The following is a 94018-nucleotide window of genomic DNA, read 5'->3' as shown; positions in this document are numbered from 1 at the left end:
ATTTCACCGCACTTGTTGTTTCTTAACTTACCATTCGTAGCCTACACCAACGGAGCTCACCACATCGCCTTGGGTATTTGTGCTTCCACTTAGGCGGAATAACACTTTACCGTTGTCACTTGAGCGGCTATATCCCACTGCGATAGCATTTTGTCCTTTGAAGTTTCCTGCACCCGCAGAAACCATAGATTTACCATTACCTCGCACTTGTGGTAATCCAGCTATTGCAGCAGAACCAGCAATCCCCGCTTTCAGCATTTTATTATGTTGGGTGACTTTTTGATTAATAGCCTCGACAACAGAATAAAGTTGAGAGCCGTTAATCGCATCCGTTGATGTACTGGTAATACGACCTGCTGCAACGTGCGTAATTTGACGCTCTTTACCTTCGGCACCTACGCTGACAGTTGATGTTGGATTTGTACCTGCGAATCGATAAGTTGTGCCTTGAATAGTGATACTTTCTACAGGCATTGGTTTACTTGGCGCAGATTCATTACCTAATACTACAGCACCATCAAATCCTGCATCAACAGTGACATTATTGCCTAATACCATAACATTATGTGATGCAACTTTATTCCCTGCACCAATCGCTACAGAATTATTACCTGTTACCTCATTTTTGGTGCCGATAGCAATTGAATTTGTACCGCTCGCAAAGGATTCTTTCCCTGCGGCAATTGAGTTTTCACCAATGTTAGAAAAATGATGTGTTAGTTTTTCCTCTAACTCTTTTAATGCTTTTTCTTTTTTGGCTCGCTCTTTTTCAAGCTCTTCTTTTTCTGCTTGTTTTTTTGTAAGTTCTTCTTGTTTTTGTTTTAACTCATTTGAATTTTCAGAATCGGATGGTGATTTTAAATTATCAATCTGAGATGTAAGATTTTTGATTTCTTCTTCCATCTTCTCAAATTTTATTTGAGCGTCATCTAAGGCTTTTTGGGCTTTTTCAGATTCTTCAGTTATCCCCTTAACAACATCATTGTATGGGTCATAAAGTTTCAATTTTTTAGCCCAATCAGTTAATTCTTTTGCTGTCTCGTCAGCATATTTATTCCATAATTTCTTGGTAGATTCCTTAAATTTAAATTTAATATTTTCATAATAATTTTTAGGATCGTCTTTCAGCTTAGCGATTTCTTTATATAAATTGTCTCGTTTACCTCTATTTTCTAGAGTTGGGTCTGCGATTGACTTATCATAAACAGCTATATAATCTGAAATTTTCTTAGCAAAACGTTCCACATCTTTAAGTTGATTAAGAAAGTCCTGTTTATCAAAAAGCCATTTTTCCTCAGGTGCTTCACGATCAATTAGATTATCAAAGTCATTATAAAATCTATCTACCCATTCACTTAAACGCTTCACATCCTGAGGAGTGTTAGTTTTTACTCCGTCAAAAAATTCATCAAAAAATCTTTGCGTTTGACCATAGTAAAGGTAGTGTTTTGCCTTATCTTTATCCTCAAAGCGAAATTCGACTTTCTTATTATTCTCATCATAACCCAGGTAATCGAAATCGCCTGAATGGTACTTGTGACTAGTTAATAAAAAATCACTGTGATTTATTTGATCATCACTAGCTTTTATTGGCGGAAGATAAAATACAGTATTTGCTACGTAATTTGGTTTGTAATAATTCTGAGAATTTATTTTATCAAGCTTATAAGCTTTACTTAAATCACTTATGACATTATTTTCACTTATCATTTTCAGTAGGGTAGAAAATTGCACATAACGCTCTTGTTTTTGGGATGAAAAAAAGTCATCTGTAATTCGGCTTGGTATGTTATCGATGCTTGTAATTTTTACAGGAGCTACAGAAGTTACATTTTTTAGTAAATCTGTAATGCCATCATGATCAGATGCGTATGAACTTAGATCTCTTCCAGCTCCTGTGTAAAATAAGTATTGTTTATTTCTAGATCTAATAGTATCTTTTATCTTTTCTTCGTTATATTCAAATGATCCTCTAGCGTTATCATATCCATTAACTATAATTTCATATTTATCTATACCAAATTTTTTAATTTCAGAAACATTAGGGTAATCAGCCTCAACTCGCTCTTTTAGGTCTTTTGCTAGTTTTTGTACTCCAGTTGTTCCTGCAGAATTGTCCGAAAGTTTATTCCAATCAAGTTCTTTAAGTTGTTTCAGGAATTTTATCGAAACACTTTCATCCTCTGAATAGATTGAAGGATAATGACTAGCGTATTCTTTAGCCTCTTCCCGCTCTTTGTCTAATTTGGCTAATTCTTTTTGTTTATTAGCCAAATCATTATTCAGTGAAGTAACAACTTGATTTTTTTTATCGTTAGATTGTTTGATTAAATTTGTTATTTCATTAATTCTTTTGTTCAGATCTTCAGCAGTTTTATTGCTGGCTTCAATTTTTTTATTTATATCGGAAAGTTCATTTTCTGCTTTGTTTTTATCAGCAACCGTTTGCTTTCTTTCGTTTGATTTTTCATCAAATTCTTTACGAGAAATATTGCCACCTGTTGCAACTGAATTATTACCTTGAGCCAAACCATATTTAGCTGTTACAGCATTGTTATAGCCAGTTGCAACGCCATGATCGCCTGTGACAATATTCCCTTCACCCGTTGTGGACGGGGCAGAATAGGCAAGGTTAGAAGATAAAGGCAATGTAAAGAGCAATAAGGCTACTGAGCTTTTTGCTGTAGTAAGAATTGTATGTTTTTTCAAAATATTCTCCTCAATCTTTGAACTATTTAAAATTGATGATCGACTTAATTATACATTTGTAGGGTTCTACATACTTATAAAAAGTATTCATTTTGTGATCTCGCTCATATTTTTTATTTTATTTTGAGTGAAATATAATCATGAATCATCGATTTGACAGCACGTGGTATCCTTGATACACAACAGAGTAATCGAATTCATTTCTCTCTTAATAGCTAAAAGAGTCTAGAATTTATAAGATATTTGAATATTTAGTTAGGGCAAACAAAAGTGCGGTGAAAATTCACCGCACTTTTAAGAGGTATGTTTAGTAAGATACTACCAGCTATAATGATAAATCGCTTGAATTGCATAAGGTTTGTCAAAGTTTTTACCGTCAGCACGGCTTACTTCTAAACCAAAGCGATGATTGGCAAATCCAGCATTTAAACCGACCGCACTTTCAAAACGTCCACGGCTGCTTGCGACATCAAGCGCACTGTTTGTGTAATGAATTTTGCTGCTACGGTTTTTGCTAGTAATCGCATTCACTTCTGCATAAGGCTGTAAATTCCAACCATTACTTAATGCAAAGCCTTTGGCTACACGTAAACCAATTCGAGAATACACAGAAAATAAGCTATCTTCATTCTCTTGTGATGAAATATGTGTCCACGCTAATTGTGCTTGCGGTGTGATTGTCCAATCGTTTGCAAGACTAAAGCGTTTACCTAATTCACTCGAAATCGTATAAGCATTGTAATGACGTTTTTCAGTGTGATCTGAATTAGCGTGTAAACGGCTGTATTTCATGATGTTATCTACATAAATACCGTCATCTGCAAGGTAAGCTGCATATAAGCCCACGCTATTGCTTCTTACTTTGCCATCACCGTAATAACCATTAAAATCAACGTTAGCTTGGCTGCGGCCAACAAATCCACCAACACGGAGGTTATAAGTTACAGCAGCATCAGCGCCCACTTGTACGCGATGTACGTTTTGTTTAAAGCCAGAAGTTTCACTGTCACCAGTCGAAAGTGCGGCTAATTTTTGGCGAGAATTCACATTACGAACCCATACATTACCTTTTTCACCGTTTTTCACTTCACCTAGACGCTGATGAATGCCGCTTAAATCATCTTCCACTAAAAGCAATTGTGCTTGGCGAAGAGAAACTTGTGCATTCGCTAAGTCTGAGAGTAATGGTGTACTTGGTAGAACTGGATCTGCAGGTGGTACTACTGGATTACTTGGAGTCACCACAGGATTACTTGGCGTCACCACAGGATTGCTTGGAGTTACCACTGGATTGCTTGGACTCACTACAGGGTTACTTGGAGTTACCACTGGATTGCTTGGACTCACTACAGGGTTACTTGGGGTAACGGGTGCAACAGGAGGAGTTGGAGTAACCACATTTTTAGAGTTAGCTAATACCCAATTATTTCCTTCTTTTGTTAGGAAGTATTGGTAAGCACCTAAATCTACACGATTGTTGGCATTGGTTAAGCTAAATGCTGCATTGCCGCCATTGGTTTCTACAAGTGTCACTTTTCCGTTAGCAACATTTGCACCTTGGTTAGTGACACCAATTTTATGATTACCTTCGGCAGTACCTTTAACAACGATTTTATCGCTTTTATTTTCAGCAATATTGGTATTGAGGTTAAATGTGCTAGAACCAGTGAGGTTATCTTTAATTGTTAATGTTTTATATTCAGAAGTTGGAGTAAATGTAATGTCAGAACTGTTAGCATCTAAGTTATTCAATGTGCTTGATTTATTGAAACTCCATTGGCTATTAGACATAGATAAATTGATTTCATTCTTAACTGGCCAATCTGGATTTTCAAGAATTGCGCCAGTTAGTTTGGAGTTTTTACTTGCAGTAAGGTTTAGATGATAGACTCCAGCTGGTGTAGAATTGGATGCATCATTATCTTCTGCTTCAAGAGGGAGGTTTTTATCATTAAGCGAGATTAATGCTTGAGTAGCATTTAATGTTGTATTTTCTAAATTAATTTTAACTAACTGCTCATCGCCCAATGGGAATGCGAGTAAACCATAACCTGTATTACTTTCTGAATTTTTTAGTGTTATTATTTGCGATCCGCTATCTGATGTGGTGAATAAGCCACTTTTATTGTTAAGAGTTACATTTAAACCATTAGCTATAACCGTCTGAGCCGCATTCTCATCATTTGTACCGATGTCAAAAGCAAATTGCATATCTTGATTTCCAGTAATTTGTACATTACTGATATTTGCTATATCTTCTGCACCATATAATGCGTAGGCAATATCATTCTTTCCATTCATCTTGATACTATGATTGGATGAATTGATAACAGAGGTCTTTTGAGATTCAATTGCGCTAGAACCATCGTTATTTATTTCAATATCAGCTTCTGTATTAATTTTGCCACCACGAGATTCAATCGCTGAGTTGCCACTTGAATCACCATAAGCATCAGTTATATTGTGAATTTGTGCGTAATTTTTCTCAACAATGAGTTTTGAGCCTTTTTCTAAAGTAGCAACTGCCCCCGATATATCTAAAAGTGAACTTGAAGGGTAGTCTTCTTTAAGTGTGGCATTTACACCAGATTTAATAGTAAGTTGATTATTTCTATCAGTAAGGTCAAAAATACCAAATAGTGAATCACTAGAGGCTAGTGGTTGTCCTCCATGCATGCTAGTTCCGATATCAGTTTTAGCGATATTTTGGTAGTTTCCTGGTGTAATAGTTACATTAATTGCATCACTAATTGATGTTTGTTGGTTTTTGTTGAAAGTCCAATTAGGTGATGCACCCCAAGAATACTGACATCCTGTTGAGTTTGAGCAAGTTAGATCTGTTGCCCATGCCGAATTAACTAATCCTAAAGCCACAGCCACCAAACTCACTTTAAAAGTGCGGTTAAAAATTTTATTATTTTTCATATGAATTCCTTTGGATTATAAAAAAAGCCAACTTATTGAATAAGTTGGCTTGAATTTTACTGATTTAGTAATTAACCCGCAACTGCGATACGTTTCATATCTGTCATATAACCACGTAATTCTTGACCGATTAATTCAACAGGGTGGTTACGAATTGCATCGTTTACATCGCGTAAGGTGATGTTATCGATTTCCACTGCTGGAGTTGGCTCGCCCAAGTCACCTTTTTGAAGATTAGGGATAATCTCTTTTGCAAGAATTGGGGTCGCTACGTTAGAGAATAAGTAGTTACCATATTCTGCAGTATCTGAAATTACCACGTTCATTTCATATAAGCGTTTACGCGCGATGGTGTTCGCAATTAATGGTAATTCGTGAAGTGATTCGTAGTAAGCTGATTCTTCATAAATACCGCTTGCAACCATCGCTTCAAAAGCTAATTCCACGCCAGCTTTTACCATTGCGATCATTAATACGCCGTTATCAAAGTATTCTTGTTCACTAATTTTGCCATCATATTTTGGTGCATTTTCAAAGGCGGTTTTACCTGTAGCTTCACGCCATGCGAATAAGTCTTTATCGCCATTTGCCCAGTCAGCCATCATTGTTGCGGAGAAGTGGCCGCTAATAATGTCATCCATGTGTTTGTAATATAAGAAACCAAGGCTTTCTTTGATTTGTTCAGCAAGTTCAAATGCACGTAATTTTGCGCTGTTTGATAGGCGATCCATCATTAATGTGATACCGCCTTGTTTTAACGCTTCGGTAATCGTTTCCCAACCGTATTGGATTAATTTACCTGCGTATGCTGGATCTTTACCGTCTGCCACTAATTTGTCATAACATACGATAGAACCTGCTTGTAACATACCGCAAAGGATAGTTTGCTCACCCATTAAGTCAGATTTTACTTCTGCCACGAAGGAAGATTCTAAAACACCCGCTTTATGACCGCCAGTTGCAGCAGCCCATGCTTTTGCGATCGCCATGCCTTCGCCTTTCGGGTCATTTTCAGGGTGAACTGCGATTAATGTTGGCACACCGAAACCACGTTTGTATTCTTCACGTACTTCAGTACCTGGACATTTTGGTGCAACCATCACAACCGTAATGTCTTTACGGATTTCTTCGCCAACTTCAACAATGTTGAAACCGTGTGAATAACCAAATGCAGAGTCTTTTTTCATTAAAGGCATCACATCGGCAACCACTTTAGAGTGTTGTTTGTCTGGCGTTAAGTTTACGACTAAATCTGCAGTTGGGATTAATTCTTCATAAGTACCTACTTTAAAACCATTTTCAGTTGCACGTTGGAATGATGCACGTTTTTCAGCAATTGCTTCAGGACGTAAGGCATAGCTAATATCTAAGCCAGAATCACGCATATTTAAACCTTGGTTTAAACCTTGCGCACCACAGCCCACGATAACGATTTTTTTGCCTTTTAAGAAGTTTGCTTCATCTGCAAATTCTTCGCGATCCATAAAACGACAACGACCTAATTGGTCTAATTTTTGACGTAAATTTAATGTGTTGAAATAGTTAGCCATTTTGTTGTCCTTAATTGTGTAAGGTGAATAATTGTATGATGTTGTGTTTGCATATTTTTTTGTTGTGGTTTGATTATAGGATTTTTTATGATTGCGTAAAGTGATATTATAGAAATGTAATGTTGCAGTTTTAGCAATGACTTGGATTGAAAATAGCGATTTGGATTTTATCAATGAGTTTCTTCTCTTTTTTGTAGTGCCAAATCTCCCCTACCCCTCTTTGCTAAAGAGGGGGAAATTCTTTGTAGAACGTGATTTACAGTAATTAACATCAAATATGCTAATGGGTGTGATGAATAATCTAACTGAATTAGTTATAACTCATTAACTAAAGTTTTTTATGTTGAAGAAACATTTGATTCTTTGCTTGATTTTTACGGTAATCCAAATGAAATATATAAATAAGTAATTATGATATAAAAATATAAATGAGCCAGTTTCTAGTAATTGACTAAAGAATTCCCCTCTTTAGCAAAGAGGGGGAGGGGAGATTTGGCAGTACAAAAAACGAAGAAATTAATTTTTACTATAGATAAAAAAGTTATGGAATTTAACGACCTACAAATATTCATCCACCTTAGTGACACAAAAAACTTCGCTAAAACCGCCACCCAAAACCACATGTCTCCCTCCACTCTTTCCCGTCAAATTCAACGGTTGGAGGACGAGTTAGGGAAAACACTTTTTATCCGTGACAATCGGCAAGTCAAACTTACTGAATATGGTGAGAAATTTTTGCAATTTGCTAAAACAGAATGGCAAAGCTGGCAACAATTTAAACAACAGCTCAAGGATGAATCAGATGAACTTTGCGGTGAAATTAAGCTTTTTTGCTCTGTAACCGCATCTTATAGCCATCTTCCGCACGTACTTAAAGAATTTCGCCAGCGTTATCCTAAAGTGGAAATTCAGCTGACGACGGGTGATCCAGCACTTGCATTAGAGTTGATTCAAACACAACAAGTCGATCTCGCTATTGCGGGTAAGCCGAATAATCTGCCATCGAGTGTGGTATTTCATAAAATTGATGATATTAGCTTATCTTTAATTGCACCGCGTGTGGCTTGTCTGGCGACACAATTACTGCAGGAAAAACCCATTAATTGGCAGCAAATGCCTTTTATTTTCCCTGTTGAAGGGCATGCTCGGCAGAGGATTGAACAATGGCTGCGGGAGAAACATATTAAACACCCGAAAATTTATGCTACCGTTGCGGGGCATGAAGGGATTGTTCCGATGGTTGGATTGGGATTCGGATTAGCGATGTTGCCTGATGCGGTCATTGACAATAGCCCAATGAATAACCAAATTTCCAGACTTAATCTTGATAAGCCTATCGAGCCTTTTGAATTGGTTATTTGTACCCAAAAAAGGAATCTCGAACAACCCTTAATCCGTGCATTTTGGGCGATGTTAGAATAGAATGATTGGTTGTTTAGAATAAGGATTTCTTATGTTTAAAGGTGTTCTCGTTTCATTACTTGCCTCGTTTCTATTTGGCTATATGTATTATTTTTCTACGCTGTTGAAACCTTTGAGTGGCACGGATATTTTCGGTTATCGGATGATTTTTACGTTTCCCTTTGTTGTCCTTTCCGTGTTTATGTTTAAGCAGAAAAATGCGTTGATTCATCGTTTAAAACTCATCAAAAAACAACCGCACTTGGCATTGCCCTATCTTTTTTGCGGCTTATTGATGGGGTTTCAGATGTGGCTTTTTCTTTGGGCGCCGAATAATGGCAGTTCATTGAGCGTCTCTTTTGGTTATTTGCTTTTGCCTATTGTCATGGTGGCGGCAGGTCGCTTAATTTTTAAAGAACGTATTTCAACGTTCAAATTTATTGCAGTCGTGATTGCCGCATTGGGCGTAATTTCTAATATCGTGCTAAAAGGTGGGCTTTCTTGGGAAGCTATTGTGATTTGTGTTGGCTATACCACCTATTTTTCTGTTCGAAAAGCATTAAAAAATAGTGATCTCGCTTCTTTTTGTTTAGAGATGTTGAGCCTAATCCCAATTAGCATTTATTTTGCGTTGCAAACAAATTTCGCTGTGGTTGAACAAAGTAATCCTAATATTTGGGGGCTGCTTGTGTTGCTTGGATTAATTAGTGGCACCGCATTGATAGCTTATGTCATTGCCAGCAACATGTTACCGATGAATTTGCTTGGCTTACTTGGTTATGTGGAAACCATAATGATGGTTTTCGTGTCGTTTTTTATCGGTGAACAAATTGATGCCGAAAGTTACCCTCTTTTTATTTGTTTAGTGCTCGCTATGATTCTTGTTGTGATTGATGGCGTGTACAAACAGCACGCAAAAGGAAGTTTATAAATGTCATATAAAGAAATTACGCCACAACAAGCATGGGAAATGGTTCAGCAAGGGGCGGTGTTAGCCGATATTCGCGATGATGCCCGCTTTACCCTCTCGCACCCTAAAGGTGCTTTTCATTTAACGAATCAAAGTTTTTTGCAATTTGAAGAGTTAGTAGATTTTGACTCCCCTATCATTGTGAGTTGCTATCATGGCGTGAGCAGTAAAAATGTAGCGACCTTTCTAGTGGAACAAGGCTATGAAAATGTGTTTAGTATTATTGGTGGATTTGATGGCTGGTGTCGAGCAGAATTACCTATTGAAACCGCTTATTAATGTTTACCCATATTCAAGCATAAAAATTATGACAAGAAATGATAAATAGCATTGATCATCTTTTACATATCCGTAGACTATAGCCACTAATGTGCAACGATAATACCTAGTAGCATTTAAGCATGAATAAAAAACCTCTAAAACTCACCGCACTTTTTCTTTTTTTTCCTAGCCTAGTTGCTTTAGCTGAACAAACGGTGGATATTGAAATTCAAGGTATCCGTGGATTTCGTGCTATTCGTAATACTGATCTTAATGTTCAACTCATCAATAAAGAAGAAATGGATGGCTCAGAACGTTATCAACACTTAGTAAGTAAAGCCGTAGATCGCGGCTTGCGGGTATTCGGCTATTATGAATCTTCCGTGCGTTTTGAACGAAAACAGCGTCAAGGCAAACGTGATTTATTGATTGCTCATGTTACACCTGGCGAGCCAACAAAAATTGCGGGCACTGATGTGCAAATTGAAGGGGAAGCCGCACAAGATGAAAATTTTGATGCGTTACGTAAAAACTTGCCAAAAGAAGGCGTTTTGGTTGAACATCAAACTTACGATGATTACAAAACAGCGATCTCACGTTTAGCATTAAATCGTGGATATTTTGATGGGGAATTTAAGATTTCACGTTTAGAAATCAGCCCTGAAACCCACCAAGCATGGTGGCGAATGTTATTTGATAGCGGTGTTCGTTATCATTATGGCAATATTACTTTTAGTCATTCACAAATTCGGGATGATTACTTAAATAATATTCTTAATATTAAATCTGGTGATCCGTATTTAATGAATAACTTATCGGATTTAACCAGCGATTTTTCATCTTCAAATTGGTTTAGTTCAGTATTAGTTCAACCTAATGTTAATCATAAAAACAAAACTGTGGATGTGGAGATTATTCTTTATCCACGTAAAAAAAATGCGATGGAACTCGGTGTGGGCTTTGCAACTGATGGTGGCGTGCACACCCAAATTGGTTGGACAAAACCTTGGATTAATAGCCGTGGACATAGTTTCCGCACTAATCTTTATCTCTCTGCCCCAAAACAAACTTTAGAGGCAACTTATCGAATGCCTCTACTTAAAAATCCATTAAATTATTACTATGATTACTCTGTCGGTTGGGAAGGTGAAAAAGAGAATGATACCAATACGAGAGCGCTTACATTGTCCGCGTTACGTTATTGGAACAACGCGCATGGCTGGCAATATTTTGGCGGACTTCGTGCGCGATACGACAGTTTTACACAAGCCGATATAACCGATAAAACTTTCCTCCTTTATCCAACGGTCGGATTTACTCGCACCCGATTACGTGGCGGTTCTTTTGCTACTTGGGGCGATGTACAAAAAATTACTTTTGATGTGGGTAACAAAGTTTGGTTATCGGAAGCTTCTTTCGTAAAAGTGCAAGCCTCTAGCGCATGGATTCGTACTTATGCGGAAAATCACCGTATCGTTGCTCGTGCTGAAGTTGGGTATTTACATACAAAGGAGATTGAAAAAATTCCGCCCGCACTTCGTTTCTTTGCTGGTGGCGATCGCAGTGTGCGCGGTTACGGCTATAAAAAAATTGCGCCTAAAAATAAAAACGGAAAATTGGTTGGTGGCTCGCGATTACTTGCGGGTTCTTTAGAATATCAATATCAAGTTTATCCGAATTGGTGGGCGGCAACCTTCGCAGATAGTGGATTAGCAGCCAATGATTACACAACTAAAGAATTGCGTTATGGCGCAGGCGTTGGTGTTCGTTGGGCATCACCAGTGGGCGCGATTAAATTTGATATTGCCACCCCGATTCGTGATAAAGATAACAGCAAAAATATTCAATTTTACATCGGACTTGGTACAGAAATTTAAGGTGAATTTATGACAGAACAAATACAACCATCAGAAACTTCACCAAAATCACCTGAGCAACCTAATAAAAAACACTGGGTGCGCAAGGCTGTTTGTATCGGAAGTGCGGTCATTTTGGTGCCTGTTTTAGGTGTTGTTGGGGCGCTTTCTTTCGATGCGGGGCAAAGAAGTTTAATTCAACTTGCCGATAAAATGCTTGATAGTTTTTCCGTTGAGCAAATTGAAGGCGGATTACAAAATGGCTTAGTGCTCAATAATGTTCATTATCAAACCGCTGGGATTGATACTCATATTGCACAAGCACGTTTACAGCTTGATTTCGGTTGTTTGCTTTCACGTGAGGTTTGTTTACGCGATTTCACCCTTAATAAACCGACGATTGCGATTAATACAGCATTACTGCCTCCATCAACGCCTGATGATTCAAAGTCTGGCCCGATGAAACGTATTTCCTTGCCAATTGGTATCAATGCAGAAAATTTGGTGGTGCAAGATTTATCCGTAAATGTTGATCAGACTAATCTTACTCTCAGTCATTTTAAAAGTGCGGTAAGTTTAAATAATGAAAAAGGCTTAACTATCGCGCCGACTGAAATTAACGATATTTCAGTTATTTCAAAAAAATTGCCTGAAGTTAAATCAGAGCTAAAAGCCGAACAGCCGAATAAGCCTGTAGATTGGGATGCGATTGAGCAATCTTTAACGCCTGCTTTTTTAGGCAATGTATCAGAAATAATTCTTCCTTTTGATTTACACATCCCCGCGATTAAAGGCAAAAACTGGCATTATCAAGCGGTGAATGAAAAAGGTGAAACACTTCAATCTATTGAAATCCCAAGCCTGATTGCACAGGCGGATACCGTCGATAACCAACTGCAATTACAAAAATTAGCGATAGAAAGCTCGTTGGGTAATCTTTCTTCACAAGGTAAATTACAACTTGATGGCGATATGCCACTAGATTTAACTTTAAAATCCCATTTGGAGCCGTTGAAATCCTCTGGAAAAGAAATTTTGCCAGCGAGTGATGTCGATCTTAAGCTTTCGGGATCATTGAAAAAATCCACCGCACTTTCTTTGAAAACAAAAGGCGTATTAGATGCTGAACTGAATGGCGAAGTGCAATTAGCACAAGACAAAATGCCCTTAAACCTCACATTAAATGTGGCAAAAGGACAATATGCTTTTGTAAACACAATGGCGCCACTTAAAATTAATGATGTAACACTTAAGCTCACGGGGGATTTACTGAATTATCACGCTGAACTTAAGGGTGGCGTAGATGGAATGGATTATATTCCCGCATCTCAAGTAGACCTTAATGCCGACGGCAAACTTTATGAAGTAATCGTCAATAAATTGGGGATAGCTTCGTTAGATGGTAAAAGTGAATTTGTGGGGGCTGCAAACTGGAAAGAGGGCGCAAACTGGGATGTACAAGCCGATTTAGAAAAAATGAATATCGGTTTTTATGTACCTGTCATGCCTGCAACACTATCTGGCAAATTGTATTCGCGTGGTTTTGCAGGCTCTCAAGGCTGGCAGGTGGAACTGCCAGTAGCTGATTTAAATGGAACACTGTCTTCAAAACCCATTAGTTTAAAAGGCTCTGCAACACTTAATCAAAATGTACTTCTAACAGTACCTGATTTGCAGGTTAGATATGGTGAAAATCATCTTAACGCAAGAGGGGTATTAGATGACCATTCTGATTTTATATTAGATGTTGATGCACCGAATTTGCGTGGTTTATGGTCTGATTTAAGCGGTAATGTGAAAGGGCATGCGGCTATTTCTGGTCAGTTCACCAATCCAAACCTTGATCTTGATTTAGTCTCGTCTAATTTACACTTGCAAGGTTTACAATTATCTAAAGTGAGTGCGAAAGGGAATATCAAAAGCAATCCTTTAGCTAAAGGGCAATTCAATGTTAAGGCAGAGCAACTTCATTACGGTGAAAGTGTTAAACTCCGTTTACTTGATCTCGCCTTATCTGGCGATGAACAAAATCATTTGTTAACGCTTAAATCCCAAGGTGAGCCTGTTGCTGCAAATTTACAAATTAACGGTCATTTTGACCGCACTTTAGAACAGTGGAAAGGCACACTTTCCCAAGCAAAACTCGATACACCTATTGGTGATGTAAAATCTAACCAAGCTATTACGGTGTCTTACGATCACAAACAAACACAAGCCAATATTGCTTCACATTGCTGGAAAAACACAGATGTAGAGTTATGTTTTCCACAATCTTTCAATGTGGGCAAGCAAGGGAATATTCCTTTCCAATTTAAACGTGTTAATTTGGATTTAGTTAATAAACTTATCGAACAAGATAGCCTCAAAGGCAACTTACAAGCGCAAGGTAATGTTGCTTGGTTTACGGATAAACCATTCCAATTTAGCGCAAAAGTAGATGGCAATCACTTAACTTTCTCTCAAAAATTGGATTACCGTACGTTTAAATTGGATATTCCAAAATTAACACTTAACGCCGACATTCAAAATAACAATTTGGTTTTAAAAACAGACATCAATGTGCATAACCAAGGCAGGATTGTAGGCGATATTCATTTAAATGACCTGGCTAAAAATCGTCAACTTGGCGGAACCCTTGCGATAGAACGACTAAACTTGTCTATCGCAAATCAGCTACTTACTAGTGGTGAATCAGTGAATGGCGAGGTAGTTTCGAAGTTGAGTTTCGGTGGGAATTTAGAGAAACCATTATTAAATGGCGACTTCAATATTCGCAATATTCGTACCAAATTAAAATCTATGCCAGTCAATATTACAGATGGCGATATTGCCGTACATTTCCACGGTAATAATTCCACTTTACAGGGCAAAATTGAAACTAGCGATAGTCGTTTAAATTTAACTGGCCGAGCAAACTGGGCGAATATCGAACATTGGACAACAGAATTAAATGCTCAGGCAAATAATTTCAACGTGGATATTCCTTCTATGGCGAAACTACGTTTCAGTCCAAATATCACGGTAAAAGCGAATCCGAAAGAATTGAATTTAAGCGGGACAGTGGATATTCCTTGGGCGCGAATTAGAATTGATAGCTTACCAGATACTGCTGAGCCAGTGAGCGAAGATGAAGTTATTTTAAATGGCCCTCATAAGAGCAAAGAAGAACTGATTAAACGTGAATTTGCGGCAAAAACAAAATCAGGCATGGATATTCGTTCTGATTTACGCATCAATATTGGTAAAGACGTCAGCCTTGATGCTTATGGTTTGAAAACCAATCTTGATGGTTTACTTTCTGTGAAACAAGACAGGGGAAATTTAGGTTTATTCGGGCAAATTAATTTAACTAAAGGACGTTATGCATCTTTTGGACAAGATTTATTAATTCGAAAAGGACAAATTAACTTTTCAGGCCAACCGTCACAACCGATGTTAAACATTGAAGCGATTCGCAATCCAGAAGCAATGGAAGACAGCAAAATTACTGCTGGTGTTAGAGTAATAGGTACGGCTGATAGACCTGATGTCACCATCTTTAGCGAACCAAGCAAACCACAAGATCAAGCACTTTCTTATTTATTAACCGGTCGTTCATTAGAAAATAGTGGTGAGGCTGGATCTAGTGGTTCAGTGGGGGCAGCGTTACTTGGCCTAGGGCTTTCAAAGAGCGGTAAATTAGTGGGAAGTATTGGCGAGGCTTTTGGTATCCAAGATTTAAACCTTGGCACATCGGGTGTGGGTGATAAATCCAAAGTAACCGTCAGCGGAAACCTCACTAACCGCTTACAAATAAAATATGGTGTGGGATTATTTGATGGCTTGGCAGAAGTAACCTTACGTTACCGCTTAATGCCACAACTTTATTTTCAATCCGTTTCTAGTACAAACCAGGTGTTTGACTTACTTTATCAATTTGAATTTTAGGAATTTTATGAATAACGCAATATTACCCTCACAACATCGTGGTAATGTCCGTGAAATTGCAGCAATTGATCTTGGCTCAAACAGCTTTCATATGATTATTGCACGTATTGTGAATGGTTCTATTCAAGTCCTTTCTCGCTTAAAACAAAAAGTGAGGCTAGCAGAAGGATTAGATGAAAATGCCGTACTCAATCAAGAAGCAATTACTCGAGGAATAAACTGTTTGGCATTATTTGCAGAACGTTTACAAGGTTTTCCGATGGAAAATGTTAACGTCGTCGGTACCTATACATTAAGACGCGCGGTCAATAATGATGAATTCTTACGTCAGGCGGCCCGCGTTTTCCCATATCCAATAAATATTATCAGTGGGCAAACAGAAGCCAAAACAATCTATGCTGGCGTATGTCATACCCAGCCAGAAAAAGGCCGTAAACTGGTAATTGATATCGGTGGTGGCTCAACAGAAATGATCATAGGGGATGACTTTACCCCGCTTATTGCAGAAAGTCGCCATATGGGTTGTGTCAGCTTTGCCACTCAATTTTTCAAAGATGGAATTATTTCAGTAGAAAATTTCCAACGAGCCCGTCAAAGTGCGGTAAATAAAATCGAAGATTTAGGTTTTGAATATCGTAAACTTGGCTGGCAATCTGTACTGGGCTCCTCAGGAACTATCAAAACTGTTTCTCAGGTTATTTCCTCCACTATTGATCCTAATGGTATTATCACCACAGAACGATTAAATACCCTTATCTCTCAAACGCTACGGGCAGGTCATTTCACTTCACTGAATATCAATGGCTTAAATTCTGATCGCGTAGATGTGTTTGTACCTGGACTGGCTATTTTAAGTGCTGTATTTGAGGTATTTAATATTCAACAGATGCGTTATTCTGATGGAGCACTACGTGAAGGTGTTATCTATAGCTTAGAAAAAAACTTTCAAGTTGCTGACATTCGTGCACGCACAGCTTGGGGATTAAGTGAACAATTTAATATAGATCAAGCACAGGCTCACCGTGTTGCTGACAGTGCAAATTTATTAAGTGCTCAATATCAACATTGGCAATCTCAAGCATATATTGAAGAAATGCGAGAAATCCTGCTTTGGGCTGCTCGCCTGCATGAAGTAGGTATTGTCATCAATCACAAAAGTTTGCAAAAACATTCTGCTTATATTTTACAAAATATCGCACTACCTGGTTTTGACCGTGAACAGCAACGTTTACTCACCACCCTCGTTAACTGGCATATTGGTCACCTCAAGCCAAACGAATTTCTTCGATCTTCTCGTTATCATGAACAAGATATCATCACGCTTATACGCATTCTCCGTCTTGCGGTAATTTTCAATAAATCACGTCAAGCCACGGAAAATCTAAAAACGTTCACCTTTCAAACTCAACGATCTGACAATAATTGGCTCTTAACGCTTGAAGAAGGTTACTTAGAACGAAACCCATTAATATGGAATGAATTAAGAATTGAAAGCAATCTTCTAAAAGATTTAGAAATGGGACTAATCTTTAATTAATCCTGTCTTACTAACTATATAAAATAAGCTTTTGAGATAAAATCACAAAAGCTTATTTTTTATCTTCACTATTCCCAGTGGCTCGATATAAATGCAAAAAAGTGCGATGAAAACTCACCGCACTTTTCTCTTACTTGTCTCTTAGACTATTTCGCTACATCTATTATTTGATGATTTTCGCTACAACGCCCGCACCAACTGTACGACCACCTTCACGGATTGCGAAACGTAAACCTTGGTCCATCGCGATTGGGTGGATTAAGCTTACTGTCATTTTGATGTTATCGCCTGGCATTACCATTTCCACGCCTTCTGGTAACTCGATTGTACCAGTTACGTCAGTTGTACGGAAATAGAATTGTGGACGGTAACCTTTGAAGAATGGAGTATGACGACCACCTTCATCTTTTGATAATACGTACACTTCTGATTCGAAGTCAGTGTGTGGCGTGATTGAACCTGGTTTCGCTAATACTTGACCACGTTCGATTTCTTCACGTTTTGTACCACGTAATAATGCACCGATGTTTTCACCTGCACGACCTTCGTCAAGTAATTTACGGAACATTTCAACACCCGTTACAGTAGTTTTCGCTGTTGGTTTGATACCTACGATTTCTACTTCATCACCAGTACGGATGATACCACGTTCTACACGACCTGTTACTACTGTACCACGACCTGAGATTGAGAACACGTCTTCGATTGGAAGAAGGAACGGTTGGTCAATCGCACGCTCTGGCTCTGGGATGTAAGTATCTAAATGGTTTGCTAACTCAAGGATTTTTTCTTCCCATTCTGCTACGCCATTTAATGCTTGTAATGCAGAACCACGTACGATTGGTGTATCGTCACCTGGGAAGTCATATTGAGATAGAAGTTCACGAACTTCCATTTCCACTAATTCTAATAACTCTTCATCATCTACCATGTCGCATTTGTTTAAGAATACGATGATGTATGGAACACCTACTTGGCGACCTAATAAGATGTGCTCACGAGTTTGTGGCATTGGACCATCAGTTGCTGCTACTACTAAGATAGCACCATCCATTTGTGCCGCACCAGTAATCATGTTTTTTACATAGTCAGCGTGTCCCGGACAGTCAACGTGTGCGTAGTGACGAGTTGCTGTATCGTATTCAACGTGTGAAGTGTTGATGGTGATACCACGCGCTTTCTCTTCTGGCGCGTTATCGATTTGGTCAAATGCGCGAGCTGCACCACCGTAGTGTTTAGATAATACGGTGGTGATTGCTGCTGTTAAAGTTGTTTTACCGTGGTCAACGTGGCCGATTGTACCCACGTTTACGTGCGGTTTTGTACGTTCAAATTTTTCTTTAGACATTTAAAGAGTCCCTCTAAATAGACACGGTTATCGATGGGTAAATTAAACCACATTAACCAATAAAATTGTTTGCTATAATTGAAGGAAGAGAGAAATGAAGGATGGTGCTGATAGGCGGATTTGAACCGCCGACCTCACCCTTACCAAGGGTGCGCTCTACCAACTGAGCTATATCAGCGTTTGGAGCGGGCAGCGGGAATCGAACCCGCATCATTAGCTTGGAAGGCTAAGGTAATAGCCATTATACGATGCCCGCAAGTCCTAAATTCGTCTGTCCCATCAGGATTCATCTAAAAGATGGTGGAGGGAGAAGGATTCGAACCTTCGAAGGCTGAGCCAACAGATTTACAGTCTGCCCCCTTTGGCCGCTCGGGAACCCCTCCACGCTAAATGAATACTTGATACGAAGGAATGGTGCCGACTATCGGAATCGAACTGATGACCTACTGATTACAAGTCAGTTGCTCTACCTACTGAGCTAAGTCGGCGTGTCGTAAGCAAGTGAGGCGTATTATATGGAAAAAACTTTTCCTGACAAGTGTTTTTTCTAAAAAATTTATTTTTTTTGTCTATTCGTTTAAATCACAAGCAAAAATGTGATTTTTTAGTCAGAAATCATGAAGTATGCTGAAAAATCAATGCGAAATTTCATGTTATAGAGTATATTTTCTCGCATTTATTTCACGATAAAATCACTACATCATGGAATTTTCAAATCAATTAACCCCGTTTTTAAGCTTCAATCGCACACAGTGGGCTGAATTACGTAAATCCGTTCCGTTAAAACTCACAGAGCAAGATCTTAAGCCTCTCCTAGGTTTTAACGAAGAACTTTCACTGGATGAAGTCAGCACAATTTATTTACCCCTGACACGCTTAATTAATTATTACATCGATGAGAATTTACGTCGCCAAACGGTATTACATCGATTTCTCGGCAGAAACAATACTAAAATTCCCTATATTATCAGTATTGCTGGCAGTGTGGCTGTAGGGAAAAGCACATCTGCACGGATATTACAGTCCCTTCTTTCCCATTGGCCAACAGAGCGAAAAGTTGAACTTATTACTACTGATGGCTTTCTCTATCCACTTGAGAAACTCAAGCAAAATAATCTGTTACAAAAGAAAGGGTTTCCCATTTCCTATGACACGCCCAAACTCATTCGCTTTCTTGCTGATGTAAAATCGGGTAAAAGAAACGTTCATGCACCAATTTATTCTCACCTGACATACGACATTATTCCCAATAAATTTGATGTTGTCGATCAACCGGATATTCTCATTTTAGAAGGATTAAATGTGCTACAAACAGGCAACAATAAAGCAAATCAAACCTTCGTGTCTGACTTTGTTGATTTCTCCATCTATGTTGATGCAGAAGAACATTTATTAAAAGAATGGTATATCAAACGATTTTTAAAATTCCGTGAAAGTGCCTTTACTGATCCTAATTCTTATTTCAAGCACTATGCAAAGTTATCAAAAGAAGAAGCCATTGCCACAGCAAGCAAAATTTGGGATGAAATTAATGGATTAAATCTTAATCAGAACATATTGCCAACACGAGAACGAGCCAATTTAATTCTAAAAAAAGGGGAAAATCACGAAGTAGAATTGGTGAAGCTAAGAAAATAAAAAAGTGCGGTGAATTTTCACCGCACTTTTAGGATTTATTCATGATGGGAAAATCCCATCATGGACGATTATGCCATTACCATTGGTAACCTACGCCAACTCCGGCACCGACATCACCACTGGTGTTTGCGTTACCTTGAAGTTTAAAGATCACCTTGCCATTATCGCTTGCACGAGAGTAACCAACCGCTAAAGCATTTTGACCTTTGAAGGTACCAGCTGCTGCGGCAACCATTGATTTACCTGGTGTATAAACCTGTGGTAACGCAGCTGCTGCATTTGCACCAGCGATACCAGCACGAGCCTCTTTGCCATATTTATTGACTTTTCTGTCTAGGCGGTTAAGTTCACCTGCATGATTGTTAATAACCTGACTAAGATTATTCACTTGAACATTAGTTGCATGTAATTGGCTACCATTTACAGCATCTGTTGAGGTGTTAGACACAACACCTGCTGCAACATTTTGAATTTGCGCTTCGTTACCTTTGCTGCCTACGGAAACGACACGGGTGGCGTCGCTTGGTTGGCCTGCAACAGTTGCCGAAGGATCCAGACTGTAAGCACCGGTATGTGCTTTACCTGCCTGCGCACCTGCTCCGATTGCGACAGAGCCTTTGGCTGCTTCCGGTTTGACTGCGGCACCGTTGCCGATGGCAACTGCATCTTCAACGGCAGCGTTGCTGTTTCCGCCGATTGCCACACTGTTTGGTCCGGTTGCTTTCGCAGCTTCGCCGGTAGCGTTTGCTTTGAAGTAGTCGTTGCCTACGGTTACGGTCATCTTGCCGTCTTTAACATCGCCTTTCACGGTAATGCCTGTGTTTGGCTCAGCTTTAAAGTCAACTACATCCGCATTTTTCACAGGTGCGGCTTTGTTGTTGTCGGAGGTTGAAACGACCCAACCCAGGTTTTGCGCATCTTTGACGGTCATTGCGTTTCCAGCATTTGAGTTGGCTAAATCAACCAAACCATTTTTCGCCTGATCAACTGGTTTGTCCGTTGCCGGTGTAGCCGGTTTTTGTTCTACTGCACCGGTATTCGGCTTGCCATTGGTCAAGTCGCTCGGTTTGTAGTATTTGTCGTCTACTTTTACGATCTGCTCACCGGCATCGTTATAGGCGATGGTATTTGCACCTTTTGGCACGCTTAACTTGCTGGTGTCTACATCTACAGAAACCGTTGTGGTATCCACGCCGTTAGCATCACGTTTAGTTACTGCTCTAATCGTAGTACCTTTACCATCTACAAAGTTAACCACATCATTAGGCGTTACTTTTTCAGATTTCGCCGGATCTTTTTCTTCTTTGTCTTCAGCTTTTTCTACGGTTGTTTTACCGTTTTGTTGAACAAAGAAGCCCGATTTGTTTACTGTTTGGTCGAGTTGGTCTTTATTTACCGCTTGATCAGGTTTTTCAGCCCAGCCTACATTATTTAATTGAACGCCGTCTTTACCTTTCACAATCGAATCTTTATTCTCAGGTTTTGCTGCATCATAACCTTTTGGTGTAGCTTTTACTTCGCCTGTCTTAGGATCTGTTGTGTAAGTATAAACATCCTCATTTTTATATGGGGTAGTAGCGTTTGACTTACCATCAGCTAAAGTTGCCCCTGTCTTCACTGGTTTTTGAGCTTCAGGCGCTTTGCCGTCGGTCGGTTTCAACGTACCGTCTGCATTAACATCGGCTGCTTTATACCAGTTACCATCATTCGCTTGTGTTAAATTATCACCAGCTGCATTTTTCACGTTTGCGTAATTAATAGGCAAATCAGTGTCAAATTTCACCACGGTTGTGGTTTGTTTGTCACCTTTAGCATCGATTTTATCAACAGTCGCAGTTTTTACTGTGATACCTTTGCCATCTGCAAAACGAACTTCATCATTCGGATTAACTTTTTCATCCTTATTTTCGAATTTGTCGTTTGCAAGGGCATCTTTCGCTTTCCCTACAGTCCAACCGGATTCTTGGATTGCTTTGTAAACCGTGTTGCCGTTAACAAAGTTGTCACCTTTATCTACTGCTACTGTTTCCGTTGGTTTTTTGGTATTAGTCACATTACCGTTATCATCTACAGTATAGTCAGAAGGTTGTGCATTCGGTTTCTCTTTTCCTGTTTTCGGATCGATGCTGTCTTTGTCGTAAAGCTTGCCGTTGACATTGACGTAAGTCTTATCGCCGATTTTATATTCGCCCGCTTTAACCACATCGCTCTTTTCCAACTCGATGTTGATATTGCGGATGCCGGTCTCATCGTCGGTGTTACCCGTTACTTTAATACCGTTTTTGCCGTTGAAGCGAACTTGGCGTGCATTGGTTACGTTATCGGCATAATCATTACCATTAGCAGAAACCACCCAGCCCATTTTATTCGCATCGGCAACGGTTAGGGCATTGCTGCCTTTGGAACCTTCCAAATTAGCCAAGCCTGTAGCTGCTTTTTCATACGGGTCTTTCTCTGCTTCTGTTGCTGGAGTTTTTGTCTCATCTGGTTTTTTAGGTACACCATTTTCAACGTTATCTTGAGCATAGTATTTATCCCCGATTTTGACTAACGGGTTGCCGTCTTTGTCGAAGTCGTAAGTATTCGCACCCGGTGCCACGTTGGTTAAGGTTACGTTATCGCCCGCTTTGCCTGCTTCGGTGTTGTCTGGGTTGTTCATAGAAGCGATAACATTGGTTACAGCCGGATTGGACGGGGTGCCGTCTGCACCAAAAGTCGTACCTTCAGGGTAGTATTTGCCGTCAGGGTATTTCACGACTTTATTGCCTGATGCATCGGTATAAACCACAGGGAAGGCATCACGTAAGCCGGAAGCGACTGCATAAAGTTGCGAACCGTTAATCGCATCGGTCGAGGTAGAAGAAATCTCACCCGCTGCAACGTGTTTGATTTGGCGTTCGCCGTAAACGGTAGCGCCGTCTTTATCTGTAGTTGCCGCACCGATAGAAACAAAACGGCCTTGCAATTGATTATCTGCTTTTTCAGCTTCAGAGCCATCTGTTTTGGTTGCGCCCAAGTTGCCTTTGAAACCGCTGTACACCATACCGTTTACATTGGCGGAGTTGACTTTTTTCACGGTCGGGCCGCCGTCGCTGTTGTTACCCAACACTACGGCATTTTCACGTTTTTCTGGCGTGTTGCCTCTAACGCTGACGTTATTACCCAGCACCATTACGTTGTTTGTCCATACGCGGTTGTTATAACCAACAACGAATGAACCTTCACCACCGTTAGGCGTAGCAGAAGCAGAATTCGGGCCTGAAACCTCGTAATTCATTTGACCCACTCTATTTTTAGCACCAAATGCCCCTGCGTTTTTGGCCCTTACTATGTTGTTGTAACCAACGGCAGTAGAGTTTTCTAAAGCAACCAGGCTGTCTGAACCTACGGCAGTTGCATTAGATGCATTAGTAGTGAAGTATCGAGCTGCGCCCTCACGTGTAACCTTGTCTGACTCACCTGCACGGGTATTAGTACCGATTGCCACTGCATTAGGTGAGATACCGTTTACTTTAGCCTTGTGACCTACTGCGGTAGAGCTGTTAGATGCAGTTTCGGAAGATGCGCCGATTGCGATGGCATTGGTTGCATTCTTGCCGGCATAGCTTTTCTCAAAAGCTGTTTTAGCAGCATCGTGTGCGGCTTTACCGTCAGTTCGTGCTTTGTCTGCTGTTGTAAACGCAGTATTTGCGTTTTCTAATTCAGCAATCTTGTTGTTCAGGTTTTTCGCCAAGGCAACAAGATGGGCCAATCTTTCGTTTTTCCCGCCAACCTGTGTATCAGTGATATCGGCAAATTTTTGAATGTCCGCTTTTTTAGCAAGGACTTTTGCAATATTGCCATCTGAGGTGTCTACGGCTCTTGCAAATTCATTCGTCAGCGTTTCCAGCTCTTCAAAGCTGTGGCCTGCCGTTTGCAAGGCGGTTTTGAACTCAGCGGCATGTTTGTATAAAACGCCATCTTGCGTATAGTTATCATGGAATATTCTTAGATTGGTCGAAAGGTCGGCAACGATAGTTTTGAGCGCGCCGGCATTGGCTTTTGCATTTTCAGCCGTTTTGTCCAAATTGGCGTATGTCTCGTATGCCTTACGGTAATCCGCATAAGCTGTTTTGATGCCGTCGACAGATGCTTGCGCGACACCGGCTGTTGCTCCGGTACCGAATGCGATATTGTCGTTGCCTGTGGCAATAGAGTTTGTGCCTAAGGCAGATGAATTGTTGCCGATGGCCATCGTGCTTTTTTGGTAGGAGGCTCCGGGAGATGCGTTATTTACGCCGCCACCTGCATCTGCAGAACCCAATGCCAATGCTTGCGCGCCATAGCTGACGGCATTTTTACCAATCGCAGTAGAGCGGAAATTGCCGGCAAATGCATTGTATCCGACAGACAGGCCGTCATCCGTTACAGTATGTGCATTGGCACCAACTGTAACCGCACGGTTTGCACTGTTCCAGCCGGACATTGCGCCATCACCGATAGTTACGGCATTGTCGCCCTTACTGAAAGCATTAGGGCCTACCGTAACTGTATTTTTACGAACTGAGCTGGCTTTAAAACCCATTGCAATGCTGTTCTCATTACTTGCATTGGAACCGGAGCCCAAGGCTACTGTGCCGACGTGATTGGCATGAGCAATCGAGCCGATGGCGACGCCGCCTTTTTCACCGCCGCCGGATGCCATGGAATTGGTACCAACTGCTATAGCTTCAGGGGAGACGGTGCTGGAATTTGTGCCGATGGCAATGCTTTTTTCCCAGTCTGCTCTAGCGCTGTTACCGATGGCAATGATATTTTCACCACTTTGATAAGTTGCGGAATTTTGATTGCGCATAGCGCTTGCTTCACGGCCGATCACAATGGCATTACTTGCCGTTGCAAGTGTACGCGTACCGATTGCAATCGAATTGTGGAAAGTGTCTGTTTCGGCATTGCCGTTAACTTTGGGCTCGATACGCGCCTGTGCACCGATGGCAATACCATTTGAATTGAAATCTGTCGGGAGCTGTCTCAGAACTTCGGCGCTCGGACCGATGGCTACCGAGTTAGCAGTTTCTGCTTTTGCCTTTCTTCCGGCGGCAATCGCATTTTTACCGAGTGCTTGCGGTTTTTCGGCGTCCGAAACGGAGGAGCCTACAGCCGCATCATTAGATATCGCGATTAAATTATCAGCAGCTGTATGTTCTGCAGCATATACTCCAGTAGAAAAAAGTGCGGTAGAAATTACGGCTAATTTTATAGATTTTGATTTGCCTTTGGCTGATGCCAATTCACCTACAGCAGTCCAAGTTTGGGTGGCATGATTCCAAATTACTTTGAAAATGTTGTTCATTCAGTTTTTCTCCTAAAATTGAATAGATAAATGTCAGTCCATTGCTCGACTTGTGAAAAATAGTAGATAAACGACTAAATACTACCTACACCTTGCAATTTTAAATTGTCGCAGGGATTTTACAGACTATCAAATTAAATAGAAAGTATCTTTACTAAACTTTACAAAGATTGACATTAAATTTTTAATCTATTTAACCTCATTTTTCCTGAAATATAGATAAAATACCTCAATGATGAAAGTGGGATACAATCTACTCCGACCACATCACTATTTAATAAGGAAAAAATATGCTATCAAAAGAACGTTTATCCCAACTTGCCAAAATGGAAAGTATTTTAGATGAAGCAAATAGTTTTCTTACCGAGGCAGAACAGTTTTTGGAAAAATGGCAGGCGTTTTTACCTAAAATGAAACGCCTAGAACATTATTACTTCGAAGGGGATTGGCGAGAAGATTTCGAGGCTTACGAAAATGGCGAAGTACCCAAAGACCAACCTTGTGGCATACTTTCCGAAGACTTGGTTTTTAACGCCAGTGTTGCGCAACAGGGCTTGGCGATTGAGTATTTGAAAGTGGTGACTAAAATTCTTGATCAAGCGAATGGAAAGTAATTGGCAATACAGTTTGCTTGAATTCATAAACAAAGTGCGGTGAAAATTCACCGCACTTTTGTTGTTATTCTAATTAACTAAAAATTAATTTTTCGCTGCTGCCGCTGCTTTTACAATTGCTGCAAATGCTGGGGCTTTTAATGATGCGCCACCTACTAATGCGCCATCGATGTCTGGCTGAGTAAATAATTCAGCTGCATTTGCATCATTTACAGAACCGCCGTATTGGATAATTACTTGATCTGCCACGGCTTGAGATTTGGCAGCGATGTGGCTGCGGATAAATGCATGAACTGCTTGTGCTTGCGCTGGAGTCGCAGATTTACCCGTACCAATCGCCCAGATTGGTTCGTATGCGATCACTGCACCGTTGAATGCTTCTACGCCCAATGCGTTGATCACCGCATCAATTTGACGCGCACATACTTCTTCAGTTTTGCCCGCTTCGTTTTCAGCTTCAGTTTCACCGATACATAATACTGGTACTAAGCCTGCTTCTTTTAATGCACCAAATTTTTTTGCTACGAATTCGTCGCTTTCTTTGTGGTAAGTACGACGCTCAGAGTGGCCAATAATGATATATTTGGCACCAAAATCTTTTAACATTTCGCTAGAAATATCACCAGTAAATGCACCTTTCACATTGATATCTACGTTTTGTGCACCTAATTGAACCACACTTTTACCGCCGCAGCTGCAACCACAACCAGAAAGTGCTGCTTCAGCCGTACCTAAATACATAACGGGGGGAGCAATTGCTACATCACAACCTGTTACATCATGTAATTCTGCTTTTAATCCTTCGATTAATTCTTTGGTGAACGCTTTGGAACCGTTTAATTTCCAGTTACCCATAACTAAAGGACGACGTGCCATTTTTGTTTCTCCATAGTTGATAAAATTAACTTGCTTACTATACCAAAATTTCGCCACGATTCTTTGCAGAAGATCATAAAATTAAAAAAATTCTCATAGAAAGATGATTATCTTGTGCTAAAAAGCTACAATTACCTGTATGGAACCAATAAAAAATAACCAATTATGAAACTTTTCAAAGCTGAACAATGGAATATTGACATGCTTCTTCCTCTTTTTGAAGCCTATCGCCAAGCCTATGGACAAGCAGAGAATCCAGAACGCACCTTGGCTTTTTTAACTAATCGCATGCGTTTTAATGAAAGTCTGTTTTTTATTGCGGTGGATGAAAATGAAAAGGCTATTGGCTTTGTGCAGCTTTTCCCTCGCCTTTCTTCTTTACAATTACAACGCTATTGGCAAATCACCGATATTTTTGTGTTAGAACATGCTCAACAAACGGAAATTTATGCGGCGTTGATTTCTAAAGCAAAAGACTTTGTGCATTTCACGCAATCAAATCGTTTAGTCGCCGAATTAGCGCAAAATCAATATTCAATGTTGGAATCGGAAGGGTTTAAATTAAACCCGAAAGAACGTTTATTTGAATTGAGTCTGTAATGTTAACAGCGTTAAATCGTTATTGGGATTATTTGCGGATTGAACGCCAAATGAGCCCTCACACGCTCACTAATTATCAACATCAACTTGATGCCATCATCAAAATATTAACGCAACAAGATATTCATGCTTGGGCACAAGTGACACCCAGCGTGGTGCGCTTTATTTTGGCGGAAAGCAAAAAACAAGGCTTAAAAGAAAAAAGCTTGGCTTTGCGTTTATCCGCATTGCGTCGATTTCTCAGTTTTTTGGTGCAACAAGGCGAATTGAAAGTAAATCCCGCCACAGGCATTTCTGCACCGAAACAAGGCAAGCATTTACCGAAAAATATGGATGGCGAGCAAGTTCAACAATTGCTTGCCAACGATAGCAAAGAGCCGATTGATATTCGTGATCGTGCTATTTTGGAATTAATGTATAGTTCGGGTTTACGTTTATCTGAATTACAAGGATTAGATTTAAACAGCATTAATACTCGTGTGCGGGAAGTGCGTGTTATCGGGAAAGGCAACAAAGAGCGTGTAGTGCCGTTTGGGCGTTATGCATCACATGCCATTCAAGAATGGTTAAAAGTGCGAGCATTATTTAACCCAAAAGATGAAGCGCTATTTGTTAGCCAGCTTGGAAATCGTATTTCTCATCGAGCCATTCAAAAACGTTTGGAAACTTGGGGAATTCGTCAAGGCTTAAATAGCCATCTTAATCCGCACAAATTACGTCATTCTTTTGCAACGCATATGTTGGAAGCCAGTTCTGATTTACGTGCCGTACAAGAATTGCTTGGGCATAGTAATCTTTCCACCACACAAATTTATACTCACTTAAACTTTCAACACCTGGCAGAAGTGTACGATCAGGCTCATCCAAGAGCGAAACGTAAAAAATAAACGCTCAATAAACCTTTTATAATAAAAAGAGGTAAGCCATGATTCTGGCTAGAAGGGAATGGGGAACAAATGAGAAAAAACTTTACCTGCTTAATACACTGTGGCAAATTTAGTTTAATTCAGAGTGCTAATTGCGGGTAAAACTTCTGCGTTATCGCCACAAAATCCAGCATAGTAATAGACCGCACTTTACTTTCTCTAGGTAAAAGTGCAGTAAGATTTCTTGCCAGAATATCTTGCTCTAACAACAGACATTCAGCTGGGCATTGTTCAAAACAATGCGGATATTTAATTGCGAGCAAGACGCCATCTTGCCATAACACTACCGCATCATTCTCAGTAATATTCGCAAAATACCCCTCAAGTTCTCTTTGCGCATAATCTGCTTGTGAAAAAGTATAAAGCATGATTTTCCTTAAAAAGTCAGCAATTTTTCAGCTTGATTCAGTCTGGACATAAAAGAAGCACGATCCATTTTTTCAGCTGAAATAATACATTGCTCTGACGAAATACCGAATTTTTCCAAACTTTCTGAACAAATGAAACGTTGTGTTATTTCATATAAATCTAACAATTTAAAGGTGCGAATAAAATCTTTTTGGAGAATATGTTCTGGTTGTTGATAAGAAACAAGATTCAGCACGCCGTCATCTATAAAGAATACGCCAATATCCTCTTCATCACAAAAAGCCGTTGCGGCAAGTAATGCATCTAATCCCTCACGGGAAAGTGCGGTGCCATGGGGAGCGGTTTTAAACAAAAAAGCAATTTTCATAATGTGATGACTCGCTCAGCCTTTAATGTTGCCGATATAAATTCACCTAGCCCCGCAATCGTGAAGCCCTCAGCAAGATTGATGTTTTCTGGGTTTTCTGCCATTAAAGTATCCACGATACCACGACGTTGTGAAGCGGCAACACAAAGGTGCAATGGGATTTGATGCATCATAGCAAGATCTTGCCAACACTTTTGCAAATTGACTTCATCACTAGCAGGATAAACTAATGCGTTTCCATTCGTCACACCATCTTGGAAAAAGAAAATTTGGGCGATCTCATGTTTTTTTTCAATCAATGCTTTGGCAAATTGGTAAGCTAAAAAAGCCCCTTGCTGACCATAAATAGGGCTTTTAACTGCAAGTACATAGCGCATTATTCTTGCTCGTGTTTTATTTGACGAATATACAGATAGACCGTATGGCGGGAAATATCCAAACGCTCTGCCACTAAATTGATTGCATCTTTAATGTCAAAAATGCCTTTTTCATACAGAGATAAGACAATTTGGCGGTTTTTAGTGTTATTGGCCACCATACGATCAGTATTTACTTCCTCTATGGTTTTCTCAATAGTTTGATTGACTAAATCCTCAACAGAGCTTGCAAAATTGACAGCCGATGTTTCTTCTGTTTTTTCTGTTGGCATAAAAGCCTGTACAAATTGTGAAATTGGTACATCTAAATTAATATTAATACAAAGTAAACCAATAATACGTTGGGCTTTATTACGAATCGCAATCGTGACAGATTTCATCAACACACTGCCTTTAGTGCGAGTAAAATAAGGCTTAGAAACACTTTCACTTTGCATATTACGGAGTGAACGTAATGCCAAATCAGTAATTGGTGAGCCCACTTGACGATTCGTGTTATGGCCATTTGCAATACAAATAGCAGAATGCTCAATATCTTCTAAAGAATGTAAAACGATTTCACAGTGTTCGCCAATCAGCGCGCTAACGCCATCAACAACCGCTATATAAGAATTAATAATAGTGCGATCTTCATCCGTGAAAGGTTGTTTATCGTTTAATGTCATGGTTCGAGGTTAAAAGTGCGGTCAAAATTCACTGAGTTTTATAACAAGTGGCACGCATTAAAAAAACACGTGCCATGACTAGAAGTATTATTTTTCTGATTTAGGATTTACATCTAAAACTTCTACATCAAAAATGAGGGTTGAATTAGGTGGAATAGAAGCACCGGCACCCTGTTTACCATAACCTAACTCTGGTGGAATCACTAACTGAATTTTTCCACCTTTTTTCACCAATTGAAGGCCTTCTGTCCATCCAGGAATAACTTGATTTAATTGGAATTCAACCGGTTGACCACGCTCCACAGAACTATCAAATACTTTGCCATTTGGTAATTTACCAGTGTAATGCACTTTTACAGTATCGGTAGCCTTAATTGCCTCACCTTTACCTGCATTTTCAATTTTGTAAAGTAAACCTGATTTAGTCGTTTTAACATCTTTGCCTTTAGCAAAATCAGCGCGATATTTATCCCCCTCATCCTGAGCACTTTTCGCAATGGCTTCCGCTTTTGCTTTCGATGCAGATACTAATTTCGCTTCAATAGCTTCTAAAGTTTTTTGTACATTTTCATCTTTACGCACATCAACTTTACCCTCTAAAGCATCTTTTAAACCATCTAAGATACGAGCATTATCATAAGTAATCACTTCTTTGTGCGCATCGACCAAATCTTTCATTTGCCCACCCATTAATGCGCCCACGGCATAAGAAGCAGCTTTTTCATCAAGCGCTTTTTCTTCCGCAAAAACTTGGCCAGAAATCACCGCACTTACCATTAATGCTGCGATAGATAATTTTTGAATTTTTAACATATGCGTTAATCCTTTATAATAAATGAAATAATTCTGAGGCTAGATTAAATCGCTTTTAACCTATTCTCAACTTTTTTTTAAAATTTAGAGAAATTTTATGCACATTGAACAAATATTAGAAAATCGTATTGCTGAACTTGAAACCAAAATCGCGTTTCAAGAGCAACTATTAGACGAACTGAATCATGCATTAGTTCAACAACAATTTGCGCTTGATAAAATGCAAGTTCAGCTACGCTATGTGGCAAGTAAATTAAAAGATTTTCATCCATCAAACATTGCAAGCCAAGCGGAAGAAACGCCACCACCGCATTATTAATTTCTGCAATAAATTCGTATAAATAAAAAGGACGCATTATGCGCCCTTTAAATTACATTCCCAAATAATAATCAGCTAAATACTTGCCTGCTTATGAAAAGTATTTTTCCAAATCGTCGCTACCGCCAATATGCTTACCACCGATAAACACTTGTGGAACAGTAGTACGACCAGAAACCGCACGTACACTCACGATAGTAGCATCATGGCCTAATACAATTTCTTCAAAACTTAATCCTTTATCATGTAAAAGTTGTTTTGCTTTTGTGCAATACGGACAACCTGGTTTAGTGAAGATTGAAATAGATTCTTGAATTTGATGCTGTGGCGCAAGATATTTTAACATTGTATCTGCATCAGAAACTTTGAACGGATCACCCGGTTCATTTGGTTCAACAAACATTTTTTCTACTACGCCATTTTTCACTAACATAGAATAGCGCCAAGAACGTTTACCAAAACCTAAATCTTCTTTACCAACAAGCATTCCCATGCCCTCTGTAAACTCACCATTACCATCTGGAATGAAAGTGATGTTTTCAGATTTTTCGTCTTCCTTCCATGCATTCATCACGAAAGTATCATTGACTGAAACCACAACAATATCATCCACACCATATTTTTTGAATACAGGGGCTAATTCGTTATAACGAGGTAAGTGAGAAGATGAACAAGTCGGCGTGAATGCGCCTGGTAATGAGAACACGATCACTGTTTTGTTATCAAATAATTCAGAGGTAGTTACATCAACCCATTTATCACCCTGACGAGTGCGGAATGTTACTTGAGGGACTTTTTTACCTTCCATATTAGACATCATCATTATTCTCCTATTGGTTGTTGATTTAATTTGAATGCGCTGGATTATAGGGAAATTTATGGTATAGTTACAATCAATTAATTCTATTTTTTTAATTGAAATTTTCTATAGGAAGAATCAAATGAATATCCGAGATTTAGAATACCTTGTAGCCTTATCAGAATATAAACATTTCCGCCGTGCTGCCGATTCTTGCAATGTCAGCCAACCCACTTTAAGTGGTCAAATTCGCAAGCTCGAAGATGAACTTGGCATTATTTTATTAGAACGAACCAGCCGTAAAGTATTATTCACACAATCAGGTATGTTACTTGTAGAACAAGCGCGTACCGTGTTGCGTGAAGTAAAATTATTGAAAGAAATGGCAAGTAATCAAGGTAAGGACATGACAGGCCCGTTACATATCGGTTTAATCCCAACTGTTGGCCCTTACTTATTACCTTATATTGTTCCAACGCTAAAAGCTGCCTTTCCGGATCTAGAAGTCTTTCTCTACGAAGCACAAACACATCAATTGCTAGAACAACTTGAAACTGGTCGTTTAGATTGTGCAATTGTAGCTACCGTGCCCGAAACAGAAGCCTTTATTGAAGTGCCTATTTTTAATGAAAAAATGTTACTGGCCGTATCAGATGAACATCCTTGGGCAAAAGAAAAGAAAATGTCTATGAATCAACTGAAAGGTCAAGAAATGCTAATGTTAGACGATGGTCATTGCTTACGTAATCAGGCTTTAGATTATTGCTTCACGGCAGGCGCGAAAGAAAATGCCCACTTCCAAGCCACAAGCCTAGAAACTTTGCGCAATATGGTCTCTGCAAATGCAGGTATCACGTTTATGCCTGAACTTGCTGTATTAAATGAAGGTGCTCGTAAAGGTGTAAAATATATTCCTTGTCACTCACCTGAACCATCACGCACTATTGCTTTGGTTTATCGACCTGGTTCACCTTTACGTAACCGTTACGAACGCGTAGCCGGTGCAATCAGCAGTGAAGTAAAATTAATTTTAGCCGGAGAAAAATAATGGCCGGGGTCCGTGCAATTCAAAAAGAGAAAACACGTCGAGCCTTAGTAAATGCCGCGTTTAATCAGCTCAGTGCGGAAAAAAGCTTTTCCAACTTAAGTTTACGCGAAGTCGCTCGTGAAGCGGGTATTGCGCCAACTTCGTTTTATCGTCATTTTAGCGACATGGATGAATTAGGCTTAGAAATGGTAGATGAAGCTGGTTTAATTTTGCGTCAATTAATGCGACAAGCACGTAAACGTATCGATGCTGGTGGTAGTGTAATTTCTGTTTCTGTTGATACGTTTTTTGAATTTATTACCAATAGCACAAATGTTTTCCGCTTATTATTACGTGAAAGCTCGGGTACCTCCCAAGCATTTCGAACTGCGGCCGCACGAGAAATCAAACATTTTGTCGATGAACTCGCAGAGTATATTTCATCTAAGCATCAGTATTCTCAATATATTGCATATGTTCAAGCTGAAGGCATTGTGACTATTGTCTTCACCGCTGGAGCAAATGCTTTAGATATGAATAAAGCTGAAAGAGAACAACTCAAAACACGCGTAATTTTACAATTAAGAATGTTAGCAAAAGGTGCAGATTTCGCGGCTCAAAAAGAAAAAGGAAAACACACATAAACTTAACCGCACTTTTTGGCTTACAACTAAATCCGCAAAACTGGATTAGTTATCCTATTATTCATTTATAACATAACAAATGGCCACATTTTGCTTTATGAAATGTGGCCATTCTTCTCTATATTTTAACTTACCATTTTCTTTAACTGATACAAATATGCCAATGCTTGTTTAGGGCTTAAATCATCGGGATCCAGTTTTTCGATTGCCTCTCTTAGTGTATCCGTTTCTTGTTCAAACAATAATTCACCTTGCGTGTGATTGACTTCACGCAATGCCTGAATTTGTTGATCGGCTGAATGACCTGAGGTTTTTTCTAATTTTGTCAATTTCTGTTTTGCTAGTTTAATAACGGATTGTGGCACACCAGCCAAAGCAGCCACCGCCAAACCATAACTTTTACTTGCAGCACCATCTTGTACAGCGTGCATAAAGGCGATGGTGTTGTTATGCTCAAGGGCATCTAAATGAATGTTGGCGATGCCTTCTAGTTGTTCTGGCAACGCGGTTAATTCAAAATAATGGGTGGCAAATAATGTAAGTGAGCGGATTTTTTTGGCTAACCATTCTGCACAAGCCCAAGCTAAGGATAGGCCATCATAAGTAGATGTGCCTCGACCGATTTCATCAATAAGAACAAGGCTTTGCGAAGTAGCTTGATGAAGAATATTTGCCATTTCAGTCATTTCCACCATAAAGGTTGAACGCCCTGAGGCTAAATCATCAGACGCACCAATTCGAGTAAAAATACGATCAATCGGCCCAATTCGTGCGCTGTCTACCGGCACAAAGCTGCCGATATATGCCAGCAATGTAATTAATGCAGTTTGGCGCATATAAGTACTTTTACCACCCATATTTGGCCCAGTGATAATTAACAAATGACGATGGTGATTTAATTCCACTGGGTTGGCGATAAAAGGATCTTTTAATACTTGTTCCACGACAGGATGGCGACCATTTTCAATTTTCACACTCACTTCATCACAGAATGTTGGCATAACGTAATTGAGGGTGTCTGCGCGCTCGGCAAGATTGACCAATACATCCAATTCAGAAAGTGCAAGGCTCGCCAGTTGTAATGAACCTAAGTGCGGTAATAATAAATCAAATAATTCATCATACAGCTGCTTTTCTAATGCTAACGCTGCGCCTTTCGATTTCAGCACTTTGTCTTCATATTCTTTGAGTTCAGGAATAATGTAACGCTCTGCATTTTTCAGGGTTTGGCGGCGCACATAATGAATGGGTGCTTTATGCGCTTGGCCTTGGCTAATTTGAATGTAATAACCATGCACTGCATTAAAACCGATTTTTAGCGTATCAATACCCGTGCTTTCACGCTCACGTTTTTCTAGGTTTTCCAAATATTGGGTTGCGCCATCAGACAGCATACGCCATTCGTCTAACTCCGCATTGTATCCTTTAGCAATCACGCCACCATCCCGAATTAAAAGCGGAGGCGTTTCAATCAATGCACGTTGCAATAAATCGCACTGCTCGGTGAAATCGGCAATTTGACCGAAAAGAGCGGTTAAAAATGGCGGTGTTTTTTGTTGCACAATCGCGCGTAATTCTGGAATTTGTTCTAACGCCGTGCGCAAGCGGGTGAGATCGCGTGGACGCGCTGAACGTAGCGCCACACGCGCTAAAATACGCTCCATATCGCCAACTAATTGCAAATAAGGCTGAAGTTCATCGACCAAATCAAAATTCAGAATTTCCGCAATCGCTTGTTGGCGTTGTTTTAATTTTTCCACATTACGAATAGGCTGGTGAATCCAACGTTTCAACAAGCGGCTGCCCATTGGCGTGACACATTTATCCAATACAGACGCTAGCGTATTTTCTGTACCACCCGCAAGATTTTGCGTTAATTCAAGATTTCTGCGCGTAGCGGCATCTAACTGAATACAGTCTTGATTTTGAATTAAGCTAATGCTTTGAATATGTGGCAATGCAGTACGTTGCGTTTCTTTTGCATATTGTAATAAACAACCTGCCGCACTTAAGCCTAGAGGGGATTTTTCCACACCAAAAGCGCGTAAATCTTTTGTGCCAAATTGGCGATTCAGTAACGTAATGGCGGTGCTAAGTTCAAATTCCCAAATAGGGCGACGGCGTAATCCCTTGCAATGTTCAATCGCAGCCATTTCATTAAATTCTTCACAATACAGCAATTCAACTGGTGCAATACGTTGCAATTCCGCACGCAATGTTTCTTTATCTACAGGTTCACAAAGCTGAAAACGACCAGAGGTCATATCCAAAGTGGCTAATCCAAATTTTTCTTTTTCTTGATATACCGCCGCAATCAGATTGTCTTGGCGCTCGGGCAAAAGTGCTTCATCACTCACCGTACCGGGTGTAACAATTCGCACAATTTGGCGCTCCACAGGCCCTTTGCTTGTAGCAGGATCGCCAATCTGTTCACAAATCGCCACAGGCTCACCCAACTGAACCAATTTTGCTAAATAACCTTCCACTGCATGATAAGGCACCCCCGCCATTGGAATGGGTTGCCCTGCAGATTGACCTCGTTTCGTCAAAGAAATATCCAACAATGCCGCCGCTTTTTTCGCATCATCATAAAACAACTCGTAAAAATCCCCCATGCGATAAAACAACAAAATATCTGGATTCTCTGCTTTGAGTTTTAGATATTGTTGCATCATTGGCGTATGTTGTTGAAATGTTTCTCCGGAAAACATGGGGCTACCTACTTGTAAGATGAGATATTTAAGTGAATCTATGAGGATTTATATAGATTGGCGGAAGGTCATGGGAGTCGAACCCACCCGGGAACGCTGGCGTCCCCAACAGGATTTGAAGTCCTGCCACCTCACCGGAGATGACGACCTTCCGTGGTTGAAATTGAGGTTACTTTAGCGTAAATTAATCGGTAATTCAACGTTATTTTAAACGGATTCAAAAATGACCGCACTTTTTCAACAACTTCCTTCCGTTGACAAAATTCTCAAAACACCTCAAGGATTACAACTCATTACCGAATTTGGTCACACAGCAGTCGTGGCAACATGTCGAGAATTATTAACGCAAGCTCGTCAATTTATTCAAAAAAATAATCAACTACCTGAATATTTTTCTAATTTTGACCGCACTTTTGTAGAAATTCATTCTCGCCTACAAAAACAAAACCAAGTACAAATCAATGCGGTGCATAATCTAACTGGTACGGTGTTGCACACAAATCTTGGGCGGGCACTTTGGTCTGAAGCAGCACAACAGGCAGCCCTTTCTGCGATGCAAAAAAATGTTTCGCTTGAATATGATTTAGATGAAGGTAAGCGTAGTCATCGCGATAATTACATCAGTGAATTATTATGCAAACTCACTGGCGCTGAAGCAGCCTGTATAGTGAATAACAACGCCGCTGCGGTATTGTTAATGCTGGCAACCTTTGCTCAAGGTAAAGAAGTAATTATTTCTCGTGGCGAATTAATTGAAATTGGCGGCGCATTTCGTATTCCAGATATTATGGAACAAGCTGGATGCCATTTAGTGGAAGTGGGCACCACTAATCGTACTAACCTGAAAGATTATCGTAATGCTATCACTGAAAATACGGCTTTTTTAATGAAAGTGCATAGCAGCAATTATCAAATTTGTGGTTTTACCTCTTCAGTTTCAGAAGAAGAGCTTACGGAACTAGGCCGAGAAATAAATGTGCCTGTTGTAACTGATTTAGGCAGCGGGGCATTAGTTGATTTAAGCCAATATGGCTTACCAAAAGAACCAACCGTGCAAGAAAAAGTCGCACAAGGTGTGGATTTGGTCTCTTTCTCTGGCGATAAATTGCTTGGTGGTGTGCAAGCTGGCATTATTGTGGGTAAAAAAGAATGGATCGAACAATTACAAGCCCATCCTATCAAGCGTGTATTACGTTGCGATAAAGTCATTTTAGCAGGCTTAGAAGCCACATTACGTTTATATTTAAATCCTGAAAAATTAACTGAAAAATTACCAACTCTGCGCTTACTCACGCAGCCATTAGAACAACTCAAAATAAATGCTACGCGTCTCAAAGAGCGGTTAGAATCTCGCTTAAATTCACAATTTGAGCTTCAAATTGAAGCTAGCCAAGCACAAATCGGTAGCGGATCACAACCTATGGAAAGAATCCCTTCCATGGCTATTACTATCGCAGAAAAAACAAACGCAAAACTTTCCGCACTTTCAAATCGTTTTAAACAACTTTCTCAACCTATTATTGGGCGAATGGAAAACGGAAAAATTTGGCTAGATTTACGTAGCCTTTCGGATATTGAAACATTATTAAATACATTGGATGAACTATGATTATTGTTACTTCAGGTCACGTTGATCACGGCAAAACAGCATTATTAAAAGCATTAACTGGCACAAGTACCGCACATTTACCAGAAGAAAAAAAACGCGGAATGACCATTGATTTGGGGTATGCCTATCTGCCTTTAGAAAACAAAGTGCTTGGCTTTATTGATGTGCCAGGGCACGAAAAATTCTTATCAAATATGCTAGCTGGTTTAGGTGGTGTACATTATGCAATGTTAATTGTCGCTGCGGATGAAGGCGTTGCAGCGCAAACAAAAGAACATTTAGCGATATTACGCCAGCTTCAATTCCACGAAATTATTGTTGTCATCACAAAAGCAGATCGTACAAATTCAGCGCAAATTGAATCGTTAATCCAAACTATTAAACAAGATTACAGTTTTTTACGCGATACTAACTACTTCGTTACCTCAGCAGAAACAGGACAAGGCATCAGTGAATTACGTCATTACTTAGCTAATCTACCTGAATTATCTGATACCCAGAAACCTTTCCGTTACGCAATAGACCGAGTATTCAGCGTAAAAGGGGCGGGTACTGTCGTGACAGGCACAGCCTTTTCAGGAACAGTGAAAATCAACGATGAACTTTACCTTTCCACAGGACAGAAAGTTCGTGTAAAAGCGATTCACGCACAAAATACATCAAGCGAACAAGGTATTGCGGGGCAACGTTTAGCGTTAAATTTAAATGCTGATTTAGACCGCACGCCAATGAAACGAGGCGATTGGTTATTGCAGGATGATCCTCTTCCACCAACAGATCGCATCAGTGTACAAATTTTGGCTGAAATACCATTAAATGAAAGCCAACCTGTGCATATTTATCACGGCGCGAGTCGCACTACGGGTAAGCTCACCTTATTACAAGGAAAAAATGCCTCTAAAAATGACCGCACTTTGGCTGAAATCATATTAGATTCACCATTATTTTTGGCTTTCGGAGACAAACTTATTTTACGCAGTGGTGATGCTAAATCGTTAATTGCAGGTGCGCGCGTATTAGAAATTGATTCACCCAAACGACATAAACGAACAGAGGGTCGATTAAGCTTCTTGGCAAATTTAGCGCTTGCTGAAAATGCAGCACAACGAATTGCATTCATCCTTCAACATAATGCAATATCAGCTCGTAAACTGATGTGGATAGAACAACTCACAAATAAACAACTAGATAATGCACTTACCGAACGTAGCGCTGTTCGCTATCAAGATTGGTGCTTTAATACAGACTACAAAAAAGAAAAAATACAACTAATTTTAACCGCACTTAATACCTACCATGAACAGCATAATGATCAACTTGGTGTAAGCAAAGCTCGTCTCTACCGAATGGCCGCCTTAAACCAGCCTGAAAACTTGATCAATCATTTTATTGATGAAATGTTAGAAGATGGAAGATTACAGCAAACTCGAGGTTGGCTTCACTTACCCGAACATAAAATCCAATTTAGCCAAGAAGAACAAAAATATTGGGCAAGTGTACTCGATGAATTTGAAAAAGCTCAAGGACAAGCAATTTGGGTGCGTGATATGGCAAATGCCTTGGCTATGGATGAATCCCAAATGCGTAACTTTATGTATAAAGCAGGCAAACTAGGGTATCTCACACCCATCGTAAAAGATAGATTTTTCTTAACTGAAAACATTTATACCTATGCTCGCCTTATTAAGCAAATCGCAGAAAAAGAAGGGAAAGCATCAGTAAATGAAATTCGAGATCGATTAAATTTTGGGCGAAAACTGACGGTTCAACTCATGGAATATTTTGATCGTACTGGTTTCTTACGTCGCAAAGGAAACGATCATATCCTGCGCGATAAAAATGTTTTTGATTTATAAGGAAACATTTTACTGATATATAACTAACTTCAATGAAGTAAATAACCAAGTGAAGAGCTCGAACAATACAAAGTGTAATTGCTCCCATACAACATGCGTAAAAATATTTTATCAGTTCTTCACTGACGTAAATCAAATGTACGATGCGTTATTGAATAAATCTGGCGCAACTGGTGTATTCACCGACTTCCCTGACACTGGCGTTGAGTTTTTGAAAAAACAAAAATAATACGTAAATAAAACTAATAAAAAGAGCGGTCAAAATTCGTTGTGATTTTTGGCCGTTTTTTTGCAGTATGCATTAATAGTTTTTAATAAATTATATTTTTATAAATAAACAAGTCAAAAAATAGCTCAGTATATAGTTGTATTAATGATATCTCACCTAATTTGAAATCCTATGCAAGGTCTAATAGATTTTGTTCTATATCTGTAGATAGATTAAATCCAGTATAATTCTCATAGGACTCTTTCATTGATTCCATAATTTTTATAAAACAATCAATCACATCAGGGAACAATATTTCAGAAACATTAAAATTACTGTTATCATGAGCAATATTATTTCTAATTTTACTGCAATACATTAACAAAAAAGTATGAGCATCCAATGTTGTCACCTGCTCTACTCCTGCATCAAAAGAAAAAGATGAAAAGGGGATTTTTATTTCCTTCAGAAAATCTTTATTCCCCAGTATTTGATCAAACAACATATCATAGTAATTAGTTAACTTGCTTTCATGTAAAAATTCAAAATGCACATATCTAGTAAGCTCAGCTTTAGATAATGGTTCTTTCAACCCATTAAAATATCTAGAAAAAGCTTTTTTACTCTTTGTCTCATTAGGATTAAAAATATGATCAATCTCTCTTTCTTTATCTAGTATATATGCTCTTGCGAACCCCTCATTAAGCTCTATATATTTTATATTTCCTCTTATTTTCTCTTCAACATAATGTTCAATTACCTTCTTCAAAAAAGACTCAAATGAAGTGAAAATAGAAAGATATAAGGAGTTTTCAAGCAATCTTCTTGCTACACCATCTTCAATTTTAGGCAAAACATTATCATATATACCCATATAACTATTATATTTTTCTTTTATTTCATTAAGCATAAAATCACCCTAAGATAATTCTAGATATTTCTTTACCCCACTCGTATCTTTTTTCTACATTTTTTGTATTATTTGTTGCTTTTGTAAATAAATCATCACTATGCTCATTTAAAAATCTATTAAATGAATCAAATATCTCTTGTTTTTTCTCTTCTACAATAACCTTATCAAATCTTGAAAGAGTAATTAATTGAACCTCAGCAATAGTTTTATTTATACTAGTAGATCCTGCCTTGTTTATTCTTTTAAAAGCATTACTTCCAAATACAATATCAACTTTTTCCATTGCATCAAGTATAAAATACTCTAATCTATCCGCTTCAAAAATATCATTTCTATATTCTTTCAAATAATCTAAGACACTAGAATTCAATCTACCGTTATAGTTTTTTTGCTCCTTCCCGTCCATTAACTCCTTATTTTTTATATCTACTTTTTTTAAGGTCCATAAATCTTTATCAATAAAACATTCCATTGCCATAACCCTTAATATAATTTCATGATACCCAAATCTTTTTTTCAATACAGGTCTTCTTTCAAAAACCTTATCAATTAAATCATTATTTGCAACCTCATTAACTTTATTAATTAATCGCCCTCTATACATTACATTTAATAACTCTTGATTATTCAATTTAATTGAGCCTCGATTAATTCTTGAGAAAATATCATATTTAATATCTTCTGATGAATCTTTTTTTATAATAACTACAGGGATAGAAACATTATTAAATTTTCTTTTTTTATCCCCCAAATCATCATAGGTTGTCTTATTTAGATTCTTTAATGTATCTAATCCAGACAACCTTAAAGGTTGTAATTCTTTAAGGTGCTCAGGTAAACTAGTCCGCTCATCTAAACTAGAACTCATAAAAGCAAATATTGTTGTTAATCTTTGCTGACCGTCAATTACATCAAATGTATCATCATTGTTTTCAGACAAAAATACCGTTGGAATTGGAATAGACAAAAGCAATGATTCAATAAATCTTGACATCGTCCCTTTATCCCAAATGAACCCCCTTTGGAAGTCTGGTTGTAAATTTACTTCCCTTTCTTTAATCATTCTAAACAAATCTGACATTGACTTATCTGATTTATCTATATAAAGCTTTCGACTATTCAAGTCATCTGTACTTAATTGCTCATCTTGAGCTTCATCTTCAACATCTATACTTGTATCATCTATAAGACGTAACATATCTTCTTGATTATAATTCAACATATTTATTCCCCTGTTTTATATAGAATATATTTAGTCAATTAAGCCATATCCACACACCTAAAGCAACTGCTATTTTCTTAAAAATCGTTATGTTAGAATAATCTCAAATTAATCCCTCTCATCATAAATTATTTATTATAAGAATAAACAATATTCTTATATTAAAAGGCTTGCCATTTATCCCAGCAAGCCTTTTAAAATAACGCAATTAAGCAAATTGTTTTTTATTATTTAAATAGCGTTTTGCACATTCTGCTGCAGCAACTAAGCCGCCTGCCATCATAATAATATCTTTAATCACGAGTCGTCCAGCGCCTGAGAGATATGGGAATCCATAATTAGGTGTTGGGAAGTCCCCGCCTAAATTAGGCACCCAGGTTTCTGGCGTAAATATCAGGAACGACAGCGTGACTATCGACATGCCAAAGGTGAGTAAGCCTCCAAATAGCCCGAGTGTTGGAGACCAAATCCCCGCTAATACTAAAATACCAATGGTCACGATCATCGCGCCAATAATATAAGAAGCTGTATAGGTGCCATTAGCTTTATGCCATTCAATATTTTTTGCGACCATTTTGCCTTCAGGGTTTTTATATAGGGTATATTCTTTTACTAAAACACCCTTATCATTTTCTACCATGTTTGCTCCATTTTTGTAAAGGAAGCTTAAGAAAGGGCTATTTGACACAAAATGTGCGATACCATCTGCCTCATATTGGCAAACTTTTAAGCCACCAATCCAAACCATCACTACACAAATAGCAATGCGGATAAAGTTAATAAATTGACGTTGCAATGGTGCAACAATATTAGCTAGCAATGTAACTAAACTACTCATTAAGAACTCCTCATATAGTTCAATTGATATTACGGACAAAATATCCAAGAATTGTTCAGTATAAAAAAGAGATACTGACTCGCCCAGTATCTCTTATTCTGTATTAATTTTCTGTGAGCAATTTCACATTATTTAAAATTCACTCTCGCATTTCTAAAAATTCTCATCCACGCACCATCTTCAGACCAATCTTCTGGATACCATGAGTTGCTCACAGCACGGAATACACGTTCTGGGTGTGGCATCATCGCAGCAATACGACCGTCCACGTTAGAAATGGCAGTAATCCCTAATGGCGAACCATTCGGGTTGGCTGGATAGGTTTCAGTCACGTTTAAATGGCTATCGATATATTGTGCCACAATTAAGTTTTGCGCTTGAAGTGCGGTCAAATTTTCCAGTGTTTTGAATTCTACACGGCCTTCACCATGAGAAACCGCAATCGGCATATGAGAACCTGCCATGCCTTTAAACCACAATGAGTTGGTGTCATTGATTTTCACCATCGCAGCACGGGCTTCAAAACGTTCTGATTTATTGCGCACGAAACGTGGCCAATTTTCTGCACCAGGGATGATTTCCGCAAGGGCGGAGATAAATTGACAGCCGTTACATACACCTAATGAAAGCGTGTTTTCATTGGCGAAGAATTGGCTGAATTGATCGCGTAATTGTGGGTTAAATAAAATGGATTTTGCCCAGCCACCGCCAGCGCCTAATACGTCACCGTAAGAGAAGCCACCACAGGCCACCATCGCGTTGAAATCGTTTAAGTTATAACGGCCTGTCATTAAATCACTCATGTGAACATCAATCGCCGCAAAGCCAGCGCGGTCAAACGCTGCCGCCATTTCAACATGGCTGTTTACGCCTTGTTCACGCAATACGGCTACTTTCGGTTTCACGCCTTTGCTGATGTACGGCGCAGCAATATCTTCATTTACATCATAGGTTAAGTAAGCCGATAAACCTTTGTTGTCTGTCGTTTTTTTCGCTTCAAATTCTTGGTCAGCACATTCTGGGTTATCGCGTAAGCGTTGCATTTGATGGGTCAATTCTGCCCAAATGCCACGCAATTCAGAGCGTTTTTCATCCAAAATTTCCCTTCCGAATTGATGGATCACAATGCGATCATCGTTGCTAACCTTGCCGATGTCGTAGGTAATTCCCTCTAATCCATGTGTTTTCAACACCGTATAAATAGCGTCAAGTTCCGCCTCTAATACCTGAATCACCGCGCCTAATTCTTCGTTAAATAAAATGGCTAACTCGGAAATTTCTTGCGCATAGTGTTCCGCACCGAGCTCAAGCGCCCATCCTTTTCCGATATCGAATAACGGAGAAATATCCACATCCACGCCACAGTTACCCGCAAACGCCATTTCTGCAAGCGTGGTAATTAAACCACCGTCTGAACGGTCGTGGTAAGCCAATAATTTACGCTCTGCCACCAATACTTGCATTGCATCGAAGAAATTTTTCAGTTTGGCTACGTTCACCACATCGGCTGGTTTGTCACCTAATTGTTTATACACTTGCGCAAGTGCGGTCGCGCCTAAGCGATTTTTTCTTTCGCCTAAATCAATCAACAATAAACGACTTGCACCTTTGTCTGTGCGCAATTGAGGTGTGACAGTTTTACGAACATCTTCCACGCGCGCAAAAGATGAAATCACTAAAGAAAGCGGTGCAGTGACGGATTTTTTCTCGCCATTTTCTTCCCAAGTGGTTTTCATCGACATAGAGTCTTTACCCACTGGAATAGTGATACCTAATGCAGGGCAAAGTTCTTCACCGACTGCTTTCACCGCTTCATATAAGCCAGCGTCTTCACCACCATGACCCGCTGCAGACATCCAGTTTGCAGAAAGTTTGATACGTTTAATATCGCCAATGTTAGTGCCCGCAATGTTAGTGATAGATTCAGCCACCGCTAAACGTGCAGAAGCACCAAAGTCTAATAACGCTACAGGTGCTCGTTCACCCATAGCCATGGCTTCACCGTGATAGCTGTCTAATGATGCAGTTGTGACCGCCACATCAGACACCGGAATTTGCCATGGGCCAACCATTTGATCGCGCGCCACCATACCGGTTACCGAACGGTCACCAATGGTAATTAAGAAAGTTTTTTCTGCCACCACCGGTAAACGCAATACGCGATGGAAGGCTTCTTTTAATTGAATATTTTCCGTTGCAAGCGGTCGGTTTTCGACAGTTTTTGACGAAACCTCACGGGTCATTTTCGGGGTTTTGCCTAATAACACATTCATTGGTAAATCAATTGGGTTATTGTCGAAATGACTATCGTGCAAGGTTAAATGTTTCTCTTCCGTTGCCTCACCAATGACCGCAAACGGCGCGCGCTCACGTTCACAAAGTGCGGTAAATAATTCGAGTTTTTCTGGCGCAACGGCTAAGACATAACGTTCTTGCGATTCGTTACACCAAATTTCCAATGGTGACATGCCTTTTTCATCGCAAAGGATTGAGCGTAAATCAAATTTACCGCCACGTTCACCATCGTGCACCAATTCAGGCATCGCGTTGGATAAACCACCCGCGCCCACGTCGTGAATAAAGAGAATTGGGTTTTCATCACCTAATTGCCAGCAGCGATCAATCACCTCTTGGCAGCGGCGTTCCATTTCTGGGTTTTCACGTTGAACAGAGGCAAAATCTAAATCTTCTTTTGATTTCCCGCTGTCCATAGAAGAAGCTGCGCCACCGCCTAAGCCGATGTTCATGGCTGGGCCGCCTAATACGATCAATTTTGCCCCGACTGGAATTTTGCCTTTTTGAACGTGTTCGCCACGAATATTACCAATACCGCCCGCTAACATAATCGGCTTGTGATAACCACGCACTTCTTCGCCATTGAAGCTGTTGACTTTCTCTTCATAGGTACGGAAATAGCCTAATAACGCAGGACGACCAAACTCATTGTTAAATGCGGCGCCGCCTAATGGACCTTCAATCATAATATCTAAGGCTGAAGCAATACGGTTTGGTTTGGAAAGTGGATTTTCCCAAGGCTGTTCAAAGTTTGGAATGACGAGGTTTGATACGGAGAAACCGGTTAAACCTGCTTTTGGTTTGGCACCACGACCCGTTGCACCTTCATCACGAATCTCACCGCCTGAACCTGTTGCCGCCCCTGGGAATGGCGAAATCGCCGTTGGGTGGTTGTGGGTTTCCACTTTCATTAAGATATGTGTATCTTCATTGTGATAGCGGTATTGCCCATCTTGATCCGCAAAGAAACGGCCGACTTTTGAGCCTTCCATTACCGCAGCATTATCTTTATAAGCTGAAAGCACGAAATCAGGGGTTTTCTCAAAGGTATTTTTAATCATCTTAAACAGGGATTTATCCTGTTTTTTGCCATCAATAATCCAATCCGCATTAAAGATTTTATGACGGCAGTGCTCAGAGTTGGCCTGCGCGAACATATAAAGTTCAATATCGTGCGGATTGCGCCCTAATTGGGTGAAATTTTCCACCAAATAATCAATTTCATCTTCTGCCAGTGCCAAACCTAATTCTACATTGGCTGTCACTAACGCTTCGCGTCCACCTTTTAAAATATCCACCGTTTTAAACGGTTTCGGATCTTGATAACGGAATAAAATCTCTGCATCTTCTGGACGACGCACTACGGTTTCCATCATTCGGTCATGTAAAAGTGCGGTCAATTTTTCTGTTGTTTTTTCATCAAGCGGTTGGCTTAACTCAAAATAATACGCCAAACTACGCTCAATACGCTCCACTTCAATTAAACCACAGTTATGTGCAATATCCGTCGCTTTAGAAGACCAAGAAGAAATCGTACCAACGCGTGGAATCACGATGAAGGTTTCGCCTTTTGCATCGTGTTCTGCCAAGGTTGGGCCGTAATGTAACAATGCTTTTAATTTTGCTTCCTGCTCGCTAACAAGCGGTCGATTTAATTCCACAAAATGCAAATATTCTGCATAAACCGATTTCACCGGTAATTGATTTTGTTGGAATTTTTGCATTAAGCCTTGAATACGGAATTCAGAAAGGGCGGGTGAGCCACGAAAAGTTTGAAACATAAGGGGGTCCTTTATGCGGATAGGAATGAAAATTGAGTGGTATTATAAAGGATATTTTGACAAACGAAAACGTTTGCGTGAGCTGGGGATAAAATCCCCATCTTTAAGAATTTGATGGGGATAAGAAGATTAAAGGGTTATAAAACCGTCATATACATGGGTTGCTTCGCCTGTCATATAAAGTGGATGACCAACACCATCCCATTCAATGATTAATGAACCGCCGGGCAAATCGACTTGAACTCGCTTATTCAATAAACCTTGCATAATTCCAACTGCAACAGCTGCACAAGCTCCGCTGCCACAGGCTTGCGTTTCTCCAGCACCACGTTCATAAACTCTAAGTTTAATATGCTCTTTATTGATGATTTGCATAAAACCAGCATTGACACGCTCAGGAAAACGCTCGTGACTTTCTAGCAAAGGACCAAGTTGTTCAACATTTGCTGTTTGAATATCATCTACTTGTACAACGCAATGAGGGTTTCCCATTGAAACGGCACCACATAAGACGGTTTGAATGTCCGTCCGCAGAATGTAATTTTTCTCGAATTTATTTGCGGTAAATGGAATTTTTGCTGGCTCCCAAATCGGTTCACCCATATTCACACGAATTTGGTTATCGTCTTTTACCGTTAGAACCATATTGCCTTTTTGCGTGCTAACCGCGATGTCTTTTTTGTTAGTTAGCCCTTTTAATGTCACAAAACGAGCAAAACAGCGGGCACCATTTCCGCATTGCGAAACTTCGCTCCCATCTGCATTGAAAATGCGATAATGAAAGTCGAGTTCAGGATCATAAGGTGGTTCAACAAGCAAAAGCTGATCAAAACCAATTCCACGGTGGCGATCAGCTAAGCGTTGAATGGTTTCTGGCGTAAAAAAAACATTTTGAGTAACACCATCAACCACAACAAAATCGTTGCCTAATCCGTGCATTTTGGAAAACTGCATTTTTCCATCCTTTATTTAAATTCAAGATTGATTGCATTATAGAGAGCGGTAAAAAGAATGGCAAATTCAGAATTTTAGATTAAGAAAAGTGCAGTAAAACACAGGAAATTTTTACCGCACTTGATTCGCTAATTTACTTAGATTACATCCAAGCATTATTGCGAATGATCCCTACTGCAATGCCTTCAATCTCAAAGTTTTCTTGTTCTTCAAGATTTACCACGATTGGATCAAATTCTTCATTTTCTGCGTGTAGATAAATGATAGAACCTTTTTTCTCAAGGCGTTTTACCGTCACTTCATCTTCAATACGGGCAACGACAATTTGTCCATTACGTACATCCTTGGTGCTATGTACAGCTAATAAATCACCATCTAAGATACCAATGTCTTTCATGGATTGGCCATAAACTTTTAGTAAGAAATCGGCTTGTGGTTTAAACATATCGGCATCTACGCGATAAGTTGCTTCGATATGTTGTTCTGCAAGAATAGGCTCTCCAGCCGCTACGCGCCCTACGAGTGGTAAACCATCAAATTCTTCATTTGCGCTATTGTCTAAAATTCGGATACCGCGAGATGCGCCTGGAATAATTTCAATGGCACCTTTGCGTGAAAGTGCTTTTAAATGTTCTTCTGCAGCATTGGGGGATTTAAAGCCCAATTCTCGAGAGATTTCGGCTCGTGTTGGTGGCATGCCTGTTGTTTCTAAATGACGTTTTAATAAATCCAACACTTCTTGTTGGCGTGCTGTTAATGGTCTCATATACACTCCTGTTTTTAAATACAGATAACTGGTATTGTATACAGATTGAGTGAAGTTGCAATAGTTATTTTTTAAATCTGTGTATTAGGTCACATTCTGCTACTAAATTTTTTAAAGCGGTTGAGATCGGATGTGTTAAAATATTTCAAATTTACAACAAAGAGAAAATTTATCATGGCAAATTTTGTAAATATGTATCGTCAATTATTGAGCTTGCCTCTGTCAGTATTAGTGAAAAATAATCCAATTCCAGCCAATCCGATAGAAGAGCTTTCCCTCAATATTCACCAACCTGTTGTTTATGTTTTGCCTTATACCTCCCAAACCGATTTCGTTATTTTCCGTCGAAATTGTTTGGCGCTAGGTTTGCCTGATCCTGCTGAGAAAAATGAAATTGATGGAGTGAGGTTGCCTCGTTATGTGTATTTAGATGAGGGACGTCGTATTTTTAAATCGAAAGGTGCGAAAGATGAAACCACTACGATTTTCAATAAATACCTCGAATTACACCGCACTTCTGAGAGTTTAGATGTGCAACTTATTCCAGTTTCCGTTCTTTGGGGGCGTTCTCCTGGGCATGAGGATAAATCCGGCCTGCCTAACTTGCGTTTATTAAATGGCATGCAAAAAACTTTTGCTGCTATTTGGTTTGGACGTGATACTTTTGTGCGTTTTTCTCAAGCCGTTTCATTACGTTATATGGTGAATGAGCATGGCTCCGATGAAAAAATTGCGCAAAAGCTGGCTCGAGTTGCAAAAATGCATTTTGCCAAACAGCGTATTTCTGCTACGGGTCCACGTTTACCAAATCGCCAAGCTATGTTTAATAAATTATTGCAATCAGAAGCGATTCAACATGCGATTGAAGATGAAGCAAAATCGAAAAATATCAGTATTGAAAAAGCCCAAAAAGAAGCGCATAAGATTTTGGATGAAATCGCAGCAGATGTAAGTCATTCAAGTTTACGAGCAGTGGATCGTTTTTTACGTTGGCTTTGGAATAAACTTTATTCTGGTATTGATGTGCAAAATGCAGATCGCGTACGTAAATTAGCACTTGAAGGTCATGAGATTGTTTATGTGCCTTGCCACCGTAGCCACATCGACTATTTATTACTTTCTTATGTGCTTTATCATCAAGGGCTTGTTCCGCCGCATATCGCAGCAGGAATTAATTTAAATTTCTGGCCTGTGGGTAGAATGTTCCGCAGTTGGGGCGCATTCTTTATTCGCCGCACTTTTAAAGGAAATAGATTATATTCTGCAATCTTCCGCGAATATTTATCAGAGTTATTCCACCGTGGTTATTCGGTAGAATATTTTATTGAGGGTGGTCGTTCGCGCACTGGCCGTTTACTTGCGCCAAAAACAGGCATGATGTCGATGACACTTCAAGCCTTGCAACATAATCAAACTCGTCCAATTTCTGTTGTGCCAGTTTATGTGGGCTATGAGCATGTATTGGAAGTGGATACTTACGCAAAAGAATTGCGCGGTGCGGCGAAAGAAAAAGAAAATGCAGGTTTGGTTATTCGAGTAATAAAAAAATTACGCAATCTTGGTCAAGGTTTTGTGAATTTTGGTGAGCCAATTACGCTTTCAAACTACTTGAATCAACACTTTCCTGATTGGAAAGAGCAAAATCACGAAGAAAAACCACAATGGTTTGCTCCTGCAGTTGATTCTGTATCAAAACAAGTGATGGTGAACATTAATAAAGCTGCCGCTGTGAATGCAATGAATTTAGTTGGGACGGCATTACTATCTTCTCGTCAGCGTGCACTTTCTCGTGAGCAACTTTTAGAACAACTGGCGAGTTATCAACAATTATTACAAAATGTGCCTTATTCCGCAGATGTCGTATTGCCAACGGCTACGCCTGAAATGATGTTAAATCATGTATTAACGCTTGATCGTGTTGGCGTGTTAGTCGAAAAGGATAACTTCGGGGAAATTGTGCGTTTGGAACGTGCATCGGCCGTGTTGATGACTTACTATCGCAATAATATTCAACACTTATTTGTATTGCCATCTTTAGTTGCAAGCATCATTTTGCATTATGAGGCGATTCAAAAAGATTTATTAGTGGAAGCGGTTGGTAAGATTTATCCATTCTTAAAAGGCGAGCTATTCTTGCACTTTAGTGAAGAAGAGTTAAAAACTCAAATTCACCAAATTATTGATGAATTTGCGCGCCAACAGGTGATTAACTCTAATGATAATTTCTTATCTATCAATAAATCGAAAGTACGTATTTTACAACTTTGGTCCGCGGGAATGCGTGAAATCTTGCAACGTTATTACATCACAGTGACAATTTTGCAAAAACAACCAGATATTTCACGTGCAGAACTGGAAAAAGAAAGCCAACTCGTTGCACAACGTTTATCTGTATTGCATGGTATTAACGCGCCGGAGTTCTTTGATAAAGCCGTTTTCTCTATGTTCATTGCGAACTTAAAAGAGCAAGGTTATTTTGATGAATCAGGCAATGGCAATCTTGAGAAAATAGAATATTTAGCTTCAACGCTTTCTCATTTGATTTCAACCGAAATTTGCCTCACTGTAAAAGGCACGGTGGCTAAAGTTGAAGATAACTAAATATTACCATGTTACAAAGTGCGGTGAATATTCACCGCATTTTTTATTATCAACCTGATAAATGAAAATGTGATCTCCATCACATTTTTTATGTTTTTCGATTGTATTTTATTTTACGTGGGTGTATAACTTCTGCCGATGATGAGAGAGGGAACTCGTCGTATCTTTGATCTACTAAGATCTATCTTTACTTAGCCTTTCAAAAAATCTCCCCCTTTTTGCCGTTCTCAATGATAAAGCAGTATGTTTTGTTACATATTGTTTGTTGTCATTTCTACAAATCTATTCCAAATAATTTAATGAAAAAGGACTGTTTTTATGAAATATGAACTTTTAAAACGTACTGCAATTGCGTTATTTGTAGGTGGAGTTATCTCTTCTTATACCGTGGCAGCTGAACAACCTGCAACTTCAACAAATAGTAATCTCACTGTTTCATTCAATAACATTGAAAAAGCTATAAATAAAAATGATAAAAATATTAAAGAGATTTCAAAATTATTAGTTGGTGAAGAAAATAACGCAGATAATCCAGGTTTAATAAACACTATTGATACAATCAATAAACAAGCTACAGATAATGCCAATTTACTCATTACGATGGCAGGAAAAGTTGATCAAAATAAGAAAGATACTGATACAGAAATTGCTAAAAAAGCGGATAAAACCACTGTAGAGGCTATTGATGCAGAAGTTGAAGTAATAGGAAAAAACGTTAAAACAATAGATCAAGATTTAGATACCACTATTAAGGATGTGAAATCTTTACAAGGAGATATGGATAAAGCATCTAAAGCTGTTAATTCATTAAGTGATAATTTAAAAGAACTAAATGATACCCAAAATACCCTCAATGAAAGTTTTAAAAATCAGTTAAATGCTGCAAATGAAGCTCTTGACAAGAATGAATCGGATATTAAAGAAATAAAAAATCTAAAAGGCTATGATTCTTTAACTAAGGTGGAAGCTCTTGTGAGTGGAAAAGCAGATAATCAAGCATTAGAAGACCTTAAAAAAGATGTTAAAGATAACGAAGAAGGAATCAGTCAATTATCAGGGATCGTTGATGAACTTGGTAAGGATGTTGGGGATTTAACTGAAGAACACCGTGACTTAGAAGGTAAACATAATAAATTAGCTGAAGGTGTTAAAGAATTTACTGAAACTTATAATAAATTTACCGATGCTGTACATGCTGACCTAAACGAAAAAGCAGATGCTGAAGAGGTGGGTAAGGCTTTAGATACAAAAGCAAATGCGTCAGATGTATATACTAAGGCTGAAAGCAACAGCAAACTAGATGCTAAAGCAAATGTAGCTGACGTATATAGTAAAACTGAAACCGATAATAAATTTGCATTAAAAGCGGATAATTCAGTTGTTAGTGCTCAGGCAGCAGATATTAATAACTTACGTACCGATGTTAATACTCATAAAGTAGACATTAATAAGTTACGTACAGATGTTAATACTCATACAAAACGTCTTGATCATTTAGATAATAGAGTAAATAAACTTGATAAAGATCTTAAACGTGGTCTTGCGGCTCAAGCGGCTTTAACTGGTTTATTCCAACCATATACTGTGGGTAAGGCAAACTTTACAGCGGCTGTTGGGGGTTATAAATCTCAAACAGCAGTAGCTGTGGGTACGGGTTATCGTTATAACCAAAATATTGCAACCAAAGCTGGGGTTGCCTTTACTCAAGGTGGTGGTGTAACTTATAACGCCGGTGTAAACTTTGAGTGGTAAATAAATATTACCTATAAGGGCAGACATTGTGTCTGTCCTTTTTTCTTTATTAAATGTTAATAAACTGGTTAGAAATAAATTAAGACGGAATCTTATTATAAGTAAAAAAAACACTAAAGATTTTTACCGCACTTTTAAGTAAAATAGCGCAATTTTCTAAAGAGATAATAAATATGAAAGCCAAATTAGCTAGTTTACTTACGCAAGCAAATATAAAAATAAGCGATCAACAAATTCAGCAGCTTATTGAGCTGGTCAATTTACTCAATAAATGGAATAAAGCTTATAATTTGACGTCAGTTCGTGATCCACAAGAAATGTTAGTCAAACATATCTTAGATAGCCTTGTTGTAAGTCCTTATTTACAAGGTGATCGTTTTATTGATGTCGGTACTGGCCCTGGCTTGCCTGGTTTACCTTTAGCAATTATTAATCCTTCCAAACAATTTGTCCTCCTTGATAGTTTAGGCAAACGTATTAGTTTTATTCGAAATGCAGTACGTGAGCTTGGGCTCACTAATGTAACTCCTGTTTTAAGTCGAGTAGAAGAATATCAACCTGAAGATAAATTTGATGGCGTATTAAGTCGCGCTTTTGCTTCATTAAAAGATATGACTGATTGGTGCCATCATTTACCCAAAGAAAACGGTCATTTTTATGCATTAAAAGGTATTTATCAGGAAGATGAAATTAATGAATTGAATAAAAAATACACTATTCAAGAAGTGATTGAACTACATGTTCCCGAACTTATAGGTGAGCGACATTTAATCGTTTTGCGTTAAAAAGTAACAAATAGATAAATTATTTTCTAAAAGTGTGATTTATATAACACTTTTTATGTGTTTTTAAGTTGAATCTAAATCCAGCAAAGGTATAATCGGCGAGCTAAAATTATTTTGTAAAAGTGATGTCGCGCATTTTATCTCACGCTAAAAAAAACTACAGAAAAGCTATTGTTATTGAGAGTCTTTTGCTTGTAGTTTTTTATTTGCTTATTTATGGATGGCAACGCCAAAGTGCGGTAGATTTTGGCTACGGTTTTTTAAGTGCCTTTTTGCCTTTTTGTACATTCATATTTATCATTTTTTACAGAAAACAAAATTTTTCAACAAAACTGACCGCACTTTATCGTGCTGAAGCAATAAAGTTTATTTTAACGATGGTTTTTATCATTATTGCCATCAAATGGTTATTAGTTATCAATTTTATTGCGTTTTTTGTTGGTTTTTTATTGGCGTTAGTGCTGAATAATGTTATTCCACTTATTCTCAATAAAATTTAACTTTGGGTTATTCTTCTTCAGAACAAAGGATCGATTATGTCTGGACAAACTTCAATTGAATATATCCAACACCATTTAACTTATCTTACAACAGGTGAAGGTTTTTGGACGTTTAATCTTGATACGTTTTTCTTCTCTGTGTTGTGCGGTTTCCTTTTCTTAGCTATTTTTCGCAAGGTGGCTAAAAAAGCAACAACAGGTGTGCCGAGTAAACTACAATGTGCTGTTGAAATGGCTGTAGAATGGATTGATGGTGTGGTAAAAGAAAATTATCACGGTAAACGAGATGTGATAGCGCCGTTGGCTTTAACTATTTTCGTATGGGTGATGATTATGAATACTATTGATTTGGTACCTGTGGATTATATTCCCCAGTTGTTTGCTATTATTACAGGCGATCATCATATTCCTGTACGAGCCGTGCCGACTACGGATATGAATATGACATTTGCAATGTCGATTTCAGTATTTGTATTAATCCTTTTTTATACGATTAAATCTAAGGGTATTAAAGGTCTCGCAAAAGAATACACTTTACACCCTTTTAATCATTGGGCATTTATCCCTGTTAATCTTCTTCTTGAATCCGTGACGTTGATCTCAAAGCCTGTTTCATTAGCACTTCGTTTATTCGGAAATATGTATGCTGGTGAGCTGATCTTTATTTTGATTGCCGTGATGTATTCAGCCAATGCGTTTGTGGCTGCACTGGGTGTGCCATTGCAGTTGGTGTGGGCGATTTTCCATATTTTGGTTATCGCATTACAAGCCTTCGTCTTTATGATGCTTACTGTGGTTTACCTGAGTATTGCATATAATAAAGCGGAACATTAATTTTTATTTTTTATTTAACAACTCAACTCTCAACAACGGAGAAAATTTATGGAAACTGTAATTAGTGCAACAATCATTGCTTCTGCGATTATGCTTGCTTTTGCTGCGTTAGGTACTGCGATTGGCTTTGGTCTTCTTGGCGGTAAATACCTTGAGTCTGCCGCTCGTCAGCCTGAATTAGCTAATTCACTACTTACTAAGATGTTTATTGTTGCAGGTCTTCTTGATGCGATTGCGATGATCGCTGTAGGTATCGGTTTATATTTCGCATTCGCAAATCCATTTGCTGCATTATTAGGTTAATAAACAACAAATTTCCTAATTAACGAAGGAGGTATGTTGTGAATATTAATGCAACATTAATTGGTCAAACCATCGCCTTTATTATTTTTGTATGGTTCTGTGTGAAGTTTGTTTGGCCACCAATTATTAATGCGATTGAAACACGTCAAAGCCAAATTGCGAACGCTTTAGCTTCAGCTGAAGCAGCTAAAAAAGAGCAAGCAGATACGAAAAATCTTGTTGAACAAGAACTTTCAGCTGCAAAAGTACAAGCTCAAGAAATTTTAGATGCAGCGAATAAACGTCGCAATGAAGTATTAGACGAAGTGAAAGTAGAAGCCGAAGAACTAAAAGCAAAAATTATTGCTCAAGGTTATGCAGAAGTAGAAGCTGAACGTAAACGTGTTCAAGAAGAATTACGTCTTAAAGTGGCTTCATTGGCTGTGGCTGGTGCTGAGAAAATTGTGGGTCGTTCTATTGATGAAGCGGCAAACAATGACATTATTGATAAATTAGTTGCAGAGTTATAAGAGGCTTAGCTTATGTCAGAATTAACTACAATAGCTCGCCCTTATGCAAAAGCTGCATTCGACTTTGCCATTGAACAAAGTGCGGTCAAAAAATGGACTGAAATGTTAGGTTTTGCTGCAGCCGTAGCTGAAGATGAAACGGTAAAAGCTTACTTAAGTAGTTCTCTTTCTGCACAGAAATTAGCTGATACAGTAATTTCTATTTGTGGCGAACAATTGGATCAATATGGGCAAAATCTTATTCGGTTAATGGCTGAAAATAAGCGTTTGAGTGCTATTCCTGCGGTGTTTGAAGAATTTAAACATCACGTAGAGGAGCACCAAGCTATTGCAGAAGTTGAAGTAACGTCTGCGCAACCATTGAATGCAACACAAATCGAAAAAATTGCAGCTGCAATGGAAAAAAGATTAGCTCGCAAAGTGAAATTAAATTGCAACGTGGATAACGCACTTATTGCTGGTGTGATTATTCGTACTGAAGACTTTGTGATTGACGGAAGTAGCCGTGGGCAACTTACTCGTCTCGCAAACGAGTTGCAATTATAAGAGGAATACAAGATGCAACTAAATTCAACTGAAATTAGTGAATTGATTAAAAAACGCATCGCTCAATTCGACGTGGTCAGTGAAGCCCGTAATACAGGGACAATTGTTTCTGTAAGCGATGGCATTATTCGCATCCACGGTTTAAGCGATGTGATGCAAGGTGAAATGATCGCCTTACCAGGTAATCGTTATGCGATGGCACTTAACCTTGAACGCGATTCTGTTGGTGCTGTAGTTATGGGACCTTACGCAGATTTAGCGGAAGGTATGGAAGTTCAATGTACAGGTCGTATCCTTGAAGTACCAGTTGGTCGTGGTTTATTAGGTCGTGTAGTTAATACGCTTGGTCAACCAATTGATGGTAAAGGCGAAATTGAAAATGATGGTTTCTCACCAGTAGAAGTGATTGCGCCAGGCGTTATCGATCGTCGTTCTGTTGATCAACCTGTTCAAACTGGTTACAAAGCCGTTGACTCAATGGTGCCAATCGGTCGTGGTCAACGTGAATTAATCATCGGTGACCGTCAAACGGGTAAAACTGCGTTAGCAATTGACGCTATTATTAACCAACGTAATTCTGGTATTAAATGTATCTATGTTGCGATTGGTCAAAAAGCCTCTACTATTGCAAACGTTGTGCGTAAATTAGAAGAACATGGTGCACTTGCAAATACTATCGTGGTAGCCGCATCAGCATCTGAATCAGCAGCGTTACAATATTTAGCACCTTATGCTGGTTGTGCGATGGGTGAATATTTCCGTGATCGCGGCGAAGATGCATTAATTGTTTATGATGATTTATCAAAACAAGCCGTAGCTTATCGTCAAATTTCATTATTATTACGTCGTCCACCAGGTCGTGAAGCCTATCCAGGTGATGTGTTCTATTTACATTCTCGTTTACTAGAACGTGCTTCTCGTGTAAACGAAGATTACGTAGAAAAATTCACTAAAGGTGAAGTGAAAGGAAAAACAGGTTCTTTAACCGCACTTCCTATTATTGAAACCCAAGCTGGTGACGTATCTGCGTTTGTTCCAACCAACGTAATTTCTATTACCGATGGTCAGATCTTCTTAGAATCTAACTTGTTTAACTCAGGTATTCGTCCTGCGGTAAACCCAGGTATTTCGGTATCTCGTGTTGGTGGTTCAGCGCAAACTAAAGTTATTAAGAAATTAGCGGGTGGTATTCGTACCGCGCTAGCTCAATATCGTGAATTAGCAGCGTTTGCACAGTTTGCATCAGATCTTGATGATGCGACTCGTAAGCAACTTTCTCACGGTGAAAAAGTAACTGAATTATTAAAACAAAAACAATTTGCTCCATTATCTGTTGCAGAACAAGCGGTTGTATTGTTTGCTGTTGAATTTGGTTATTTGGATGACGTGGAATTATCAAAAATTGCAAGTTTTGAGACCGCACTTTTAGATTATTCTAACCGTAATCACGCTGAGTTTATGCAAGAGCTTACTAAAACCGGTAACTATAATGACGAAATCAAAGATACATTAAAAGGTATTTTAGATAGTTTTAAAGCGAATAGTGCTTGGTAGTAACGGAGAGATAAGATGGCAGGTGCAAAAGAGATAAAAACCAAAATTGCCAGTGTACAAAGTACACAAAAAATTACTAAGGCAATGGAAATGGTGGCGACCTCGAAAATGCGTAAAACGCAGGATCGTATGGCTGCATCTCGTCCGTATTCTGAAACTATCCGTAGCGTTATTAGTCATGTGTCTAAAGCAAGTATCGGTTATAAACATCCGTTCTTAGTTGAGCGTGAAGTGAAGAAAATCGGTATCTTGGTTATTTCAACAGATCGTGGTATGTGTGGTGGTTTAAATGTTAATTTATTCAAAACCACACTTAACCAAATCAAAAATTGGAAAGAACAAAATATCTCTACAAATTTGGGCTTAATAGGTTCAAAAGGGATTAGTTTTTTCCGTTCCTTTGGATTTAATATCAAAGGTCAACTTTCTGGTTTGGGTGATACGCCCGCTCTAGAAGAATTAATTGGTGTCGCAAATACAATGTTTGATGCTTATCGTAATGGTGAAATTGATGCAGTTTATATTGCATACAATAAATTTGTTAATACGATGTCGCAAAAACCTGTTGTACAACAATTAGTTCCTTTACCAGAATCTAAAGACGATCATTTAAATGAAAGACAACAGACTTGGGATTATCTTTATGAGCCAGAACCAAAAGTACTATTAGATAGTCTTTTAGTTCGTTATTTAGAATCCCAAATTTATCAAGCGGTTGTAGATAATTTAGCTTCAGAACAAGCGGCTCGAATGGTAGCAATGAAAGCAGCAACTGATAATGCAGGTAATTTAATTAATGATCTGCGGTTGGTGTATAACAAAGCTCGTCAAGCAAGTATCACAAATGAATTGAATGAAATCGTAGCCGGTGCGGCAGCGATTTAAGAAAAGAGGAACGGTAATGTCAGCAGGAAAAATTGTACAAATCATCGGTGCGGTGATTGACGTTGAATTTCCACAAGATGCAGTGCCAAAAGTTTACGATGCATTAAAAGTTGAATCAGGTTTAACACTTGAGGTGCAACAACAATTAGGTGGCGGTGTGGTACGTTGTATCGCATTAGGTGCTTCTGACGGTTTAAAACGTGGTTTAAAAGTAGAAAACACGAATGATCCGATTCAAGTGCCGGTAGGCACAAAAACACTTGGTCGTATTATGAATGTATTGGGTGAACCAATTGACGAACAAGGTCCAATCGGTGAAGAAGAGCGTTGGGCTATCCACCGTTCTGCGCCAAGCTATGAAGAACAATCAAACAGTACGGAATTATTAGAAACTGGTATCAAAGTTATCGACTTAATTTGTCCATTCGCAAAAGGTGGTAAAGTTGGTCTATTCGGTGGTGCGGGTGTAGGTAAAACCGTTAACATGATGGAATTAATCCGTAATATCGCGATCGAGCACTCAGGTTACTCTGTATTTGCGGGTGTAGGTGAACGTACTCGTGAAGGTAACGACTTCTATCATGAAATGAAAGATTCTAACGTATTAGATAAAGTATCTTTGGTTTATGGTCAGATGAATGAGCCACCAGGTAACCGTTTACGTGTTGCGTTAACTGGTTTAACTATGGCAGAAAAATTCCGTGATGAAGGTCGTGATGTATTATTCTTCGTGGATAATATCTATCGTTATACCCTTGCTGGTACTGAAGTATCTGCGTTATTAGGTCGTATGCCATCAGCAGTAGGTTACCAACCAACCTTAGCGGAAGAAATGGGTGTACTACAAGAACGTATTACTTCAACCAAAACAGGTTCTATTACCTCTGTACAAGCGGTATATGTACCTGCGGATGACTTAACTGACCCATCTCCGGCAACAACCTTTGCGCACTTAGACTCAACTGTTGTATTAAGTCGTCAAATTGCATCTTTAGGTATCTACCCTGCGGTTGACCCATTAGATTCAACTTCACGTCAGTTAGACCCTCTTGTTGTTGGCCAAGAACATTATGATATTGCTCGTGGTGTACAAGGTATTTTACAACGTTATAAAGAATTGAAAGATATTATCGCAATTCTTGGTATGGACGAATTATCTGAAGAAGATAAATTAGTGGTGGCACGTGCACGTAAAATTGAACGTTTCTTATCACAACCGTTCTTCGTTGCTGAAGTATTTAACGGTACTCCGGGTAAATATGTTCCATTAAAAGAAACTATTCGCGGCTTTAAAGGTATTTTAAGCGGTGATTACGACCATATCCCAGAACAAGCGTTCTATATGGTAGGTTCAATCGACGAAGCGCTAGAAAAAGCCAAAAATATGTAATCACTTCAAGTCATTTGAAGGAGAACAAAAATGGCGACATTTAATTTAACAATAGTAAGCGCAGAGCGAAAAATCTTTGAAGGTGAAGTGAAACAGATCCAAGCAACAGGTGTTGAGGGGGAATTAGGAATTCTCCCTGGACACACACCATTGCTAACGGCAATTAAACCAGGGATTGTTAAATTTACCCTTCAAGATGGAAATGAAGAAGTTATCTATGTTTCCGGTGGTTTTTTAGAGGTTCAACCAAATATTGTTACGGTACTAGCAGATGTTGCTATCCGTGGTAGTGAATTAGATGCTGAGCGTATTCGCGAAGCAAAACGTAAAGCTGAAGAGAACATTGTATCTCATGCATCAGATGTAGATCATGATTTACTGGTTGCGAAACTTTCTAAAGAGTTAGCAAAACTTCGAGCTTATGAATTGACTGAAAAACTCTTGAAAACAAGACGGTAATAAAAAAGTGCGGTGAATTTTCACCGCACTTTTTATATCTAATAATATATCCTTTAAACATACCTTTCTATATCAACTGTTGACTACTCTATTCACTTATTATAGCCACTCTATACTATATTATTTTCCCAAATAGCTTTGACCAACTTTTCTATATTAGATTAAAATATACGCCTTTTTAAATTTTATCCTTAAGGAAGAAAAATGGAAGAATCTTCGGAATTAGAAAAGCTCCCGAAAATGATAACTGGAGTCCTAAAAATAGTGTTAAGTTCTGCATTAATTGCATTAGCAATTGTACTAATTATTGCTTTGGGTAAAATAACTTATACCTTAGCAATGATGGTTTTAAATACATCAAGCTTTGTACCCTATGATGTTGCTGAACAAGCTGTAATGTTTTTCTTATATTTCGGGTTTATAGGATTAATAGTTCAATATTTTAAAAGTGGCTATCATTTTCCATTGCGCTATTTTATATACGCAGGGATTACAGCAATGTTAAGACTCATTATTGTAAATCATGAAAGCTCAGTTGATACCTTATTATTTGCTGGTTCAATTCTTGTTATGGTTATTGCACTTTGCCTTGTTTTATATTCTAACAGACTTAAAAATTTATAAGGATATAAAAACCCAAAGCATAATAAAACGCACTTCATTGAAGTGCGTTTTATCTATTATAATTAGCATTTATTCTAATTTGCTTTTGAAAACTAATCTCCATCTTTTAGCATATTTTCCTCATTTTTTTCAAGAGGAATATTGTCTATAGCCATTACGGATTTTAAACTATCTTGTCGTACTTGTTCTGCTAGGACTTTATCACCAGACTGTTCAAAAACGTAAGAAGCCATCATCAAATCATTTGATTCTAATTGATTAGGACAAGCAATCACCTTTTTAAAAACTTCAGCAGCTTGGGAAAATTCGTTATTACGAACATATAAATAGCCCAACGCTCGATTAATACAACATTTTTCTACATCACCAGCACGCTTAGCTCGTTTTGCTACAAGTTTAATTAACTTGCTGTTATCTTCCGGCTGTAAACGTGTAATTTGAGTGCAAAGTGCTTTACTAATTGGTGTGTTGTCACCAATTTTTTTCAAGATTTCAAGAGTAAATTCTGCTGCAGACTCATGATCATTACAATCAATTAAACGTTGAATTAACCCTACTTTTAAATCAATATTATTACGGCGACGACGAGGCAGATCATCCCACCATGCAAGTAATCCATCAACGCCTTCCTCATTCATCTTTTCATCAAGTAGGCCATTTTCTGTTTGCGTACGAAGTTCTTGAAACTCTTCTGTGCTAAATAAACCACTATTTTCTACACTGTCTAAAATCTCATCAAGCGCTTGATAAGCTTTAGAGCGCAAATAAATATCCACAGCAAGTTTTAATACTTCTTTATTACGGTTAGACATTTCAAGCAGGCTATCTACTGAACTACGCGCTGCTGGTAATTTATTTTGTTGTAATAAAATCCGTGTCCGAGCGATTTCAACCAATAAATTATCAGAACCCGCTAACTCTGTTGCCTCAATTAAATAACGATTTGCACTAAATTCATCACCACGTTGTTGTGCAGCTTCAGCTGCTTTGATTAGATTTAATACTGGCTCAGCAGAGTGTTTGGCATTTTTACCAATCAATTTTTCTGCTTTTGCATAATCTCCCTCATTCATTTTAACCAAACCTTCAAGGGTTTGTTTTTGTGCTCTAACACGTTTACGGCGTGAAAACCAGTTGTAAGATCCTCTACTTAAACGTAAAAATCGGGTAATAATCCACTCCAATCCATAAATGATTGCTAACGCGATAACAAAAAAGATGACTAGCGTTGTAATAGACATTTCAATAATATTGTTAGCCGTTTCAATACGGACATAGCCTTGCTGACCAGAAAGATAAGGTCCACCCACAAGTCCTGCAAGCAGCGCTATCATTAGAAAAAGCACTCTAAACATAGGATCTCCTTATTGTTGATGCTCGGCTTTTGCCGGTTTATCTTCAGATTTTTGCATTGTATCCTCTACTTTCGGCATACTTTCAACCGCTTTATCTGTCTCAATTTCTACTTTTTGTACATCTAATGGTAAGCGATTAAGATATTTATCAAGCAATGTTAAACTCGCCAATTGTTCTGGAACATCCACATAAATAGACAGTTCTGACAATTCATCCACAGATTTTAAGAAGTTCTGCGTAGTTTCAGAATTTGTATCAAAATAGCTACGAACCCAAGACGACACAGCATCTAAAGATTGTTTATAAAGCTCATCCTGTTGACGAGGTACAGCCATAATAGCAAGTTGTAAACGTAAACGAATATTTTCACGAAGATAAATATCTTGATTCGGTGCTAATAATTCTTTCTTATTTGCACTTTGTTTTGGCGAAATACGAATAAAATGATTTAAGAAAGAAGTAGCACTTTTTTCAACATTTTGTTGCCAATCCTCAATACTATCGGATAATTTATTATTATTTTCAGGGGTATCATCAAAATTTACATTAAGCACTTGCAACTCATCAACTGTGTTGGCAAGCTGTGAAAGTTTTTGCATCACTGAATTTTGATCCACACTAGAAAGAGAAAGTAATTTCTTCAAATCTTGGTTAATCGCATTACGAACAGAATTAGCTTGAGTATTATTAATTTTAACTAGCGTTTCATCAGCTAATTTCAATAAAGAAATAGCTGTATCAACGTCATTATCTAAAATAAGTTTACGTAGTGCGTTATTCAATAAAAAATCGACTTCAGAGAATAACCAATCATTTGGTTGTTGTGCACTTGCAAGTTGACCCACTTGTTTTATTTGTGCCTGTAAAGTAGTAATTTCTTCCGTTTTACTTTTATTAAATTCTTCTAATTGAATTACTTTTTCCTGCATGGCTTTTAAACCACTTTCCAATTGGCTTACTTGCTCATTTTTCTCATTTGAAGTAACACGAGAAGCTGACTCTCCGACTTGGTTTTCAAGAACAATTAACTTTTTCTGAAAGCCTGTAACTTGTTGTTGGCCAATATAATAACCAGCACCGCCAACACCAAGCGCAATTAAAATAGCTAACAAACTTAATGCTGTACCATTTTTTTTAACTATCGTTTGTTGAAGAACCGGCTGTTCAGCAGATTGTTCCGCTTCCGTTTTTTCTACTACTATTTCAGGGGTATCGCTGACTTGTTCAGTGATATCATTTGATTGATTCTTTGCCATATCAATTCCTTAATGAGTCTTAAGTAAGGTATTTAATAAACTTGTGTTATCTGCTTTAGGAGAAATGACGACATTAGCCCAACCAGCTTCTTTCGTAAAATTAGCAATACGTTGGCTTACAGTAATCAGAGTGCATTGTTTTAACCATACCTGATCATTTTCAGGCACAAATGTTAATAGGGATTGAACAATGTCTAAGCTTGTCGCCACAATAGTATTTACACCTAAACACTTACAAATATTTATTTTTTCTTCTGCATCATAAAAAAGAGGCTCCCGACGATAGCATTCAACATAGCTTACCAATGCTCCACGTAATTCTGCTTGTTTGCGAAAAAAATCTCGACCATTATTAGCCCGTAATATTAAAATTTGTTTGCCTTGCAAAAATTGCATTTCGGGTAACTCTAACAAACCTTCACTGCTTTCAGAACGAATAGGGTAACGCACATTGCGCTCGCTTTGACAAGAAAAATACTGTGCGGTTCGTTCTCCAACTGTAAAGAAATGTAAATCTTTTCTCCAAATATTATTTGTTTTTTTTAATATTTTATCCGCAAAATCTACCGCACTTTTAGAAACCAAGAACACATAATCACCAGCATTGAGTTGATTTAATCTAGTGGGTAAATTAACAAGCTCATAGCCTTCTTCTAGAGTAAATAAAGGCAAATGAAGTGCTGCCACACCTGATTGACTTAACATCTCAACCAATTGTCTACCACGTTCGTCAGGGCGAGTCACTAAGACAGCCATTACTTCCCCCTATTATGCATAAATTCTTGCTAAAATTTTATCAGCACCTTGAGCTAATAACTGTTTAGCCAAAGTACGGCCTAATTCTTCTGCATTTTCTACCGCACTTTTGCCTTCTGCTCGAAGAATCAACGAACCATCTACATCACCCACTAATGCACGTAAATAAATTTCATCTCCCTGTAACACAGCATACCCCCCAATTGGTACCTGACATCCACCTTGTAATGCAGTATTCATCGCACGTTCAGCCAAAACACATGCTGTTGTTTCTTCATCAGCTAGCGCTGCTAATAAATCTTTCACGACTATATCATCCGTTCGGCATTCTATTCCTACGGCACCTTGTCCTGCAGCCGGCAATGACTGTTCCACTTCAATAAAAGAAGCAATTCTAGATGCTAAACCTAAACGAATTAAACCTGCAGAAGCCAAAATAATGGCATCGTATTCACCAGCATCAAGTTTACTCAAACGCGTACCCACATTTCCACGTAAAGAACGAATATCTAAATCTGGTCGAAGCTGTTTTAACTGACATTGACGACGTAAACTAGATGTTCCTACAATCGCGCCCTGTGGTAATTCAGATAAAGAACAGTAAGAATTTGAAACAAAAGCATCTCGTGGATCTTCGCGTTTACAAATCACACTTAAGCCTAAACCTTCAGGAAAAGTCATTGGTACATCTTTCATTGAATGTACAGCAATATCTGCTCGCTTCTCCAATAATGCATGCTCTAGTTCTTTCACAAATAAACCTTTTCCCCCAATTTTTGCTAAAGGTGAATCTAAAATCACATCACCTTTTGTCACCATAGGCACAAGTTCAACAGTTAAATGGGAATGAAGTTGCTCTAAGCGTTCTTTCACAAAATTTGCTTGCCATAAAGCTAAAGGACTTTGACGCGTTGCGATTTTTACAATTCGAGATTGGGTCATAATTGATTCAATTTACATAATAAAATTGCCAATTATCCTATCACCGTTAGGAAAAAAAGTCATTTTGATTGTACTGTGATGATGATTAGCAAAATAAAAGCTCAACTTAATTTTTTGATCTCGATCACAAAATAAAAATAATTATCAAAAAAATATACAAAATAAAAATTCAATATTTATAATAATTATCATTCATATAACTTAAGGAAATCATAAATGAAACAACATAAATTAACCCCTTATGCTCTGTTGCTGATTACTGCAGGCATGTCTGTTACGAGTTATGTTTTGGCTGAGGAGCAATTGTCTGAAATTAAGATTACGGATGAAATATCGTCTGAACATAAAACACAGTCAAATGTTATCCGCACGAATGCAAAAACTATCCAACAAGAAATGATTCGAGATACTCGAGATTTAGTGAGATATACGACTGATGTAGGGATCAGTGACAACGGGCGGTTCCTAAAGGGTTTTTCTATTCGTGGAGTAGAAGGTAATCGAGTTGGTATTAGTGTAGATGGTGTGAATTTGCCTGATAGTGAGGAAAACTCACTTTATTCGCGTTATGGCAATTTTAATCCTTCTCGTTTGAGTATTGATTCAGAGTTAGTTAGAGATATTGATATTGTTCGGGGCTCAGATGCTCTTAATTCTGGTAGTGGTGCTTTAGGTGGCAGTGTTAATTACCATACTTTAGATGCACAAGATATTGTTAAATCCAATAATAAATTTGGTGCCTTATTACGTGGTGGATATGCCAGCAAAAATAGTGAGTGGGTCAGAACTCTAGGTCTTGGGTATGTTGGCGATAAGGTGGATGCTGTTTTGATGTACTCACAACGTACAGGTCATGAAATTAAGAGTAGGGGGGAGGGACCTGAATTTAATTACACAAGAAGTCAACATCCAGATCCTGCTACCCACCGTTTTCATAGTTATTTAGCTAAGGTGGGCTATCAAATTACTCCACATCATAAGGTTGGTGTTGGTCTTAATGGGCAAAAAGGTAGCCGATATGTCGATGAACGTAGCTACACTTCATACGGAAGTGCTTGGCGTGAAGCGGATGATCAAAATAAACGTATTAATGTCAATGCATATTATCTCTATACGCCGGAATCTAATTACTTAGCATTCAGTAAATTAGATTTTGATTATCAAAAAACAGATTTGGCAGCGGTTAACTATAAAGGTCAACGCGATTGGCTAACAAATGAAAAACAATTGAGTGAAGTTTATGATCGTCGGATGAAAACTGTGTTTAAACGAATTTCTGCTGAATTAGAAAGCATGCCATTTAATTTGGGGGGCGAGCATGTCTTCTCTTTTAGAACCTACGCAAGCGAACGAGAATTTAAAAACATTAACCATGATACCAATGAATTTGGATTAGACGACTGGTATACCATTCAAAGACCTGTAAAAACGAGAATATACGGTGCTTCACTAAAAGATCAAATTACATGGAATCCTCGTTTTGAAAGTGGTTGGAGACCAACATTCTCTGCAAATGTTGGTACTCGCTATGATTATGCTAAACTTTCTCCTAAAGCTTTAAATGCGGCCTGTAGTAAGGCTTGTTTAGCAGAAGGGGAACCGGCACAAAGTAGTTTTTCAAATTGGAGCGGTTTTCTAGGTTTAGATGCTCAAACAACAGATACTTGGAAATTTGGCTATCAATTGAGTACAGGTTATCGTATTCCTACTGCCACTGAATTATATTTCAGTTTTACTAATGCTTATGGAACATGGAAATCTAATCCCGGATTGAAGTCTGAGCGCAGTATCAACCATACAGTTTTTGCTAAAGCACAGAATGAAAAAGGTATATTTGATGTTAGTTTATATCAAACTCGGTATCGTGATTTCTTATTTGAGCAAGAAAGTATTATTGAACAGACTCAATATGGACGAACTTATCAAACTCCAGTGCAACAAATGGTAAATGTTGATAATGCAAGGGTACATGGTGTAGAAGTAAAAGGTAGTTTGAATTTAGATACTATTTTTCCTATTCCTCAAGGCTTTAAATTACATGCTGCATTAGGTTATAGTAAAGGGAAGTTATCGAACTCTACCAGTCTACTTTCTATTCAGCCAATAAAAGCTGTTTTGGGGTTAGATTATGAAGATCCAAATGGTAAATGGGGCATTTTTAGCCGATTAACCTATTTAGGGAGCAAAAAAGCAAAAGATGCCAAAACACTTGAAATTAAAGATCGTTGTGTAGCGTGGGAATATGATGATTGGACTGGTGAAGATCAGTGTTCAAAAAAAGAGTTGTACCAATCTGTTGAAAACTATAAATACCTTAATAAATCTACCTATTTAGTCGATTTATTCGGTTTTTATAAAATAAAAGAAGCTATTATATTAAGAGCTGGGGTATATAACCTATTTGATAAAAAATACCATACTTGGGATGCGTTGCGCGGTATTAATGCACACAGCACAACAAATAATATTGATAGAAACGGGGTCGGTCTTGAACGTTTCTATGCACCAGGTCGCAACTTCTCTGCCTCTGTAGAAATTCGATTCTAATTAATTTGTAGGGTGTGTGAATAGTTTTCCATTCACGCACATAAATAATTTGAGTGTATGGATTGTACTAACTTCCATTCCCTACATATAAAGTACGCATAATTCTATGCGTACTTCTTTTTATTTTAGGAGCAATCATTATGATGATAGATAAACGCCTAATTAACACGGTGGCCGATAGTAAAAAATGGATTGGCGTCACAGTGTTGTGGAATTGGGTGGCATTAGTTGGCGGGATTATTAGTGCCGTCGTGTTTTCTTATATTTTACAGGCCGCTTATTTTAAAGAGTTGACGATGTCAAGTGCGGTGGGTTTAGGTGTGATTTTAATTGCGGCATTGGCACTGCGTGCTTTTGCGGGTAAAAAATCAGTGCAGGCATCTTATTTTGCCAGCACAAAAGTGAAGCATGAATTGCGTAGCCTTATCTACCGTAAATTGGCTTCTATGCCGCTTAACCAAGTGAACCAACAATCCACCTCAAGCATTATCCAAGTGGCATCAGAAGGTGTAGAACAGCTTGAAATCTACTTTGGGCGTTATTTGCCGCAGCTTTTTTATAGCTTGCTTGCACCGCTTACCCTCTTTGTTTTCTTGATTTTTTTCAGCTTTAAAACAGCCATTATTTTATTAATTTGCGTGCCGCTTATCCCTATGTCGATCATTGCGGTGAATAAAATTGCGAAAAAACTCTTAGCAAAATATTGGTCCATCTATGTGGGATTAGGCAGCAGCTTTTTAGATAACCTACAGGGTTTAATTACTTTGAAAATCTATCAAGACGACGCTTACAAAGCGAAAGAGATGGATAAAGAGGCTGAGCATTTCCGCAAAATTACCATGAAAGTGCTTACCATGCAGCTTAACTCGGTTTCTCTTATGGATTTACTTGCTTACGGCGGTGCGGCAATCGGGATTTTAACCGCACTATTGCAATTCCAAGATGCACAACTCAGCGTGTTAGGCGTGATTTTATTTATTCTCCTTTCCTCTGAGTTCTTTATTCCGCTTCGTTTGCTTGGTTCTTTCTTCCATGTGGCGATGAATGGTAAAGCGGCTTCAGATAAGATCTTCACATTACTTGATACGCATGTGGAAACCCAACAAAGTGCGGTAAATTTTGAAGCCAAAAATAACGTTCAAGTGGAAATTAAAGATTTACATTTTGCGTATTCTGCAGAAAAACCAGCAATTCAGGGTTTAACTTTAACGATTCAACCAAATCAACTTTCAGTGTTTGTGGGTAAAAGTGGTTGCGGTAAATCAACTTTAGTTTCTTTGTTGATGGGCTTTAATAAAGCGCAACAAGGTGAGATTTTGTTTAATGGACAAAACGCCTCAGAAATAGACCGCACTTCTTTCTATCAAAAAGTATCGTTGGTGAGCCATAGTAGCTACGTGTTTAAAGGCTCGCTGCGTGAAAATATGACGATGGCGAAAATTGATGCCACAGACGAGCAAATTTATGCGTGTTTAGAACAAGTGAATCTTGCCCATTTTGTACGCGAAAATGGCGGCTTAGATATGCAGCTATTAAGCCGTGGCGCAAATTTATCGGGTGGTCAAATTCAACGTTTAGCCTTAGCACGTGCTTTATTACACAATGCCGAGCTTTATATTTTTGATGAAGCGACCAGTAACATTGATGTGGAAAGCGAAGAAATTATTTTGCAGTTCATTCAACAATTTAAACAACAAAAAACCATTGTGATGATTTCTCACCGCTTGGCAAATGCGGTAAATGCGGACTGTATTAACGTACTTGACCAAGGCAAATTGATCGAGCAAGGCACTCACGAAACCTTAATGGAAAAACAAGGTGCGTATGCTGAAATGTTCCAACAACAAAAAGATTTAGAACAAATTAGAGAGGTGGCAAATGCGTAAAAATGGTTTTGTTGTAATGGGGCATTTGTTGAAATTAGTGACTCCACTTGCACATATTATGGCGTTTACCATCACGATGGGAACGCTCGGTTTCCTAGCTGCCATCTTTATTATGGTGCTGGGTGCGATGGGGTTAGTGAATCTCTTAAACTTTGACACCCATTTAAGTTTTTCCGGAATTTTGACCGCACTTATCGTATTGGCGGTGGCTCGTGGTGCATTGCGTTATTTAGAGCAAATGTCAGGGCACTACATCGCTTTTAAATTATTGGCATTATTGCGTGATAAAGTGTTTTCTTCTTTGCGCCGCTTAGCTTTTGTGAAGTTGCAAGATAAACAAGCAGGGCAATTAGTATCATTGGTGACCAATGATATTGAATTGCTTGAAGTATTTTATGCGCACACCATCGCACCAATTATGATCGCTTTCTTTACTTCTGCGATTTTATTGCTGGTCTTTGCACATCTTTCAGGTTGGTTTGTGCTTGTGGCATTGGCTGCGTATTTAACAGTGGGCGTGATTTTACCGATTATCACCACCAAATTGGCACGTGAAGATGGCAGACGTTATCGTGAATTAGTGGGCGAAATGAATGATTTCTTCCTCGACAGCGTGCGTGGTATGAAAGAAATTCAACTTTTTGGCTATGCACAACAACGTTTAGCAGAAATCCAACAACGCAGCCAAAAAATCGATACGGCTTTTGAGCGCATTAAAGATCAAGAAGCGAAAGTCCGTGTTTATACTGAAGTGGCGGTATCTGTTTTCAACATCATTATGCTATTTACCGGATTAATTTTATTTAGCTTAGATAAAATTGATTTTTCTGCCTTTTTAATCGGCGTGATTTTATTGATGTCGAGCTACGGGCCAGTTATTGCGTTAAGTAACCTTTCAAGCAACTTATTACAAACTTTGGCTTCAGGTGAGCGTGTATTAAGTTTGTTAGCGGAAGAACCAGAGTTAAAAGACGTAGAAAGTGCGGTCGATTTGAAGGACGTTTCTTGCATTGATGTGGAGAATGTAAACTTTGCTTACGGCGAAGAACAAATTTTATCGGATGTCAGCTTATCTGTGAAAAAAGGTGAAATTTTGGGTATTCACGGCAGAAGCGGTAGCGGTAAAAGTACCTTGTTGAAATTGCTGATGCGTTTTTACGATCCAAAATCAGGCAGCATTAAAATTAACGGCGAAACCTTACCGAATATCAACACTCGTAGCTTGCGTGACAATATGGCGTACATTACTCAGCAAACCTATATTTTCAACGAAACCATTGAAGAAAATATTCGTCTTGCGCGCCGTGACGCAACGTTAGAAGAGATTATGGAAGCGGCGAAGAAAGCCTCAATTCATGATTTCATTTTAAGCTTACCACAAGGCTATCAAACAAAAATGACGGAATTGGGCGGTAACCTCTCTGATGGTGAAAAACAACGTATCGGTATTGCCCGAGCATTCTTGCATAATGCGCCGATTATCTTGCTTGATGAGCCAACCAGCAATTTGGATAGCTTAAACGAAGCAATGATTTTGAAATCATTACTCGATGTTAAAGCTGAAAAATTGATTATTCTCGTTAGCCACCGCCAATCCACGATGGCAATTTGTGATCAGGTGATTGGTATAGAAAACGGCAGAATGTCCTAAATTAATATAAGAAAAAATCGCACTGTTAAAGGTGCGATTTAATTATATTTTAAAACTAATCTTATAAAAAAGAGCGGTGAAAATTCACCGAGCCTTTAATTTCAAACATAGAAAATATTATTCCCCACGTTTTAACATTCCTTGTTTTTTCAAATTCACCAGAATAATTGAAATTGCTGCAGGAGTGATACCTGAAATTCGGCTCGCTTGACCAATTGAAACTGGACGATGCTGTTCTAACTTCGCACGTACTTCATTAGATAAACCAGACACTTTACTGTAATCAAAATTAGCTGGGATAGCTGTATTTTCGTGGCGTTTTTGTTTTTCAATTTCTTCTTGTTGATGCTCGATATAGCCTTGATACTTAATGGCAATTTCCACTTGTTCTACGGCTTCTCTGTCTTCCATTGCCAGTTTGTATGGCGTTAAAGAAGTTAAAATATCGTAAGTCATTTCCGGACGGCGCAATAAATCTTCACCGTTTGCTTCACGCACAAGTGGGCTACCAAGTACTTTATTGGCTTCTTCTAAATATTCAGAACGCGGATGCAACCAAATACTGCGTAAGCGTTGGCGTTCTTGTTCTATATTTTCCATTTTTTGATTAAAGCGTGCCCAGCGAGCCTCATCGATTAGACCTAATTCATGGGCAATTGGCGTTAAACGAATATCCGCATTATCTTCACGTAATAACAAACGGTATTCGGCACGAGAAGTAAATACACGATATGGTTCTTTGGTACCAAGCGTACAAAGGTCATCTACCAATACACCAGTATAAGATTGATCACGGCGTGGATACCATGCCTCTTTTTCTTGTACGTAAAGACCTGCGTTAATCCCCGCCAATAAGCCTTGTGCCGCCGCCTCTTCATAACCTGTTGTACCGTTAATTTGACCCGCAAAAAATAAACCAGAAATAGCTTTAGTTTCTAATGTTGGTTTTAAATCGCGCGGATCAAAATAATCATATTCAATGGCATAACCTGGTTTAATGATGCGCGCTTTTTCCAAACCTTTCATAGAATTCACAATGCCCATCTGCACGTCAAACGGCAAACTGGTAGAGATCCCGTTTGGATAAACTTCGTTACTGGTTAAGCCTTCTGGTTCCAAATAAATTTGATGTGAATTACGATCTGCAAAACGCATCACTTTATCTTCAATGGATGGGCAATAACGTGGACCAATCCCTTCAATCACACCGGTATACATTGGACTGCGATCCAAGTTATTACGGATAACTTCATGGGTTTGTTCATTGGTATGGGTGATATAACAAGGAATTTGTTGAGGGTGATCATCCACTGATCCCATAAAAGAGAATACCGGTAATACGGCATCACCATGCTGTTTAGCCAATATATCAAAATTGATCGTACGCGCATCAATACGTGGTGGTGTACCTGTTTTAAGACGATCTACACGTAATCCTAGATCTCTTAATCGATGTGAAAGGTTTACAGAAGCAGGATCCCCTGCACGACCACCTTCATAGTTTTCCAAACCTATGTGGATCTTACCGGCTAAGAAAGTACCTGCAGTTAATACCACTGATTTAGCACGAAAAGTTAATCCCATTTTTGTGCTAACGCCTGTAACTCGATCTTGCTCAATCAGAATATCGGTCGCTTCTTGTTGGAAAATATCTAAATTAGGTTGATTTTCTAATGCTGTACGAACAGCTTGACGATATAAAACTCTGTCAGCTTGAGCTCGAGTAGCACGTACTGCTGGGCCTTTACTGCTATTTAAAGTACGAAATTGGATCCCTGCTTTATCTGCAGCATGAGCCATTAAACCGCCCATTGCATCGACTTCTTTTACTAAATGACCTTTACCGATCCCACCAATTGCAGGGTTACAAGACATTTGCCCTAAAGTATCTACATTATGTGTTAATAAAAGGGTTTTAAATCCCATACGAGCTGGTGCAAGCGCGGCTTCTGTACCCGCATGACCACCACCGATCACAATCACATCATAAGTTTCAGTGTAAAACATATCTATCTCTATTTATTCGGATCAAAAAATTGGCGTTATTCTACAGAAATTTAAAACACCTGACAAAAAATAATGGATCTATTGATCCTTTGAAAGATCACGTTTGTATTAGTAAATAAGATCTCTTTTTATATATAAAGATCTTATTATTGTTACTATTAAGATCTTTTGTGATTGTGAGTAACCTTATTCGATCCTTATGGAAACAGGTGTTATAGGATCCAAAGATCTTGTGAAAATGCGATCATTTTCTTTAAAAATCTTGTGTGTAAAATGGAAAGTTATTAACAACTTTATCTTTTCTAAAAGTTACCAAGTGAGTAAAAACAGTTTTATGACAGATTATTTATGAGTTATCCACAGGTAAAAATGAATTTTTATTGAAATCCCTATAATTTAGTTTTTTTAAACAATTAATTTTATTAAATGCACGTTTTATGATTTGACTTTGTAGTTACTACAGGTTTTATGCTTCCTTCAAATCAAATGGTTAAGGAAATAAAATGAAAGAAGTTTCTATAGTAAAAAATTATACTCCTAAAGAATATCAGCAGCATTCATCTTGCCCTCATAGTCAAATCTCTAAAAATAAAATGGTATTAGGCATTAGTTTTGCAATTATTACCTTTTATATGGTTGTTGAATTTCTAGGGGGATATTGGTTTAACAGCCTTACTTTGATGGCTGATGCTGGGCATATGGCAAATGATAGTTTATCTATTTTTTTAGCATGGATTGGATTATTTTTAAGTCTAAGATGGCAAAAATGGTTAGCTTTAATCAATGGAATTTCATTAGTTTGGGTCGCTATTTGGATTTTCATCGAGGCTGTAACACGTTGGCAGGCTCCGATAGAAATAGCCGCTTTGCCAATGTTAGGTGTAGCTTTACTAGGGTTTGGGATTAATTTGTTGGTAGCTTTTATAATGCTAAAAAGTAATCGCCATAATTTGAATATTCGTGCAGCGTATTTGCATGTTTTAGTAGATTTATTTGGTTCGGTTGTTGCTATTATTGCAGGAATAAGTGCTTATTGGTTAAATTGGCAATGGGTTGATGTAGTGGCTAGTGGTATTTTAAGTCTTTTTGTCTTATACAGCGGTATTTCCACAGTTTCTAGAGCAGTTAAATCCTTGTATGATAGTAATACAAATTTGTTATTAGATGACCATTCTCATTAAAGTAAAAAATTGCTTGAGGAAATAATGAAAATTAGTGAATTAAGTAAATCTACGCATACTAATATTGAAACTATCCGCTACTATGAAAAGCAAGGAGTATTGCAGCCATCTAAGCGATTGGCTAATGGTTATCGATATTATGATGAAGAAAGTGTAGAACAATTAAAATTTATCAAAAAATGTCGAACGTTGGGTTTCTCTTTAGAGAATATTAAGGCACTCAATCGTATTAAATTTAGTATGAAAGATCATTATCAAGCAGATCAATTAGTACTTAATAAACTGATTCAAGTGGAAAATAAAATATCTCAATTATTAGAAATCAAAGATTTTTTACAGTCTATTGTTACCGAAAGTGAACATAATGAAGAGGAATGTAAAGCAATAGAAGGATTGAAAAGCGAATGTAATTTGTAAAAATACTGAAAAATTTGACCGCACTTTAGAAGAAAAAATGCCGCCTAAATTTTGATCTTCAGGCGGCATTTTATTTTTCTAATTATTATTTAGATAAATCAATTTGATATACAGCAAATCCAACTTCATCTGTACCCACTTGTTTCATTGGATACTGTGCTTTTTCTTTGATGAATTGAGCTGCTTGTTCGCTTGGTGAGGTTTCAAAACGAACATCTAATTTATCGTTGCCTTTAATTGGCGTAAAGCGCCAGTTTTTATCCGCGCTAGGGTTTACAGAACCTTCTTTTTCACTGGTTACTTTAATGTAATCAGCTAAAATTTGACGGTTTTCATCTGGTGATGCGTAAACAATATGTTGATCGCCAGTGCCTGGGAATTTATTACCGTAAGCACGATAGTTATTCGTTGCAATCAAGAATTCTGCTTTTGGATCAACTGGTTTACCTTGATAAGTGAGGTTCACTACACGATGTGATTCTGGGTTAATTAATTTACATTCACCATCGTAACGAGCAGGTTTGGTTAGATCATATTCATAATTGACACCATCAATCACATCAAAGTTATAAGTGCGGAACCCTTCCCAATCGATTAATGATTGTGGTTTATCACTTGCAGGGTCAATTTGTTTAAACATACCTGCACTGCATTCTAACCATTCTTTTAATTGTTCACCTGTTGCTTTAACAACTACTAATGTATTTGGATAGAGATATAAGTCTGCCGCATTACGGAAAGTTAATTCACCTTTATTTACTTCGGTATAACCTGTAGGGTCATTTTTACGACCACCCGCTTTAAATGGTGCGCCTGCACTTAAAATAGGTAAGCCAGCCATTGCTGCAACACTTGGTGCAACTTTTTCTACATAGGCTTTTTGTGCTTGGTTTACAATTTGAATAGTTGGATCATCTTGTACTAATGCAAGATAGCTGTACATATTATCTGTTGCTTTACCAATAGGTTGAGAAACAAATTTACGTGTCGCTTCGTGAACTGGTTTTAAAAGTGCGGTAATTTCTGGGTCATTTTCTGCAAGTGCTTTTTTATTTTCTGCATCATAAATTGGACGTAGAACCGCTTTTCCAGAGGTAACAATCCATTTACCTTTGTGTTCTGTTAAGCCTAGATCCACTACACTGATATTATTTGCCCAATAGCCTGCCATACTTTCTGGTACACCTTTTACTGTACCATTTACGATGTCTGCATTTGGTGATTTCGCAAATTCTTTATTTGGGAATAAACGGTGTGAGTGTCCAAAAATAACCGCATCAATATGTGGAACATCCGCTAAATAGAATGCAGAGTTTTCAGCGCCTTCTTGATAAGGTTCATCAGATGGGCCAGTGTGAGCTAATGCAACGATAATATCTGCCCCTTTTTTCTTCATTTCAGGGATATATTTTTGTGCTGTTTTTACAATATCACGAGTTTCAACTTTACCTTGAAGGTTCGCTTTATCCCAAACCATGATTTGCGGTGGCACAAAACCGATGTAACCAATTTTTAATTTATGTGTTTTACCTTGATTATCAACAACTGATTTTTCTTGAATGACATAAGGTGTGAAATAAGGTTCTTCAGTTCCTACTTTTACTACGTTGGCATTTACAATTGGGAATTTAGCTTGTTTGATACAGTCAGCTAAATAATCTAAGCCATAGTTAAATTCATGGTTACCTAAGGTTCCTACTTCATAGTGCATAGCATTTAAGCAATCCACCGCAGGGTTAGATTTGCCTTCTTTATAGCCTTGAGCAGCTTGATAATCAGCAATAGGGTTACCTTGAATTAAATCCCCGTTATCAACCAATACGCTATTTTTTACTTCAGCACGTGCTTGACGAATAAGGCTTGCAGCACGAGTAAAACCGAATTTCTCGGTTGGTGCGTCTTTATAATAATCAAAGTCTGTTAAGAAACTGTGAACGTCAGTAGTGGCAACAATACGTAAATCTACATCATGTTTACCTTTTGCTGTCGCAAAACGGCTTGCACTTAATGCAAGAATACTGCTTGCACCGATTTGAATAAAATGACGTCTATTAATCATTGAGTTTTCCTTATAAGGTGAGTAGATATTGCCTTTATTCTAAGAAAAATAGGAGATTCTTAAAATAAAGGAGTAAAAATATTTTTATTTAATTAAACTAATAATCTTTGTACTAAAGAAGTATAAATATTAACCCCAGTAAGTAATTGATTTTCATCAAAATCAAATTCAGCTTCATGATGACCTGCTGTGCGATCTGCACCAAGAATGAAATAAATAGCTTTGCCTCCGTGTTCTTGTACACGTCTACCTAAAATAGTCGCATCTTCACTTGCATTGAAAGCATAATCTGAATTTACGTTATTTATTTGTGGTTGTTCAAGAGATATTTCTTCGATGAGTTTTATAAGTTCAACATCATTATTCATATCCACGGCTTCACCTACAATTTCAGTTTCATATGCGACATCAAAACTTATGGAGATACCTTTGGCTATTTGCATGACTTGTTCAGTCATGTATTCATTAATTGCTTTATTTTCTCCCCGCACTTCTAATTGTAATTCAGCAGAAGATGGAATGACATTTCGTCCTTCACCCGCTTTTAGCACACCTACATTAATTCTTGTCATGCCTTCACCATGGCGTGCAATACCATGAAGTTGAGTGACTGTATGCGCTGCAGCTAATAAAGCATTACGACCTAAATGGGGCGCAGCACCTGCGTGGGCTGGTTTACCTTTATAGCGAATATCAATTTTTGTAGTGGAAAGAAAATTTCTTGGATTAGCAATAACAGTGCCTGTATTCGCGCAAAAACTAATGTGTGAAGAAGCAAAATAATCTGCATCATCAATTATGCCACTTTGTGCAATGGCTGCTGCACCTCGAACACCTTCTTCTGCTGGTTGAAATACAATTTTTACTTTTCCAGTGAGTTTATCTTTGTTCTGAGCGATCCATAATGCTACGCCTAAACCTATTGTAATGTGTGAATCATGTCCACAAGCATGCATAAAACCATCGTTAATTGAGGCAAAACCTTCTTTATTTGGAATATGCTCTGGTGAGCGAGTTTCCGTTACATTCACACAGTCTATGTCAAAACGTAATGCAATAGTTTTCCCTGGTTTACCTGAATCAAATAATGCCACACAACCAGTATATCCTTCCATTTTTTCGAGCCATTTTTCATTGGCTCCATAGGTTTTTGCATTAGCTAAGCCTTTATCTACTACAGTTTGTTTTCGTCCACGAACAAAGTCTGGATTTATAATTTGTTTGCCAAGAAAAATTTCAAAACAACCTAAGTCTTCCAAGTAATCCGCAATGCGAGAAGTTGTCCAAAATTCACTCCAGCCAATTTCTGGAAAACGATGAAATTCACGACGCCATTTAACAAGTTGATTTAAATCTAAGTTCATTTTTTTCTTCCTTTAAAAGTCTATAAAAACAGACCGCACTTAAAAAAAGTGCGGTCAATTTTTTACTATTTTTACAACATAAATAATGCTAAGAATAAAACAGCAAGTATCATACCTGGTGCGGTACGTTTTACCATTTCTACTGGGCTTACCATCGCAAGGCCTGCACAAACGATGGTTACGCCTGCAATTGGTGAAGCTGTACGACCAATTGCACCAGCAATGGCTGCTGCCATACCAAGATTTACATGAGTGTAACCGAGTTCTACAGCATGTGGTGTGACGGCACTGTTAAAGGCAATTGCTGCAGCATCGCCAGAGCCTGTAATTAACCCCATTAAGAATGGTCCAATTGTTGCGCCCCAACGTACAAATTCGTTAGATTCTTTTAAGAAAGAAATTGCAGCATCAACTGCGCCCGTAGATTTTAATCCTGCTACAAAAACACTGGCTGCAATGATGATACCAAGTACGTTTGCATAAGAATTTCCCATACCATTGAAAAATTCTTCAGTAATTTTTACTGGGGAAATGCGAGTTACGATAATGCCGTAAATTGCGCCAATAAGCATCGCTTGAGGCACACCCATTTTAGTCCATTCAAGACCTGGTACTTGTTGTAATGACGTTCCACCAATTACTAAAATAACTAATGGTATTAATGGTGCAAGGGCATAAAGTACATTGACGCCTTCAACAACTTTAATTTCACTTTCTTTTTGTTCTGCAAGATAAGCTTGGCGATGTTGTTCACCATAATCTTTAAAAACAAGAGCAAGAATTGTTAAAACAACCGCACCTATAGCTCCCGCAATCATGCTATATGGCGCATGTGAAAGGTTTACTTGAGCGATAGTTAAGCCTGACATTTCACTAATCATTGCTGAGTGAGAAGAACCCGGGCTCATCATTGATCCAAAAGTCCCTGCTAAAATAGCTGCCCCAGCAGTAGCTGGTCGAACACCCGCACTTTTTAAAACAGGAATTAATGTTGCACCAACCGCAGCAGCACAACCAGCAGCAGAAGGAATAGCAATATTGATGAAAAAGGTGATGACGGTTGCAATCGGAATTAAGAAGAATTTTAATCCGCTTAATGGTTTGGTAAGTAAATGTACCAGATGAGTATCACATTGAGTGTATTTCATTACATAAGCAAAACCCATACTAGAACAGATAGCCATAATTAATCCGCCAGATGTCATGCTTTTGGCAAAAGCATCTAATGCGCCCATTGGATTAAGCGTCAGAATGGACATAATTAAGCCGACACCAATCAAAACGGTTCGGGTTTCGGCTTTTTTAATCAGAAAATAAATTGTGGCAATAATGCCAATCACTGCAACGATGGATTTGAATAATTCCATTATATGTTCCCTTTAAGTTAATAAGAAAAAGTTGTATTGATGTCAAATGTGCCACATTCCATATTTTCACTGAAGCACAAAATAGGGTTTTCACCCAATACAGTTGCCATTTCATTTTGTATATGAAGCGCAGAACCTTCAGGTAAGGCATATACAAATGCAGTTGGATTAACGAGTAAAAATTCTGCCAAACGTTCTTCTCGGCTTTCTCCATTGTGGCCTTGCATTTTACCTGAAATAAAGTGCGGATTAATTTGATGAGGAAAAAGTTGTAATGCTTGAAATGAAGGAGGATAAGTAATCGGCATATCATTAGTTGTCATAATAGATGCGCCAGCTACATTGGCCCCAGCACTCCAACCAAAATAAGGTGTACCGTTATTTACTTTTTCACGAATGATATCAATCAAATTGTGTTCATAAAGCTGTTTTAACAAACAAAATGTATTCCCGCCGCCAATAGCGATGACATCTGCTTGTTCAATGATATCTCGATGCTGTTTACCATGATGAACAGAAACAATATTCATCCCTAAATCAGAAAGTGCATTTTGCACAGTTTTTTCATATTCATCAAAAGTGCGACGTACCCCAGCATAAGGTACAAAAGCAATTGTTTTACCACGATAATCAGACAAGAAATTTTGTAACCAAGGTACGGTGTGTTCTAGATAACCTGTATTCTTGTATTTTGAGCTACTGAGCAGTAACATGTTTTTCATTTTCTACTCCTTTATTAGAGGCATTTAGCAATACCGATATTACGCTTAGAAAAGGTTAATTTTCAACGAAAAATTATTATTGTTTGACGAATATCAAAAAATAAACCGTGTCAGGAGAAAACTATGTCAATTAATCTTAATCGTGTTCAAAATTTAATTGAAAAACTAGCTTTTATTTCATCAGTACCAAACGAGCTGACTCGCTTAGCTTTTACAGAGGAGGATGAAAAGGCCCATAATATGATTATTGAATTATGTAAAGAATATGATTTATCTATTCGTCGAGATTCAATTGGAAATCTTTTTATTCGTAAGGCTGGTAAAGAAGATTTTTTACCTGCAGTTGCATTCGGATCACATATTGATACGGTTGTGAATGCTGGTAAATTTGATGGTCCTTTGGGATCTGTTGCTGGGTTGGAAATTCTTTTGCAATTGTGTGAACAGAATATTCAGACTCGCTATCCTTTAGAATTGATAATTTTTACTTGTGAAGAATCGAGTAGATTTAATTTTGCTACATTGGGTAGTAAAGTTATGTGCGGCATAGTAAATCAAGAAAAATTAAGTTTGTTACGTGATAGACAAGGAAAGGGTTTATCAGAAGCTATGTCTGAAGTTGGAATGAATTTTAATTTGGTTAATCAAGCAAAACGTGATGCAAATGAATTTAAATGTTTTTTTGAACTTCATATAGAACAAGGCCCTCGTTTAGAGAATGAAGGAAAAACAATAGGTGTTGTGACAGGTATTGCTGCTCCAATTCGTGCAATTGTTAAAATTAAAGGACAAGCGGATCATTCAGGAGCAACAGCAATGCATTATCGTCATGATGCATTGTTAGGAGGATCTGAACTATCACTTGCTATTGAGCAAGCGGCTATTCAAGCTGGACATTCTACAGTAGCTACAGTAGGTAATATTACAGCTAAACCAGGAGTAATGAATGTTGTGCCAGGATATTGCGAATTATTAGTAGATATTCGAGGTACACATGTACAAGCTAGAGATTCTGTATTTGAATTATTACAAGAAGAAATTAGTAAAGTTTCAGAAAAAAGAGGATTATTAATTGAGTTACAACTTATTTCAAAAGATAATCCAATAGTATTACCTGAAAATATGGTAAACCAAATAGCTGAAACAGTTCATTCCCTTGGTTATTCTTACGAAATAATGCCAAGTGGTGCTGGACATGATGCAATGCATATGGCAACACTTTGTCCTACAGGTATGATTTTTGTTCCATCTCATTTGGGAATTAGTCATAACCCTCTTGAATTTACTGATTGGAAAGATATAGAAGCAGGAATTAAAGTTTTACAAAAAGTTATATTAGAACAGGCTGAAGTTTGTTAATTGTTATAAAAAACTAGTATCAATAATACGAGTTTTTTTATAAAGGCAACTCAGTTGTTGATTTAACCGTTTTTAGAGTAACTTCTGATTTTAAGGTTTTAATGCCAAGCCTAGAATTGAGATAGGTGTTTTTGATGTAATTAAATTGATCAAGATCGGATACATTGAGTTTCAATAAGAAATCAAAGCTACCAGCCATAAAATGGCATTCGGTAATTTGAGGGATTAATTTCACTTCAAAAATAAACCGCTCTTTTAATTCAGGATCTTCTTCAAAGAAAGAGCCTAATGCATAAACGATGAGATTACAATTTACTTTCTTGGGATTCAATAAGGCAACATAACTATCAATTACGCCGCTTTCTTCCAGTTGATTTACTCGGCGTAAGCAAGCTGAATTTGAAAGCCCTATTTCGTTGGCAAGTTCATTATTTTGTAATCGACCATTGCGTTGCAATGCTTTAAGAATACGGGTATCAATATTATCAAAGCGTTTTTTAAGCATAGTAAATCCTTTTTATGCTAACAAAAAAGATAACCTAGTATAAAAGAAACCGCCTAGAAAAACTGTGATCTAGGCGGCAATTTGACTAATTAAACGCTATATAAGGATACTTGTACTACCAGTAAAATAGATCCGATTAGTAATAAGCATCCAATCATCGGCATGACGAATTTAACCCATCTATCAAATGGAATATGCAACATTTGGAGAGTCACCAATACTAATCCTGTTGGTGCCAAGAATAGCATTGCATATTGTCCCCAGTTGTAAGCGGAAACCACGATATCGCGTGGAATACCCACTGAGTCAGCAAGTGGTGCCATAATTGGCATTGAAAGCACGGCTAAGCCTGAAGAAGACGGTACGATTAAGCCTAGGAAAATAAATACGACTAATTGACCTAAGATGAATACGCTACCTGGCATACCACTAACTACATTAGACATATAATCAAGGATGGTGTCAGAAATCATACCTTGTTCGAGTACTAAGTTTACGCCACGAGCAAGACCAATGATTAAGGACACTCCTACTAATTCTGATGCACCTTCAGTGAAAGATTCCACAATATCTTTTTCAGACAAGCCACTGATAAACATAATGATGATAGTAATGGCAAGGAAAGATGCAGCCATTTGAGGGAACCACCATCCGCCAACCATTACACCCCAAATCATAATAGGGAATGCAATACAGAAAAGCGTTAAGATTAATTTGCGACGAGCTGAGAATGCGATAGTTGCATTTGGATCAAAGTTCTTCATATAACGTTGGCGAAATTCTTCGCGATCGTCATAAGTGAAAGAAAAACTTGGGTCAGCTTTGATTTTTTTACAGTACCAATAAAGATATGCGATTACGCAAGTTGCGCCTAAAACTAAACCTAGAGCACGGAAACCAATACCTTCAGTAAATTGAATACCAGCTGCATTTGATGCGATAACAACAGAGAATGGGTTAATTGTAGAGAATGCCGTTCCCATAGATGAAGCAAGGAATATAGCCCCTACACAGACTATTGCATCATATCCCAGAGCCAAGAATACAGGTACCAGAATTGGATAGAATGCCACGGCTTCTTCCTCGATACCACAGGTTGTACCGCCTAGCACCATTAAAACGGATACGCTGAATACAATAAAAAACTCATTACCTTTGGTTTTCTTTGCGAGTGCCATCAAACCAGCATTAAAAGAACCAGTGCGGTTAATGACACCAATCATACCACCTAATACAAAGATAAAGACCATAACATCAACGGCTTCGATGGTGCCTTCCACCATACTTTTGGTGATATCTTCAATGCCTTTATGGTGTTGTTCTACTCGTTGATAAGTACCAGGAATCGCGATTGGTTTTTTGATCACGCCTTCGGTGAAGTTGGAGAGTTTAATTTTGATATTGAGATTATCAAGAGTGTCTGTTGTGGCGGGATAAGTCTTATCGTCAACGCCATAAGCTTTGACTACAAAAACATTATCAGTGGAGTTATATGTTAATTTTGAATATGAACCGGATGGAATAACCCAGGTCAATCCAACAGCGAGAATTAATATTGCAAATAAAATTGTAAACGCTGATGGGAAATTAAACGTTTTTTTCTTTTTGGACGCATCCATAGCGAGCTCCTTATGTTTAACGTTTAAAGTGCGGTTGGTAAAAACATCGGTTAAACCGACCGCACTTTTACTTTGAGAATGATTTCTCAAAGTTCTTTTATTATTTAAGCATAATAGGATATACCTTCAGCTTTTTTCGTAATACGAGTACCAGCTTTTCCTTTCACAATGTCCACAATATCAGATAAAGAGCCTATTACTGCATCTTTTCCTGTTTGTTTCGCAAAGTTGATCGCGGCTTGTACTTTCGGCCCCATGGAACCTGCAGCGAAACCAAGTTCTGAAATGGCTTCAGGTGATGCGACAGAAATTGCTTTTTGAGTTGGTTTACCCCAATCTACGAAAGTTGCGGAAACGTCTGTTGCGATGATAAATAAATCAGCATCAAGATTTTCTGCAAGTAAAGCTGAACATAAATCTTTGTCGATAACGGCTTCAACACCTTGTAAATTATGGTTTTCATCATAATAGGTCGGGATACCGCCGCCACCCGCACAAATTACGATACTGCCTTTTTCAAGTAACCATTTTACTGGACGGATTTCAAAAATACGTTTTGGCAATGGACTTGGCACAACGCGACGATATTTATCACCATCTTGTGCAATAGACCAATTTTTTTCTTTTGCCAAACGTTCAGCTTCTTCTTTCGTATAAACAGGGCCAATTGGTTTAGTTGGATTTTTAAAAGCTGGGTCGTTGATATCAACTTCTACTTGAGATAATAAAGTTGCAAATGGCACTTCAAATGGAACTAAATTACCGAGTTCTTGTTGAATCATATAACCAATCATTCCTACTGATTCTGCACCTAATACATCTAAAGGATAGGTTGGCACATCAGTATAGGCAGCACCTTGTAAGGCGAGTAAACCCACTTGTGGGCCATTACCGTGCGCAATAACTAATTCATTGTTTGGCCAAACTTTAGCAATTTGTTCACAAGCAATGCGAACATTTTGTCGTTGATTTTCGGCTGTCAGCGGCTCTCCGCGTCGTAATAACGCATTACCACCTAATGCAATCACTATTCTCATACTGCCTCCTTATGCCAAACTTGCAACCATTACTGCTTTAATTGTGTGCATACGGTTTTCTGCTTGTTCAAATGCAATGTTCATTGGAGATTCAAATACATCTTCAGTCACTTCAATACCATTAGCTAATTCAGGATATTTTTCAGCAATTTGACGACCAACTTTGGTTTCGCTGTTATGGAAGGCAGGTAAGCAGTGCATAAATTTCACTTTTGGATTATCAGTGCGTTTCATTAATTCAGGAGTGACTTGATAAGGAAGTAATAATTTAATGCGTTCGCCCCAAGTTTCTAATGGTTCACCCATTGAAACCCACACATCAGTATGGACAAAATCTACACCTTTTACCGCTTTGTCGATATCTTCAGTTACAGTAATACGAGCGCCACTTTCTTTCGCAAATTTTTCGCACATTTCCACAAGACTTGCTTCTGGTAATAATGCTTTAGGTCCACAAATACGAACATCCATACCTAATTTTGCACCAATTAATAAAAGTGAATTACCCATGTTATTGCGAGCATCTCCAATATATACATAGCTAATTTCGTTTAATGGTTTGTCGCAATGTTCAATCATGGTAAGTACGTCGGCAAGCATTTGTGTTGGGTGGAATTCATCGGTTAAACCATTGAATACTGGCACACCAGCATAATCAGCAAGTTCTTGAACGATACTTTGTTTAAAGCCACGATATTCAATGCCATCATACATTCTGCCTAATACGCGGGCGGTATCTTTCATACTTTCTTTGTGGCCAATTTGGGAGGAGTTAGGGTCGATGTAGGTGACTTGAGCGCCTTGGTCATGAGCGGCGACTTCGAATGCACAACGTGTGCGGGTGGAGGTTTTTTCAAAGATGAGCGCAATATTTTTGCCTTTTAATGTTTGTTGTTCTGTGCCTGCATATTTGGCTCGTTTTAAATCTCGGGAGAGATCTAAGAGATATTTAATTTCACGTTCTGTGTGATGAACAAGACTAAGTAAATGTCTATTTTTCATATTGAAAGCCATAATAATCTCCTTGTGTTTTGACTATCCATTGGGAATAAACATACATCATTCGATGATACTGTTTGTTGTTCGAACAATTGTATTGTAAGAGAGATAAAATGAAATTTGTTATCGTATTTCAGCTGGTAATGTAAAAGATATCGAATTTTATTGCGAGGTTTTTAGTGTTATTAGAATTTATGTTTTTCTAAACTAGAAAATCAATTCATTATTGGTATTAGCTTAATCTAGATCAAACAAGTTCTAATTAATTAAAATTTCCTTTTGTATCTAGTAGAAAAAAGGTTTTATCATTTTTTCCATAAATCTGAGTGATTTTATCGGGTTTATAACGAAACTTTCTATTCTAACAAAAGGACTTAATTATGTACTGTGTACAATGTGAACAAACTATGCGTACTCCAATGGGTAATGGTTGTAGTTACTCTCAAGGAATGTGCGGTAAAACTGCGGAAACTTCTGATTTACAAGATCTTCTTATTGCAACTCTGCAAAGCTTATCTGCTTGGGCTATTCAAGCAAGAGATTTAGCTATTATCGATAATGAAATTGATGCTTTTACAGCACAGGCATTTTTCTCTACCTTGACTAATGTAAACTTTGATTCTCAACGTATTGTTGAATATGCGCAACAAGCCATAGCTTATCGCGATAATTTAATGAAACGCTGCCGTACACTAAATCCAAGTATTGATATAAACCATCCATTAGCTCATTTACAGCTTGAAGGTGAAACGATTTCTGATTTAACAAAACAAGCTGCAAATTTTGCCCTAAATTCTGACCGCACTTTAATTGGGGAAGAAGTACATGGCGTGCGTATGCTTTGTTTATACGGTTTAAAAGGTGCGGCTGCTTATATGGAACATGCCCATGTTTTGGGTAAATTTGATAATGAGGTATATCGTCAATTCCATGAGTTTATGGCGTGGCTAGGAACGAATCCAAGTGATCTAAATGAATTGCTAGAAAAGGCGCTTGGCATCGGTAATATGAATTTTCAAGTAATGAGTTTATTAGATGCGGGTGAAACAGAAGCATTTGGTCATCCTGTTCCAGCAACAGTAAATGTGAAGCCTGTAGCAGGAAAATGTATTTTAATTTCTGGTCATGATTTAAAAGATTTAAAAGCACTTTTAGAACAAACGGAAGGAACAGGGATAAATATTTATACTCATGGTGAAATGTTGCCTGCGCATGGTTATCCGGAATTGAAAAAATACAATCATTTGGTTGGTAACTATGGAAGTGGTTGGCAAAATCAGCAGAAAGAATTTGCGAAATTCCCTGGTCCTGTAATTATGACCTCTAACTGTATTATTGATCCTAATGTTGGTAATTACGCAGATCGTATTTATACCCGTAGTATTGTGGGCTGGCCTGGTGTAACGCACATTGAAGATCGTGATTTCAGTCAAGTTATCGCGAAAGCACAAGAAATGGCAGGATTCCCTTATGATGAATTAGAACACAAAATTACCGTTGGGTTTGGTCGTCAAACTTTATTAGATGCTTCAGATGCGGTGATTAATCTTGTTGCTGGTGGAAAATTACGTCATGTTTTCTTAGTGGGCGGGTGTGATGGTAGCAAAGGTGAACGTAGCTATTACACTGATTTTGCTCGTCAAGTACCGGAAGATTGTGCGATTTTAACTTTAGGTTGTGGTAAATATCGTTTTAATAAATTAGATTTTGGTGCTATTGATGGGTTACCTCGCTTGTTAGATGTTGGGCAATGTAATGATGCGTATTCTGCGATAATGCTTGCTGTAAATCTTTCACAAAAACTTGGTATTGGCGTTAATGAATTGCCATTAACACTAGTGCTTTCTTGGTTTGAGCAAAAAGCTATTGTTATTTTGCTTACCTTATTGGCGTTAGGTGTAAAAAATATCTATACAGGGCCGACTGCTCCAGCATTTTTAAATGATAATGTGATGGCATTATTAAATGAAAAATTCGGTTTGCGCGGTTTGACCACTCCTGAACAAGATATGGCAGAAGCTTTAGCTAAATAACATTTCATAGAAAAGTGCGGTCGATTTTTTAATTTGTAGTATTAGTTTTATAAACATTTTAAAAATCCACCGCACTTTTTTCTATCTTCAAAGAGAAAATTCTATGTCAAATAATCAGAATCCGTTGTGTTATAACGAAATGCAGGTACATGCTATTCATCAGGAAACTGATGATGTCTATACAATTGAATTAATAGCACAAGATTTTTACTCTTATGAGCCTGGTCAGTATACTTTAGTAAGTATTCGTAATACACCAAATATTGTACGTGCTTATACGCTATCGTCTACGCCAGGAATGAGCCGTTTTGTTACTTTAACCGTTCGCCGTATTAAAAATGGAGTTGGTTCTAATTGGATTACGTCCGAAATTAAAGAAGGTGATCAAATTTGGCTATCCGATCCAATGGGTAAATTTACCTGTACCCGCATTGTAAGTGATCGATATTTGCTTGTGGCTGGTGGATGTGGCGTTACGCCAATCATGTCTATGACTCGCTGGTTATTAAAAAATAAACCAGGTGTAGATGTGGTTGTATTATATAGTGTCCATTCGCCTAAAGATGTTATTTTTAAACGAGAATGGACATTACTGAAAGAACAATTTCCACAGTTAAAATTATTTATTAATGCTTCTGTTGATGCGGACGAAGGCTTTATAGCTGGACGTTTAAATAGTCAAATGTTATCTGACCTTGTACCGAATATAGCTGATTATACAGTGCTGACTTGTGGCCCTGAAAGTTATATGCGTGATTTACGTGCGATGACAGAATCCCTAGGTATCCCATCTGAGCGTTTCTTTTTAGAGCAATTTCATTCTTCAGCAGAAAATTGTATGTTAGATAATAGTAAACAAGTGACGTTTTCTATTACTAATCCAGTACCTCAAACTTTTTCTGTACCTGTTGGAAAAACATTGTTAGCTGCTTTGGAAGAGCATAAAGCACCGATTATTGCAGCTTGTAGAGAAGGTATTTGTGGTTCTTGTAAAACTTTAGTGGTGAGTGGTGATTATGAAGTGAGTTCAAACGGACCGCTAACAGAAGACGAAATTAAACAAGGTTATGTTTTAGCGTGCTGCTGTCAAATGAAAGGAAATATATCAGTTGATTTAATGCCTTAATCCTTAATAAAGTGCGGTTATTTTTATTACGGTTTTTTATACATTGATCTTAGACAAGGGCAATTTGTATATTTAGTGATATGATAACCGCAAATTATTTTTTGAGGTTTTTATGAATTTACCTTTTCGAGCAATGGTGTCTGATTTAGATGGCACACTTTTAACACCTGAACATTTAGTCGGTGATCTTACCATTGATACGCTGAGAGCATTAGAGCAAAACGGTGTGGATATCATTTTAGCAACGGGGCGTAACCATACCGATGTGTCATCCATTCTTGGAAAAATTGGTGTGGAACGAGCGGTTATGATTACATCAAATGGTGCTCGTGTACGGGATTTACAGGGTAATTTGCTTTATAGCAACAGCTTGCCTGAAGAATTAGTTCTAGAGCTTTACAAAACTCCATTTAATACTTCCAAAGTATGCATGAATAGCTATCAAGATGAAGGTTGGTTTACTAATAAAGATATTCCTGCAATGCGTCAGTTCCATAAAGAATCTGGATTCGATTATAACGTAGTTGATTTTTCCAAACATCATGGACGTGGGACAGAAAAAGTTTTTTTTATTGGTAAAACTCCAGAGGATTTAGTTGAAGTAGAAGCTTATTTACGAGATAAGTTTGGTGACGTAACGACAATTGTTTATTCAGCATTAGCTTGTTTGGAAGTAATGAATAAGAATGTTTCAAAAGGCGATGCATTAAAACATTTACTCGAATCACGAGAATATGAGTTAAAAGACTGTATTGCTTTTGGTGATGGAATGAATGATGTAGAAATGCTTTCTTGGTCTGGTAAAGGCTGTATCATGCAAGATGCAGATATTCGTTTAAAAAAAGCTTGTCCAGAGTTAGAAGTTATTGGCTCAAATAAAGAAGAATCAGCCGCTCGTTATTTGCGAACTCAATTTGGATTAGATTATTAATGCAGGCATTATTATTCATAAGTTGTGGCGCAATATTAGGCGCGTCATTGCGTTGGACTATAGGATTGTTATTTAATCCTGTATTTTCTTCGTTTGCTTTTGGGACTTTAATCGCTAATTTGCTTGGTTGTTTAATTATTGGTGTATTACTTGGGCTTTTTTGGCAATTCCCACAAATTAGTGCTGAATGGCGGTTATTTTTAATTACCGGTTTTTTAGGATCGCTAACCACATTTTCTTCTTTTTCTTCCGAAGTTGTGGAATTATTTTTTAATGACAAGTGGTTAAATGGATTTTGTGTATTGATGATGCATTTATTCGGATGTTTAGCTATGACTGTGTTGGGCATTTGGATATATAAAATTTGCTCTCAACTTTTACATTAATCCCATTCACTTTGGTTTTTCCCAATTAAATCAGCAAATTCATCGCTACGAAATCCATGTGATAGCATATATTGCCAAATTTTTTGTTTTATTTTAGGCGTTTGCTGTTCGTTGTAATTTGGGAATTTTTTACGTAACAAGTTCTCTGCCATTTCATACCAATCAATTTCTGATTCTATTAAAACTTCATCAATAATATCAGAAGACACACCTTTTAATTGGAGTAATTCTTGTCGAATTCTTCCTACACCATAACCTTTTTGTGCGCGTGAATTTATATAATTTTCTGAAAAACGACGATCGCTTTGCCAATTTTTTGCCTGGCATAAAGATAATGCATCATCAATTTCTTCTTCTGAAAAGTTCTTTTCCTGCATTTTATTACGGAGCTCGAATTCACTATATTCTCTGTGAGAAAGAAGATTAACGATGTAATTAAAAGCGAGGGATGACAAGGAATGGTTCCTTTATTTTTATTGAGTTAATATAAAGTGCGGTTAAAAATGACCGCACTTTTGGCGTTGATAATTTGATTTATTCAAAATCACTTTCTGATTCGGAACTATTTTCAGATTGTTCAATGTCAGCCATTAAAGCTTGTTCTGGATTAGCTACTAATTCTGCGCGTAAACGAGCTTCTAACTCATCTGCTTTTTCTGGATTTTCATTGAGCCATTTCATTGAGTTAGTTTTACCTTGGCCAATTTTTTCTCCATTATAGGCATACCATGCACCTGATTTCTCTACAAGCTTGTGTTTTACACCAAGTTCTAATAACTCACCCGCTTTTGAAATCCCTTCACCATAAAGAATTTGGAAATCTACTTGACGGAATGGTGCCGCTAATTTGTTTTTCACTACTTTTACGCGAGTTTCATTCCCAATAATATTTTCGCCATCTTTTACAGAACCTGTGCGACGAATATCTAAACGAACAGAAGAATAGAATTTTAATGCATTACCGCCAGTGGTAGTTTCTGGATTGCCAAACATCACACCTATTTTCATTCGGATTTGGTTAATAAATACAACTAAACAGTTTGCATTTTTTATTTGGCCAGTAAGTTTACGCAAAGCTTGTGACATTAAACGAGCCTGTAGTCCCATATGGGAATCACCCATATCCCCTTCAATTTCAGCTTTTGGTGTCAGTGCGGCAACGGAGTCAACAATGATTACATCAATTGCGCCAGAGCGAACTAATGCATCACAGATTTCAAGTGCTTGTTCACCATTATCAGGTTGAGAAACAAAAAGTTCTTTTACATCCACCCCAAGTTTTGCTGCATAAATAGGATCAAGGGCATGTTCTGCATCAATAAATGCACAGGTTTTTCCCGCTTTTTGCGCTTGAGCAATGACGGAAAGAGTTAATGTTGTTTTACCAGATGATTCAGGTCCGAAAATTTCTACAATTCGTCCCATAGGTAAACCACCAATTCCTAGTGCAACATCTAAACCAAGTGATCCAGTAGAAATAGATTCTACATCTAACGTTTTGGTATCGCCTAACTTCATAATTGAGCCTTTACCAAATTGTTTTTCGATTTGTCCTAATGCTGCAGCTAGTGCTTTTTGTTTTTCTTCTTGAGTCGCCATAAGTGAATTCCTGTTTGAATGTTCAAGTTTTTCGTGATTATATCTGTATTGATGTACAGGTCAAGAGAAATTTCTATATTTTATGAAAAATGTGAACTACAGCTCAGAATTAGTTTTGAATATTTATAGATAAATAAAAATAGTTAGAAATAAATTTGCTTCTTTTATCTCTATTTTATGTTGTAAGAAGGATTTTTACTATATTGATTATTCATAGTAATTTAAGTGTTTTTTTTAAAATAAATTTTATTTTGCGATCAGGTTCACAAAATTGAAATTTATTTTTAGGTAATGAAAACAGTTCGTGATATAAAAAAAAGCAGAAGTACTTCTACCGATTTTTTCAACAAATTATTCATTTTGGAGATATATATGAATATAAAAGACGAACATATTGATGTAGTTTGCTCTCTGTTAGATCAGTTGGTAGGAAATGTTACCTCCAGGAACCTTTTTACAGGATATGGGTTATTCCATAAAGGAGAAACGATGTTTGCAATTTGGCAAAATAAGAAACTCTACTTGAGAGGGGAGGGAGAGTTAGCATCTTATCTTATTAGGCTTGGTTGTGAGCCTTTTACAACAAATGAAGTAAATAAACGCTTTGTTCTTTCTCAGTATTATGCTTTATCTAATCAGGTTATAGGTGATAATACATTATGTAGAAAACTAGTAATTCTATCTATTAAACAAATTCAAAAGCAGAAGTTAAAGCGTATATTAAATAAACTAAACCGTTTGAAAGATTTGGCTAACTTGACTATTAGGCATGAGAGAGCGCTAATTAAAGCTGGTATTTTAGATGTTAAAATGCTGAGGGAAATTGGCGCAGAGAATGCTATGGTTCGATTAAAAAAAGCAGGAAGTGGTGCTACTTTAGATTTCTACTGGAAATTAGTTGGAGCATTACTTAATAAAAATAGCCAAATGTTCACTAAAGCAGAAAAAGAAGCTTTATTAAAAAAATTGAATGAAGTTTTGAGGGCTAACGGTTTAAAGGGTTATAGAAAATTAGATGATGAGTAAAATTTGCGCGTTCAAATAAAATTTCTTAAAAAGGGGTTGCAAAGGGTTTTAAAACGCCTATAATGCACCGCACACAACGACGCACTGTTGTGAAGTATTTAAGTTTACAAGTGCGTCGTTGTTTTTTGCTCTTTAACAATAT

73 protein-coding genes, 5 tRNA genes and 1 pseudogene are annotated in these 94018 nt (G+C 38.1%); 40 read left to right on the top strand and 39 right to left on the bottom strand.

What is annotated here, in order from left to right:
* Positions 1-27 precede the first annotated feature (27 nt).
* From A9501_RS09435 to ilvC, 3 genes are all read right to left on the bottom strand, one after another.
* Positions 28-2709 carry a YadA-like family protein gene (locus A9501_RS09435; RefSeq protein ID WP_065265695.1) on the bottom strand — a complete coding sequence of 894 codons (2682 nt, stop codon included), beginning with the start codon at positions 2707-2709 and terminating at the stop codon, positions 28-30.
* A 318-nt stretch (positions 2710-3027) separates the two neighbouring features.
* Positions 3028-5634: an autotransporter outer membrane beta-barrel domain-containing protein gene (locus A9501_RS09430; RefSeq protein ID WP_065265694.1), complete on the bottom strand. Its 2607-nt coding sequence runs from the start codon at positions 5632-5634 to the stop codon at positions 3028-3030.
* Positions 5635-5705: 71 nt separating this feature from the next.
* On the bottom strand, positions 5706-7184 hold the full coding sequence (gene ilvC, locus A9501_RS09425) for a ketol-acid reductoisomerase (protein WP_049364180.1): 1479 nt from the start codon (positions 7182-7184) through the stop codon (positions 5706-5708).
* Positions 7185-7727: 543 nt separating this feature from the next.
* Between ilvC and ilvY the strand changes: the two genes are divergently transcribed.
* The 6 genes from ilvY to ppx all read left to right on the top strand — a co-directional run bounded on the left by ilvY (position 7728) and on the right by ppx (position 17136).
* Positions 7728-8606 (top strand): HTH-type transcriptional activator IlvY, encoded by an 879-nt coding sequence (gene ilvY, locus A9501_RS09420; RefSeq protein WP_065265697.1) that lies wholly within the window; start codon positions 7728-7730, stop codon positions 8604-8606.
* A 31-nt stretch (positions 8607-8637) separates the two neighbouring features.
* A complete protein-coding gene (gene rarD / locus A9501_RS09415) occupies positions 8638-9516 on the top strand; it encodes an EamA family transporter RarD (protein ID WP_065265693.1) in 879 nt (292 codons plus the stop codon).
* Positions 9517-9834, top strand: coding sequence for a thiosulfate sulfurtransferase GlpE (gene glpE, locus A9501_RS09410; protein WP_065265692.1), 318 nt, complete (start codon positions 9517-9519; stop codon positions 9832-9834).
* Between the two features lie 122 nt (positions 9835-9956).
* Positions 9957-11693 (top strand): autotransporter assembly complex protein TamA, encoded by a 1737-nt coding sequence (gene tamA, locus A9501_RS09405; RefSeq protein ID WP_065265691.1) that lies wholly within the window; start codon positions 9957-9959, stop codon positions 11691-11693.
* Between the two features lie 9 nt (positions 11694-11702).
* Positions 11703-15599, top strand: coding sequence for an autotransporter assembly complex protein TamB (tamB, locus tag A9501_RS09400; RefSeq protein ID WP_065265690.1), 3897 nt, complete (start codon positions 11703-11705; stop codon positions 15597-15599).
* Positions 15600-15606: 7 nt separating this feature from the next.
* Positions 15607-17136, top strand: a complete 1530-nt coding sequence (ppx, locus tag A9501_RS09395) for an exopolyphosphatase (protein WP_065265689.1) — start codon at positions 15607-15609, stop codon at positions 17134-17136.
* Positions 17137-17299: 163 nt separating this feature from the next.
* Here the strand turns inward: ppx and tuf are convergent, their stop codons facing one another.
* From tuf to A9501_RS09370, 5 genes are all read right to left on the bottom strand, one after another.
* Positions 17300-18484: an elongation factor Tu gene (tuf, locus tag A9501_RS09390; RefSeq protein ID WP_005636071.1), complete on the bottom strand. Its 1185-nt coding sequence runs from the start codon at positions 18482-18484 to the stop codon at positions 17300-17302.
* Between the two features lie 102 nt (positions 18485-18586).
* Positions 18587-18662: transfer RNA gene (locus A9501_RS09385), tRNA-Thr, on the bottom strand.
* A 3-nt stretch (positions 18663-18665) separates the two neighbouring features.
* Positions 18666-18740, bottom strand: a tRNA-Gly gene (locus tag A9501_RS09380).
* Positions 18741-18782: 42 nt separating this feature from the next.
* Positions 18783-18867 (bottom strand) — tRNA-Tyr (locus tag A9501_RS09375).
* Between the two features lie 29 nt (positions 18868-18896).
* A tRNA-Thr gene (locus A9501_RS09370) sits at positions 18897-18972 on the bottom strand.
* Between the two features lie 214 nt (positions 18973-19186).
* On the opposite strand from A9501_RS09370, the gene coaA reads away from it, so the two are divergent.
* Positions 19187-20122 carry a type I pantothenate kinase gene (gene coaA, locus A9501_RS09365; protein ID WP_065265688.1) on the top strand — a complete coding sequence of 312 codons (936 nt, stop codon included), beginning with the start codon at positions 19187-19189 and terminating at the stop codon, positions 20120-20122.
* Positions 20123-20198: 76 nt separating this feature from the next.
* Here coaA and A9501_RS09360 read toward each other — a convergent pair whose 3' ends face one another.
* The gene (locus A9501_RS09360; protein ID WP_065265687.1) at positions 20199-25454 is read right to left on the bottom strand and encodes a YadA-like family protein; all 5256 of its coding nucleotides are present in this window, start codon (positions 25452-25454) and stop codon (positions 20199-20201) included.
* A gap of 290 nt (positions 25455-25744) precedes the next feature.
* Here A9501_RS09360 and A9501_RS09355 point away from each other — a divergent pair, with 290 nt between their 5' ends.
* Positions 25745-26068: a DUF4298 domain-containing protein gene (locus tag A9501_RS09355; protein WP_065265686.1), complete on the top strand. Its 324-nt coding sequence runs from the start codon at positions 25745-25747 to the stop codon at positions 26066-26068.
* A gap of 84 nt (positions 26069-26152) precedes the next feature.
* Here A9501_RS09355 and tpiA read toward each other — a convergent pair whose 3' ends face one another.
* Entirely contained in the window at positions 26153-26944 is a 792-nt protein-coding gene (tpiA, locus tag A9501_RS09350) for a triose-phosphate isomerase (protein WP_065265685.1), read from the bottom strand.
* Between the two features lie 165 nt (positions 26945-27109).
* On the opposite strand from tpiA, the gene A9501_RS09345 reads away from it, so the two are divergent.
* The gene (locus A9501_RS09345; RefSeq protein ID WP_065265684.1) at positions 27110-27544 is read left to right on the top strand and encodes a GNAT family N-acetyltransferase; all 435 of its coding nucleotides are present in this window, start codon (positions 27110-27112) and stop codon (positions 27542-27544) included.
* Positions 27544-28431, top strand: coding sequence for a tyrosine recombinase XerC (gene xerC / locus A9501_RS09340; RefSeq protein WP_065265683.1), 888 nt, complete (start codon positions 27544-27546; stop codon positions 28429-28431). Before A9501_RS09345 ends, xerC begins: the two co-directional genes overlap by 1 nt.
* A 119-nt stretch (positions 28432-28550) precedes the next feature.
* Here xerC and A9501_RS09335 read toward each other — a convergent pair whose 3' ends face one another.
* From A9501_RS09335 to fkpA, 5 genes are all read right to left on the bottom strand, one after another.
* Entirely contained in the window at positions 28551-28838 is a 288-nt protein-coding gene (locus A9501_RS09335) for a DsrH/TusB family sulfur relay protein (RefSeq protein ID WP_065265682.1), read from the bottom strand.
* A gap of 8 nt (positions 28839-28846) precedes the next feature.
* Entirely contained in the window at positions 28847-29206 is a 360-nt protein-coding gene (gene tusC / locus A9501_RS09330; protein ID WP_065265681.1) for a sulfurtransferase complex subunit TusC, read from the bottom strand.
* Entirely contained in the window at positions 29203-29583 is a 381-nt protein-coding gene (tusD, locus tag A9501_RS09325) for a sulfurtransferase complex subunit TusD (protein WP_065265680.1), read from the bottom strand. Before tusD ends, tusC begins: the two co-directional genes overlap by 4 nt.
* A complete protein-coding gene (locus A9501_RS09320; protein ID WP_065265679.1) occupies positions 29583-30248 on the bottom strand; it encodes a helix-turn-helix transcriptional regulator in 666 nt (221 codons plus the stop codon). Before A9501_RS09320 ends, tusD begins: the two co-directional genes overlap by 1 nt.
* Before the next feature lie 87 nt (positions 30249-30335).
* On the bottom strand, positions 30336-31061 hold the full coding sequence (gene fkpA / locus A9501_RS09315; protein ID WP_065265678.1) for an FKBP-type peptidyl-prolyl cis-trans isomerase: 726 nt from the start codon (positions 31059-31061) through the stop codon (positions 30336-30338).
* A gap of 97 nt (positions 31062-31158) precedes the next feature.
* Here fkpA and A9501_RS09310 point away from each other — a divergent pair, with 97 nt between their 5' ends.
* Positions 31159-31380: a SlyX family protein gene (locus A9501_RS09310; protein ID WP_065265677.1), complete on the top strand. Its 222-nt coding sequence runs from the start codon at positions 31159-31161 to the stop codon at positions 31378-31380.
* A gap of 91 nt (positions 31381-31471) precedes the next feature.
* Here A9501_RS09310 and pgdx read toward each other — a convergent pair whose 3' ends face one another.
* Positions 31472-32197, bottom strand: a complete 726-nt coding sequence (pgdx, locus tag A9501_RS09305; RefSeq protein WP_048953383.1) for a hybrid peroxiredoxin PGdx — start codon at positions 32195-32197, stop codon at positions 31472-31474.
* Between the two features lie 124 nt (positions 32198-32321).
* Between pgdx and oxyR the strand changes: the two genes are divergently transcribed.
* Positions 32322-33227, top strand: a complete 906-nt coding sequence (gene oxyR / locus A9501_RS09300) for a DNA-binding transcriptional regulator OxyR (RefSeq protein WP_065265675.1) — start codon at positions 32322-32324, stop codon at positions 33225-33227.
* Positions 33227-33850 (top strand): HTH-type transcriptional repressor FabR, encoded by a 624-nt coding sequence (fabR, locus tag A9501_RS09295; RefSeq protein ID WP_065265674.1) that lies wholly within the window; start codon positions 33227-33229, stop codon positions 33848-33850. Before oxyR ends, fabR begins: the two co-directional genes overlap by 1 nt.
* Positions 33851-33975: 125 nt before the next feature.
* Here the strand turns inward: fabR and mutS are convergent, their stop codons facing one another.
* Positions 33976-36561, bottom strand: coding sequence for a DNA mismatch repair protein MutS (gene mutS / locus A9501_RS09290; protein ID WP_065265673.1), 2586 nt, complete (start codon positions 36559-36561; stop codon positions 33976-33978).
* 58 nt (positions 36562-36619) lie between these two features.
* A tRNA-Sec gene (locus tag A9501_RS09285) sits at positions 36620-36714 on the bottom strand.
* 70 nt (positions 36715-36784) lie between these two features.
* Here A9501_RS09285 and selA point away from each other — a divergent pair.
* From selA to A9501_RS09860, 3 genes and pseudogenes are all read left to right on the top strand, one after another.
* Complete coding sequence (selA, locus tag A9501_RS09280; RefSeq protein WP_065265672.1) at positions 36785-38170, top strand: L-seryl-tRNA(Sec) selenium transferase; 1386 nt, start codon at positions 36785-36787, stop codon at positions 38168-38170.
* The gene (gene selB / locus A9501_RS09275; protein ID WP_065265671.1) at positions 38167-40026 is read left to right on the top strand and encodes a selenocysteine-specific translation elongation factor; all 1860 of its coding nucleotides are present in this window, start codon (positions 38167-38169) and stop codon (positions 40024-40026) included. The genes selA and selB overlap by 4 nt, the downstream gene beginning before the upstream one ends.
* A gap of 51 nt (positions 40027-40077) precedes the next feature.
* Positions 40078-40255, top strand: a pseudogene (locus A9501_RS09860) (glycerophosphodiester phosphodiesterase); the annotation flags it as partial.
* Between the two features lie 169 nt (positions 40256-40424).
* Here A9501_RS09860 and A9501_RS09270 read toward each other — a convergent pair.
* The 6 genes from A9501_RS09270 to lexA form a co-directional block, all read right to left on the bottom strand.
* Positions 40425-41144, bottom strand: coding sequence for a HEPN domain-containing protein (locus A9501_RS09270; RefSeq protein ID WP_065265670.1), 720 nt, complete (start codon positions 41142-41144; stop codon positions 40425-40427).
* A gap of 4 nt (positions 41145-41148) precedes the next feature.
* Complete coding sequence (locus A9501_RS09265) at positions 41149-42369, bottom strand: GmrSD restriction endonuclease domain-containing protein (protein ID WP_065265669.1); 1221 nt, start codon at positions 42367-42369, stop codon at positions 41149-41151.
* 208 nt (positions 42370-42577) lie between these two features.
* Positions 42578-43207, bottom strand: coding sequence for a YkgB family protein (locus A9501_RS09260; RefSeq protein ID WP_046939632.1), 630 nt, complete (start codon positions 43205-43207; stop codon positions 42578-42580).
* Between the two features lie 128 nt (positions 43208-43335).
* The gene (purL, locus tag A9501_RS09255; protein ID WP_065265668.1) at positions 43336-47283 is read right to left on the bottom strand and encodes a phosphoribosylformylglycinamidine synthase; all 3948 of its coding nucleotides are present in this window, start codon (positions 47281-47283) and stop codon (positions 43336-43338) included.
* A 129-nt stretch (positions 47284-47412) separates the two neighbouring features.
* Positions 47413-48237 (bottom strand): diaminopimelate epimerase, encoded by an 825-nt coding sequence (gene dapF, locus A9501_RS09250; protein ID WP_065265667.1) that lies wholly within the window; start codon positions 48235-48237, stop codon positions 47413-47415.
* 142 nt (positions 48238-48379) lie between these two features.
* Positions 48380-49003 carry a transcriptional repressor LexA gene (gene lexA / locus A9501_RS09245; RefSeq protein WP_005632942.1) on the bottom strand — a complete coding sequence of 208 codons (624 nt, stop codon included), beginning with the start codon at positions 49001-49003 and terminating at the stop codon, positions 48380-48382.
* Between the two features lie 174 nt (positions 49004-49177).
* Between lexA and plsB the strand changes: the two genes are divergently transcribed.
* The 13 genes from plsB (at position 49178) to psiE (ending at position 61745) form a co-directional block, all read left to right on the top strand.
* Positions 49178-51604, top strand: coding sequence for a glycerol-3-phosphate 1-O-acyltransferase PlsB (gene plsB, locus A9501_RS09240; RefSeq protein WP_065265666.1), 2427 nt, complete (start codon positions 49178-49180; stop codon positions 51602-51604).
* Between the two features lie 318 nt (positions 51605-51922).
* Positions 51923-53356 (top strand): YadA C-terminal domain-containing protein, encoded by a 1434-nt coding sequence (locus A9501_RS09855; protein ID WP_065265665.1) that lies wholly within the window; start codon positions 51923-51925, stop codon positions 53354-53356.
* 173 nt (positions 53357-53529) lie between these two features.
* Positions 53530-54141: a 16S rRNA (guanine(527)-N(7))-methyltransferase RsmG gene (rsmG, locus tag A9501_RS09230; protein WP_065265664.1), complete on the top strand. Its 612-nt coding sequence runs from the start codon at positions 53530-53532 to the stop codon at positions 54139-54141.
* 125 nt (positions 54142-54266) lie between these two features.
* The gene (locus A9501_RS09225; RefSeq protein WP_048953129.1) at positions 54267-54641 is read left to right on the top strand and encodes an ATP synthase subunit I; all 375 of its coding nucleotides are present in this window, start codon (positions 54267-54269) and stop codon (positions 54639-54641) included.
* 36 nt (positions 54642-54677) lie between these two features.
* On the top strand, positions 54678-55475 hold the full coding sequence (gene atpB, locus A9501_RS09220; protein ID WP_046943039.1) for a F0F1 ATP synthase subunit A: 798 nt from the start codon (positions 54678-54680) through the stop codon (positions 55473-55475).
* A gap of 48 nt (positions 55476-55523) precedes the next feature.
* Complete coding sequence (gene atpE, locus A9501_RS09215; RefSeq protein ID WP_005632219.1) at positions 55524-55778, top strand: F0F1 ATP synthase subunit C; 255 nt, start codon at positions 55524-55526, stop codon at positions 55776-55778.
* Positions 55779-55816: 38 nt separating this feature from the next.
* Positions 55817-56287 carry a F0F1 ATP synthase subunit B gene (atpF, locus tag A9501_RS09210; protein WP_046943038.1) on the top strand — a complete coding sequence of 157 codons (471 nt, stop codon included), beginning with the start codon at positions 55817-55819 and terminating at the stop codon, positions 56285-56287.
* Positions 56288-56299: 12 nt separating this feature from the next.
* Positions 56300-56833, top strand: a complete 534-nt coding sequence (atpH, locus tag A9501_RS09205) for a F0F1 ATP synthase subunit delta (protein WP_065265663.1) — start codon at positions 56300-56302, stop codon at positions 56831-56833.
* Positions 56834-56845: 12 nt separating this feature from the next.
* The gene (gene atpA / locus A9501_RS09200; RefSeq protein WP_005629241.1) at positions 56846-58387 is read left to right on the top strand and encodes a F0F1 ATP synthase subunit alpha; all 1542 of its coding nucleotides are present in this window, start codon (positions 56846-56848) and stop codon (positions 58385-58387) included.
* Positions 58388-58402: 15 nt separating this feature from the next.
* Positions 58403-59272, top strand: a complete 870-nt coding sequence (gene atpG, locus A9501_RS09195; RefSeq protein WP_065265662.1) for a F0F1 ATP synthase subunit gamma — start codon at positions 58403-58405, stop codon at positions 59270-59272.
* Positions 59273-59288: 16 nt separating this feature from the next.
* Positions 59289-60662: a F0F1 ATP synthase subunit beta gene (gene atpD, locus A9501_RS09190; protein ID WP_005629235.1), complete on the top strand. Its 1374-nt coding sequence runs from the start codon at positions 59289-59291 to the stop codon at positions 60660-60662.
* A gap of 30 nt (positions 60663-60692) precedes the next feature.
* A complete protein-coding gene (locus A9501_RS09185) occupies positions 60693-61121 on the top strand; it encodes a F0F1 ATP synthase subunit epsilon (protein ID WP_048953133.1) in 429 nt (142 codons plus the stop codon).
* A gap of 204 nt (positions 61122-61325) precedes the next feature.
* Positions 61326-61745: a phosphate-starvation-inducible protein PsiE gene (gene psiE, locus A9501_RS09180; protein ID WP_065265661.1), complete on the top strand. Its 420-nt coding sequence runs from the start codon at positions 61326-61328 to the stop codon at positions 61743-61745.
* 92 nt (positions 61746-61837) lie between these two features.
* On the opposite strand, the gene A9501_RS09175 is transcribed toward psiE, so the two are convergent.
* The 4 genes from A9501_RS09175 to hemC are packed head-to-tail and all read right to left on the bottom strand — an operon-like array spanning position 61838 to position 66055.
* Positions 61838-63100 carry a heme biosynthesis protein HemY gene (locus tag A9501_RS09175; protein ID WP_065265660.1) on the bottom strand — a complete coding sequence of 421 codons (1263 nt, stop codon included), beginning with the start codon at positions 63098-63100 and terminating at the stop codon, positions 61838-61840.
* A 9-nt stretch (positions 63101-63109) separates the two neighbouring features.
* On the bottom strand, positions 63110-64357 hold the full coding sequence (locus A9501_RS09170) for a uroporphyrinogen-III C-methyltransferase (protein ID WP_065265659.1): 1248 nt from the start codon (positions 64355-64357) through the stop codon (positions 63110-63112).
* A gap of 9 nt (positions 64358-64366) precedes the next feature.
* Positions 64367-65113 (bottom strand): uroporphyrinogen-III synthase, encoded by a 747-nt coding sequence (locus A9501_RS09165; RefSeq protein ID WP_065265658.1) that lies wholly within the window; start codon positions 65111-65113, stop codon positions 64367-64369.
* A 12-nt stretch (positions 65114-65125) separates the two neighbouring features.
* On the bottom strand, positions 65126-66055 hold the full coding sequence (gene hemC / locus A9501_RS09160) for a hydroxymethylbilane synthase (protein WP_065265657.1): 930 nt from the start codon (positions 66053-66055) through the stop codon (positions 65126-65128).
* 267 nt (positions 66056-66322) lie between these two features.
* On the opposite strand from hemC, the gene A9501_RS09155 reads away from it, so the two are divergent.
* From A9501_RS09155 to A9501_RS09145, 3 genes are all read left to right on the top strand, one after another.
* Positions 66323-68602: a TonB-dependent hemoglobin/transferrin/lactoferrin family receptor gene (locus A9501_RS09155; RefSeq protein ID WP_306452817.1), complete on the top strand. Its 2280-nt coding sequence runs from the start codon at positions 66323-66325 to the stop codon at positions 68600-68602.
* A gap of 140 nt (positions 68603-68742) precedes the next feature.
* Entirely contained in the window at positions 68743-70488 is a 1746-nt protein-coding gene (locus A9501_RS09150) for an ABC transporter ATP-binding protein/permease (protein WP_065265655.1), read from the top strand.
* Positions 70481-72139, top strand: coding sequence for an ABC transporter ATP-binding protein (locus A9501_RS09145; protein ID WP_065265654.1), 1659 nt, complete (start codon positions 70481-70483; stop codon positions 72137-72139). Before A9501_RS09150 ends, A9501_RS09145 begins: the two co-directional genes overlap by 8 nt.
* 117 nt (positions 72140-72256) lie before the next feature.
* Here the strand turns inward: A9501_RS09145 and mnmG are convergent, their stop codons facing one another.
* On the bottom strand, positions 72257-74146 hold the full coding sequence (mnmG, locus tag A9501_RS09140) for a tRNA uridine-5-carboxymethylaminomethyl(34) synthesis enzyme MnmG (protein WP_065265653.1): 1890 nt from the start codon (positions 74144-74146) through the stop codon (positions 72257-72259).
* A 503-nt stretch (positions 74147-74649) separates the two neighbouring features.
* Here mnmG and A9501_RS09135 point away from each other — a divergent pair.
* Positions 74650-75327: a cation diffusion facilitator family transporter gene (locus A9501_RS09135; protein WP_005638352.1), complete on the top strand. Its 678-nt coding sequence runs from the start codon at positions 74650-74652 to the stop codon at positions 75325-75327.
* 24 nt (positions 75328-75351) lie between these two features.
* Positions 75352-75744 carry a MerR family transcriptional regulator gene (locus A9501_RS09130; RefSeq protein ID WP_005635322.1) on the top strand — a complete coding sequence of 131 codons (393 nt, stop codon included), beginning with the start codon at positions 75352-75354 and terminating at the stop codon, positions 75742-75744.
* An 85-nt stretch (positions 75745-75829) separates the two neighbouring features.
* Here A9501_RS09130 and cpdB read toward each other — a convergent pair whose 3' ends face one another.
* The 4 genes from cpdB to pepE all read right to left on the bottom strand — a co-directional run bounded on the left by cpdB (position 75830) and on the right by pepE (position 81256).
* Complete coding sequence (gene cpdB / locus A9501_RS09125; RefSeq protein WP_005635324.1) at positions 75830-77803, bottom strand: 2',3'-cyclic-nucleotide 2'-phosphodiesterase; 1974 nt, start codon at positions 77801-77803, stop codon at positions 75830-75832.
* Positions 77804-77895: 92 nt separating this feature from the next.
* A complete protein-coding gene (locus A9501_RS09120) occupies positions 77896-79167 on the bottom strand; it encodes a M20 family metallo-hydrolase (RefSeq protein ID WP_065265652.1) in 1272 nt (423 codons plus the stop codon).
* A 71-nt stretch (positions 79168-79238) separates the two neighbouring features.
* Entirely contained in the window at positions 79239-80534 is a 1296-nt protein-coding gene (gene dcuC, locus A9501_RS09115; protein ID WP_005638348.1) for a C4-dicarboxylate transporter DcuC, read from the bottom strand.
* Between the two features lie 17 nt (positions 80535-80551).
* Complete coding sequence (gene pepE / locus A9501_RS09110; RefSeq protein WP_065265651.1) at positions 80552-81256, bottom strand: dipeptidase PepE; 705 nt, start codon at positions 81254-81256, stop codon at positions 80552-80554.
* 123 nt (positions 81257-81379) lie between these two features.
* On the opposite strand from pepE, the gene A9501_RS09105 reads away from it, so the two are divergent.
* Positions 81380-82615: a Zn-dependent hydrolase gene (locus A9501_RS09105; RefSeq protein ID WP_065265650.1), complete on the top strand. Its 1236-nt coding sequence runs from the start codon at positions 81380-81382 to the stop codon at positions 82613-82615.
* A gap of 37 nt (positions 82616-82652) precedes the next feature.
* On the opposite strand, the gene A9501_RS09100 is transcribed toward A9501_RS09105, so the two are convergent.
* From A9501_RS09100 to A9501_RS09085, 4 genes are all read right to left on the bottom strand, one after another.
* Positions 82653-83120 (bottom strand): Lrp/AsnC family transcriptional regulator, encoded by a 468-nt coding sequence (locus tag A9501_RS09100; protein ID WP_065265649.1) that lies wholly within the window; start codon positions 83118-83120, stop codon positions 82653-82655.
* An 89-nt stretch (positions 83121-83209) separates the two neighbouring features.
* Entirely contained in the window at positions 83210-84739 is a 1530-nt protein-coding gene (locus A9501_RS09095; RefSeq protein ID WP_005658950.1) for a YfcC family protein, read from the bottom strand.
* A 104-nt stretch (positions 84740-84843) separates the two neighbouring features.
* The gene (gene arcC, locus A9501_RS09090; RefSeq protein ID WP_046953375.1) at positions 84844-85776 is read right to left on the bottom strand and encodes a carbamate kinase; all 933 of its coding nucleotides are present in this window, start codon (positions 85774-85776) and stop codon (positions 84844-84846) included.
* 9 nt (positions 85777-85785) lie between these two features.
* Entirely contained in the window at positions 85786-86790 is a 1005-nt protein-coding gene (locus A9501_RS09085; RefSeq protein WP_065265648.1) for an ornithine carbamoyltransferase, read from the bottom strand.
* A 365-nt stretch (positions 86791-87155) separates the two neighbouring features.
* Between A9501_RS09085 and hcp the strand changes: the two genes are divergently transcribed.
* The 4 genes from hcp to crcB all read left to right on the top strand — a co-directional run bounded on the left by hcp (position 87156) and on the right by crcB (position 91251).
* Positions 87156-88808 carry a hydroxylamine reductase gene (gene hcp / locus A9501_RS09080; protein ID WP_065265647.1) on the top strand — a complete coding sequence of 551 codons (1653 nt, stop codon included), beginning with the start codon at positions 87156-87158 and terminating at the stop codon, positions 88806-88808.
* A gap of 103 nt (positions 88809-88911) precedes the next feature.
* Positions 88912-89934: an NADH oxidoreductase gene (hcr, locus tag A9501_RS09075; RefSeq protein ID WP_065265646.1), complete on the top strand. Its 1023-nt coding sequence runs from the start codon at positions 88912-88914 to the stop codon at positions 89932-89934.
* Between the two features lie 112 nt (positions 89935-90046).
* Positions 90047-90865: a Cof-type HAD-IIB family hydrolase gene (locus A9501_RS09070; RefSeq protein ID WP_065265645.1), complete on the top strand. Its 819-nt coding sequence runs from the start codon at positions 90047-90049 to the stop codon at positions 90863-90865.
* Complete coding sequence (gene crcB / locus A9501_RS09065) at positions 90865-91251, top strand: fluoride efflux transporter CrcB (RefSeq protein ID WP_065265644.1); 387 nt, start codon at positions 90865-90867, stop codon at positions 91249-91251. Before A9501_RS09070 ends, crcB begins: the two co-directional genes overlap by 1 nt.
* Here the strand turns inward: crcB and recX are convergent.
* A complete protein-coding gene (gene recX / locus A9501_RS09060) occupies positions 91248-91706 on the bottom strand; it encodes a recombination regulator RecX (RefSeq protein ID WP_065265643.1) in 459 nt (152 codons plus the stop codon). The genes crcB and recX overlap by 4 nt on opposite strands.
* 79 nt (positions 91707-91785) lie before the next feature.
* Complete coding sequence (gene recA / locus A9501_RS09055) at positions 91786-92850, bottom strand: recombinase RecA (RefSeq protein WP_009499645.1); 1065 nt, start codon at positions 92848-92850, stop codon at positions 91786-91788.
* A gap of 372 nt (positions 92851-93222) precedes the next feature.
* Here recA and tfoX point away from each other — a divergent pair, with 372 nt between their 5' ends.
* Positions 93223-93876: a DNA transformation protein TfoX gene (gene tfoX / locus A9501_RS09050; protein ID WP_083071934.1), complete on the top strand. Its 654-nt coding sequence runs from the start codon at positions 93223-93225 to the stop codon at positions 93874-93876.
* Positions 93877-94018: the final 142 nt, after the last annotated feature.

It is taken from the genome of Haemophilus sp. CCUG 66565, from assembly GCF_001679495.1.
GTDB classification, from domain to species: domain Bacteria; phylum Pseudomonadota; class Gammaproteobacteria; order Enterobacterales; family Pasteurellaceae; genus Haemophilus; species Haemophilus haemolyticus_K.
Note: the sequence above shows the minus strand (reverse complement) of the source record. Positions and strands in the feature narration are given on the sequence as shown.

What these genes read in the sequence shown, in the direction of transcription:
- A9501_RS09430 (WP_065265694.1), bottom strand. Translation starts at nt 5,634, where the DNA reads ATGAAAAATAATAAAATTTTTAACCGCACTTTTAAAGTGAGTTTGGTG.
- ilvC (WP_049364180.1), bottom strand. Translation starts at nt 7,184, where the DNA reads ATGGCTAACTATTTCAACACATTAAATTTACGTCAAAAATTAGACCAA.
- ilvY (WP_065265697.1), top strand. Translation starts at nt 7,728, where the DNA reads ATGGAATTTAACGACCTACAAATATTCATCCACCTTAGTGACACAAAA.
- rarD (WP_065265693.1), top strand. Translation starts at nt 8,638, where the DNA reads ATGTTTAAAGGTGTTCTCGTTTCATTACTTGCCTCGTTTCTATTTGGC.
- glpE (WP_065265692.1), top strand. Translation starts at nt 9,517, where the DNA reads ATGTCATATAAAGAAATTACGCCACAACAAGCATGGGAAATGGTTCAG.
- tamA (WP_065265691.1), top strand. Translation starts at nt 9,957, where the DNA reads ATGAATAAAAAACCTCTAAAACTCACCGCACTTTTTCTTTTTTTTCCT.
- tamB (WP_065265690.1), top strand. Translation starts at nt 11,703, where the DNA reads ATGACAGAACAAATACAACCATCAGAAACTTCACCAAAATCACCTGAG.
- ppx (WP_065265689.1), top strand. Translation starts at nt 15,607, where the DNA reads ATGAATAACGCAATATTACCCTCACAACATCGTGGTAATGTCCGTGAA.
- tuf (WP_005636071.1), bottom strand. Translation starts at nt 18,484, where the DNA reads ATGTCTAAAGAAAAATTTGAACGTACAAAACCGCACGTAAACGTGGGT.
- coaA (WP_065265688.1), top strand. Translation starts at nt 19,187, where the DNA reads ATGGAATTTTCAAATCAATTAACCCCGTTTTTAAGCTTCAATCGCACA.
- A9501_RS09360 (WP_065265687.1), bottom strand. Translation starts at nt 25,454, where the DNA reads ATGAACAACATTTTCAAAGTAATTTGGAATCATGCCACCCAAACTTGG.
- A9501_RS09355 (WP_065265686.1), top strand. Translation starts at nt 25,745, where the DNA reads ATGCTATCAAAAGAACGTTTATCCCAACTTGCCAAAATGGAAAGTATT.
- tpiA (WP_065265685.1), bottom strand. Translation starts at nt 26,944, where the DNA reads ATGGCACGTCGTCCTTTAGTTATGGGTAACTGGAAATTAAACGGTTCC.
- A9501_RS09345 (WP_065265684.1), top strand. Translation starts at nt 27,110, where the DNA reads ATGAAACTTTTCAAAGCTGAACAATGGAATATTGACATGCTTCTTCCT.
- xerC (WP_065265683.1), top strand. Translation starts at nt 27,544, where the DNA reads ATGTTAACAGCGTTAAATCGTTATTGGGATTATTTGCGGATTGAACGC.
- A9501_RS09335 (WP_065265682.1), bottom strand. Translation starts at nt 28,838, where the DNA reads ATGCTTTATACTTTTTCACAAGCAGATTATGCGCAAAGAGAACTTGAG.
- tusC (WP_065265681.1), bottom strand. Translation starts at nt 29,206, where the DNA reads ATGAAAATTGCTTTTTTGTTTAAAACCGCTCCCCATGGCACCGCACTT.
- tusD (WP_065265680.1), bottom strand. Translation starts at nt 29,583, where the DNA reads ATGCGCTATGTACTTGCAGTTAAAAGCCCTATTTATGGTCAGCAAGGG.
- A9501_RS09320 (WP_065265679.1), bottom strand. Translation starts at nt 30,248, where the DNA reads ATGACATTAAACGATAAACAACCTTTCACGGATGAAGATCGCACTATT.
- fkpA (WP_065265678.1), bottom strand. Translation starts at nt 31,061, where the DNA reads ATGTTAAAAATTCAAAAATTATCTATCGCAGCATTAATGGTAAGTGCG.
- A9501_RS09310 (WP_065265677.1), top strand. Translation starts at nt 31,159, where the DNA reads ATGCACATTGAACAAATATTAGAAAATCGTATTGCTGAACTTGAAACC.
- pgdx (WP_048953383.1), bottom strand. Translation starts at nt 32,197, where the DNA reads ATGTCTAATATGGAAGGTAAAAAAGTCCCTCAAGTAACATTCCGCACT.
- oxyR (WP_065265675.1), top strand. Translation starts at nt 32,322, where the DNA reads ATGAATATCCGAGATTTAGAATACCTTGTAGCCTTATCAGAATATAAA.
- fabR (WP_065265674.1), top strand. Translation starts at nt 33,227, where the DNA reads ATGGCCGGGGTCCGTGCAATTCAAAAAGAGAAAACACGTCGAGCCTTA.
- mutS (WP_065265673.1), bottom strand. Translation starts at nt 36,561, where the DNA reads ATGTTTTCCGGAGAAACATTTCAACAACATACGCCAATGATGCAACAA.
- selA (WP_065265672.1), top strand. Translation starts at nt 36,785, where the DNA reads ATGACCGCACTTTTTCAACAACTTCCTTCCGTTGACAAAATTCTCAAA.
- selB (WP_065265671.1), top strand. Translation starts at nt 38,167, where the DNA reads ATGATTATTGTTACTTCAGGTCACGTTGATCACGGCAAAACAGCATTA.
- A9501_RS09270 (WP_065265670.1), bottom strand. Translation starts at nt 41,144, where the DNA reads ATGCTTAATGAAATAAAAGAAAAATATAATAGTTATATGGGTATATAT.
- A9501_RS09265 (WP_065265669.1), bottom strand. Translation starts at nt 42,369, where the DNA reads ATGTTGAATTATAATCAAGAAGATATGTTACGTCTTATAGATGATACA.
- A9501_RS09260 (WP_046939632.1), bottom strand. Translation starts at nt 43,207, where the DNA reads ATGAGTAGTTTAGTTACATTGCTAGCTAATATTGTTGCACCATTGCAA.
- purL (WP_065265668.1), bottom strand. Translation starts at nt 47,283, where the DNA reads ATGTTTCAAACTTTTCGTGGCTCACCCGCCCTTTCTGAATTCCGTATT.
- dapF (WP_065265667.1), bottom strand. Translation starts at nt 48,237, where the DNA reads ATGCAGTTTTCCAAAATGCACGGATTAGGCAACGATTTTGTTGTGGTT.
- lexA (WP_005632942.1), bottom strand. Translation starts at nt 49,003, where the DNA reads ATGAGACCATTAACAGCACGCCAACAAGAAGTGTTGGATTTATTAAAA.
- plsB (WP_065265666.1), top strand. Translation starts at nt 49,178, where the DNA reads ATGGCAAATTTTGTAAATATGTATCGTCAATTATTGAGCTTGCCTCTG.
- A9501_RS09855 (WP_065265665.1), top strand. Translation starts at nt 51,923, where the DNA reads ATGAAATATGAACTTTTAAAACGTACTGCAATTGCGTTATTTGTAGGT.
- rsmG (WP_065265664.1), top strand. Translation starts at nt 53,530, where the DNA reads ATGAAAGCCAAATTAGCTAGTTTACTTACGCAAGCAAATATAAAAATA.
- A9501_RS09225 (WP_048953129.1), top strand. Translation starts at nt 54,267, where the DNA reads ATGTCGCGCATTTTATCTCACGCTAAAAAAAACTACAGAAAAGCTATT.
- atpB (WP_046943039.1), top strand. Translation starts at nt 54,678, where the DNA reads ATGTCTGGACAAACTTCAATTGAATATATCCAACACCATTTAACTTAT.
- atpE (WP_005632219.1), top strand. Translation starts at nt 55,524, where the DNA reads ATGGAAACTGTAATTAGTGCAACAATCATTGCTTCTGCGATTATGCTT.
- atpH (WP_065265663.1), top strand. Translation starts at nt 56,300, where the DNA reads ATGTCAGAATTAACTACAATAGCTCGCCCTTATGCAAAAGCTGCATTC.
- atpA (WP_005629241.1), top strand. Translation starts at nt 56,846, where the DNA reads ATGCAACTAAATTCAACTGAAATTAGTGAATTGATTAAAAAACGCATC.
- atpG (WP_065265662.1), top strand. Translation starts at nt 58,403, where the DNA reads ATGGCAGGTGCAAAAGAGATAAAAACCAAAATTGCCAGTGTACAAAGT.
- atpD (WP_005629235.1), top strand. Translation starts at nt 59,289, where the DNA reads ATGTCAGCAGGAAAAATTGTACAAATCATCGGTGCGGTGATTGACGTT.
- A9501_RS09185 (WP_048953133.1), top strand. Translation starts at nt 60,693, where the DNA reads ATGGCGACATTTAATTTAACAATAGTAAGCGCAGAGCGAAAAATCTTT.
- psiE (WP_065265661.1), top strand. Translation starts at nt 61,326, where the DNA reads ATGGAAGAATCTTCGGAATTAGAAAAGCTCCCGAAAATGATAACTGGA.
- A9501_RS09175 (WP_065265660.1), bottom strand. Translation starts at nt 63,100, where the DNA reads ATGTTTAGAGTGCTTTTTCTAATGATAGCGCTGCTTGCAGGACTTGTG.
- A9501_RS09170 (WP_065265659.1), bottom strand. Translation starts at nt 64,357, where the DNA reads ATGGCAAAGAATCAATCAAATGATATCACTGAACAAGTCAGCGATACC.
- A9501_RS09165 (WP_065265658.1), bottom strand. Translation starts at nt 65,113, where the DNA reads ATGGCTGTCTTAGTGACTCGCCCTGACGAACGTGGTAGACAATTGGTT.
- hemC (WP_065265657.1), bottom strand. Translation starts at nt 66,055, where the DNA reads ATGACCCAATCTCGAATTGTAAAAATCGCAACGCGTCAAAGTCCTTTA.
- A9501_RS09155 (WP_306452817.1), top strand. Translation starts at nt 66,323, where the DNA reads ATGTCTGTTACGAGTTATGTTTTGGCTGAGGAGCAATTGTCTGAAATT.
- A9501_RS09150 (WP_065265655.1), top strand. Translation starts at nt 68,743, where the DNA reads ATGATGATAGATAAACGCCTAATTAACACGGTGGCCGATAGTAAAAAA.
- A9501_RS09145 (WP_065265654.1), top strand. Translation starts at nt 70,481, where the DNA reads ATGCGTAAAAATGGTTTTGTTGTAATGGGGCATTTGTTGAAATTAGTG.
- mnmG (WP_065265653.1), bottom strand. Translation starts at nt 74,146, where the DNA reads ATGTTTTACACTGAAACTTATGATGTGATTGTGATCGGTGGTGGTCAT.
- A9501_RS09135 (WP_005638352.1), top strand. Translation starts at nt 74,650, where the DNA reads ATGAAAGAAGTTTCTATAGTAAAAAATTATACTCCTAAAGAATATCAG.
- A9501_RS09130 (WP_005635322.1), top strand. Translation starts at nt 75,352, where the DNA reads ATGAAAATTAGTGAATTAAGTAAATCTACGCATACTAATATTGAAACT.
- cpdB (WP_005635324.1), bottom strand. Translation starts at nt 77,803, where the DNA reads ATGATTAATAGACGTCATTTTATTCAAATCGGTGCAAGCAGTATTCTT.
- A9501_RS09120 (WP_065265652.1), bottom strand. Translation starts at nt 79,167, where the DNA reads ATGAACTTAGATTTAAATCAACTTGTTAAATGGCGTCGTGAATTTCAT.
- dcuC (WP_005638348.1), bottom strand. Translation starts at nt 80,534, where the DNA reads ATGGAATTATTCAAATCCATCGTTGCAGTGATTGGCATTATTGCCACA.
- pepE (WP_065265651.1), bottom strand. Translation starts at nt 81,256, where the DNA reads ATGAAAAACATGTTACTGCTCAGTAGCTCAAAATACAAGAATACAGGT.
- A9501_RS09105 (WP_065265650.1), top strand. Translation starts at nt 81,380, where the DNA reads ATGTCAATTAATCTTAATCGTGTTCAAAATTTAATTGAAAAACTAGCT.
- A9501_RS09100 (WP_065265649.1), bottom strand. Translation starts at nt 83,120, where the DNA reads ATGCTTAAAAAACGCTTTGATAATATTGATACCCGTATTCTTAAAGCA.
- A9501_RS09095 (WP_005658950.1), bottom strand. Translation starts at nt 84,739, where the DNA reads ATGGATGCGTCCAAAAAGAAAAAAACGTTTAATTTCCCATCAGCGTTT.
- arcC (WP_046953375.1), bottom strand. Translation starts at nt 85,776, where the DNA reads ATGAGAATAGTGATTGCATTAGGTGGTAATGCGTTATTACGACGCGGA.
- A9501_RS09085 (WP_065265648.1), bottom strand. Translation starts at nt 86,790, where the DNA reads ATGGCTTTCAATATGAAAAATAGACATTTACTTAGTCTTGTTCATCAC.
- hcp (WP_065265647.1), top strand. Translation starts at nt 87,156, where the DNA reads ATGTACTGTGTACAATGTGAACAAACTATGCGTACTCCAATGGGTAAT.
- hcr (WP_065265646.1), top strand. Translation starts at nt 88,912, where the DNA reads ATGTCAAATAATCAGAATCCGTTGTGTTATAACGAAATGCAGGTACAT.
- A9501_RS09070 (WP_065265645.1), top strand. Translation starts at nt 90,047, where the DNA reads ATGAATTTACCTTTTCGAGCAATGGTGTCTGATTTAGATGGCACACTT.
- crcB (WP_065265644.1), top strand. Translation starts at nt 90,865, where the DNA reads ATGCAGGCATTATTATTCATAAGTTGTGGCGCAATATTAGGCGCGTCA.
- recA (WP_009499645.1), bottom strand. Translation starts at nt 92,850, where the DNA reads ATGGCGACTCAAGAAGAAAAACAAAAAGCACTAGCTGCAGCATTAGGA.
- tfoX (WP_083071934.1), top strand. Translation starts at nt 93,223, where the DNA reads ATGAATATAAAAGACGAACATATTGATGTAGTTTGCTCTCTGTTAGAT.